Annotated in this window: 104 protein-coding genes, 9 tRNA genes, 1 other RNA gene and 1 pseudogene (2 of these 115 only partly in view); 56 read left to right on the top strand and 59 right to left on the bottom strand. The window is 70.3% G+C overall.

What is annotated here, in order from left to right; all coding sequences use genetic code 11:
* From hrpA to OHO83_RS24335, 3 genes are all read left to right on the top strand, one after another.
* Positions 1-2,311: the 3' portion of an ATP-dependent RNA helicase HrpA gene (gene hrpA / locus OHO83_RS24345; protein WP_266672096.1), read on the top strand. Its footprint begins 1,673 nt before the window's first position; only the last 2,311 of its 3,984 coding nucleotides appear in the window; its start codon lies beyond the left edge, outside the window; its stop codon occupies positions 2,309-2,311.
* 94 nt (positions 2,312-2,405) lie between these two features.
* A tRNA-Asp gene (locus OHO83_RS24340) sits at positions 2,406-2,480 on the top strand.
* A 336-nt stretch (positions 2,481-2,816) separates the two neighbouring features.
* Positions 2,817-3,017, top strand: a complete 201-nt coding sequence (locus OHO83_RS24335; RefSeq protein WP_266672098.1) for a DUF6274 family protein — start codon at positions 2,817-2,819, stop codon at positions 3,015-3,017.
* Between the two features lie 560 nt (positions 3,018-3,577).
* Here OHO83_RS24335 and bldC read toward each other — a convergent pair.
* Both bldC and OHO83_RS24325 read right to left on the bottom strand, forming a co-directional pair.
* Positions 3,578-3,784 (bottom strand): developmental transcriptional regulator BldC, encoded by a 207-nt coding sequence (gene bldC / locus OHO83_RS24330; protein WP_003949541.1) that lies wholly within the window; start codon positions 3,782-3,784, stop codon positions 3,578-3,580.
* Positions 3,785-4,252: 468 nt separating this feature from the next.
* Positions 4,253-5,107, bottom strand: a complete 855-nt coding sequence (locus OHO83_RS24325) for a hypothetical protein (protein WP_266672100.1) — start codon at positions 5,105-5,107, stop codon at positions 4,253-4,255.
* Positions 5,108-5,327: 220 nt separating this feature from the next.
* Between OHO83_RS24325 and OHO83_RS24320 the strand changes: the two genes are divergently transcribed.
* Both OHO83_RS24320 and OHO83_RS24315 read left to right on the top strand, forming a co-directional pair.
* Positions 5,328-6,419 carry a Leu/Phe/Val dehydrogenase gene (locus tag OHO83_RS24320; protein WP_266672102.1) on the top strand — a complete coding sequence of 364 codons (1,092 nt, stop codon included), beginning with the start codon at positions 5,328-5,330 and terminating at the stop codon, positions 6,417-6,419.
* 289 nt (positions 6,420-6,708) lie between these two features.
* On the top strand, positions 6,709-6,966 hold the full coding sequence (locus OHO83_RS24315; protein ID WP_266672104.1) for a DUF3073 domain-containing protein: 258 nt from the start codon (positions 6,709-6,711) through the stop codon (positions 6,964-6,966).
* A gap of 127 nt (positions 6,967-7,093) precedes the next feature.
* On the opposite strand, the gene purM is transcribed toward OHO83_RS24315, so the two are convergent.
* From purM to purS, 7 genes are all read right to left on the bottom strand, one after another.
* Positions 7,094-8,167 carry a phosphoribosylformylglycinamidine cyclo-ligase gene (purM, locus tag OHO83_RS24310; RefSeq protein ID WP_266672106.1) on the bottom strand — a complete coding sequence of 358 codons (1,074 nt, stop codon included), beginning with the start codon at positions 8,165-8,167 and terminating at the stop codon, positions 7,094-7,096.
* 34 nt (positions 8,168-8,201) lie between these two features.
* On the bottom strand, positions 8,202-9,728 hold the full coding sequence (purF, locus tag OHO83_RS24305; protein WP_227295805.1) for an amidophosphoribosyltransferase: 1,527 nt from the start codon (positions 9,726-9,728) through the stop codon (positions 8,202-8,204).
* Positions 9,729-10,099: 371 nt separating this feature from the next.
* A complete protein-coding gene (locus tag OHO83_RS24300; protein ID WP_266672109.1) occupies positions 10,100-10,909 on the bottom strand; it encodes an META domain-containing protein in 810 nt (269 codons plus the stop codon).
* Between the two features lie 50 nt (positions 10,910-10,959).
* The gene (locus OHO83_RS24295) at positions 10,960-11,754 is read right to left on the bottom strand and encodes a maleylpyruvate isomerase family mycothiol-dependent enzyme (protein ID WP_266672111.1); all 795 of its coding nucleotides are present in this window, start codon (positions 11,752-11,754) and stop codon (positions 10,960-10,962) included.
* Between the two features lie 106 nt (positions 11,755-11,860).
* Positions 11,861-14,110, bottom strand: coding sequence for a phosphoribosylformylglycinamidine synthase subunit PurL (gene purL, locus OHO83_RS24290; RefSeq protein WP_266672113.1), 2,250 nt, complete (start codon positions 14,108-14,110; stop codon positions 11,861-11,863).
* Positions 14,107-14,790, bottom strand: coding sequence for a phosphoribosylformylglycinamidine synthase subunit PurQ (gene purQ, locus OHO83_RS24285; protein WP_116512202.1), 684 nt, complete (start codon positions 14,788-14,790; stop codon positions 14,107-14,109). The genes purL and purQ overlap by 4 nt, the downstream gene beginning before the upstream one ends.
* The gene (gene purS / locus OHO83_RS24280; protein WP_100598945.1) at positions 14,787-15,053 is read right to left on the bottom strand and encodes a phosphoribosylformylglycinamidine synthase subunit PurS; all 267 of its coding nucleotides are present in this window, start codon (positions 15,051-15,053) and stop codon (positions 14,787-14,789) included. The genes purQ and purS overlap by 4 nt, the downstream gene beginning before the upstream one ends.
* 327 nt (positions 15,054-15,380) lie before the next feature.
* On the opposite strand from purS, the gene OHO83_RS24275 reads away from it, so the two are divergent.
* The 8 genes from OHO83_RS24275 (at position 15,381) to OHO83_RS24240 (ending at position 19,986) form a co-directional block, all read left to right on the top strand.
* A complete protein-coding gene (locus OHO83_RS24275) occupies positions 15,381-15,722 on the top strand; it encodes a histone-like nucleoid-structuring protein Lsr2 (protein ID WP_266672115.1) in 342 nt (113 codons plus the stop codon).
* Positions 15,723-15,833: 111 nt separating this feature from the next.
* Positions 15,834-15,905, top strand: a tRNA-Gly gene (locus OHO83_RS24270).
* Between the two features lie 79 nt (positions 15,906-15,984).
* Positions 15,985-16,060 (top strand) — tRNA-Gly (locus tag OHO83_RS24265).
* A gap of 167 nt (positions 16,061-16,227) precedes the next feature.
* Entirely contained in the window at positions 16,228-17,199 is a 972-nt protein-coding gene (locus OHO83_RS24260; RefSeq protein WP_266672117.1) for an ABC transporter ATP-binding protein, read from the top strand.
* Entirely contained in the window at positions 17,196-18,005 is an 810-nt protein-coding gene (locus tag OHO83_RS24255) for an ABC transporter permease (protein WP_266672119.1), read from the top strand. The genes OHO83_RS24260 and OHO83_RS24255 overlap by 4 nt, the downstream gene beginning before the upstream one ends.
* A 17-nt stretch (positions 18,006-18,022) precedes the next feature.
* Complete coding sequence (locus tag OHO83_RS24250; protein ID WP_266672121.1) at positions 18,023-19,282, top strand: sensor histidine kinase; 1,260 nt, start codon at positions 18,023-18,025, stop codon at positions 19,280-19,282.
* Positions 19,279-19,887 (top strand): response regulator transcription factor, encoded by a 609-nt coding sequence (locus OHO83_RS24245; RefSeq protein WP_266562544.1) that lies wholly within the window; start codon positions 19,279-19,281, stop codon positions 19,885-19,887. Before OHO83_RS24250 ends, OHO83_RS24245 begins: the two co-directional genes overlap by 4 nt.
* Positions 19,888-19,910: 23 nt before the next feature.
* Positions 19,911-19,986 (top strand) — tRNA-Gly (locus tag OHO83_RS24240).
* 57 nt (positions 19,987-20,043) lie between these two features.
* Here the strand turns inward: OHO83_RS24240 and OHO83_RS24235 are convergent.
* From OHO83_RS24235 to ffs, 6 genes are all read right to left on the bottom strand, one after another.
* A complete protein-coding gene (locus OHO83_RS24235; protein WP_266672124.1) occupies positions 20,044-20,940 on the bottom strand; it encodes a phosphoribosylaminoimidazolesuccinocarboxamide synthase in 897 nt (298 codons plus the stop codon).
* Positions 20,941-21,044: 104 nt separating this feature from the next.
* Complete coding sequence (locus OHO83_RS24230; RefSeq protein ID WP_266672127.1) at positions 21,045-22,586, bottom strand: N,N-dimethylformamidase beta subunit family domain-containing protein; 1,542 nt, start codon at positions 22,584-22,586, stop codon at positions 21,045-21,047.
* A gap of 203 nt (positions 22,587-22,789) precedes the next feature.
* A complete protein-coding gene (locus OHO83_RS24225; RefSeq protein WP_266676465.1) occupies positions 22,790-24,652 on the bottom strand; it encodes a hypothetical protein in 1,863 nt (620 codons plus the stop codon).
* A gap of 274 nt (positions 24,653-24,926) precedes the next feature.
* Positions 24,927-26,180: a phosphoribosylamine--glycine ligase gene (purD, locus tag OHO83_RS24220; RefSeq protein WP_266672129.1), complete on the bottom strand. Its 1,254-nt coding sequence runs from the start codon at positions 26,178-26,180 to the stop codon at positions 24,927-24,929.
* A gap of 210 nt (positions 26,181-26,390) precedes the next feature.
* Entirely contained in the window at positions 26,391-28,649 is a 2,259-nt protein-coding gene (locus tag OHO83_RS24215; protein WP_266672131.1) for a DNA polymerase III subunit gamma and tau, read from the bottom strand.
* A 63-nt stretch (positions 28,650-28,712) separates the two neighbouring features.
* An RNA gene (gene ffs, locus OHO83_RS24210) (signal recognition particle sRNA small type) lies at positions 28,713-28,807 on the bottom strand.
* Positions 28,808-28,916: 109 nt separating this feature from the next.
* Between ffs and OHO83_RS24205 the strand changes: the two genes are divergently transcribed.
* Both OHO83_RS24205 and OHO83_RS24200 read left to right on the top strand, forming a co-directional pair.
* A tRNA-Ser gene (locus OHO83_RS24205) sits at positions 28,917-29,004 on the top strand.
* Positions 29,005-29,106: 102 nt separating this feature from the next.
* Entirely contained in the window at positions 29,107-29,493 is a 387-nt protein-coding gene (locus OHO83_RS24200) for a VOC family protein (RefSeq protein WP_266672133.1), read from the top strand.
* A gap of 26 nt (positions 29,494-29,519) precedes the next feature.
* Here OHO83_RS24200 and OHO83_RS24195 read toward each other — a convergent pair whose 3' ends face one another.
* Positions 29,520-29,993, bottom strand: a complete 474-nt coding sequence (locus OHO83_RS24195; protein ID WP_266672135.1) for a DUF5994 family protein — start codon at positions 29,991-29,993, stop codon at positions 29,520-29,522.
* Positions 29,994-30,185: 192 nt separating this feature from the next.
* Between OHO83_RS24195 and OHO83_RS24190 the strand changes: the two genes are divergently transcribed.
* On the top strand, positions 30,186-30,386 hold the full coding sequence (locus tag OHO83_RS24190) for a hypothetical protein (RefSeq protein ID WP_266672137.1): 201 nt from the start codon (positions 30,186-30,188) through the stop codon (positions 30,384-30,386).
* Positions 30,387-30,397: 11 nt separating this feature from the next.
* Here OHO83_RS24190 and OHO83_RS24185 read toward each other — a convergent pair whose 3' ends face one another.
* The 5 genes from OHO83_RS24185 to OHO83_RS24165 form a co-directional block, all read right to left on the bottom strand.
* A complete protein-coding gene (locus OHO83_RS24185; protein WP_266672139.1) occupies positions 30,398-31,354 on the bottom strand; it encodes an MASE1 domain-containing protein in 957 nt (318 codons plus the stop codon).
* Between the two features lie 62 nt (positions 31,355-31,416).
* Positions 31,417-32,253 carry a PP2C family protein-serine/threonine phosphatase gene (locus tag OHO83_RS24180; RefSeq protein ID WP_266672140.1) on the bottom strand — a complete coding sequence of 279 codons (837 nt, stop codon included), beginning with the start codon at positions 32,251-32,253 and terminating at the stop codon, positions 31,417-31,419.
* 33 nt (positions 32,254-32,286) lie between these two features.
* Positions 32,287-33,096 carry an isocitrate lyase/PEP mutase family protein gene (locus OHO83_RS24175; RefSeq protein ID WP_266672141.1) on the bottom strand — a complete coding sequence of 270 codons (810 nt, stop codon included), beginning with the start codon at positions 33,094-33,096 and terminating at the stop codon, positions 32,287-32,289.
* A gap of 65 nt (positions 33,097-33,161) precedes the next feature.
* Positions 33,162-33,488, bottom strand: a complete 327-nt coding sequence (locus tag OHO83_RS24170; protein WP_266672142.1) for a cupin — start codon at positions 33,486-33,488, stop codon at positions 33,162-33,164.
* A 51-nt stretch (positions 33,489-33,539) separates the two neighbouring features.
* Positions 33,540-34,436 (bottom strand): LysR family transcriptional regulator, encoded by an 897-nt coding sequence (locus OHO83_RS24165; protein ID WP_266672143.1) that lies wholly within the window; start codon positions 34,434-34,436, stop codon positions 33,540-33,542.
* 103 nt (positions 34,437-34,539) lie between these two features.
* Here OHO83_RS24165 and OHO83_RS24160 point away from each other — a divergent pair, with 103 nt between their 5' ends.
* Entirely contained in the window at positions 34,540-35,301 is a 762-nt protein-coding gene (locus OHO83_RS24160; protein ID WP_266672144.1) for a sulfite exporter TauE/SafE family protein, read from the top strand.
* A gap of 12 nt (positions 35,302-35,313) precedes the next feature.
* On the opposite strand, the gene OHO83_RS24155 is transcribed toward OHO83_RS24160, so the two are convergent.
* Positions 35,314-37,935, bottom strand: coding sequence for a GNAT family N-acetyltransferase (locus OHO83_RS24155; RefSeq protein ID WP_266672146.1), 2,622 nt, complete (start codon positions 37,933-37,935; stop codon positions 35,314-35,316).
* A gap of 99 nt (positions 37,936-38,034) precedes the next feature.
* On the opposite strand from OHO83_RS24155, the gene OHO83_RS24150 reads away from it, so the two are divergent.
* From OHO83_RS24150 to OHO83_RS24140, 3 genes are all read left to right on the top strand, one after another.
* The gene (locus OHO83_RS24150) at positions 38,035-38,628 is read left to right on the top strand and encodes an HhH-GPD-type base excision DNA repair protein (protein ID WP_266672148.1); all 594 of its coding nucleotides are present in this window, start codon (positions 38,035-38,037) and stop codon (positions 38,626-38,628) included.
* A 103-nt stretch (positions 38,629-38,731) separates the two neighbouring features.
* Positions 38,732-39,088, top strand: a complete 357-nt coding sequence (locus tag OHO83_RS24145; protein WP_266672150.1) for a hypothetical protein — start codon at positions 38,732-38,734, stop codon at positions 39,086-39,088.
* A gap of 70 nt (positions 39,089-39,158) precedes the next feature.
* Entirely contained in the window at positions 39,159-39,311 is a 153-nt protein-coding gene (locus OHO83_RS24140; RefSeq protein WP_266672152.1) for a hypothetical protein, read from the top strand.
* A gap of 64 nt (positions 39,312-39,375) precedes the next feature.
* Here OHO83_RS24140 and OHO83_RS24135 read toward each other — a convergent pair whose 3' ends face one another.
* Entirely contained in the window at positions 39,376-41,061 is a 1,686-nt protein-coding gene (locus OHO83_RS24135; RefSeq protein ID WP_266672154.1) for a helicase HerA-like domain-containing protein, read from the bottom strand.
* 121 nt (positions 41,062-41,182) lie between these two features.
* Here OHO83_RS24135 and OHO83_RS24130 point away from each other — a divergent pair, with 121 nt between their 5' ends.
* Both OHO83_RS24130 and OHO83_RS24125 read left to right on the top strand, forming a co-directional pair.
* Positions 41,183-41,479, top strand: coding sequence for a type II toxin-antitoxin system VapB family antitoxin (locus tag OHO83_RS24130; RefSeq protein WP_003955420.1), 297 nt, complete (start codon positions 41,183-41,185; stop codon positions 41,477-41,479).
* A gap of 101 nt (positions 41,480-41,580) precedes the next feature.
* Positions 41,581-42,225, top strand: coding sequence for a LytR C-terminal domain-containing protein (locus OHO83_RS24125; RefSeq protein WP_266672156.1), 645 nt, complete (start codon positions 41,581-41,583; stop codon positions 42,223-42,225).
* Positions 42,226-42,292: 67 nt separating this feature from the next.
* Here the strand turns inward: OHO83_RS24125 and upp are convergent, their stop codons facing one another.
* From upp to OHO83_RS24110, 3 genes are all read right to left on the bottom strand, one after another.
* The gene (upp, locus tag OHO83_RS24120; protein ID WP_330279785.1) at positions 42,293-42,928 is read right to left on the bottom strand and encodes a uracil phosphoribosyltransferase; all 636 of its coding nucleotides are present in this window, start codon (positions 42,926-42,928) and stop codon (positions 42,293-42,295) included.
* 87 nt (positions 42,929-43,015) lie between these two features.
* Complete coding sequence (locus OHO83_RS24115) at positions 43,016-43,486, bottom strand: NUDIX domain-containing protein (RefSeq protein ID WP_330279784.1); 471 nt, start codon at positions 43,484-43,486, stop codon at positions 43,016-43,018.
* Complete coding sequence (locus OHO83_RS24110) at positions 43,486-44,226, bottom strand: helix-turn-helix domain-containing protein (RefSeq protein WP_330279783.1); 741 nt, start codon at positions 44,224-44,226, stop codon at positions 43,486-43,488. Before OHO83_RS24110 ends, OHO83_RS24115 begins: the two co-directional genes overlap by 1 nt.
* A gap of 132 nt (positions 44,227-44,358) precedes the next feature.
* Here OHO83_RS24110 and OHO83_RS24105 point away from each other — a divergent pair, with 132 nt between their 5' ends.
* Positions 44,359-44,547 (top strand): hypothetical protein, encoded by a 189-nt coding sequence (locus tag OHO83_RS24105; protein ID WP_330279782.1) that lies wholly within the window; start codon positions 44,359-44,361, stop codon positions 44,545-44,547.
* Positions 44,548-44,924: 377 nt separating this feature from the next.
* Here OHO83_RS24105 and OHO83_RS24100 read toward each other — a convergent pair whose 3' ends face one another.
* The 6 genes from OHO83_RS24100 to OHO83_RS24075 form a co-directional block, all read right to left on the bottom strand.
* Positions 44,925-45,275: a hypothetical protein gene (locus OHO83_RS24100; RefSeq protein ID WP_330279781.1), complete on the bottom strand. Its 351-nt coding sequence runs from the start codon at positions 45,273-45,275 to the stop codon at positions 44,925-44,927.
* Positions 45,276-45,338: 63 nt separating this feature from the next.
* Positions 45,339-45,560: a hypothetical protein gene (locus tag OHO83_RS24095; RefSeq protein ID WP_330279780.1), complete on the bottom strand. Its 222-nt coding sequence runs from the start codon at positions 45,558-45,560 to the stop codon at positions 45,339-45,341.
* Entirely contained in the window at positions 45,553-46,452 is a 900-nt protein-coding gene (locus OHO83_RS24090) for a hypothetical protein (protein WP_330279779.1), read from the bottom strand. The genes OHO83_RS24095 and OHO83_RS24090 overlap by 8 nt, the downstream gene beginning before the upstream one ends.
* A gap of 1,151 nt (positions 46,453-47,603) precedes the next feature.
* On the bottom strand, positions 47,604-48,179 hold the full coding sequence (locus OHO83_RS24085) for a hypothetical protein (protein WP_330279778.1): 576 nt from the start codon (positions 48,177-48,179) through the stop codon (positions 47,604-47,606).
* 430 nt (positions 48,180-48,609) lie between these two features.
* The gene (locus tag OHO83_RS24080; protein WP_330279777.1) at positions 48,610-48,996 is read right to left on the bottom strand and encodes a hypothetical protein; all 387 of its coding nucleotides are present in this window, start codon (positions 48,994-48,996) and stop codon (positions 48,610-48,612) included.
* Between the two features lie 1,509 nt (positions 48,997-50,505).
* A complete protein-coding gene (locus tag OHO83_RS24075; RefSeq protein ID WP_330280792.1) occupies positions 50,506-52,257 on the bottom strand; it encodes a recombinase family protein in 1,752 nt (583 codons plus the stop codon).
* Between the two features lie 169 nt (positions 52,258-52,426).
* On the opposite strand from OHO83_RS24075, the gene OHO83_RS24070 reads away from it, so the two are divergent.
* From OHO83_RS24070 to OHO83_RS24030, 9 genes are all read left to right on the top strand, one after another.
* On the top strand, positions 52,427-52,621 hold the full coding sequence (locus OHO83_RS24070) for a hypothetical protein (protein WP_266672160.1): 195 nt from the start codon (positions 52,427-52,429) through the stop codon (positions 52,619-52,621).
* 153 nt (positions 52,622-52,774) lie between these two features.
* On the top strand, positions 52,775-53,329 hold the full coding sequence (locus OHO83_RS24065; RefSeq protein ID WP_266672162.1) for a tRNA adenosine deaminase-associated protein: 555 nt from the start codon (positions 52,775-52,777) through the stop codon (positions 53,327-53,329).
* Between the two features lie 37 nt (positions 53,330-53,366).
* Positions 53,367-53,924 (top strand): tRNA adenosine(34) deaminase TadA, encoded by a 558-nt coding sequence (gene tadA / locus OHO83_RS24060; RefSeq protein WP_266672164.1) that lies wholly within the window; start codon positions 53,367-53,369, stop codon positions 53,922-53,924.
* A gap of 56 nt (positions 53,925-53,980) precedes the next feature.
* A tRNA-Ser gene (locus OHO83_RS24055) sits at positions 53,981-54,065 on the top strand.
* Between the two features lie 210 nt (positions 54,066-54,275).
* Positions 54,276-54,452, top strand: a complete 177-nt coding sequence (locus OHO83_RS24050; protein ID WP_116512180.1) for a hypothetical protein — start codon at positions 54,276-54,278, stop codon at positions 54,450-54,452.
* 31 nt (positions 54,453-54,483) lie between these two features.
* Positions 54,484-54,777, top strand: a complete 294-nt coding sequence (locus tag OHO83_RS24045) for a Dabb family protein (RefSeq protein WP_266672166.1) — start codon at positions 54,484-54,486, stop codon at positions 54,775-54,777.
* Between the two features lie 176 nt (positions 54,778-54,953).
* Complete coding sequence (locus tag OHO83_RS24040) at positions 54,954-55,772, top strand: RNA polymerase sigma factor SigF (RefSeq protein ID WP_266672168.1); 819 nt, start codon at positions 54,954-54,956, stop codon at positions 55,770-55,772.
* Positions 55,773-56,018: 246 nt separating this feature from the next.
* A complete protein-coding gene (locus OHO83_RS24035; protein ID WP_227295863.1) occupies positions 56,019-56,879 on the top strand; it encodes an RNA polymerase sigma factor SigF in 861 nt (286 codons plus the stop codon).
* Between the two features lie 69 nt (positions 56,880-56,948).
* The gene (locus OHO83_RS24030) at positions 56,949-57,752 is read left to right on the top strand and encodes a hypothetical protein (RefSeq protein WP_266672171.1); all 804 of its coding nucleotides are present in this window, start codon (positions 56,949-56,951) and stop codon (positions 57,750-57,752) included.
* A 105-nt stretch (positions 57,753-57,857) separates the two neighbouring features.
* Here the strand turns inward: OHO83_RS24030 and OHO83_RS24025 are convergent, their stop codons facing one another.
* The gene (locus OHO83_RS24025; RefSeq protein WP_116512176.1) at positions 57,858-58,067 is read right to left on the bottom strand and encodes a hypothetical protein; all 210 of its coding nucleotides are present in this window, start codon (positions 58,065-58,067) and stop codon (positions 57,858-57,860) included.
* Positions 58,068-58,241: 174 nt separating this feature from the next.
* Here OHO83_RS24025 and OHO83_RS24020 point away from each other — a divergent pair, with 174 nt between their 5' ends.
* The 5 genes and pseudogenes from OHO83_RS24020 to OHO83_RS24000 form a co-directional block, all read left to right on the top strand.
* Entirely contained in the window at positions 58,242-58,736 is a 495-nt protein-coding gene (locus OHO83_RS24020; RefSeq protein WP_116512175.1) for a MarR family winged helix-turn-helix transcriptional regulator, read from the top strand.
* Between the two features lie 13 nt (positions 58,737-58,749).
* Positions 58,750-61,290, top strand: a complete 2,541-nt coding sequence (locus OHO83_RS24015; RefSeq protein WP_266672174.1) for an MFS transporter — start codon at positions 58,750-58,752, stop codon at positions 61,288-61,290.
* Between the two features lie 232 nt (positions 61,291-61,522).
* Positions 61,523-62,341, top strand: coding sequence for a YceI family protein (locus OHO83_RS24010; protein ID WP_266672176.1), 819 nt, complete (start codon positions 61,523-61,525; stop codon positions 62,339-62,341).
* Positions 62,342-62,387: 46 nt separating this feature from the next.
* On the top strand, positions 62,388-62,858 hold the full coding sequence (locus OHO83_RS24005) for a PPOX class F420-dependent oxidoreductase (RefSeq protein WP_266672178.1): 471 nt from the start codon (positions 62,388-62,390) through the stop codon (positions 62,856-62,858).
* Between the two features lie 74 nt (positions 62,859-62,932).
* Positions 62,933-63,031: pseudogene (locus OHO83_RS24000) on the top strand (PPOX class F420-dependent oxidoreductase); the annotation flags it as partial.
* A 21-nt stretch (positions 63,032-63,052) separates the two neighbouring features.
* Here the strand turns inward: OHO83_RS24000 and OHO83_RS23995 are convergent.
* Positions 63,053-63,838, bottom strand: coding sequence for a TetR/AcrR family transcriptional regulator (locus OHO83_RS23995; RefSeq protein WP_266672180.1), 786 nt, complete (start codon positions 63,836-63,838; stop codon positions 63,053-63,055).
* A gap of 87 nt (positions 63,839-63,925) precedes the next feature.
* Entirely contained in the window at positions 63,926-65,434 is a 1,509-nt protein-coding gene (locus tag OHO83_RS23990) for an MFS transporter (protein WP_266672182.1), read from the bottom strand.
* Between the two features lie 138 nt (positions 65,435-65,572).
* On the opposite strand from OHO83_RS23990, the gene OHO83_RS23985 reads away from it, so the two are divergent.
* Complete coding sequence (locus OHO83_RS23985; protein ID WP_266672184.1) at positions 65,573-66,427, top strand: endonuclease/exonuclease/phosphatase family protein; 855 nt, start codon at positions 65,573-65,575, stop codon at positions 66,425-66,427.
* 7 nt (positions 66,428-66,434) lie between these two features.
* Here OHO83_RS23985 and OHO83_RS23980 read toward each other — a convergent pair whose 3' ends face one another.
* The 7 genes from OHO83_RS23980 to OHO83_RS23950 all read right to left on the bottom strand — a co-directional run bounded on the left by OHO83_RS23980 (position 66,435) and on the right by OHO83_RS23950 (position 74,806).
* Positions 66,435-68,687 (bottom strand): ArnT family glycosyltransferase, encoded by a 2,253-nt coding sequence (locus OHO83_RS23980; protein WP_266672186.1) that lies wholly within the window; start codon positions 68,685-68,687, stop codon positions 66,435-66,437.
* Positions 68,684-70,021: a bifunctional glycosyltransferase family 2/GtrA family protein gene (locus OHO83_RS23975; RefSeq protein ID WP_266672188.1), complete on the bottom strand. Its 1,338-nt coding sequence runs from the start codon at positions 70,019-70,021 to the stop codon at positions 68,684-68,686. The genes OHO83_RS23980 and OHO83_RS23975 overlap by 4 nt, the downstream gene beginning before the upstream one ends.
* 26 nt (positions 70,022-70,047) lie before the next feature.
* Positions 70,048-71,529, bottom strand: a complete 1,482-nt coding sequence (locus OHO83_RS23970; RefSeq protein WP_266672190.1) for a sensor histidine kinase — start codon at positions 71,527-71,529, stop codon at positions 70,048-70,050.
* Positions 71,526-72,275 carry a response regulator transcription factor gene (locus tag OHO83_RS23965; RefSeq protein WP_227295892.1) on the bottom strand — a complete coding sequence of 250 codons (750 nt, stop codon included), beginning with the start codon at positions 72,273-72,275 and terminating at the stop codon, positions 71,526-71,528. The genes OHO83_RS23970 and OHO83_RS23965 overlap by 4 nt, the downstream gene beginning before the upstream one ends.
* Before the next feature lie 89 nt (positions 72,276-72,364).
* Positions 72,365-73,318, bottom strand: coding sequence for an amidohydrolase family protein (locus OHO83_RS23960; RefSeq protein ID WP_389568058.1), 954 nt, complete (start codon positions 73,316-73,318; stop codon positions 72,365-72,367).
* Positions 73,272-73,595, bottom strand: coding sequence for an antibiotic biosynthesis monooxygenase family protein (locus tag OHO83_RS23955; RefSeq protein WP_266672193.1), 324 nt, complete (start codon positions 73,593-73,595; stop codon positions 73,272-73,274). The genes OHO83_RS23960 and OHO83_RS23955 overlap by 47 nt, the downstream gene beginning before the upstream one ends.
* A 203-nt stretch (positions 73,596-73,798) precedes the next feature.
* Positions 73,799-74,806 (bottom strand): DUF2797 domain-containing protein, encoded by a 1,008-nt coding sequence (locus tag OHO83_RS23950; RefSeq protein WP_266672195.1) that lies wholly within the window; start codon positions 74,804-74,806, stop codon positions 73,799-73,801.
* 310 nt (positions 74,807-75,116) lie between these two features.
* Between OHO83_RS23950 and OHO83_RS23945 the strand changes: the two genes are divergently transcribed.
* Positions 75,117-75,980, top strand: coding sequence for a GNAT family N-acetyltransferase (locus OHO83_RS23945; protein ID WP_266672197.1), 864 nt, complete (start codon positions 75,117-75,119; stop codon positions 75,978-75,980).
* A 157-nt stretch (positions 75,981-76,137) separates the two neighbouring features.
* On the opposite strand, the gene OHO83_RS23940 is transcribed toward OHO83_RS23945, so the two are convergent.
* From OHO83_RS23940 to OHO83_RS23930, 3 genes are all read right to left on the bottom strand, one after another.
* Complete coding sequence (locus tag OHO83_RS23940) at positions 76,138-76,269, bottom strand: hypothetical protein (protein ID WP_266672199.1); 132 nt, start codon at positions 76,267-76,269, stop codon at positions 76,138-76,140.
* A gap of 97 nt (positions 76,270-76,366) precedes the next feature.
* Positions 76,367-76,439: transfer RNA gene (locus tag OHO83_RS23935), tRNA-Arg, on the bottom strand.
* 186 nt (positions 76,440-76,625) lie between these two features.
* Positions 76,626-76,716 (bottom strand) — tRNA-Ser (locus tag OHO83_RS23930).
* Positions 76,717-76,959: 243 nt separating this feature from the next.
* Between OHO83_RS23930 and OHO83_RS23925 the strand changes: the two genes are divergently transcribed.
* A complete protein-coding gene (locus OHO83_RS23925) occupies positions 76,960-77,406 on the top strand; it encodes an SSI family serine proteinase inhibitor (protein ID WP_266676469.1) in 447 nt (148 codons plus the stop codon).
* A gap of 287 nt (positions 77,407-77,693) precedes the next feature.
* Positions 77,694-81,953, top strand: coding sequence for a PAS domain-containing hybrid sensor histidine kinase/response regulator (locus OHO83_RS23920; protein WP_266672201.1), 4,260 nt, complete (start codon positions 77,694-77,696; stop codon positions 81,951-81,953).
* 173 nt (positions 81,954-82,126) lie between these two features.
* Here the strand turns inward: OHO83_RS23920 and OHO83_RS23915 are convergent, their stop codons facing one another.
* The 9 genes from OHO83_RS23915 to OHO83_RS23875 form a co-directional block, all read right to left on the bottom strand.
* Complete coding sequence (locus tag OHO83_RS23915; protein WP_266672203.1) at positions 82,127-83,776, bottom strand: long-chain fatty acid--CoA ligase; 1,650 nt, start codon at positions 83,774-83,776, stop codon at positions 82,127-82,129.
* Between the two features lie 109 nt (positions 83,777-83,885).
* Positions 83,886-84,527: a SigE family RNA polymerase sigma factor gene (locus OHO83_RS23910; protein ID WP_266672205.1), complete on the bottom strand. Its 642-nt coding sequence runs from the start codon at positions 84,525-84,527 to the stop codon at positions 83,886-83,888.
* A gap of 196 nt (positions 84,528-84,723) precedes the next feature.
* A complete protein-coding gene (locus OHO83_RS23905) occupies positions 84,724-85,797 on the bottom strand; it encodes a glycoside hydrolase domain-containing protein (protein WP_266672207.1) in 1,074 nt (357 codons plus the stop codon).
* 52 nt (positions 85,798-85,849) lie between these two features.
* Positions 85,850-87,016: a lipid-transfer protein gene (locus tag OHO83_RS23900; RefSeq protein ID WP_266672209.1), complete on the bottom strand. Its 1,167-nt coding sequence runs from the start codon at positions 87,014-87,016 to the stop codon at positions 85,850-85,852.
* Positions 87,013-87,516, bottom strand: a complete 504-nt coding sequence (locus tag OHO83_RS23895) for a MaoC/PaaZ C-terminal domain-containing protein (RefSeq protein WP_266676471.1) — start codon at positions 87,514-87,516, stop codon at positions 87,013-87,015. The genes OHO83_RS23900 and OHO83_RS23895 overlap by 4 nt, the downstream gene beginning before the upstream one ends.
* A 53-nt stretch (positions 87,517-87,569) precedes the next feature.
* Complete coding sequence (locus OHO83_RS23890) at positions 87,570-88,670, bottom strand: acyl-CoA dehydrogenase family protein (protein ID WP_266672211.1); 1,101 nt, start codon at positions 88,668-88,670, stop codon at positions 87,570-87,572.
* Between the two features lies 1 nt (position 88,671).
* Positions 88,672-89,625, bottom strand: coding sequence for a bifunctional MaoC family dehydratase N-terminal/OB-fold nucleic acid binding domain-containing protein (locus OHO83_RS23885; protein WP_266676473.1), 954 nt, complete (start codon positions 89,623-89,625; stop codon positions 88,672-88,674).
* 8 nt (positions 89,626-89,633) lie between these two features.
* Complete coding sequence (locus OHO83_RS23880) at positions 89,634-90,869, bottom strand: acyl-CoA dehydrogenase family protein (protein WP_266672213.1); 1,236 nt, start codon at positions 90,867-90,869, stop codon at positions 89,634-89,636.
* Positions 90,870-91,100: 231 nt separating this feature from the next.
* Positions 91,101-91,412: a hypothetical protein gene (locus OHO83_RS23875; protein WP_266672215.1), complete on the bottom strand. Its 312-nt coding sequence runs from the start codon at positions 91,410-91,412 to the stop codon at positions 91,101-91,103.
* 331 nt (positions 91,413-91,743) lie between these two features.
* On the opposite strand from OHO83_RS23875, the gene OHO83_RS23870 reads away from it, so the two are divergent.
* Positions 91,744-92,628 (top strand): bifunctional DNA primase/polymerase, encoded by an 885-nt coding sequence (locus tag OHO83_RS23870; RefSeq protein ID WP_266672217.1) that lies wholly within the window; start codon positions 91,744-91,746, stop codon positions 92,626-92,628.
* A gap of 112 nt (positions 92,629-92,740) precedes the next feature.
* Here the strand turns inward: OHO83_RS23870 and OHO83_RS23865 are convergent.
* Positions 92,741-92,825, bottom strand: a tRNA-Ser gene (locus OHO83_RS23865).
* A gap of 61 nt (positions 92,826-92,886) precedes the next feature.
* Positions 92,887-94,365, bottom strand: coding sequence for a S1C family serine protease (locus OHO83_RS23860; RefSeq protein WP_266672219.1), 1,479 nt, complete (start codon positions 94,363-94,365; stop codon positions 92,887-92,889).
* A gap of 190 nt (positions 94,366-94,555) precedes the next feature.
* Between OHO83_RS23860 and OHO83_RS23855 the strand changes: the two genes are divergently transcribed.
* The 3 genes from OHO83_RS23855 to OHO83_RS23845 all read left to right on the top strand — a co-directional run bounded on the left by OHO83_RS23855 (position 94,556) and on the right by OHO83_RS23845 (position 97,139).
* Entirely contained in the window at positions 94,556-95,371 is an 816-nt protein-coding gene (locus OHO83_RS23855) for a glycerophosphodiester phosphodiesterase (protein WP_266672221.1), read from the top strand.
* A gap of 149 nt (positions 95,372-95,520) precedes the next feature.
* Positions 95,521-96,072, top strand: coding sequence for an ATP-binding protein (locus OHO83_RS23850; RefSeq protein ID WP_389568038.1), 552 nt, complete (start codon positions 95,521-95,523; stop codon positions 96,070-96,072).
* 104 nt (positions 96,073-96,176) lie between these two features.
* On the top strand, positions 96,177-97,139 hold the full coding sequence (locus OHO83_RS23845; protein ID WP_266672223.1) for a DUF5926 family protein: 963 nt from the start codon (positions 96,177-96,179) through the stop codon (positions 97,137-97,139).
* 235 nt (positions 97,140-97,374) lie between these two features.
* Here OHO83_RS23845 and OHO83_RS23840 read toward each other — a convergent pair whose 3' ends face one another.
* Together OHO83_RS23840 and OHO83_RS23835 are read right to left on the bottom strand one after the other, a co-directional pair.
* Positions 97,375-98,058 (bottom strand): hypothetical protein, encoded by a 684-nt coding sequence (locus OHO83_RS23840; protein WP_266672225.1) that lies wholly within the window; start codon positions 98,056-98,058, stop codon positions 97,375-97,377.
* Positions 98,059-98,113: 55 nt separating this feature from the next.
* Entirely contained in the window at positions 98,114-98,809 is a 696-nt protein-coding gene (locus tag OHO83_RS23835) for a bifunctional DNA primase/polymerase (RefSeq protein ID WP_266672227.1), read from the bottom strand.
* A 458-nt stretch (positions 98,810-99,267) separates the two neighbouring features.
* On the opposite strand from OHO83_RS23835, the gene OHO83_RS23830 reads away from it, so the two are divergent.
* Both OHO83_RS23830 and OHO83_RS23825 read left to right on the top strand, forming a co-directional pair.
* Positions 99,268-100,800, top strand: coding sequence for a PP2C family protein-serine/threonine phosphatase (locus tag OHO83_RS23830; RefSeq protein WP_266672229.1), 1,533 nt, complete (start codon positions 99,268-99,270; stop codon positions 100,798-100,800).
* 156 nt (positions 100,801-100,956) lie between these two features.
* Positions 100,957-102,426, top strand: coding sequence for an aminopeptidase P family protein (locus tag OHO83_RS23825; RefSeq protein WP_266672231.1), 1,470 nt, complete (start codon positions 100,957-100,959; stop codon positions 102,424-102,426).
* A gap of 81 nt (positions 102,427-102,507) precedes the next feature.
* On the opposite strand, the gene OHO83_RS23820 is transcribed toward OHO83_RS23825, so the two are convergent.
* Positions 102,508-102,969 (bottom strand): ATP-binding protein, encoded by a 462-nt coding sequence (locus OHO83_RS23820; protein ID WP_266672233.1) that lies wholly within the window; start codon positions 102,967-102,969, stop codon positions 102,508-102,510.
* A gap of 216 nt (positions 102,970-103,185) precedes the next feature.
* Between OHO83_RS23820 and OHO83_RS23815 the strand changes: the two genes are divergently transcribed.
* The 9 genes from OHO83_RS23815 to OHO83_RS23775 form a co-directional block, all read left to right on the top strand.
* The gene (locus OHO83_RS23815) at positions 103,186-103,992 is read left to right on the top strand and encodes a hypothetical protein (protein WP_266672235.1); all 807 of its coding nucleotides are present in this window, start codon (positions 103,186-103,188) and stop codon (positions 103,990-103,992) included.
* Between the two features lie 147 nt (positions 103,993-104,139).
* Positions 104,140-104,901 (top strand): YcnI family copper-binding membrane protein, encoded by a 762-nt coding sequence (locus OHO83_RS23810; protein ID WP_266672237.1) that lies wholly within the window; start codon positions 104,140-104,142, stop codon positions 104,899-104,901.
* A gap of 104 nt (positions 104,902-105,005) precedes the next feature.
* On the top strand, positions 105,006-105,704 hold the full coding sequence (locus OHO83_RS23805; RefSeq protein WP_266672239.1) for an SCO family protein: 699 nt from the start codon (positions 105,006-105,008) through the stop codon (positions 105,702-105,704).
* Positions 105,701-106,225 (top strand): copper chaperone PCu(A)C, encoded by a 525-nt coding sequence (locus OHO83_RS23800; RefSeq protein ID WP_266672241.1) that lies wholly within the window; start codon positions 105,701-105,703, stop codon positions 106,223-106,225. Before OHO83_RS23805 ends, OHO83_RS23800 begins: the two co-directional genes overlap by 4 nt.
* 16 nt (positions 106,226-106,241) lie before the next feature.
* Positions 106,242-108,218 carry a copper resistance CopC/CopD family protein gene (locus OHO83_RS23795; RefSeq protein WP_266672243.1) on the top strand — a complete coding sequence of 659 codons (1,977 nt, stop codon included), beginning with the start codon at positions 106,242-106,244 and terminating at the stop codon, positions 108,216-108,218.
* Between the two features lie 8 nt (positions 108,219-108,226).
* Positions 108,227-109,480 carry an iron uptake transporter deferrochelatase/peroxidase subunit gene (gene efeB, locus OHO83_RS23790; RefSeq protein ID WP_266672245.1) on the top strand — a complete coding sequence of 418 codons (1,254 nt, stop codon included), beginning with the start codon at positions 108,227-108,229 and terminating at the stop codon, positions 109,478-109,480.
* 10 nt (positions 109,481-109,490) lie between these two features.
* A complete protein-coding gene (gene pheA, locus OHO83_RS23785) occupies positions 109,491-110,426 on the top strand; it encodes a prephenate dehydratase (protein ID WP_266672247.1) in 936 nt (311 codons plus the stop codon).
* 684 nt (positions 110,427-111,110) lie between these two features.
* Entirely contained in the window at positions 111,111-112,382 is a 1,272-nt protein-coding gene (serS, locus tag OHO83_RS23780; protein ID WP_266672249.1) for a serine--tRNA ligase, read from the top strand.
* 41 nt (positions 112,383-112,423) lie between these two features.
* On the top strand, positions 112,424-113,076 hold the 5' portion of the coding sequence (locus OHO83_RS23775) for an HAD family hydrolase (RefSeq protein WP_329434609.1). It continues 172 nt past the right edge of the window; the window shows 653 of its 825 coding nt (coding positions 1-653); its start codon is at positions 112,424-112,426; the stop codon falls past the right edge of the window.

The following is a 113,076-nucleotide window of genomic DNA, read 5'->3' as shown; positions in this document are numbered from 1 at the left end:
GTCCGACTTCCTCGCCTTCCTCAACCTCTGGCGCTATGTGCGCGAGCAGCAGAAGTCCCTCGGCTCCTCCGCGTTCCGCCGCATGTGCAAGTCGGAGTACCTGAACTTCCTGCGCATCCGCGAGTGGCAGGACATCTACACGCAGCTGCGCACGGTCGCCAAGCAGATGGGGATCCATCTCAACGAGGACGACGCTCCCGAGCAGCAGGTCCACATCTCGCTGCTCGCCGGTCTGCTCTCCCACATCGGGATGAAGGACGTGAAGGAGTCCACGGACAAGGACCCCAAGCAGCGCGGTGGACGGAACGAGTACCTGGGCGCGCGGAACGCCAAGTTCGCCGTTTTCCCCGGCTCCGCCCTCTTCAAGAAGCCCCCGCGCTTCATCATGTCCGCCGAGCTCGTCGAGACGTCGCGGCTGTGGGCCCGCGTCAACGCGAGGATCGAGCCGGAGTGGGTCGAGCCCCTCGCCGAGCACCTCCTGAAGCGCACCTACAGCGAGCCGCACTGGGAGAAGGACCAGGCGGCCGTGATGGCGTACGAGAAGGTGACGCTGTACGGCGTCCCGCTCGTCGCCCAGCGCAAGGTCAACTACGGGCGCATCGACCCCGAGGTGAGCCGCGAGCTGTTCATCAGGAACGCGCTCGTCGAGGGCGACTGGCGCACCCACCACAAGTTCTTCTCGGACAACCGCAAGCTGCTCACCGAGGTCGAGGAGCTGGAGCACCGCGCCCGCCGCCGCGACATCGTCGTCGACGACGAGACGCTCTTCGACTTCTACGACCAGCGGGTCCCGGAGCATGTCGTCTCGGGCGCCCACTTCGACAGCTGGTGGAAGCACAAGAAGCGGGACGAGCCCGAACTCCTGGACTTCGAGCGCTCGATGCTCATCCGCGAGTCCGCGGAGGCCATCACCAAGGACGACTATCCGGACTCGTGGCGCCAGGGCCCGCTGAAGTTCCGGGTGACGTACCAGTTCGAGCCGGGCGCGGACGCGGACGGCGTGACCGTCCACATCCCGCTCCAGGTCCTCAACCAGGTCACCGACGAGGGCTTCGACTGGCAGATCCCCGGCCTGCGCGAGGAGGTCGTGATCGAGCTGATCCGCTCCCTGCCGAAGCCGGTCCGCCGGCACTACGTCCCGGCGCCGAACTACGCGAAGGCGTTCCTGGAGCGGGCCGTGCCCCTGCAGGAACCGCTGCCCACCACGCTCGCCCGCGAGCTCCAGCGCATGGTCGGCGTCCCCGTCACGGCGGACGACTTCGACCTGTCCCGCGTACCCGACCACCTGAAGATCACGTTCAGGATCGTCGACGAGCGGCGCAGGACCCTCGCCGAGGACAAGGACCTGGAGGCGCTCAAGCTGCGCCTCAAGCCGAAGGCCCGCAAGGCGATCTCGCAGGCGGCAGCGGCTACGGCCGAGCGCTCGGGCGGCGAGTCCGTGGAGCGCTCGGGCCTCACGGACTGGACGATCGGCACGCTGAGCCGCGTCTTCGAGACCCGGCGCGCCGGCCAGCCCGTCAAGGCGTACCCGGCGCTGGTCGACGACGGGGACACGGTCTCGGTCCGGCTCTTCGACACGGAGGCCGAGCAGCAGCAGGCCATGTGGAGGGGCACGCGCCGGCTGATCCTGCGCAACATCCCGGTCAACCCGGGCAAGTTCGCCTCGGACAAGCTGACCAACCCCCAGAAGCTCGCCCTGTCCGCGAACCCGCACGGCACGGTCCAGGCGCTCTTCGACGACTGCGCCATGGCCTCCTGCGACAAGCTCATCGCGGACTTCGGCGGCCCCGCCTGGGACGAGGAGTCGTACCGCAAGCTCTACGACAAGGTGCGCGCCGAGATCGTCGACACGACCGTACGGACGGTGGGCCAGGTACAGCAGGTGCTCGCCGCCTGGCAGGCCTGCGAGCGCCGCCTGAAGTCGACGAAGAGCCCGACGCTGCTCGCCAACCTCACGGACGTACGGGCGCAGTTGACGGCGCTGATCCGCCCCGGCTTCGTCACGGACACGGGCCTGCGGCGCCTGCCCGACCTCGTGCGCTATCTGGTCGCCGCCGACCGGCGCCTGACCCAGATGCCGACGAACGTCCAGCGGGACACGTCGCGCATGGAAAAGGTCCACGAGATGCAGGACGAGTACGCGTGGTTGCTCGAACAGATGCCGCAGGGGCGGCCCGTGCCGCAGGAAGTCCTGGACATCCGCTGGATGCTGGAGGAGCTGCGGGTCAGCTACTTCGCCCACGCGCTCGGCACCGCGTACCCGGTCTCGGACAAGCGGATCGTGAAGGCGATCGACGCCGCAGCGCCGTAACGGACCCGGCACGTTAAGTGAGTTCGACCGCCGGGCCTGCGCTGCTGTACAGTCTCATCTCGCAGCACAGAGCAACACCAAGTGCCGCGAGCAAGGTCCTGTGGAGCAGTTTGGAGTGCTCGCCACCCTGTCAAGGTGGAGGCCGCGGGTTCAAATCCCGTCAGGACCGCACGTAAGACTGAGGCCCGTATCCCGCAAGGGGTGCGGGCCTCAGTCGTGCGCCCCAACTCGAGTGGTGTGCCCCCAACCCGAGTCGCGTGGCCCCAACCCGCGGGCCGCGCGCCCGCGGCGCGGCCGCCATCAGACACAGCACATCCCGTCAGGACCGCACGCAGAACCGAGGCCCGCGCCCCGCAGAGGGTGCGGGCCTCCGTCGCGTGCGTGCGCGTGTGCAGGGCCCCCACCCCGCGCGTCCGCGCCTCCGTGCCCCACCCCCCGCCGTCTTGACGGCATCCCGCTCCCCCGGTACTCAGACAGCAAGGGATTCCCGACCCGGAGGTGGCGCATGGCGGCATCCGCCCGGCACGAGACGCGCGCCCTGCTGCGCGCCCACCTCTCCGCCGCCTCCGGCTACCGCCACCTGACCCGGCACTGCCCCGTCTGCCACCAACTCCTGCGCCTCGCCCTGGAGCCCGGCAGAGAGCCCACTGAAGGCCCTGAGAAGGACTACGGAGCCCCGGAGGGCGAAAGTCCCTCCACCGCCTGACCAAAGGCGCCGGACGGCGGCCCCAACCGGTGGGAGCCTGGGGGGAGCACGGCGGACACCGCGACGCGAATCCCCTCTAACCCAGGGGCCACGCCAGCAACAAGTGCGCGGCCGTGTGACGGGTGTCACGGGACCAGTTTTGGAAACAGCGTTTCTTACACCCGCCCTACAACACCTCAATTTAATATGTGCAATTGCACTACCCCCAGGGCCCTCCCGGGCGCTTCCGAAGACCCACCCCGGGACCCCTCGCGCGGACCTCCCCGACGACCCGTGGAGCGCCCGCCCGCGACCCCGGGCAGGAACGCCGCCGGCACTCGATCAGGGACCCACAGGGCCGCCCACAAAGCCACGCACCGGACCCGGCGCACCACCCCGGCCCGCACGGATCCGCGCATAAAAAAATCGCGCTGGACCCGGCGGAGTCCAGCGCGATCGACGACGCACCCTTGAAGCGTGAGCAGGCGTGGGCCTGTTGGGGCAGGACCCGCGTCGTATGGAGCTATAGGTTGGGCGCGAAAAGGGCTGGGGGGCCCGAAACGCCCGGTTTATTCAGTTGTTCAGGCCTCGCTGCGCTGCTGCGGAATGCCCGCGAGCAGTGCGCGGACCTCTGCCTCGCGGTAGCGGCGGTGCCCGCCGAGCGTGCGAATCGACGTGAGCTTGCCAGCCTTTGCCCAGCGCGTCACCGTCTTCGGGTCGACGCGGAACATCGTGGCGACCTCAGCCGGGGTCAGCAGCGGCTCGGCATCAGGGGTGCGAGCGGTCATGAGCGGCCTCCTCGGGAGAACCGAACCTTCTCGGTTCATTCCTCTAAATTCTGCACCTTGACCCGCGTTGCCCGAAATGGCGGACGCGGGTCGAGTCGGTTATAGGACGAACGGCTTGTCCTCGGCACTACAACTACACCATCCGTCCAGCCGCGTCGGCCAAACCGATGGAATTGCCCTCCCAGGTGTTCATCAGCGACGGAAGCCGATGGACCATGCCATAGCGGACAGTCACGCCACTGTGACGATCAGTCACAGTGGCGCCAGGAGTCACGAGACCCCCCATAGCGTGCAATGCTGAGATTCCGGCTGAACGCGGACGAAAGCAGCCGGGCGAAGTCCTCCCCGGACTCCTTGTCCTATTTTGGCACGAGGAGGGGTGATGGGCGCAAGGGCGTAGTAAGTGCGGTCCATCACGCTTGGGGCAAAAGCCCGGATCGGGACCTACGTCCCCGCACACCCGTACGGTCAGTTCGCGAACTGCCGGTCCCGCACAGCACGCCAGCGTTCCATCAGCCGCGCGTACGCCGCCTCGGCCCCGTCACCGTCACCGCGCCGCAGCGCCTCGATCCCCTCCGCCACGTCCGCGGCGGAATGATCACCGTCCAGATCTTCCGCGGACAAAGCGTGCACCAGGCCGCCGTAGTCGAGTTCGACGAATGAACGCGGGTGGAACTCTTCGAGCCAGCGCCCCACATCCACCAGACCGTCGATCAGCGGCCCCTCGTCCATCGTGTCCCGCAGCGTGCGAAGCCCTCGCGCCACCCGGCGCCGCGCCTGCACCATCGGCGTCCGGTAGCGCAGCACCGGCGCCTCGCCTTCCGCGCGGTCCTCGGCCCCCTTGCCGTACTCGCGCTCCTCGTCCGAGACGAGCACGAACCAGTTCAGCGGGATCTGCCAGGTGGACGTGCGGATCCAGGGGCGGGCGTCCGGGTTGCGGGCCAGCCAGCGCTCGTAGTCCGCGGCGGACTGCCGGCGCACCACCGGCGGGAGCACCGCGTCCAGCACCGGTGTCGGCAGCCGGCCCGGCAGCTCGTCCAGGGCCTGCCAGCCGCGCAGCCGCGTGCGCCACGGACACACGCACACCACCCCGTCCGTCTCGATGACGAACGCGTCGTCGCTCTCGTGCACGGGCACGGGCACGGGCGGCGTCGGCAGCAAGTCGGCCAGCGAGCGGCGGAGTTCGTCCTGGTAGGAGGGGCGTTCCCGGCGCTGCGCGTAGCGCTCCCAGTGGCTCCGCTCGGGCTCGGGGAACGCCGCGAGGGGTTCGTACACGCGGAGATACGACGCGTAGGGCACGGTCACCGAAGACACCTTGGGCACGGCTGCTCCCTCCCCCGGACTGCGCCTGGAAAACACTGCAAATCGTCCCATGGCCGAAGGTGAACGCACCTGGCCGGACACGCGCGTACTCCAGGAGAGGGTGATCCTCGGCACTGCGCGTCTGGCGGCTCGGCGCAGGCTCTAGTCTCTTGCCCAACGGGACCCGCCACCCGTACGGGCACCGTCTCCAACCGCCGCTACTTACCCGGGAGTCACCACAGTGACCGACGTAACCGGCGCCCCTGCCGATGTTCTGCACACCCTGTTCCACTCGGAACAGGGCGGCCATGAGCAAGTCGTGCTCTGCCAGGACCGCGCCAGTGGCCTCAAGGCCGTCATCGCCATCCACAGCACCGCCCTGGGCCCCGCCCTGGGCGGTACCCGCTTCTACCCCTACGCGAACGAGGCGGAGGCCGTCGCCGACGCCCTGAACCTCGCGCGCGGGATGTCGTACAAGAACGCCATGGCCGGCCTCGACCACGGCGGCGGCAAGGCCGTGATCATCGGTGACCCCGAGACGATCAAGAGCGAGGAACTGCTGCTCGCCTACGGCCGCTTCGTCGCCTCGCTCGGCGGGCGCTACGTGACGGCGTGCGACGTCGGCACCTACGTCGCCGACATGGACGTCGTCGCGCGCGAGTGCAGCTGGACGACCGGACGCTCCCCGGAGAACGGCGGCGCCGGCGACTCGTCCGTGCTCACCGCCTTCGGTGTCTTCCAGGGCATGCGGGCCTCCGCCCAGCACCTGTGGGGCGACCCGACACTGCGCGGCCGCAAGGTCGGCGTCGCGGGCGTCGGCAAGGTCGGCCACCACCTCGTGGAGCACCTCCTCTCGGACGGCGCGGAGGTCGTGATCACGGATGTCCGCGAGGAGTCCGTACGGCGGATTCAGGACAAGCACCCGTCCGTGCGGGCAGTGGCGGACACCGAGGCGCTCATCACCACCGAGGGCCTCGACATCTACGCCCCGTGCGCTCTGGGCGGCGCGCTCGACGACGACTCCGTCCCGGTCCTCACGGCGAAGATCGTCTGCGGCGCGGCCAACAACCAGCTCGCCCACCCGGGCGTGGAGAAGGACCTCGCCGACCGCGGGATCCTCTACGCGCCCGACTACGTCGTGAACGCCGGCGGAGTGATCCAGGTCGCCGACGAGCTGCACGGCTTCGACTTCGACCGGTGCAAGGCCAAGGCGTCGAAGATCTTCGACACGACGCTGGCCATATTCGCGCGTGCGAAGACGGATGGGATTCCGCCGGCCGCCGCGGCCGACCGGATCGCCGAGCAGCGTATGGCGGAGGCCCGCCGCCGCTGACGTTCGGGGTGCCCGGGAGCGGCCCGTGGGCGGATGCGGGAGACAAGACTCACGCCCGTCGGCGGGTCGCTCGCCAAGAAGAGGTTAAAATCGCAGCTGACCAGCGAGGACAGGGCACCTTGCTGGTCCTGCGCCCAGGCGCGTCCTGCGGGCGACGTACCGTATGGCCGCGGGAGCAGGTACCGTGGAAGCCCTAAGGACGGGTCTCTCTGCGGAGAGCCCGTTCGAGATCATGAACGCGTGTCAAGACTCTGGGGCCGTCGAGCCCCGTCACCGAGGGGGTCGAGCCATGGGGCGCGGCCGGGCAAAGGCCAAGCAGACGAAGGTCGCCCGCCAGCTGAAGTACAGCAGCGGCGGGACTGACCTCTCGCGTCTGGCCAATGAGCTGGGCGCTTCGACCTCGAATCAGCCGCCGAATGGCGAGCCTTTCGAGGACGACGACGAGGAAGACGACCCGTACGCCCAGTACGCGGATCTGTATAACGACGACGAGGATGACGAGGACTCTGACGAGTCCGGTCCCTCGGCGCAGCGCCGCGGCGCTTGACCTCGCAGTCCTGCAGTCTGCAGTCCAGCAGTAGTTCTTCGCAGTTCTCGTTTTGCGTAGCAACTGCACTTCACCCGGTCCGGGGTGGTCACACCGCCGGACCGGGTTTTGTGCTGCCCTGCGGGCCTTACTTGCTGTAGTCACCCGTGAGCGCCGCGCCCGTGGTGTGCTCGCCGCGCTCGGTGATCTCACCGGCGACCCACGAGTCCACGCCGCGGTCGGCGAGCGTCGCGAGCGCGGAGTCCACCGCGTCCTGGGGGACGATCGCCATCATGCCGACGCCCATGTTCAGCGTCTTCTCGAGCTCCAGGCGCTCCACGGCGCCGGCCTTGCCGACGAGGTCGAAGATCGCGCCGGGCGCCCACGTGGAGCGGTCCACGGTGGCGTGCAGGCCGTCCGGGATGACCCGGGCCAGGTTGGCCGCGAGGCCGCCGCCCGTGATGTGGCTGTACGCGTGGACGTCCGTGGTGCGGGTCAGCGCCAGGCAGTCCAGCGAGTAGATCTTGGTGGGCTCCAGAAGCTCCTCGCCGAGCGTGCGGCCGAGCTCCTCGACGTGCTGGTCGAGCGTCAGGTTCGCGCGGTCGAAGAGGACGTGGCGGACCAGCGAGTACCCGTTCGAGTGAAGACCGGAGGACGCCATCGCGATCACCGCGTCACCCGTACGGATGCGATCCGGGCCGAGCAGCCGGTCGGCCTCCACGACGCCGGTGCCGGCGCCCGCGACGTCGAAGTCGTCCGGGCCGAGCAGGCCCGGGTGCTCCGCGGTCTCGCCGCCGACGAGGGAGCAGCCGGCGAGGACACAGCCCTCGGCGATGCCCTTCACGATGGCGGCGACACGCTCGGGGTGCACCTTGCCGACGCAGATGTAGTCGGTCATGAACAGCGGCTCGGCGCCGCACACCACGATGTCGTCCATGACCATCGCGACGAGGTCGTGACCGATGGTGTCGTACACGCCGAGGCGGCGGGCGATGTCGACCTTCGTGCCGACTCCGTCCGTGGCGGAGGCGAGCAGCGGACGCTCGTAACGCTTGAAGGCGGAGGCGTCGAAGAGGCCGGCGAATCCGCCGAGACCACCGAGGCCGGCGACCTCGGGGCGCTGCGTCTTCTTCACCCACTCCTTCATCAGTTCGACGGCGCGGTCGCCCGCTTCGATGTCGACGCCCGCGGACGCATAGCTGGCACCAGGTGTCTCAGACATGGCTTGAGAACTTTCGTGTCGTACGACGGGGGTCTTACGGGCGACGGAGGGCGTCGGTGGCGGCGGTGTTCGCCGGTCCTGCCGCGAGCTCGGTCTCCAGGAGCTGCTTGCCGAGCAGCTCGGGGTCGGGAAGGTCCATCGGGTACTCGCCGTCGAAGCAGGCGCGGCAGAGGTTCGGCTTGTCGATGGTCGTGGCCTCGATCATGCCGTCGATGGAGATGTAGGAGAGGGAGTCGGCGCCCAGGGACTTGCCGATCTCGTCGATCGACATGCCGTTGGCGATCAGCTCGGCGCGCGTCGCGAAGTCGATGCCGAAGAAGCAGGGCCACTTCACGGGGGGAGAGGAGATCCGGATGTGGATCTCGGCCGCGCCCGCTTCGCGGAGCATGCGGACCAGGGCGCGCTGGGTGTTGCCGCGCACGATCGAGTCGTCGACGACGACCAGCCGCTTGCCCTTGATGACTTCCTTGAGCGGGTTGAGCTTCAGCCGGATACCGAGCTGCCGGATGGTCTGCGAGGGCTGGATGAAGGTCCGGCCGACGTACGCGTTCTTGACCAGTCCCGCGCCGAACGGAATGCCGGAGGCCTCCGCGTAACCGATCGCGGCGGGGGTGCCCGATTCCGGCGTCGCTATGACCAGGTCGGCCTCGACCGGTGCTTCCTTGGCGAGTTTGCGGCCCATCTCCACGCGGGAGAGGTACACGTTCCGCCCGGCGATGTCGGTGTCGGGGCGGGCCAGGTACACGTACTCGAAGACACAGCCCTTGGGCTTCGCTTCTGCGAATCGGGAGGTGCGCAGGCCGTTCTCGTCGATGGCGACGAACTCGCCCGGCTCGATCTCGCGCACATAGCTGGCGCCGCAGATGTCGAGGGCGGCGGACTCGGAGGCGACGACCCAGCCGCGCTCGAGCCGGCCGAGGACCAGCGGGCGGATGCCCTGCGGGTCGCGGGCCGCGTAGAGGGTGTGCTCGTCCATGAAGACGAGGGAGAAGGCGCCCCGAACATCCGGAAGGATCTTGGCGGCGGCGTCCTCGATGGTCAGCGGCTTGCCGTCGTCGTCGACCTGGCCCGCGAGGAGCGCGGTGACGAGGTCGGTGTCGTTGGTCGCCGCGAGCTGGGTGTTGCGGCCGTTCTCCTTGGGGAGGGCCGCGACCATCTCGGCGAGCTGCGCCGTGTTGACCAGGTTGCCGTTGTGGCCGAGCGCGATCGAGCCGTGCGCGGTGGCACGGAACGTCGGCTGGGCGTTCTCCCACACGGAAGCGCCGGTGGTCGAGTAGCGGGCGTGACCGACCGCGATATGACCTTGGAGCGAACTGAGGGAGGTCTCGTCGAAGACCTGGGACACGAGGCCCATGTCCTTGAAGACGAGAATCTGGGAGCCGTTGCTCACCGCGATTCCCGCGGATTCCTGACCTCGATGCTGGAGGGCGTAGAGCCCGAAGTAAGTGAGCTTGGCGACCTCTTCACCGGGAGCCCAGACACCGAAGACGCCACAAGCGTCCTGGGGGCCTTTCTCGCCGGGGAGCAGATCATGATTGAGTCGACCGTCACCACGTGGCACGCCTCCGAGTGTAGGCGAGATCGACCACTGGTCCGAATTGGCGAACGTGATCTCGCGCCTGGTCGAGCCCGTGGCGTCCGCCCCTGAGGCGGTGGCTCGGGGCCGCTTCGCACCGCACCGACCCCGTTGCGCCCGCCTCGCCGCGTCGGCCCGATCATGGCGCTGACCTGGTTCTTCGTGTGCTACGGGCAGGGCTGGGAAGGCTCGGGGGCGACGTCGGCGGCGGACGCGGGGCGGTGGGCGCCGCGGGGGGCGGCGCCGGGCGCGACGGCGGGTGCGAGTGTGACGGAATTCGCTGCGGAGGTGCGGGGGCGGGGGCCGGGGACGGGGAGGAGCCGGGAGCCAGGGCCCGGTGTCGGGGGGCCGTCCCGTCAGCCGCGGCCGGCCCTCGCCTCGGCGCCGGTTCCGTCGGGGGCCGTCAGCGTGAGGGTGCGGCCCTGGACCTCGTACGACAGCTTCTGGGTGAAGAGCTTCAGGAGGGCGCGTTCGGTGTCCATGCGCGGGCCCTGGCAGAGCACGCGGGTCGTGATGGGCCTGCCGAGCGTGAGGTGGCCGTCGCGGAACTCGGCCTTCGCGCGGAAGCGATTGCAGCCGAGGGTCCCGGTGGCGGCGCCGTCCTTGCCCGCCTCGCCCGCTTTCTCGAAGGTCATCCTGGCCCGGCCCGCCACCTCCGGCGGCAGCGAGGTCGCCACGTCGTCGGAGATCAGGCTCGTGACGGTCCACTCGGTGCCGGTCAGCGGGGCCGGACGCTCCTTGACCAGGGCGATTGTGTCGCCGTCGTCGGTGGTGAGGGTGAGGTGGTCACCGTCGGTCCTGGCCTTGTTGCTGCCGCCGATGGCGCGGCTGAAGGTCTTCTCGAAGTCCCGCTGCTTCTTGTCCATGCACATCGACATCGTCACGATGCTCCGGCCGACCCGGATCGTGTCGCCGTCGATCTCGGCCTTCGCGTCGAAGCTGTTGCAGCCGTTGTTGCCGCGCACCCGGTCGGCCGAGGGGAACTCCACGTACGCGCTCTCGGGGGCCTGAGCCGTGGAGCCGTCGACGGTGACGCTCTCGACGTTCCACCGGACGCCGATGACGGGCGTACCCGCGACGGACACGGTCTGTGATCCGCACGCTGCGACGGCCGCGAGGGGCAGGAGCGCGGCCAGGACGGTGAGGTTCCGGGATTGCGTGTGCATGGCGGTGGGACGAGTCGGGTGGGCGGATCGGTTCCCCCGGGCGAAAGGCCCTAGCCCATAAGGGGCAGCAGCTTGCTGAGATCGGCCCGTTCGCCGCTCGCGCTGACCTTCGCGTCGTTCAGGGCGGCGTGCCACCCGACGCGTCCGGTGGCGAGGCGGATCCAGGTGAGCGGGTCCGTCTCGACGACGTTCGGCGGGGTGCCGCGGGTGTGGCGGGGGCCCTCGACGCACTGGACGACGGCGAACGGCGGGATCCGGACCTCGGTCGACGCGCCGGGCGCCTTCACGGCGAGGGCGTCGGCGAGCAACCGGGTGCAGGCGGCGAGCGCCTGCCGGTCGTACGGGACGTCGAGGCCGGGCAGCGCGTCGTTCAGGTCGTCGGTGTGGACGACGAGTTCGACGGTACGGGTGACGAGGAAGTCGGCGAGGGTCATGGCGCCGAACCGCGTGGGGATCAGGCGGGTGTCCGGGGCCTCGGCCAGAGCCTCCTCCATACGGGCCGTGGTGCGCGCGAAGAGCTCCGACGGCTGCGCGCTCGCGGCGAGCTCACGGGTGCCGTCGGCGATGGCGCCGGACTCGGTCGCGGTCCCCGACGGCCAGTCCAGGAGCGGGAGTTCATGCTTGGCCGGCTCCGGCATCTCCAGCCCCCTGGCCACCGCGCCGACCGCCATCGTGAAGTGCGCCGCCAACTCCCGTACGGTCCAGTCACCGAGCCGGGTCGGGGCGCCGAGCTGCTCCGGGGTGAGCGTGAGCACCGCGTCCCGCACCTGCCCGAACTGCGCGAGAACGGCCGCCCGGATCTTGGCGGAATCATAGGAACGCGCACGCTTCTTGGCCGGAGACATGGGGCGAGCCTATGCCTTGAGGACCAGGCCCGTGCCGGACGGACCAAAGGCCCCACCCGGTGCTTCACAGCACGGGCGGGGCCTCTCGTCCGTCAGGGAACGATCGTCAGGCAAGCAGTGCCGGGATCGTCGCCTCGTGGGCCTCGCGGAGGTCCGTGAGGGGGAGGGTGAACTCGCCCTGGAGCTCCACCGCGTCGCCGTCGACCACGCCGATGCGGGTGGCCGGGAGGCCGCGCGCGCCGCACATGTCGGTGAAGCGCAGCTCCTCGCTCCGCGGGACGGCGACGACCGCGCGGCCCGCCGACTCGGAGAACAGGAACGTGAACGCGTCCAGGCCGTCGGGCACGATGAGCCGCGCGCCCTTGTCGCCGAGCATCGCCGACTCGACCACGGCCTGGATCAGGCCGCCGTCGGACAGGTCGTGCGCGGCGTCGACCATGCCGTCGCGGGACGCCGAGATCAGGATGTCGGCGAGCAGCCGCTCCCGCTCCAGGTCGACCTGCGGGGGCAGGCCGCCGAGGTGGTCGTGGACGACCTGCGACCAGGCCGAGCCGCCGAACTCCTCGCGGGTGTCGCCGAGCAGGTAGAGGAGCTGGCCCTCTTCCCGGAAGGCGACCGGCGTGCGGCGGGCGACATCGTCGATGACGCCGAGCACGGCCACGACGGGCGTCGGGTGGATCGCCGCCTCACCCGTCTGGTTGTACAGCGAGACGTTGCCGCCGGTCACCGGGGTGCCGAGGATCTGGCAGGCGTCGGCGAGACCACGGATGGCCTCGACGAACTGCCACATGACGTCCGGGTCCTCGGGCGAACCGAAGTTCAGGCAGTCGGAGATCGCGAGCGGCTTGGCGCCGGTCGTCGCGACGTTCCGGTACGCCTCGGCGAGGGCGAGCTGCGCGCCGTGGTACGGGTCGAGCTTCGCGTACCGGCCGTTGCCGTCGGTCGCGATGGCGACGCCGAGCCCCGACTCCTCGTCGATGCGGATCATGCCCGAGTCCTCGGGCTGCGCGAGGACGGTGTTGCCCTGCACGAAGTGGTCGTACTGCGAGGTGATCCACTTCTTCGACGCCTGGTTCGGCGACGCGACCAGCTTCAGGACCTGGGCCTTCAGCTCCTCCTTGGAGGCGGGCCGCGGCAGCTTGTTCGCGTCGTCGGCCTGGAGCGCGTCCTGCCACGCGGGGCGGGCGTACGGGCGCTCGTAGGTCGGGCCCTCGTGGGCGACGGTGCGCGGGGCGACGTCGACGATCTTCTCGCCGTGCCAGAAGATCTCCAGGCGGTCGCCGTCGGTGACCTCACCGATGACGGTGGCGATGACGTCCCACTTCTCGCAGATCTCGAGGAAGCGGGCGACCTTCTCCGGCTCGACGACCGCGCACATGCGCTCCTGCGACTCGCTCATGAGGATTTCCTCGGGCGAGAGCGTGGAGTCGCGCAGCGGTACGTCGTCCAGCTCGACGCGCATGCCGCCCGAGCCGTTGGACGCCAGCTCGCTGGTGGCGCAGGAGATTCCGGCGGCTCCGAGGTCCTGGATGCCGACGACGAGCTTCTCGGCGAACGCCTCCAGGGTGCACTCGATGAGGAGCTTCTCCTGGAAGGGGTCACCGACCTGGACGGCGGGACGCTTCGAGGGCTTCGCGTCGTCGAAGGTCTCGGAGGCCAGGATCGAGGCGCCGCCGATGCCGTCGCCGCCCGTCCGGGCCCCGTACATGATGACCTTGTTGCCCGGGCCCGACGCCTTCGCGAGGTGGATGTCCTCGTGCCGCATGACACCGATGGCGCCCGCGTTGACCAGCGGGTTGCCCTGGTAGCAGGCGTCGAAGACGACCTCGCCGCCGATGTTCGGCAGGCCCAGGCAGTTGCCGTAGCCGCCGATGCCGGCGACGACACCCGGCAGGACACGCTTGGTGTCGGGGTGGTCGGCCGCGCCGAAGCGCAGCGGGTCGACGACCGCGACCGGGCGCGCGCCCATCGCGATGATGTCGCGCACGATGCCGCCGACGCCGGTGGCCGCGCCCTGGTAGGGCTCGACGTACGACGGGTGGTTGTGCGACTCGACCTTGAAGGTGACGGCGTAGCCCTGGCCGACGTCGACGACGCCGGCGTTCTCACCGATGCCGACGAGCAGCGCGTCGGACTGCGGCGCCTTCTCGCCGAACTGGCGCAGGTGGATCTTGGACGACTTGTACGAGCAGTGCTCGGACCACATCACGGAGTACATGGCGAGCTCGGCGCCGGTCGGGCGGCGGCCGAGGATCTCCACGACGCGCTCGTACTCGTCCTTCTTCAGACCGAGTTCGGCCCAGGGGAGCTCGACGTCGGGGGTCTGTGCGGCGTTCTCAACGGTGTCGAGGCTCATGAGGCGGCGACCAGCTTCTTGAGGATCGAGGTGAAGAAGGGGAGGCCGTCGGTGCGACCGGAGCCGACGAGCGGCTCGACGGCGTGCTCCGGGTGCGGCATCAGACCGACGACGTTGCCCGCCTCGTTCGTGATGCCGGCGATGTCGCGGAGCGAACCGTTCGGGTTGAAGCCCACGTAACGGAAGGCGACGCGGCCCTCCGCCTCCAGCATGTCCAGCGTGTGCTCGTCGGCGACGTAGCGGCCGTCCATGTTCTTCAGCGGGATGTGGATCTCCTGGCCTGCCGTGTAGTCGGCGGTCCAGGCGGTGTCCGTGTTCTCGACGCGCAGCTTCTGGTCACGGCAGATGAAGTGCAGGTGGTCGTTGCCGAGCATCGCGCCGGGAAGCAGGTGCGCCTCGGTGAGGACCTGGAAGCCATTGCAGATACCGAGAACGGGAAGACCCGCCTTGGCCTGGTCGACGACGCTCTCCATCACCGGCGAGAACCGGGAGATGGCACCCGCCCGCAGATAGTCGCCGTAGGAGAATCCACCGGGCAGGACGACAGCGTCGACCTGCTTCAGATCCTTGTCCTTGTGCCAGAGGGCCACGGGTTCCGCGCCGGCGAGTCGGATCGCACGCTGCGTGTCCCGGTCGTCGAGAGATCCGGGAAAGGTGACGACTCCAATACGAGCGGTCACTTTTCTGCCCCCACCGCGGGTTCTTCCACCTTCACGGTGAAGTTTTCGATCACGGTGTTGGCGAGGAACGTGTCGGCCAACTCGTGGATACGGGCGAGGACGGCATCGTCGACCGGCCCGTCAACCTCGAGTTCGAATCGCTTTCCCTGACGTACGTCGGAGATGCCCTCGAAACCGAGGCGCGGCAGTGCACGCTGCACCGCCTGGCCCTGGGGGTCGAGGATCTCCGGCTTGAGCATGACGTCGACTACGACGCGTGCCACTGGCACTCCCGGTGTGTGGTGCTGAGCAGGTCCCTTCAGACTACCCGGACAAAATTTCTACTCGCGTAGACCGTAGGAAGCTACGAGAGCCGGATCACGTTACCGCAACAGCGCGGTGCCCCCATGGAAAATCGGGGGAAAGATTTCGGAGACCCATTGCCTCCGGACACGCGGGGGGATTTAGTCGGTCTTCACAATGCAATGCCAGGCAAGGTAAAAAGGAAATGGCGAAAGCGGGCAGTTCGCCTCTGCTTTGCCCCATAACAGCCGGACAGTCGACATCGACGCACGTCAAGGTGCAGATGTCGCACGAAGGGACCGATATTCGTGGCGCAGCGTGTCGTGGTCACTCTCTCCGACGACATCGACGGCGGAGATGCCGCAGAAACGGTCGTGTTCGGTCTCGACGGCAAGTCGTACGAGATCGACCTGAATCCAGCCAATGCCAAGAAACTGCGCACGGCCCTGGCCCCCTTCCTCGAGGCCGGCCGCAAGCAGACCGGCTCGGGCAAGGGCGCCTCGGGGAAGACCGTCAGGAGCTACAAGCACACCGCGGTGTCCGCCGACCCGGCGGCCGTCCGCGCCTGGGCGCGCTCGCACAAGATGGACGTCCCGCCGCGCGGCCGCATCCCCAAGCGGGTCTACGAGGCGTTCGAGGCGGCCAACTGACCCCCTCCGGCAGCCCGCGGAGCAGCCGACTTGCGCTCCACCCCTGTTGATCAGCTAAAGTCTGGAGCACGCCGAGGGGCGAGGCCGAAAAGCCGGACCTCACGGAGTCTTGCGGGTGTAGTTCAGTAGTAGAACATCCCCCTTCCAGGGGGAAGGCGCAGTGTGCAATTCCTGTCACCCGCTCTGCAAGGCGTACCGACCACTCTTCGGAGTGCGGTAGGCTGGTGCTCGCGCCGATCGATGAGAGTCGATCGGAGGCAGTGCGAACGTAGCTCAGTTGGTAGAGCGCAACCTTGCCAAGGTTGAGGTCGCGAGTTCGAACCTCGTCGTTCGCTCCATTTGAAGGCCCCGGTCCATCGGACCGGGGCCTTCTGCATGTCCGTGCCCCTCTGCGGCACGTACGCGTCCCCTGAGGCCCATGTCCGCGACCCGCTCTGACATTTGTCATGCGGTCCGGTGACAGCGCGCACTGCTCCTCGTCCCGACGCCGGGAGAGGCTCGGGACATGGAAACGAACGAGCGCGTGATCGACGTCACCGATCTGCGACGCGTGTACGGGGGCTCGTACGAGGCGGTGCGCGGAGTGACCTTCTCCGTCGCCCGCGGAGAACTCTTCGCCCTCCTCGGCACCAACGGCGCGGGCAAGACCTCCACCGTCGAACTCCTCGAAGGACTCGCCGTCCCGGCCGGCGGCCGTGTACGGGTCCTCGGGCACGACCCGTACACGGAACGCGACCTGGTCAGGCCGCGCGTCGGGGTCATGCTCCAGGAAGGCGGCTTTCCGTCCGAGCTGACCGTCGCCGAGGCCGTCCGGATGTGGGGCGGATGCACGAGCGGCGCCCGGCCAGCCGGTGAGGCCCTCGAGCTCGTCGGGCTCGAACGGCGGTCCCGGGTCCGGGTGAAGCAGCTGTCCGGCGGCGAGAAGCGGCGCCTCGACCTGGCGCTCGCACTGCTCGGCCGGCCCGAGGTCCTCTTCCTCGACGAGCCGACCACCGGCCTCGACGCGCAGGGACGGCGCGCGACCTGGAATCTGGTGCGCGAGCTGCGCGCCGAGGGCACCACCGTGCTGCTGACCACCCACTACCTCGAAGAGGCCGAGGAGCTCGCCGACCGGCTCGCCATCCTCCACGAGGGGCGGATCGCCGCCGAGGGCCGCGTCGACGAGGTCGTCGCCGCCCAGCCCTCGCACATCTCCTTCGAACTGCCCGACGGCTACTTCCCCGGCGACCTCCCGCCACTCGCCGAGCTCGGCGTGAGCGGCCACGAAACGGACGGCCGCACCATCAGGCTGCGGACCGACGAGCTCCAACGGGCCGCCACCGGGCTCCTGTTGTGGGCCAGGGACGCCCGGGTCGAGCTGCGGGGGCTCGACGTGCGCAGCGCGTCCCTCGAAGAGGCGTTCCTGCGGATCGCTCAGGACGCGCGTACGGAGACCACGGCCGGCACGGAGAACAGGGACGAGGTGGCGGCGCGATGAGCGCGGTCGTGACGGACAGGACGAAGCCCGCGGCCACCGCCGGCACGACGGCCGCCGGGCGGATGCGGGCGCTCGCCCGCGCGGAGCTGACGCTGATCGGCCGCAGCAAGGGCACGCTCTTCACCGCGGTGTGCGTTCCGCTGGTACTGCCGTTCAGCGTGCGCTCGTCGATCGACGGCATGGACCTGAAGGGCACGGGGCTCACCGTCGGCTCGGTGCTGCTGCCGTCCGCGATCGGCTTCTCCCTCCTCTTCGCCGTCTACAGCGCGCTGGTCGGTGTCTACGCGGCCCGGCGCGAGGAACTCGTCCTCAAGCGGCTGCGCACCGGTGAACTGCGGGACGCGGAGATCCTCGCCGGCGCCGCCGTGCCCTCCGTCGCCATCGGCCTCACGCAGAGCCTCGTGCTCGTCGCCGCCTGCACGGCGGTCCTCGATGTCGGGGCTCCGCAGGCGCCCTATTACGCCGTACTCGGGCTGCTGCTGGGCCTGGTGATGTGGCCCGCGCTCGCCGCCGTCACCGCGAGTTTCAGCAGGAGCGTCGAGAGCGCGCAGGTCGCGGCCATGCCGCTGCTGCTCCTCTCGATGCTCGGCTCCGGCACCGTCGTACCCCTCGAAGTCATGCCGGACCGCCTCGCGTCGGCGTGCGAACTGCTGCCTCTCACACCGGTGATCACCCTCGTACGGGGCGGCTGGACCGGGGACCTCTCCGCGCACGACGCCCTGGGCGCCGTCGCCACCGCTGTGGCCTGGACCGTCCTCGCCGTGTTTGCTGTACGACGGTGGTTCCGCTGGGAACCACGGCGTTGATCCGACGGGGTGGGGACATGAGGCGGCCTGGCGCATGGTGGCGGGGGAAGAGCACCCCGGCGAAGGTGGAGACGTACACACGGTGGTCTCTGCAGTCCTTCGGGCTCGTCGAGATCTTCTGGCTCGGCCCGCTCGCCTTCGGTGAGGTACCGGCCGCGCTCGCCTGGACCCTGCTCCTCGCGCTCTGCGCGCACGCCGTGCTCGGCGCGGTGACCACGTCCAAGGCGCTCGACTGGACGCGCGGCCGGCGCGAGCAGCCGGTCCGCCTGGTCATCGCGTACGGCGTCGCCACCGCCGCGATCTCCGTGGGGACGCTCGGCGTGATGCTGCGGGTGCCCGCGGACGAGGAGGCCGGCACCCGCACGGCGCTCGTCCTCTTCGTCGGCATCCTCATGGTCGGCGCGGGCTGCGCCACGCCCGGGCTGCGCACCCGCAGGCGGGTGATCGGCGCGGCGCTCGGCGCGTCCCTCGGTGCCGGGGCGGCGTCCGTGCCGTCCGGGCTGCCCGCGCCGGCCGCCCTCATCACGGCGGCCACCGTGCTGTTCACCACCGCGATCTTCGCCCTGACCGCCGGATTCTCCGTCTGGCTGCTCAACGCCGTCCACGAACTCGACGAGGCACGCGAGACCAGGGCGCGGCTCGCCGTCGCCGAGGAACGGCTGCGGTTCGGGCGCGACCTCCATGACGTGATGGGCAGGAATCTCGCCGTGATCGCGCTCAAGAGCGAGCTCGCGGTGCAGCTCACGCGGCGCGGGCGGCCCGAGGCCGTGGACCAGATGACCGAGGTCCAGCGCATCGCCCAGGAGTCGCAGAAGGAAGTACGGGAGGTCGTACGCGGTTACCGCGAGGCCGATCTGGCAGCTGAACTGGCGGGCGCGCAGGGTGTGTTGACCGCGGCGGGGATCTCCTGCAACGTGGCGGGCCCGGCCGCCGAACTGCCCGGCCCCGTGCAGTCCGCCCTCGGCTGGGTCGTGCGCGAGGCCACGACGAACGTCCTGCGGCACGGGGACGCCCGGCGCTGCGACATCGGCGTACGGACGGGGCCGGACGCGGTGGTCCTGAGCGTGGAGAACGACGGGGCCGGGTCCCCGGGGGCCCTGAGCGGCGGGTCCGGGCTCGCCGGGCTGAGGGAGCGCCTCGCCGAGGTCGACGGGACGCTTGAGGCGGGTGTGGTGGCAGATGCGGACGGGGTGTTCAGGGTGGTGGCCGAGGTGCCGCTGGCCGGGCGCACCGTGGGACCGCGGCGCGACGCCGCGTACGAAAGGAGCGCCGGGTGACCGTGCGCGTGCTGCTCGCCGATGACGAGCACCTCATCCGCGGGGCGCTCGCCGCGCTGCTCGGCCTCGAGGACGATCTCGTCGTCGTCGCCGAGGCCGCCACCGGGCCCGAGGCGCTCGCCATGGCGCGGGCGCACCGGCCCGATGTGGCCGTGCTCGATCTGGAGATGCCGGGCGCCGACGGTGTGAAGGTCGCCACAGCGCTGCGCGGTGAACTGCCCGCGTGCCGGGTCATGATCGTGACCGGCCATGGGCGTCCCGGGCATCTGAAGCGGGCCCTGTCCGCCGGGGTGCGCGGGTTCGTGCCGAAGACCGTGAGTGCCCAGCGGCTCGCCGAGATCATTCGGACCGTGCACGCGGGAAACCGTTATGTGGACCCGGAGTTGGCGGCCGACGCGATCGCCGCGGGCGACTCCCCGCTGACCGCGCGCGAGGCCGAGGTGCTCGAATTCGCCGCCGACGGGGCGCCCGTCGCGGAGATCGCCGAGCGCGCCGCGCTCTCGCAGGGGACCGTGCGCAACTATCTGTCGTCCGCCGTCTCGAAACTCGGCGCCGAGAACCGGCACTCGGCGGTGCGGCTCGCACGGGAGCGAGGTTGGGTATAGTTGCTCTCGCGCCACGGCGCAGTGCGAACGTAGCTCAGTTGGTAGAGCGCAACCTTGCCAAGGTTGAGGTCGCGAGTTCGAACCTCGTCGTTCGCTCCACAGAAAGCCCCCGGCACCTCAGGTGCCGGGGGCTTTCGCGCATCCGGCGCGCCGTCGCTACCAGCTGACGCCGGTCAGGCGCTCGTACGCCTCGATGTACTTGGCGCGCGTCGCGTCCACGACCTGCTGCGGCAGCGCGGGCGGCGGCTGCTCGCTCTTGCGGTCCCAGCCCGACTCGGGGCCCGTCAGCCAGTCCCGCACGTACTGCTTGTCGAACGACGGCTGCGCGTGACCCGGCTCCCACTCGGCCGCGGGCCAGAAGCGGGACGAGTCCGGGGTGAGGACCTCGTCGCCGAGGATCAGCGTCTCGCCGTCGAAGCCGAACTCGAACTTGGTGTCCGCGAGGATCACGCCGCGCTCACGCGCGATGTCCCGGGCCCGGCCGTAGACGGCGAGCGTCATCCGGCGCAGCTCGGCGGCGGTCTCCGCGCCGACCTGGCGGGCCACCTCCTCGTACGACACGTTCTCGTCGTGCTCGCCGACCTCGGCCTTCGTGGCGGGCGTGAAGATCGGGGCGGGCAGCTCCGAGCCGTCGGTCAGGCCCTCGGGCAGGGCGAGGCCGCAGACCGTGCGCGAGTCGTTGTACTCGACGAGGCCGGAGCCCGTGAGATAGCCGCGGGCCACGCACTCGACGGGGACCATGCGCAGCGACTTGCAGATGAGGGTGCGGCCCTCCCAGTCGGCGGGGGCACCGGGCGGCAGCTCGGTCGACAGGACGTGGTTGGGGACCAGGTCGGAGAGCTGGCCGAACCACCACAGCGACAGCTGCGTGAGCACGCGGCCCTTGTCGGGGATGGGGGTGGGCAGCACCCAGTCATAGGCGGACATGCGGTCGGAGGCGACCATCACGAGGTCGCCCGCCTCGTTCCGGTACAGGTCCCGCACCTTGCCGGTGTGGAGGTGTACCAGGCCCGGCACCTGCTGGGGTTCGGGCTTTTCGACGAATCCGGACACGGTTCCTCCCCGTGGATATGTACGAGTGCACCTGATTCTCGCTCATACGGGGACGAGTTTTGGCCACGGGTCCGACGGGTGCGGCAGCGTCGGGGCGGGACGGGTCAGACGCGTTTGCAGATCCGGTCGAGGAGGTTGGCCGTCGCGCGCTGGATCCGCGGGTCGACGTGGCCCGGGCGGTCGAGCGCCGGGGACCAGGCGAACGTGCCGGACGCGAAGACCAGCGATCCGGACGGCGCCCGGTACAGGGACGTCTCCTGGTGGCGCGGCGCCCGCTCGCCGTCGCGGTAGGGCGAGTGGGCGAGCAGGATGCGGTCCTCGTGCTCGGGCAGCGCGGTGCGCGGGAAGTAGCGGTCGGCCTCGCCGGCGACCAGGCCGTCGATCTCGTCGCCCTCGTGCGCCCCGGTGGCCTCCCACAGCCAGTGGTCCGCGTTCCGCACGACGAGGGGGTGCGGCTCGGGGACGCGGCCCGCGTACTGGATGCCCATGAGCTGCTGCTCGGGGCGGTCGATCTCGCGCCACAGGGCGGACTTCCCGGGTGCCCTGCGCTTGTGGCAGGTGAGCAGCCGGTCCGGCACACCGGACGGGGACGGGCCCAGCTCCACCTGCCAGTACATGGTGTTGGCGGAGAGGAACACGAGCGAGGTGCCGTGCTCGCGGGCCGCTTCGGTGGTGCGGCGCATCGGCGTCGACCAGTACTCGTCGTGGCCGGGGAAGACGAGGCCCCGGTAGCGGGTCGGGTCGATGCGGCCCGCGTGCAGGTCGCGGGCGTCGGCGTACGCGAGGTCGTAGCCGTACCGCTCGGCCCAGCGGATGAAGTCGTAGGCGTGGCCGACGTGCAGGGGGAGGCCCGCGCCGGCGTACGGGCGGTCGAAGGAGACCGTCGTCGCGGCGTCACCCTCGCCGAGCAGCCGCCCTTCCGCGTCCCACGCGTGGTAGAGACTCGCCCCCGTGTGCCCGTCCTCCGGGTAGAGGTTGTACGCCTGCCAGGTCACGTCCGGCAGAAGCAGGAGGAGGTCGGCGGGGCGGCTGTCGCGGACCGTGAACGGGACGTGCGAGCGGTAGCCGTCGACGGTGGTGAGGACGGCCACGTACGCCCCCACGTTCCAGAACGACGGGATCTGCAGGCGCCAGGACAGCCACCAGTGGTGGCAGGAGACCGTGCGGTCCGCGGTGAGCGGGGGCGGCTGGACGATGCCGGAGAGCCGCGGGCTGGTGATGATCTTGCTGGCGCCGTCGCCGCCGTAGTGGCCGATGCGGTAGATGTCGACGCTGAACTGCTGGGGCGGGTCCACCGTGATGTGGAAGTCGATCGCCTCGCCGGGGGCGGCTGCTCCGGTCGACGTGAAGCCCTTGATCTGGCGGTGCACGTCGTCGGCCATGCGGGGGCCGCCCGTACGGGGGCTCGGGATGCTGGTCGCGATGGTGCTCGCGCCGGGCTGGGGGACGTGGTCGACGTACCAGGGGACCACCTGGCCCGTGTCGTCGAAGTAGTGCTCGCTGCCGCGCAGCCACGGCAGGGGGCCCTGGCCGAAGGGGTCGCTCACGGCGTGGGCGAGCGCGCCCGACTCCCAGCGGCGGATGGTGCGGGGTGACCGCGCGCGTTCCGGCCGTCCGGCCTTCTGCCCCTCCCGTTCCGGCCCCATGCCCGCTTCCCTCCCTCGCTCCCCCGAGCCCTTGTGCGCTCCGTCTGTCAGCGACCGGCCCCAGCACATCACATTACGCACGCACTCCGTCACCGTTCGTCGCGAATTGACGTGAACGGAACGTGGACCTCCGGAGGTGGGGGCGTGGGCGGTGCGGATGCGCGAGGCGCGGGATGCGGGTGTGCCGCGATTGCCGTCGCGGGCTACACCAGCCGGACCGGCTTCTCCGGGCGGATGCCGAGGCGGGCGAGCCAGGCACGCAGAGGCTCCGGGTCTCCCTCTTCCACGAGGCTCAGGACTCGCGGGGTCAGGTCCTTGGCGCGCTCGCCGTCGACCAGGAGCGAGGGGCCGTCCAGCCAGTCGAGGCCGGGGGCGGCTCCGGCCGTGTCCACGGCGGCGCAGCACACCATCGCCGTGACGTGATCGGCCACCAACTCGCGTCCCGTACGGGGTGGTTGGAGCGGGAAGAGCGGGAGCATGGCCTCGCCCCACAGCGCGCCGTCGGGCCCCTGTCCGGCGGCGGGCGCGGGCGGGGCGGGGCGCTCGCTCTCCTCGCGGGCCGACTCGGCACTCAGGCCGGCGGCGAGCCGAGCGGTGGGGGTGTCCTCTCGGTCCTCGGCCTCTTCGAGGTCCTCGAGGGTGGTGGCGTCGTCGTCGGGGGAGACGGTGGGGTCGGTGCCGGCGGCGACGGTGAGGTCCTCGGCGGGCACGGTGGGATCGTCCGGGTCCACGGGGGCCACGGGTCCCACGGAGTCCCCGGCGCGCGTCGCCGTCGCGAGGTGGTCCATCACCCGGGCGAGTGTCGGGCCCTCGGGGTCGGGGGACGTGGGATCCGCGGAGCGGCGTACGCCCAGTGCGTCGAGGACGCGGTGCAGGCGCGCGGCGTCCATGCGCCACTTACGGTCCACGACCTCGTCCGGATACTCCTGCCAGTCGACCGGCGCCCAGTCGGGGCCCGGCTCGGCGGGGCCTCCGTGGAACAGCCGGGCCGCGAGCAGCGACGCCGCCTCGTCCACCGTGCCCGGCTCCTCCAGCAGATCGCAGGCGGGCCGCTCCCCGAGCCGGGAGGCGAAGCCCTCGGCGAGGCGATCGCGCCGGGACAGCTCGGTGAGGGCGGCGACGACGCCCACGTCCAGACGGGAGGGCCAGCGCCCCATGCGCCAGGCGGGCAGCGCGACCCGGGTGAGGAGCCGGTCCCAGCCCGCGTAGGCCAGGCCCACCTGCTCCTGGGCGACGATCCGCACGCCGTAGTCCACAGTCTGTGCGCGCTCGGCGGCGGCCGCGGCGACCCCGCGCTCCATCTCGCCCGCGTGATCCCGGCAGCTGCGAAGGAGCAGGCGCACGACCCAGCCGACGCAACCGAGGACCGCTCTCCCCAGCGGTCCGCGACCGGGCGCCGCGGCGACGGCGACCGCCGCGTCCAGGCCCCGTACGAAGCGGCGCGCGGCAGCTATGTCCGGGTGCGCCGACGGCCCCGTACCGGCGACGACCGGGGCGAGTACGGCGCGCAGCTCGCCCACGCGCATCCACCACAGGAAGGGGGAGCCGATGACCAGGACGGGCGCGGCGGGCACCCGGCCTCTGCCCGCGCCGCCCCGGATCCCCGGGTCGTCGGCGTCACGTGGGATCCGGCCCTCGTCGTCCTTGGGTCTGGGCGGTCCGTGCGCGGGATGCGTACGGTCCTCCAGCCAGCTGTCGCAGTCCGGGGTGAGCGCTATGGCCGAGGGGGCCGGAACGTCGAGCCGGTCGGCCAGATCGCGCACCAGGCGGTAGAGATCCGGGGCCCGCTCCTCGGCGATCGGCACCGTCGGGCTGACCGCCGGGCGGGCGCGGGCCACCACGAGGGCGATGCCCGCCGCCGCGGCCAGGACGACCAGGGCGACGACCGTGACGATCCACCGCGCCGTCCGCCAGCCGTCGCCGCCCATGTGCCCGGTGGTGGCGCCCGCGGTCAGCACGACCGCGAAGGCCGCGGGCAGCAGGGCGACGGCCAGCGCTCTGCCGCGGACGCGCAGCACCGCGAGAGCCCGGGAGCGCGCGGCCTGCGCGCCCACCTCCGCACCCATACCGGACACGACCGACGTCACCCCCTGCTGCCTATGTTGCCTGCACTCATGGCGTTGTCCACTCCCCCACTGTGGCACCCGTCACTGACATCGCAATGCCGGTGGGCCAAGTGCCGGAACGCATGCGCCGCACCCTAGTTGGGGCACAAGGCATCGTCAGCCGGATGGCCGAGCGGTCACTCGATGGAATGGCTTTGGGTAGAGGTGGATGACATTCAGGCCCCTGATCCGCTTCGGATCAAGGGCCTGAGGTTCACGCAGGTGAGGCTTCCGGTCAGGCCTCCGCGGCCGCCTTCGCCGCGATGTCGGTGCGGTGCTGCGAGCCGTCGAGGCCGATGCGCGACAGCGCCGCGTAGGCGCGTACGCGGGCCTGCGTGAGGTCCGAGCCGGTCGCGGTCACCGAGAGCACGCGGCCGCCGGCGCTGACGACGGCGTCCCCGTCCCGCTTCGTCCCGGCGTGCAGGACGTACGCGTGGGGCGCATCCTGCGCGGCCACGTCGGCGAGCCCGGTGATGGGGTCGCCGGTGCGCGGCGTCTCCGGGTAGTTGTGGGAGGCCACGACCACGGTCACGGCCGCCTCGTCGCTCCAGCGCAGGGGCGGCAGGTCCGCGAGCGTGCCGTCGGCCGAGGCGAGGAGGACGCCCGCGAGCGGGGTCTTGAGGCGGGCCAGGACGACCTGGGTCTCCGGGTCGCCGAACCGGGCGTTGAACTCGATGACGCGTACGCCGCGCGAGGTGATCGCGAGTCCCGCGTACAGCAGACCCGAGAAGGCCGTGCCGCGGCGGCGCAGTTCGTCGACGGTCGGCTGGAGGACCGTCTCCATGACCTCGTCGACGAGCTTCGGGTCGGCCCACGGCAGCGGCGAATAGGCTCCCATGCCACCGGTGTTGGGGCCCGCGTCGCCGTCGAGCGCGCGCTTGAAGTCCTGCGCGGGCTGGAGGGGGACGACGGTCACGCCGTCGGTGATCGCGAAGAGCGACACCTCGGGGCCGTCGAGGAACTCCTCGATGACGACGCGGTCACAGGCGTTGGCGTGCGCGCGAGCGGCCTCGAGGTCGTCGGTCACGACGACGCCCTTGCCGGCCGCGAGCCCGTCGTCCTTGACCACGTACGGGGCGCCGAAGGCGTCGAGCGCCTCGTCGACCTCGTCCGGGGTGGTGCAGACGTACGAGCGGGCGGTGGGCACGCCGGCCCCCGCCATCACGTCCTTGGCGAACGCCTTGGAACCCTCCAGCTGTGCGGCTTCCCCGGAGGGGCCGAAGCAGGGGATGCCCGCGGCGCGTACGGCGTCGGCGACCCCTGCGACAAGGGGTGCCTCCGGACCGACCACGACGAGGTCGGCGGCCAGCTCACCGGCCAGCCGGGCCACGGCGACGCCGTCGAGGGCGTCGACCGGGTGCAGCTCGGCGACCTCGGCGATTCCTGCGTTGCCGGGCGCGCAGTGCAGCGCGGTGACGTCGGGGTCGAGGGACAGTGAGCGGCACAGGGCGTGTTCGCGGGCGCCGCTGCCGATGACAAGGACCTTCACGCCAGCCAGCATAGGCGGCGGGCCGGTGTGCTCTTGTACGGGCCGCCGAGCACGGGGGCGCTGGGGGTTCGTGCGTTTCTCCATGAGACGGGGTGCCGGGGCCCGGTCCGGCGGCATTCCGGGGGCGGGGGGTGCGGCCCGGTGGGCACTGCTCCCCGTGGGCGGGACTGCTCTGCGCGGGCGCGGCCGCCTGACCCCTGCTGCCGCCGCCTACTCGTTCGTGAACTCCTCGACGACCGTCGCGCCGAGCTCGCGGACGATCAGGTCGTGGCCGGAGAGGACCGACTCGTCGAGGTCGGGGTCGTCGTCCGCCGGGATGTCGTCCTCGATGGAGACCGGGGGCGGCTCCGGGGCGGCCGGTCTCGGCGCGGGAGCCGGGGCGGGTGCGGACGCCTGCGGGGCGGACCGGTCAGGGGGTCTCGGCGCTGCCGGGGCCTGGGCCTGCGGGGCCGGCGGGCGCGGCGAGGTCGGGGCTGCGGGAGCGCCACCGCCGCCGTGGCCCGGATAGCCGCCGCCCGGGGCGGGGGGCGGTGCCTGGCCGCCGCCACCGCCGCCGCCCGAGGGGTCGACGACCGCCTCGACCTTCCAGTGGACGCCGAACTGCTCGGCCAGCGCTGTCCGCAGGACGTCTTCGCTGCCGCTGCTCGCGAAGTTGTCCCGGGCTCCGGCGTTCAGGAAGCCGAGCTGGAGGGTCGTGCCGTCGAAGCCGGTCACCTGCGCGTTCTGGCTGAGCAGGATCCAGGTGAAGCGGCGCTTGTTCTTGACCACTTCGAGGATGTTCGGCCACAGGCTGCGCGGGTCGAGCCCTCCGGCGGCGGGCGGTGCCGCGGCGGGGGGCTGAGCGGGTGCCTGCGGCTGGGGCTGGGCGGGGGGCGGCGTGGGCGCCGCGGCGGAGGGCTGGCCTCCACCGGCGCCTCCGCCGGTGGGCGCGGCCGTGGGCCACCCGCCGGGGCGCCTGCCGCCACCAGCCGGGGCGGCGGTGGGCCATGCGCCGGGTGCGGCCCCGGCGGGCGGCGCCGCGGGCGCGGGTTCGGCGGGAGCGGCGGGAGCGGACACCTGCGGTGCGGGCGCGGCCTGAACAGCAGGAGCCGGGGCAGGAGCGGGCGCCGGAGCAGCAGGCGCGGGGGCAGCAGGCGCGGGAGCAGCAGGCGCGGGCGCGCTCTCGCCGCCCGGTCCGGGCCCCCGCACCGCGGCCCGGGCAGCGGCGGGACCGCCGCCCGCGGGGACCTGCGCGGCCGCACCGGGGTGGGCGTCGGGCGCGGGCACGTACCCCATGGCAGGACCGGAGCCCTGTCCGGCGGGTGCGAAGTGGCCGCCGCGCTCCAGCCGGTCGAGCCTGGCCATCACGGAGCGGGCGTCGTCGTACGCGGCGGGCAGCAGCACGCGCGCGCAGATCAGCTCGAGCTGAAGGCGGGGCGAGGTGGCGCCCCGCATCTCCGTGAGCCCCTCGTTGACCAGGTCCGCGGCGCGGCTGAGCTCGGCGCCGCCGAAGACGCCGGCCTGGGCCTGCATCCGCTCGACGACATCCACGGGGGCGTCGATGAGGCCCTTCTCGGCCGCGTCCGGGACGGCGGCCAGGATCACCAGGTCCCGCAGCCGCTCCAGGAGGTCGGCGACGAACCGGCGCGGGTCGTTGCCCCCCTCGATGACGCGGTCGACGACCTCGAAGGCGGCCGCGCCGTCACCCGAGGCGAAGGCCTCCACCACGGAGTCGAGGAGCGAACCGTCCGTGTACCCGAGGAGGGACGTCGCCATGGCATACGTCACACCGTCCTCGGCCGCGGCGGCGAGCAGCTGGTCCATGACGGACATGGAGTCACGCACGGAACCGGCGCCGGCCCGCACGACCAGCGGCAGCACACCCTCAGCGACGGGGATGTCCTCCTTGCCGCAGACCTCTCCGAGGTAGTCCCGGAGCGTCCCGGGCGGCACGAGGCGGAAGGGGTAGTGGTGCGTACGCGACCGGATCGTCCCGATGACCTTCTCGGGCTCAGTGGTGGCGAAGATGAACTTGAGGTGCTCCGGGGGCTCCTCGACGACCTTCAGAAGGGCGTTGAAGCCCGCCGACGTGACCATGTGGGCCTCGTCGATGATGTAGATCTTGTAGCGGCTGCTCGCGGGCCCGAAGAAGGCCTTTTCGCGCAGGTCACGGGCGTCGTCCACACCACCGTGCGAAGCGGCGTCGATCTCGATGACGTCGATCGAACCCGGACCGTTCCTCGCCAGGTCGCGGCAGGACTGGCACTCGCCGCACGGCGTCGGGGTGGGCCCCTGCTCGCAGTTCAGACACCGCGCGAGGATGCGCGCGCTCGTCGTCTTGCCGCAGCCGCGCGGGCCACTGAACAGGTACGCGTGATTGACCCGGTTGTTCCGCAGCGCCTGCTGCAGCGGGTCGGTCACATGTTCCTGCCCGATGACCTCGGCGAACGACTCCGGGCGATAGCGGCGGTAGAGCGCGAGAGACGACACGTATACGAGGTTATAGGCGCCCACTGACAACCACGGCCGCCGAGGGCGAACCGCCCCGGAACGCAAGACGCCCCTCACGCACCCGCCAGAGCCGACCTACCCTTGCTGCCTTCCGGCCCTGGGGGAGTTCAGTCAGATAGCGCCACGTGAGGGGCTGGGCTCCACAGTAGCGGATGCCCGGCCCGAATCACGAGCCCGGTCCCCGGCCGATCACCGCCCCCGGATCATGTTCGCGAGCACCCCCCAACGTCTTGTATTGTTTGCGGCGGAGGATTCGCCTAGTGGCCTAGGGCGCACGCTTGGAAAGCGTGTTGGGGGCAACCCCTCACGAGTTCGAATCTCGTATCCTCCGCCATTGCTCTCACCGGGCAATACGTCGAAGGGCCCCACCGCTTGCGGTGGGGCCCTTCGACGTTCTGTGATTGCGTGGCCGGACACCCGACTGGGAGGTCCTGACATGACCAGTAAGTTCACCGAGCTCGCGATCGACTGTGCCGATCCCCGCGCTCTCGCCCGGTTCTGGTGCTCTGTCCTCGGCTACGAGGTGCAGGACGAGGAGGACGGACTGGTCACCATCGGCTCGCCCGCGGCGCCTGAAGGCAAGGACCGCCCCGGCCCGGTGCCACCGGCGTTGACCTTCGCGCGTGTGCCCGAGGGCAAGACCGTCAAGAACAGGCTCCACATCGACGTCAATCCGACCGACAGGGAGCAGGACGAAGAGGTCCGTCGCCTGCTCGACCTCGGCGCCCGGCACGTCGACGTCGGGCAGGGCGATGTGAGCTGGGTCCCACTCACCGACCCGGAGGGGAACGAGTTCTGCGTCCTCGCGACCCGTCACGCCTGACCGGGGCGCGCACGGCGTTTCCCGGCTCAGGGTTCGTCGGGGTCGGCGACGAGGAGTTGTGCGGCCTCGGTGATGTTGTCGTCGTGGACCGCGCGGGCCATCACGGCGCGGGCCGCCGCGGGCTCCGACTCGGGAGGCACGACCAGCAGGACGAAGTAGTCCCCGTCGCCGCGGGTGAGGAGGGCGGTACCGTCGCCGACCTCGTGGGCGTCGAGATGCACGACTCGGTCGTCGATGATCAGGCGGGTCGGGAGTTCCTCCCAGGCGGCGGAGTCGAGTCCGACCCGTGCGATGGGGCCGAGGCGTGAGGTCAACTCCGTGATCAGGGCGGGCAGCTCGGCCACGATGTTGTGGGAGCGGGGCCACCATGCGCCGTCGAGGAGCGCTTCGCGGGACTGGGTGGTCTCCAGCCTCAGCGGGGCCGTTGCGGGTTCGGCCCCTTGTCGGGCCGCGTCCGGCAGAAGCAGTGGGGGCTGGTGGGGGGTGTCGGATTCAGCCATGGTGGTTCGCCCGCCTCGGTCGTACGGCCGACGCCCACCGGGCCGTACCGATGACGGGGCGGGCGTCGACCGGCGCGATGCCGTCGTAGCTTCACGGTAACCCCGGGGGCCGCGCCCACGCGCGTCGCGGCGGGCGCGACCTGCGGCGGCCGGAGTTACGGTTAAAGCAGTGGAGAGCGGGAGGTGACGGCCATGGAGGCGATCATCCTCATCGGCGCCATCGTTCTCGTGACCCTCATGGGCATGCGCCTGATCCACCGGATCAACGCCCGGCACGACGCACGCATCGCCTCGCACACCTTCAGCGATGTCATGCCAGGAGTCGGCAGACGGAGCCGCAAGCACCACCGGCGGGTCCCCGAAGACCCCTCGGGCCCGGTCGACCGCGGCTGACCCCGGCTACGTCATTCCTCCCGCCGCGGCGGCGCCGCCAGGTGTTCCACCACTTCCGTCAGATCGCTGACCGCCTGCTCGATCTTCCGGCGGATGTTCTTCTGTTCGGTGACCATCGCCGCGAGCAGGAGCCCGGTGAGCGCGGCCGAGCCGTTGAGTGCCTGGAGGTTGACCATGACCTCGAAGAGGGTGTGGTGGCCGAACGGGCCGACGTGGTCGGTGGCCGCCGAGATCCCCAGTACGGACACGAACAGCACGCACGGCGCCGCCCCCGCGAGCTGGAAGCGCAGCGCCGCCCACGTGAGCAGCGGGAAGACGAGGAAGAGCAGGGCGAGGGCGCTTCTCGTGGCCACGGGTGTGATGACGACGGCGGCGACCACCAGGGCCGCGGCCTCCGGCCACCGGCGGGTGTTCCAGGGGGGCCGGGCCCTGCTCAGCGCGATCAGCAGCGGGGTGCCGACGAGTACGCCCATCGCGTCACCGGCCCACCACGCCGCCCACACCGGCCAGAACACGCTCCACGCCAGTTTGCCGGAGAGCGCCAGCACGCCCGCACCGACGGTGGCGCTGAGGAGTATCGGCAGGAGTCCGCCCAGGAAGACCAGGGCGACCCCGTCCCGCAGCCGGTCCATCTCGATGCGGAAGCCGACCTTGCGCAGCAGCAGGTAGGCACACACCGGGGCGAGAGTGTTCGCGGCGACGATCGCGAGGTCGGACGGGCCGAAGGGGCCGATCGACTCGATGAGCATGAAGGCGCCGAGCGCGATGCCCGGCCAGATCCGCAGGCCCATCCAGAGCAGGCAGGTGACGGCGACGCCGGTCGGGAGCCAGAGCGGGGTGACGACCGCGCCTTCGAGGACGATCCGCTGCCACATGCCGACCCGGCCGGTCGCGTAGTAGGCGGCGGCGACGGCGAGGACCCGCAGCAGGGTCTCGGAGAGGCGACGGAGTTCCTCGGTGCGCACCACCGGATCACATAATCACTCCCGTCCCGTGGCGGAGCGTGGCACACGCCGCCGGGGGCCCGCTGTCACCCGGGCAGGACCGCCGGTGGCGGGTCGTGGCGCAGGACCAGTACCGCGGAGTCGTCCTGGTGGCCGGTGCAGTCGGCGACCTTCATCACCGCGGCGGCCAGTTCCGCGGGTTCGGCGCCCGCCCCGGCCGCGACGACCCGGGCCACCCGTTCCAGGCCCGCCTCGATCGGGAACGAGGGACCTTCGACCACGCCGTCGGTGACCAGGACGTACGCGCCCGCCGTCGAGAGGCGGTGCCGGGTGACGGGGTAGCTGGACCCGGGCAGCATGCCCAGCGGCAGCCCGCCTTCGTCCACCGAGATGCCGTACCGGCCGTCGACCGTGGCCCAGACGGCGGGGACGTGGCCCGCACGGGCGGACTCCAGTACCCAGGTCGTCGGGTCGAAGCGGAGAAAGCTGCAGGTCGCGAAGAGATCGCGGTGCATCGACAGCAGCAGGTCGTTGGCCTGGGCGAGCGCCTCGCCGGGGTCCGGGGCGAAGGCGGCCACCGCACGCAGGGCGATGCGGATCTGCCCCATGAAGGCGGCGGCCTCGACGTCATGGCCCTGTACGTCACCGATGGAGAACCCGAGGGCGCCGTCGGGGGTGGCGAAGGCGTCGTACCAGTCCCCGCCGATGTCCAGTCCGTGGCGGGCCGGCGAGTATCTGGCGGCCGTCCGCAGTCCCGGCAGGGCCGGCAGGGAGACGGGGAGCATCTCGCGCTGGAGGGCTTCCGCAAGTTCGACCCGCGCGTGCTGGAGTTCCGCCCCGACGCGTGCCTGTGCGGCCAGGCGGCCGAGCCTGGTCAGCAGGTCGTCGGCGCTCTCGGGCTGGCTGGGACGACGCTGCGTCATGGACCGCTCCGGATACGGAAAACCCCGGCTTCATCATATTTCCGCGGCGTCCCCACCGCCGCTCAGCTCCTGGACCTCGCCGTACGTCGGCGCCGCGGGGTCCGCGACGTACCGGCCCGCCCGTACGTCGAGCGCCGCCGCGACCGCGGCGCCGAGTGCCGCGCGGAACAGGAGCGAGCCGAGGCTGACCCGGCGCACGCCCAGGGCGGCGAGCTCAGGGACGGTGGGGCCTGTGGGGGAGTAGAGGATGTTGAGGGGGACACCGGACGGGCGCAGGTACGCCACGAGGTCCTGGATCGCGGCCGGGTCGGTCAGGCCCGGTACGAAGACGCCGTCGGCGCCCGCCTGCCGGTAGGCGTCGAGCCGGTGCCGGGTCTCCGGCTCCGGCGCGGTCCGCGGGTCCGGGAGCCAGTACGTGTCCGTGCGGGCGTTGACGAACAGGTCCGGTACGGCGGCCTTGACCGCGGCGATCTTCGCCGCGTGGACGGCGGCCGGGGTGAGGGTGCCGTCGGCCCTGCCGTCCTCCAGGTTGATCCCCACCGCGCCCGCCCGCGCCAGCTCACGGGCGAGGACGGCGACCTCGGCCGGGTCGTCGCTGAAGCCGCCCTCCGCGTCCACGGACAGCAGGAACGCTCCCCCGCCCAGGCGGCGGGCCAGGCGCAGGGTCTCCTCGCGGGTGGCTGCGTGGCCGTCGGGGAGCCCGGCCGCGGCGGCCACGCCGAGGCTCGTCGTACCGATCGCGGCGAACCCCTGCCCGGCGAGCGCGGCGGCGGAGGCGTGGTCCCAGGCGTTCGGGAGGAGGAGGGGGCCGCCGGGGTCGTGGTGCAGGGCTTTGAAGACCATGCGGCCCACGCTAGGCGCGGAACGGTTCGGCGCCCGCCGAAGTGTCCGGGAGCGGCGGGCGCCCCTCAGTCGTTGACCGCCGTCAGCAGCACCGCCGCGTCCGTGACCGCGCGCAGGCCGTGCCGCTCCTGCGGGAGCGCGTGGAGCCGGCCCTCCGTGAGCGTCACGTCGCCCGAGACCGCCGTCAGCACGATCTCGCCCCGCAGGATCTGGAGCGTCGCGGCGGGCGGCGCGTTGTGCTCCTCCAGGACCTCGCCCGCCGTCAGGGCGATCACGCTCTGGCGGAGGGTCTCCTCGCGGAGCAGGAGATGCGCGCTGCGGCCGTGGGGGGAGGTCCGGGCTGCGGCGACGTGCTTGTCGGCGAGAGCGTTCAGGTCGTACGTCGTGGTCATGCTTCCAGCGTCCCCCGGAGACCGGCCCCCCGCCACAGGCGCGTGAAGCCCCTACCTCCCGCAGTGCTCCGCCACCAGGTCGGCGAAGGCCCTCGCCAGCGGGGTGAGCGTGGCCCAGCGCCGCACCGCCCAGCCGACGGCGAGGGGCGGCAGGTCCGGTACGGGGACGAGGACCGGGCCGCCGGAGCGGTCCGGATCTCGCCAGCCGGGCAGTTCGGGGACGAGTGCGTGGCCGAGGCCCAGTTCGGCGAGGTGCACGGCGGTGGCCCAGTCGGCGACGCCCGCGTCGGACCCGGCCGTCCTGGTGATCCCGAGCCCGGTGAAGTGCCGGTCGAGATGGGAGCGCGACGTGGACTGTTCGGGCGGCCGGATGAGATGGGCGGCGGCCAGGTCGTCGGGGCCGATCCGGGTCCGGCCGGCCAGCGGATCGTCGGGACGCACGGCGAGGACCCAGGGGAGTTCGACGACGGGGCGCTGCTCGACGCCGCGTTCCGGAGCGCCGATGGTGACCCACGCGAGGTCGAGGTCGTGCGCGGCGAGCGCCTCGTAGGCACTGTGGCTGGAGCTGACCGTCTGGAATTCCAGGCTCGCCCGGGGGTGGCGGCGCCGGAAGCCGACGATGGCCTCGGACATGAAGTGGCGCACGGTCGTCGCGCCCGTGGTGACGCGCACCGCGCCGCTCTCGCCGCGGGCCAGGTCGCGCAGGCGGCGCAGCGCGTCGTCGATGCCTGCGATGCCCTCGGCGGCCGCGGTCTGCAGGACGCGCCCGGCGGGGGTCGGCAGGACACCGCGGGCGTGCCGTTCGAGGAGGCTGACGCCCGCCTCCCGTTCGAGGCGGCGGATGTGCTGGCTCACCGCCGACTGCGTACAGGAGAGGTCGCGGGCGACGGCGCTGAGGCTGCCCGCCGCGCACACGGCGACGTAGACACGGAGATCGTCGAGGGTCACGGCGCCAACGTAGCCATGCCGTCCCCTTCCAAGCCAGAGCTTGGTGCTTCTCAAGTAATTCCTAGGATTGACTTGGATCTCGGGCTCCGAAACGATCTCGGGCGTGGATGCACTTGAAGCAGTGGCCGTCGGAGCGGCCGGTGTCGCCGCCGGCGCGATCAACGCGGTGGTCGGCTCCGGAACGCTCATCACCTTCCCTACGCTCCTCGCGTTCGGCTATCCGCCGGTGCTCGCCAACGTGTCGAACAACATCGGCCTCGTACCGGGCGTGCTCAGCGCCGCGTACGGCTACCGGCGCGAGCTGAAGGGGCAGCGCAAGCGGCTGCTCCGCTTCGGCACGGCCTCGCTGATCGGCGGCCTCACGGGCGCGCTCCTGCTGCTGAAGCTGCCGGCCGACGCGTTCACCTCGGTGGTGCCCGTCCTCATCCTGGCCGCCTGTGTCCTCGTCGTGCTCCAGCCCCGGCTCAGCCGCTGGTCGAAGGAGCGCCAGGCCACGGCGACGCGCACCGACGGCGGCGTCCCCATGTGGCTCGGCGTGCTGGGGACGGGCGTCTACGGCGGCTACTTCGGCGCCGCCCAGGGCGTGCTGCTCATGGGCATGTTCGGCAGCTTCCTCCAGGACGACCTCCAGCGCCTCAACGCGGCGAAGAACGTCCTGGCCTCGATCGTGAACGGGGTCGCGGCGGTCGTCTTCATCGCCGTCGCCGACGTCGACTGGGTGGCGGCCGCGGTGATCGCCGTCGGCTCCACGCTGGGCGGCCTGACCGGCGCGAGGTTCGGCCGCAGGCTGCCCCCGGCGGTCCTGCGCGCGGTGATCGTCGTGGTCGGCGTCACCGCCTCGGTGATCCTGCTCGTACGGGGCTGAGCCCGCGGGCCGTCAGCGCTCGAGGAACGCGATCCGGGCCCGCTTCTCGGGGAGGAACACCTCCGGCAGGTCGATCTCCGGGAGCACGATCTCGGGGCCGAGTGCGAAGCCCGCGCGCTCCAGGAGCGCGACGGCCTTCGTGTTGCGCGCGTCGGGCTCGACCACGATCCGCCGCTTGCCGTGCCCTTCGAGCGCGTACGCGACGAGGACGGTCATGAGCGCTCCGGTGAAGCCGCGGACGGCTCCGCCGGCGGCCGGGGCGATCAGGAAGTGCACGCCGATGTCGCCGTCCTCGACCTCGTAGCACTCGCTGACCCGGTCGGCCTCGGGCTCGTACGTCTGGAAGAGCGCGACGGGTTCGCCGTCGAGGCGGACGAGGTGGGCGTGGTGCGTGGTGAGCGAGTCGAGGTGTTCGTACGTCTCACGCACCTGCTCGCGGCTCGCGCCCTCCATGCCCCAGAACCGGGCGCGCTCCTCGCGCACCCAGCCGTGGATCACGTCGAGGTCGGCGACGGGGTCGACGGGGGCGACACGGACGGTGCCGAACCCTTCGACGGTCCGCTCGTACACGGTGCTCTCGCGCATGGGGGTCTCCTCGGTGAGGCGGTTCCAGTCGGTGATCACGGGGACCAGGCCGCCCCGCAGCCACAGGGGGAGCTGGTCGCGGCGGTGCGGGGAGCCGGGGATTCCTGAGGCGCCGAGAGGTACGACCCACAGGCTGTTCGCACGGTCGGCGACGTCCCACACGTAGCGGGCGGCCGGGCCGCGGGCGCTGAGGTCGGTGACGCCGGGCACGCTCGACGTGGACAGGACGCAGTCGTGGTCGCCGGGCAGGCCCGGAGCGGCCTCGTCGCCGTCCTCAGGCAGTGCCCGCCAGGCGGCGAGCCGGTGCCGGTCGCCCCAGGTCTCCCCGGCCGCCGTCGCCGCGGCGGCTTCCTCGACCGCCTCGCGGACGACCGTCTCCCGGTCGACATCCGGGAATTGATCGGTGGTCAGCAGAGTCTCCAGCGCGTACGCGATGCGCGGCGCGAGGGCCAGCCACGGCCGGAAGACCTCCGGGTACGCCTCCCCCATCCCCGTGAGCGGCGCGAACGCCGGGTGCGCGGCCAGCTTCCGCACGACCGCCGCCCGCACCCGCGCGTACGCGGCGGCGTCCGCGCTGTCCGCGTCCATGTGCCGGTCCCAGGCGAGCAGCCGCTTCGTCAGCGCCTCGGCATCGGGGCCGATGCCGTCGAGGCGGGCCACGAGGTCGAGCAGCGGACGGGCGGAGGCGAGGCGGGTGTCGGTGTGGACGGCGGCCATGCCGGGAGCCGTCCACACGTCGTGCGCGTCGAGCAGTTCCCGTATGCGGTCCGCCCGGTGCGGCGGCGCGAACTCGATACCGAGGGGCGCGGCGAGGCCCCGCTGGTTCGCCATGACCGCGACGGTGCCGACCGGCTCGCGGGGCAGCTCGCGCAGGCCGCGCCAGGCGTGCCGGGGCTCGTGGGCGGGGACGACGCGCAGCAGGTTCTCGGGGTCGCGCTCGGGCACGGCGCCCGCGACGCGGTGCAGGAGACCGCCCTCGGTGTCGGCGGCCTGGACGACGTTGACGGGCTCGGCCCAGCGGTCGAAGGCCCGGTCCACGTCGGCGACGGTGCGGGCGCGGAGCAGGGCGGGCAGCGCGGCGAACCCCAAGTCCTCGCGTACGCGAGGCGGCTGGCGCAGCGCGATGCCCTCGCCCTCGTCGGGCCCGCCGATGACGACCGTCCCGCGCTCGGTCTCGACGACCTCGACCTCCTGCGGCGGCGCGCCCGCCACCTCGAAGGTCTCCACGCTGCGGAACGCGGGCCGCCACCCGTCGGGCCCGAGCGCCTCCACGCCGCCGTCCGGAAGCCGCCGCAGCCGCTCCCGGTACAGGTCCTGGTAGTCGGCCATCGCGTTGGTGATCGCCCAGGCGACGGTGCCGGTGTGGCCGAAGTGACCGATGCCGGGTACGCCGGGGACGGCGAGGCCCACGACGTCGTACTCCGGGCAGGCGAGCCGTATCTGCTGGTAGACGCCCGGGTCCTCGATGTAGCGGTGCGGGTCGCCCGCGATCAGGGGGCCGCCGGTGGCGGTGCGGTCGCCGGTGACGAGCCAGCCGTTGCTGCCGGAGGTGCCGGGGCCGTCCGTGGCGAAGAGGCCGACGGCTCCGGGCCCGATGCGGCGTACGACCTCGTCGCGCCAGAGCTTGCCGGGGAGGCCGGTGAACAGGATGTGGGTGGAGAGCCAGATGCCGAGGGGCGTCCAGGGCCGCCACCGGCCGGGTTCGAGGCCGGCGCGGGCGAACTCCGGTGCGGCGCCGCCGAGTTCACGCAGTCCGGCGTCGACCCCGGCCACGTACGCGTCGAGCCAGCCGCGCGTCTCCTCGTCGAGGGCGCGGTAGCAGCGCCGGGCCGTGTCGTCGATACGGGCCTGCCGGGCGAACCGGTCCCAGCCGGCGGCCTCCGGGCCGAGGAAGGCGGCGGACGTGCCCTGTGAGCGGTGCCGCTCGACCTCGATCTGCCAGCCCCGGTCGGCAGCGGCGTTGCGCCCCTGGGCGTGGGCCAGTTCCCGCACGCTGTCAGCACGGAGATGGGGGATGCCCCACTCGTCCCGGTAGACCTCGACGCTCACGCTTTCCCCGCCCCACCTTCACCGGCCTTACAGATTAGGGCAGCCTAACCTAAGCCAGAAAGGGGTGCGCCGGGGACCGCGCCGCGCGATCATCGACACATGGACGTCACTCTTCACCTCGCCCAGGAGCCGGACGCCGACGCACTCCTCGGCCGGAGCCCGCTGGCCGCGCTCGTCGGCATGCTGCTCGACCAGCAGGTCCCCATGGAGTGGGCGTTCGCGGGCCCGCACACGATCGCCCAGCGCCTCGGCGCCGACGATCTCGACGCGCACGAGATCGCCTCGTACGACCCCGAGGCCTTCGCCGAGGTGCTGTCCACGAAGCCGGCCGTGCACCGCTACCCCGGCTCCATGGCCAAGCGGATCCAGCAGCTGTGCCAGTACCTCGTCGAGCACTACGACGGGGACGCGAGCGCCGTCTGGGAAGGCGTCAAGGACGGCAGGGAACTGCTCAAGCGCCTCAACGACCTGCCCGGCTTCGGCACGCAGAAGGCCCAGATCTTCCTGGCCCTGCTCGGCAAGCAGCTCGGGGTGCGCCCCAAGGGCTGGCGCGAGGCCGCGGGCGCGTACGGCGAGGCGAAGTCCTTCCGGTCGGTCGCGGACATCACGGGACCCGACTCGCTCACGAAGGTGCGGGCGCACAAGCAGGAGATGAAGGCGGCGGCGAAGGCGGCCAAGGCCGCGGGGAAGTAGGACCCCCGGGACGCGTCAGCACACGCCGCGCCCCGTAGCCCATGAGGGCGGATCTCGACCACGTTGATCGTTTCCGGGGCGTCACCGGGGGACATTGACGTCCATGAGCACGCACGCCTCCCCCGTGGGCGTGGGCCGCCGCACCGTGCGCCGACCCGCGTGGGCCCGGGCGCTGCTCATCCTCGTCGCGCTCCTCGGCATGGCGTCCGCGTCCGCTGTCCCGTGCGCCCAGGCCGCGACAGCGCACGCCGCGTCCTCCTCCCCGGAACCCGGCGAGCTCCACCAGGACGCCCCCGACACCGCGCTGCGCCTGCCGACGGCGCACACGACGCGTCTCCCTGCCGAACACGCCACCCTCGTGCCCCGCGCGCGCCCCTTCGCGCCACTCGCGCGCCCCCGTGCGCCCCGCGCCACCCTCAATTCCCTGAACGTCCTGCGCTGCGTCGTCCTGCGCTGCTGACAGGCACGGCTCCGCCCTTCCGGCGGACCGAACCTGCTCACCCCCCACGCACGACAAGGACGACACCCTCATGCCCATCGACCCTTACGCGGTCCTGCACGCCCTCCTGCGCGCCGAAGCGGCACGCGACGGACGCGCCGTACTCCCCGCGCCCGAGACCCAGGACTCCGAGCAACCGACCGACGACAAGGCCCAGGACACGGACCCCCAGGACCGCGCCTGATCCCTCACGGCGGTGGTCCCGGCCCCGCACCCGCGGGACCGGGACCACCCCGGAGGCCCAGGCCCTACCTCCGCCGCGTCCCGAAGAGCGACCGCGAGATCTCCCGTCCCAGCTGCGTACCGACCGACCGGGCAAGCGACTTGAAGATCCCGCTGCCCACCACCTGTTCCACGACCGACGCGTCCTCCTTGGACTTCCCGCGCCCCCCGGAACCCCGCGCCGCCGCCTTCTCGGCCTTCGCCGCCTGAGCCGCCTGCGCCTCGGCGTCCTTGCGCGCCTGCGTCTCGGCCTCCTGGGCCGTCAGCTTCTCGTACGCGGACTCACGGTCGACGGCGTTCGCGTAGCGCGGGTAGAGGACCGACTCCTTCACGGCCCGGTCGAGCGCGGCCGCGTCGACGGGCCCCATCAGCGACTCGGGCGCCCGCAGCCGGGTCGCGGCGACCGGCGTCGGCGCGCCCTTCTCGCTCAGCACGGTGACCACCGCCTCGCCCGTACCGAGCGAGGTCAGCAACTCCTCCAGGTCGTACGCGGAGTGGGGGAACGTCCTGACCGTCGACTTCAGCGCCTTCTGGTCGTCGGGCGTGAAGGCGCGCAGCGCGTGCTGGACGCGGTTGCCGAGCTGGGCGAGGACGTCGGACGGTACGTCCTTCGGCGTCTGCGTCACGAAGAACACACCCACGCCCTTGGACCGGATCAGCCGCACCGTCTGCGTGATCGCCTCCAGGAACGCCTTGGACGCGCCGCTGAAGAGCAGATGCGCCTCGTCGAAGAAGAAGACCAGCTTCGGCTTCTCCACATCGCCGACCTCGGGAAGGTCCTGGAAGAGATCCGCGAGCAGCCACATCAGGAACGTCGAGAAGAGGTGCGGCTTGTCCTGCACGGCGGGCAGTTCGAGTACGGAGACCAGCCCGCGGCCGTCCGGGGCCGTGCGCAGCAGCTCGCCGCTGTCGAACTCGGGCTCGCCGAAGAAGTCGCCCATGCCCTGCTGCTCGAACGCGGTCAGCGCGCGCAGGATCACCCCCGCCGTCGTGGTGGAGAGCCCGCCGATCGTCTTCAGCTCCTGCCTGCCCTCGTCGGAGGTGAGGAACGTGACGACCGCCCGCAGGTCCTTGAGGTCGACGAGTTCGAGGCCCTTCTGGTCCGCGTAGTGGAAGATCAGGCCGAGCGACTGCTCCTGCGTCTGGTTGAGCTGGAGGCACTTGGAGAGCAGGACCGGGCCGAAGCCGGTGATGGTGGCCCGCAGGGGGATGCCCGGGCCGATGCCGCCGAGCGCGTAGAACTCGCTCGGGCAGCCGGTCGGCCGCCACTCCTGACCGACCTCGGCCGCCCGCTGCGTCACCCTGTGGCCCGGCTCGCCCGGGGCGGAGATGCCGGAGACGTCGCCCTTGATGTCGGCGAGGAAGACGGGGACGCCCTGCGCGGCCAGCTGCTCGGCGATGAGCTGGAGCGTCTTGGTCTTGCCGGTGCCGGTCGCGCCCGCCACGAGGCCGTGGCGGTTGAGCATCCCCAGCGGGATCCGGATCTGTGCGTCCGGCAGGCACTGCCCGTCCCACACGAGCGCGCCGAGATCGAGCGCGGGCCCGGCGAAGGCGTATCCGGAGGCGATCTCCAGGGCGGGGGCGGGGAGGGCTGCGGCGGTCGTGACGGTTTCGGGGACGGTGGTTCCGGGCGTCAACCCGGCGCCCCCGTCTACCCCGGAAGAAGGCCCCGCATTCGCCGGCGCAGCCGGGATCGGCTCACTGTCACTCATTTCTGGCCCCTGTCCCCGGATTGAGTGTTCCCGGTTTGCCCCTGTTTAGGGCGTCATTTCCCAGCCTCGCACTCCGTCTCCATGGCTGCGCCCGGAGAGCCGGGCCCGGTAGGCTTTCCGTGTGATCTTCAAGCGCATCGGAAACGGCCGGCCGTACCCCGACCACGGCCGGGAAAGCACCCGGCAGTGGGCGGACGTCGCGCCGCGCCCGGTCCGCCTCGATCAGCTCGTGACGACCAAGGGCCAGCTCGACCTCGAGACGCTCCTCGCCGAGGACTCGACGTTCTACGGCGATCTCTTCGCGCATGTCGTGAAGTGGCAGGGCGATCTCTACCTCGAGGACGGCCTGCACCGCGCCGTGCGCGCCGCGCTCCAGCAGCGCCAGGTGCTGCACGCCCGCGTCCTGGAGCTGGGCTGAGCGACGGGCCATGGGCCCGCGTTGACCCTTTCGGGTAGTACCTGGCGCGGGCCAATGATCATTTAGTAGGAATCACCGCCGGGGCGCACTACGCTGCGCCCATGAGCATGCTCACTCCCCCCGGCATGGGCGGCAAGTACCGCATCACGGGAGACAAGTATCCGCGTATGCGCCGGAGCCGCGGGCGCAGCAGGATCGTGCTCGCCGTCGTCGCCTCCGTCGTGGCGGTCGGCCTGATCGGCTGGGGCACTCTGCAGCTGATCGACGTCTTCACCGGTGGCGGCGACAGGGCCTCGGCCGCGGGCGCCACCGGCGACTGCCGGACGAAGGCCTCCGCATCGTCCTCCGCGAGCCCGAAGATCCTGCCGAAGCCCGGCCAGGTCACGGTCAACGTCTTCAACGCCACGCCCCGCAGCGGCCTCGCCAAACAGACGGCGGACGAGCTGAAGAAACGTGGCTTCACCATCGGCGACGTGGGCAACGCGACGAAGGCGTACGACAAGAAGGTCAAGGGCCCCGGGCTGCTGCTCGGCGCCAAGGGCGCCACCGATGCCGCGCTGCCGGTCCTCGGCACACAGCTCTCCGGCGCCGAGCTGAAGACCGACACCCGCGCCAAGCCGGCCGAGGTCGACCTGATCATCGGCACCGCGTTCAAGCAGCTCACGACGAAGGCGGACGCCGACAAGGCCCTGGCCGCGCTGGCCAAGCCCTCACCGACGTCCGCCACGTCGAAGAAGCACTGCTGAACTGCTGAACCGAATGAACCGCTGAACCGAACGGCCGGGATCCCGCGAGGGGGCCCGTACGGGGTGGCTACTCGGCCGCCCCGTACATCCGGTCGCCCGCGTCGCCGAGGCCCGGGACGATGTACCCGTTCTCGTTGAGCCGCTCGTCGACCGAGGCCGTCACGACCGTCACCGGCGTGCCGGCGAGCTCGCGCTCCATGATCTCCACGCCCTCGGGGGCGGCGAGCAGCACCACGGCCGTCACGTCGTCCGCGCCGCGCTTGATCAGCTCCTGGATCGCCGCGACGAGCGTGCCGCCGGTGGCCAGCATCGGGTCGAGGACGTAGACCTGGCGCCCGGACAGGTCGTCCGGCATGCGTGTCGCGTACGTGGACGCCTGGAGCGTCTCCTCGTCGCGCACCATGCCGAGGAAGCCCACCTCGGCGGTCGGCAGCAGCCGCACCATGCCGTCGAGCATGCCGAGACCGGCCCGCAGGATCGGCACGACCAGGGGCCGCGGGTAGGAGAGCTTCACGCCGGTCGTGCCCGAGACCGGGGTCTCGATGTCGACCTGCTCGGTGCGCACGTCCCTGGTGGCCTCGTACGCGAGCAGGGTGACCAGCTCGTCGGCGAGGCGCCGGAAGGTCGGGGAGTCGGTGCGCTTGTCGCGCAGCGTGGTGAGTTTGTGCGCCACCAGCGGGTGGTCGACAACATGCAAACGCACAATACCTCCAAGGGTCTGAACAGCGAAGATGGTCGCTCCCAGCGACCCTTGACACCAGGCTACCGGCGCTGAGGCGGTATGCCCTGATCAGCCCAGGTAGGGGACTTCCCGACCGTCCAGGAAGTGACTCAGCCTCAGTCGTTGCGTGTGGTGCATGTCGAGGGAGTCAAGGTCACCAGGGGCCACCCATCGGAGTTCCAGGGACTCGTCTGAGACGGCCAAGGTCCCGCCGACGAGGCGAGCCCGGAAGCACACGTTGAACTGTCGGCGCACCTCTCCGTCGGTGTACGCGATCACGTGCCGAGGGTCGGTGTAGGTGCCGACGAGACCAGTGATCTCGACGTCTAGCCCGGTCTCTTCCTTGACCTCCCGGACGGCCGCTCCGGGGAGACTGTCGGCCATCTCCATCCCACCTCCCGGCAGAGCCCACAGGCCGGAGTCTGAGCGCTTCTGGAGAAGGATGCGGCCCCGGTCATCGGTCACCACGGCAGAGGCCGCTACAACCAAGCTGTTGGGCTCGGGGGCTTTGGGGTCGTCGTAGTACTCAGTGCGTGCCACTAACTGACCTCCTGGGCCGTCGACCAGACGGCATCAAAGCTCTGTGCGTACGCGTCGAACATGGCCCCACCCTCTGTGCGGCGGAGGTGCCAGACAGGCGCACCGTACGCGTTCACGCCCCAGACGTGGGCGTTGACCAACACCTGATCGTCTACCCGGTAGAGGCTGTTGTAGAGGGTGGTCCCGTGGGTCCGGATCTCCACTCCTGGGACTCCGACCAAGGGCCGGTAGTGGAGCAGTGCCAGACGGCATCGCGATTCGATCCCGTGCCCGAACTTCTCTTCCTGGCCACGGAGTTGGACGTTTGGGGAGTCGGCGTCACCTAGACAGATACGCACCTGGCATCCGGCCTCTGCCTTCTCCCTCAGTAGGTCGTTGAGTCGGGGGTACGCCTCATGCAGGAAGACGGCTGCATAGACAAGCACGTCGACCCGCTCCTGTGCCGACGACAGAAGGTCGATGAACGCGGACACCGGGAGGTCTGCCCGCTGCTCGTAGAGGGCCACTAGCTCAGGGCTCACGGCCCGTGCCGACCGGGCCTGCCTCAGGGCTGGCCACAGTGCGTGGATGTCCTCCCCCAGGGCCTCAGCCGCCTTGACGGCCGTAGCCCTCCTGGGAACCCTCCCCAGGTTCACCCACCTTTCGACGCTCTTCGGATCAACTCCCGTTGCCTCAGCCAGAGTTGCGTGCGTCCAACCGCCTGCTACCAACGTCGCCCGTAGCCGCTCGTTGCCAGCCATGGCGTCACCCCCTCCTGGTGGTCTCGTGGGGACGTTCTACCCCCATCGGGACGTCCCGAAGTGGGCTTTGCGTGCAGTTCCTACGTCCTAGTTACCGGCCGGACCATGAACCCCCAGTGAGAGGAGTCGGGGATGGCAGTTACAGCAGAGACCAACGCACGCCGGGGCGAGTACGTGACCTACGCCCCCAAGGGGGAGAAGTGCGCCGACTGCATGAAGGAGTTGAAGAGCCTCGACCGCGTATGGCGGATCACTGTCGAGCGGGTTTCGGGACCCCCGGCCCTTGGCCCCTATCGGCATTACGAGAAGTGCCCTAAATAGGAGGCGGTCACATGCTGGCCCCTATCGCCCCCGCCATGCCGATCACCATGCTTGACCCTGAGTTTCCGAGGACTGCGACGGCGAGCAATAACAGCAGGCCCCCGGAAGGGGGACGGCCAGCGAACCAGCAGCAGCCGTCACCACAAGAGAAAGAGAAGGCCCTCTACCGGGATCGGTAGGGGGCTTTCCCTATTGGGTAGCACTCTCTCGTGCCCGACTTTCCCATGGTTCGGGTAGGGGAACGGTCCCATCGAATTCATGCCACTTCGCCCACGCCGGAGGATCGACCTCTAGATCGGCTGCGTAGAACTGCATGAGCCGTTCAACCTCTAGCTTTCGCTCGTACTCTTCGTCTTCCTGCTCAATCCAGAAGGCCATTACTGGTACCTCCTACTCGCATTCTTCCGATTCTGCTCGGAACGAGTGAGCTTACGAGTACCACCAGCACTCTCCGGAATCTCAATACGGTTGAGTAGAGCACTAGCACTGGTCCTCTGCTTGCGGGCCTCCTCGATCAAAGGGTTCATAACCTGCATCCCCTTACGGTTTCCACCCTCGATCATTACGCCGTCACGGCGCACCCGATTGTCCAGAGACTCTGCCTCTGCCAGGTGATGTGCAGCCTGCTCGATATTGAGCAGGTCATTAGGGGATAGCCCGAGGCCGGCTGAGGCATACTGGAAAATCAGCCTTTCCCTGTACTCGTCTACCTTCTTCTTCACTGCCATTAACCCTCCAAAGGGACTACAAAAAGAGGGGACCCCATTGCGGGGCCCCCTCGGGTTACTCACTCACAGGAACTTGATGGGCGTCCTGCTGTCGTTATCAATCGAGATATCCAGAGGGCTGGCACTACCGGTCGGATCCATCCCACCAGCACCGAGGAAACCGGACGTCTCCTCACCCTCGGTCTGCCAGTCGTCGAAACTGCGGATAGGAGAACTAATCTCTCCTCGCTGGTATCCACGGTGCCGCTTGATGAACTCTCGTGCTTCCTTCATCTGATCAGACATTCGCAACCTCCATCTTGGCCTGAGCGGCACGACGGGCGTAATCCTGCTTCTCGTCCTCGGTGAGCTGAGAAACCGACCACTTCCGGATACCGTCACCCGGAATGGTGACTGACTCAAGCTTCGCAAGAGCATCACCAGTGGTGAATTCGGCAGCACTACCGGCAATCACATTCGGGTCCATGCCCCCACGCCCCAGCTTCACCGGCTCGACAAACGCGACTCCATCAGGATCAGCGAAAGCATTCGGCAGCTTGTTGATAACAGCATCACGAGCAGACAGGGCCTCACGGAGAAGAGCGGCAGCCTTAGCAGCATCCTTGTTCCGCTGCTCGATTTCCTTGTTCGCCCAGACTCGGTAAGACTCCGTGCGGTACAGGCGCTGGTATTCGAGCTCCAGGACATCGCGAGTCTCGTGCGCCAGACGGGCGCCAGTCGTGATAGCGGACTCAAGCCTATTCAGCTCCGCGTGAGAGCCGGACAGGTCATCGTGAACGATAGGAGCCGGGGCATCCTTCCCGGCCTCCACAGCGGCAATCAGGGCCTTTTCGTGGTCCTGCTCATTGGTGGCCCTCCGAGCCACAGAGTCCAGGAACGCAACCATCTGGATCTGATGCGAATCAATCTGCTTCTCAACGTAACTCAGTCGCTTAGTAAGCTCCGCTCCCACCTTCTTCACCCCAGTATCATCAGTGGAATGCTCCTGGTATCCGACTGCAAGAGAGGGGATCTCAAAAGGCTTTCGCTTGGTGGGATCGGTCAGATAATCGAGCTTGTCGGCAAGCTTACGGTTCTCCCTTTCCAACTGGTTCACATGAGCCTGATTCACGGGCTGATCCCGGTACTCAAGGGACGGAACATCAAAGTCAAGGATGGGGTTAAAAGTCTCAGGCATGGTTGTTCTCCAATTCATTCAGTAGATCGTCTGCAATCTCAGCCGCTTGCTCCTGCTTCTTCAATTCGTTCTGTTCCTGCTTGGCCCGCTTACGGGCCTGCCGCTCAAGCTGGAATCTCTGGAGCCAACCACGAGGGCCCCGCTCAATCAGCCCCAGGAAGTCACCGGCGGGGCCGCTGTATGCCCGTACGGAGCCGTCTGGGGTAGCCGCAAGGGAAAACCCCACCGCTGCTCCGTTAGCCGCTCCCGGAACCGCTGGTATCACGTGGTGAAGCACACGGGCCGAGTAGGTGAGTCGGACCGGTACCCGATCCTCGGAAGTCTTGAGATCGGGACTCTTATAGAACACGACCCGAGCCCCCTTCGGCTCAAGCAGCCGAGGCACTGCGCTAGCGCTCATCGGTGGACTCCTCCTTAAGCTGCTGTTGGGCAATAGCCAAAGAATCCATCCACCCGTTCATCCTCTTGGGATTCACCCTTCCCGGCTGATGACTGTTGTGGCACCCCGTGTGGTGAGTCCGCTGGGGTGCGATGCGGGCGAAGTACTTCTCTTCAGGGCTCAGGGAGTCCCAATCAATGCACTCCCACTTGGTGCAAGGTGTAACGCTGCCAGTCGTCATGCCGCGTCCTCGGTCCGGGGGAATGTGGGCCGCTGGTACTTCCTAGACCAGTTCTTAGACCACTCACTCTTACATTCCCGGCACCAGGGCTGACGCCCCTGCGAATGGACTGAGCTAAGACCGAACTCGGTGAGCACCTTGTCGAACTGACACTTTGAACATGTCTTCGTAAGCCGCATAAGAACCACCTTTCTTGTGATCCGTCGGATCAATTAGAGGCAAATGAAAAGACCCTCCTGGGGTGAGCAGTCCCAGGAGGGCCAATCCACTGAGGAGAAAGAACAACGAGACGCTAGGTACACATACCAGCGAACTAAGTGGACCCCAGAGGGGCGAGACTCTGTGGCCCCCGAGAGGGCGAGGGGGTGACATAACCGACTCCCTCTCAACCACTCTGAATAAATCCCAGGAAGCTCCGATACTCTCCACTGCAATTTGCGCTACGGTCTGGCCGGCGGGAACGTCCTCCCTGGTCAACATCAGTGACCAACCGCCCAGCGGGCTTCGTCGTTTGCTGGCAGGAACCAGCGGCTAGCGAACTCGACGGCGGGAGTTCCACACGCTCCGAGACTGGGCGTACTGGTCCACGCTCTTACCGCCTACAGCGGGGGACCCAATCCACACAGCCTTATCGGGCTTGGACGGAACATCACCCGGACTGGACTTCTTAGGCCGGTAGCTCAGATTGCGGTGTTCACCAACCTTGATTCCGTGGTATCGCAAACGCTCCGTACGGGCCTCAGCCGCTTTCTGATGGGCGGTGCACCACTTCCTAGGGTTACCGCGCCCACGGCGCTCCTCCGGGGCGTACAGCTCCTTCACGCACCCCGCCCAATGACAGAACTCCATCACCTCAGAAGTGTTGCCCTCCAGGGCAAAGCCAGTGTTCTCAGGAGTCCCCATCTGGAAGAGGTCAGACAGCGTTAGGTCATCGTCGTCATCGTGGAGAGTGAGCCAGTCAGCGGCTCCCCGGTCCCCCACCATGAACCGGTGCCATGTAGGGCAGCGGTCGCTATCGCTAGTGGTACTGCTGAACTCAGGATCATTCTTCTTCAGCCACTCAAGCGTGGCCTTGTCATCTGCACTCAACATCGTCTCAACGCTCATATTGTTCTCTCCCATCAGGAAGGGGGTCCCCGATCGAGACACCCCTGCTTCTTCCTCATACTTCAATTATCTCAGTAGCCACTGACAATCAGCGGGGCCGAATAGGCGGCGCAACATTCCACCGGAGGACAGACAGGAGTTAGCTCCTGGCTTGTGCCGACGGAGGAAGACTAAGCGCAGTCCGGCAGGACAGAGCTACTGAGCATCTGGGTTGAAGATGCGACTGAGATAGCCGCCAAAAGCGGCTACACCATCTGGACATGAGAAAGACCGGCCCCGCCAAGCGCGGGGACCGGCCTTATCCCTACTTCCAGTAGCTCTAGGTGGAAGTCCCTAGATGGACTTCCCTAGGTGTAAAGACACTAGATGGTGTATCTATGAGACACCCCTCCGTAGATTCATGGGCATGGGGTGTCTGTGAGACACATGGTCAGATACGCCGCTTCACGTCGTCCAGCTCGTGACCATGACCATGCCTCGGAATGGTGAGCCAGTACTCGTCTGCCAGACGCTTACCGCTCTCATCCTTCTTGGTTCCTCCGCCAGTCCAGTTGCGGTGGAGCCAGCCTTCCTCGCGGCCATACCTGAGTGCTCGATTCACAGTGGACCGAGATGCACAAGTGACCTCCTGAAGGAGAGATTCACCCGGCCGGGCATTACGGCCAGTCTCAAAGTCAGAGAAGAACGAGAGGGCAGTAAGCACGCCCTTGTATGCGGCGGGAATATCGGGGCAGTTCCACAGCTCCCGCTCCCACTCATACCGCCCCATGGACCGCACACGCTTAGTGCTCTTCTCCGATCCGGTGAGAGAAGACACCGGGGCCGTCTCCTTAGGCTCCACAGCGGGCAGCGTGGGAGTCTCCTCGACGGCAGGCGCATGGGTGATAGGAGCACGGGTCGACTTACGACCGGGGCAAGGGTTGTTATCAGAGCAATGAGTGCTCGGATCGAACGGATCAAACTGGAAGGTACAGGGTCCGTCATGAAATGTATCAATAGCAGTAGCGCTCACGTCATGTCTCCAGTCATAGAAAAAGGGGCCCGGCCGAATGCCGAACCCCTAGGTGTGGGATAATAGAAATAGAAGGACCCCGGACACTTTCCCTGTCCGGGGTCTTTCGTTTCTTCAGTTGTTGAGCTGGCGACCGATTAGGCGGCAGACAGCTCCGCCTGGAACGCCTTCTGAGCGGCAGCACCCTCCGGAGTTGCAAGGTACTCAGCCGCATAGACGGCCGATGCGTAGTCGATGTCGAACACCTCGGTCACTCCGATTCGACCGGTAGGCGTCCCGTCCGGAAGCGGGCCCCCCTTGTGCCAATCCAGGGGTGCCCACGCATGTCCCTCCCTGTCCGTCCAGCCGTCAGGCTCTCCGTCCGGGCCATATGCCGGGGTGGCTTCGATCTCAGAGATATTCATTTCTATTCCTCCTGATTTTGGGTGCACTAGCCCCTTGGTCAAAGTGGTGTCCAGCCTCAATGGTTAAGATCGGACACTGTGAAAGACACCGAACATGCCCAGAAGGTTGCACCGAATAGCTGTGATCTGGGTCACCAGTTCTTTAGATACTTAGAACTCTAACTATCTAAATAAGTCGGCACCGGCTCTGACCAGGAGGGAGGGGGGATACCCCTAAGGCACGGGCACCATGACCACGCCTCTCCGGCCACCAGAAAGACCCGTGAGCGTCCCTCTGGAATCCCGCTACTTCCCGGGGCGCCTGGCTCCCTACCTAGCCAGCCACGCCCCCACCACGGCCAGTGGCCTCCCCGTCGGTGTCTGCGGCCCCCAGGGACCGCCGTGACGCTCCTGGAGTCAGGATGGAAATGGAGCCAGGACCGTAGGTCTCTGGGCACCTGAGGCGTACAGCAACAACACTCCCGTCCTCATTGGTCACCCTCCCGTTCACAGATCGGCTCAAGCCGCAGTCAGTTCGCGAGTCAAGAGGCAGGGCCTAGCCCTAATGCCTAGGGCCTACCCAGAGAATCCAAGAGCGCTAGAACCAGCACTCATCAAGGCTTATCGAAATGGTTTATCGATCCGCTCGTTTCAACGTTTCGCTTTTCTCGTTAAGCGTCACGCTTGGGTGCCCATAGGGGTACGGGGGGAGGGGGGAGGGTCCGGGTGCACGCCTTACGCTGATCGGGACGTCATAGCAAGCGCCCCTCTGCGAGCAAATTCCTGAACCCCCTTTTCCGGAGGCTACGACCCTTGGTGTTACTGGGGTGCAGCCCTATTTGCCTAGCACTACACCCCGGCGTGACGCGCACTGGAAATGAGAAAGGCCCCGGCCAGTAGAACCGGGGCCCCTCGTAGTGACTACCTTCGATTATTCAGAGTTTGCCAGTCTCTCCATCTGTCGCTCCCTCCATGCCTGCGCTGACTCGTAGGCCCGCTCAAGTGCGGCGCCCTGCGTTTGGGAGATCCTCAGGAGTGCAGCCCTCTCCTGCTCCTTGGTCAGGTTGAGTACCTGGAACCCGTAAGGCGGAAGTTCATCGTCCGGGATTCCCATAGCCGTAGCAGCCTTGATGAAGTCACCGAACCAGATGTAGGCAGCCCGCTCCTTCGGGTCGACTCCTGAGCGCCAGAACCCAACCATCACGTTGTGCTCTATCAGGTATTCCCGCTGCTCCTCGGTCGTCATACCTTCCCACTTCTGGCGGAAGGTACGGCCGGTAGGAACGTAGTCGACGGTATCCGGGATTACCGGCTTGCTCTCAAGTTCCTTGATTCGGACCAGGATGTTCCTGCGCTTCTTGAAGTACGATTCCCGGTCGTCGTCGTACCAGCCCTCTTCGTCTTCCTTCTCAATTCGGACGAGACGAGTCCTGTACTGCTCCAATTCTTGCGTGTGATCCTGCCCCTTGGTCTTGACCGCTTTAACTTCTTCGCGGTCCCCCAGGTGCAGCATCAGTGCGGAGTTTACGAACTCTTCCAATTGCTCTTTCTCGATGTACCCAGGCTCACTGCACTGGCTGGCCTTAGTCGAGGAAGAGCAGCGGTACCTCTCGTAGGTCTTGGTCCCGCTCTTGAGCTTGTGGGTCACCCGGTTGACGGTCGCCCTCTGACCGCAGGTCCCGCACTTCCCCACACCGCTCAGCCGGGCCACCCCGCTACGGGCCCTCTGGGGCTTGGAGGCTCGCTCCCCGATCTTGTCCAGGATCTCTGTGCGCTCAGCCTCAGTGAAGATCGGTTCTGCCGTGAACATCACGGGGTCACCGTTGTCCAACTCGGCGACCCGGACCGTGCCAGTCTCCTTGTCGGTGTACTCAAGCTGTCCTGCACAAGAGAGCTTCTGGAATTGGCGGCTTAGGGTCGATGGGTGCCACTGGATCCCCTGCGGTTCCCTCTGCCTCTTCTTGGTCCCTGGGAGCGCCGGAAGAGTGCGCTCATGGTCCCGCCAAGTCAGGACCTCCCGCTCGTTCAGATCAGCGGCGATCTTCCGTAGTGGCTCACCGTCCAGGACCCGGCGCGCCACCTCTCGGAGCAGCTCGGCGTAGGCCTTCTCCTGAACCAGCTTGTAGTGGATCTTGTCTCCGACCTGGATCGGGGTGGGCTTGTACCCGAAGGGCAGGTTGCCCCCTGCCCACATGCCGTTGCGTCGGAGGTAGTCACGGGAGTCCAGGGCGCGCTGGCGGATCTTCCGCAGTTCTCCCGCCGCCTGGGTGGCCTTGGCATAGGCGATCAGGCGTCCCGTCTCGGTGGTGAGGTCGAAGGAAGGGTCATCCTCGACGAACACGCCCTTCTTCCAGTCCATGACGTCTTTCACGAACGCCATGAAGTGGAGGTCATCACGACCTAGACGGTCCTGGGTGCTGATCCAGATGGCATCCCAGTCGTCCCGCTTGTCCTCGGCCAGCCAGGGGCCGAGCTCCGGGCGGTCCTTCAGGTCGATGGAGCCTGACACTGACCGGTCTTCCGTGGCGTGGACCAGACGCGCCCACGGGTTCCGGTGAAGCCAGCTCTTCAGTTTCTCGTGCTGCCTCTCGATGGACGTGCTGGCGTCGTCGTCCAGGGAGATACGAAGGGCCGCCAGGATGCGGACCGGGGCGCCGTCTCCGCTAGTTCTTGCAGGTGACATGGGCACTGTTCAGCCTCTCTTGCTGATTCTGTGTGCTAGTGCGTTGTCGGGTGGTCGACGACGTGGATCCGCATGTCCTCAACAGTAACCGGGTCCGGGCCGCGCCCGTGCTGGCATCAAACCCGCCATCGGAGGGAACGTGGAAATGGCGGACTGGGGTGGTGTGCCTATGCCGGATCAGGGACAGCACGACCGGGGACAGGACCCGGAGCGGGAGGGGACCGAGGACGAGCGCCTGCGCCGACGCGCCCAGTTCCTGCGGGAACTCCGGGAGGCGCGGGAGCTGCGCGACCGGGTCCGTCCACGCCGTGCCAGGGCGGCACGGATGCGGCAGCAGATGCGCATGCGCACGTTCCGCTGGTGACGCCGCGCGAACACAGCGGGCGGAAGACCTCTCCTGAAGCGATGGTTTCTGCCACGATTCCGATTGGGCGGGGCTCGGAACTGCACACCCCGCCTTCCGAGTCCGCCGGGGGGAACTCCAACCGGCACACCTGAGACCAGTGGGAGAGTCACGGTGTACTTCGCCGCACTGCTCGCGCGCACCGAAGACGGGTGGGAAGCGAGCGATACAGAGCTCGACGACGTGGAGGCCCTGTCGGATCTGACCGACCTGGCCCGTGAAGCCTCGGCCGGCGGTGCCGAGGACGACACAGTGCTCGTCTTCATCGAACAGGAGGACGCCTGGTTCGGCGTCCTCCGTGTGGACGGCGAGGAGGATCCTCGTATCTACGTCTCCGACGCGGCAGCGGCCGCCCGGAGTTCGTACGGCGAGATCCTGCTCACCGACGAACTGCTCGGAAAGGATCCCGACCAGGACGAGCTGGATGCCCTGGACCTCGACGGGACCGAGGACGGCGAGCCCGAACCGGCCGACGAGGACGATGCCGGGGACGACGACGTGGCGGCCGCCACCGACGAGGCCGTGCCCGTGGGCCCGATCGGGGACCGGCTGATCCTCGCCGACCTCGGAGTCTCCGAGAGGGAGCTCCTCGCTCTCGACCCCAACGACGCCCTCAGCGAGATCGCCGAGGTCCTGGGAGCGGCGGAGGTCCTCGAAACGGTCCGATAGGTCCCGCCATCCATCATCTGCCCATCCCTCCACGACGATGCCGGTGCCGGCCACGGTCGGCTACATTCCGCCCGTGAACACCGCAGAACAGGCACCGGACCCCGTACGCGACCCCTGGCGGCAGGCCATGCGCCTCGCCGTCCGGGAGGCGCGGCTCGCCGCCGAGGGCGGTGACGTGCCCGTGGGGGCCGTCGTGCTCGCCCCGGACGGCACGACGGTGCTCGCCTCGGGGCACAACGAGCGCGAGGCGACCGGGGACCCGACCGCGCACGCGGAGGTGCTCGCGATCCGGCGGGCGGCCGCGGCGCTCGGGGAGTGGCGGCTCACGGGGTGCACGCTCGTCGTGACCCTGGAGCCGTGCACGATGTGCGCGGGCGCCCTCGTGCAGTCCCGGGTCGACCGGGTCGTCTACGGGGCGCGCGACGAGAAGGCCGGGGCGGCCGGGTCCCTGTGGGACGTCGTCCGCGACCGGCGCCTCAACCACCGCCCCGAAGTGATCGAGGGCGTGCTCGCGGACGAGTGCGCGCAGCAGCTCACGTCCTTCTTCCGGGACCGCCAGCCGGGGCGCCGGAACACCCCGCGGGCGGGCCTGTGACGGGCCTCCCGGATACGGATTTCGGACCACGCCCAACTTGGGCTAGGATCTCTCTCGGTAGCGTGTCCGAGCGGCCGAAGGAGCTCGCCTCGAAAGCGAGTGTGGGGAAACTCACCGAGGGTTCAAATCCCTCCGCTACCGCTGACAACGCCCCTCTTCCCCGGGTCACCGGAGAAGAGGGGCGTTCTGCGTGTCCGGCCATGTCCAGCCGCACGCAGACCGATCGGGCAAAACGCCCCGCCCGCCGGGCCGTTGACGGGAAAACCGGATAACCGGATGAACAGACGTCCGGGATACACTCACGCCCGGCAACAGGGGTCACACGGGACACGGGCACGGGGAGGCCAGAGCGTGGTGCAGACGAAAAAAATAGGTCTCTTCGTCGTCGTCGTGTTCGTCCTCTATGTGATCATCACGGACCCGGCCAAGGCCGCGGACTACGTCCAGATAGGCTTCGAGGGCGTCTCGACCGCCGCTCAGAGCATCGGCGACTTCATGACCTGGGTCGTCAACGGCGGCGGGAACTGAGCTACCTCGTCAGCGTCTGCAAGGAGTGCCCGTGATCCGCCATCTGGTCCTCTTCAAGCTCAACGAGGGCGTCGAGCGCGACGAGCCTCGCGTCGTCGAGGGCGTCAGGGCCTTCCGCGCACTCGGCGGGCAGATCCCGGAGCTGACGTTCTGGGAGTGCGACTGGAACATCACCGACCGCCCCATCGCGTACGACTTCGCCATCAACTCGGCGGTCGAGGACACCGATGCGCTCAAGCGGTACATCGAGCACCCGGCACACCAGGCGGGCGTCGCGCAGTGGCGCGAGTTCGCCACGTGGGTGATCGCGGACTACGAGTTCTAAGAGAATCGCACGGCAAAGCGGCCCTTCACCGGAACGGTGAAGGGCTTTTCTGTGCCCTATGCCCCAACTTGCCCTTCAACACGTACTTATGCGGTGCTTGCACACAGTGCACCTGTCTTGTGATGCTATGACCGCTTTTGACGGATGAGTTGACGGACGAGCTGACGGAGACAGAGGTGGCGTTGACCGTGCCGGCCAGTACAGCGCCTCAAGCACCGCCGCCCGCGAAGAGCCGGGGCGCCGACACCCGCGCGCTCACCCAGGTCCTCTTCGCCCAGCTCAAGGATCTGCTGCCGGGGACTCCCGAGCACACCACGGTGCGTGCCGCCCTCATCGAGGCCAACCTCCCGCTCGTGCGGTACGCGGCGGCCCGCTTCCGCAGCCGCAACGAGCCGATGGAGGACGTCGTCCAGGTCGGCACGATCGGGCTCATCAACGCGATCGACCGCTTCGACCCCGAGCGGGGCGTGCAGTTCCCGACGTTCGCGATGCCGACCGTCGTCGGCGAGATCAAGCGTTACTTCCGCGACAACGTGCGCACGGTCCACGTGCCGCGCCGGCTCCATGAGTTGTGGGTGCAGGTGACCGGCGCGACCGAGGACCTCACCACGGCGTTCGGGCGCACCCCCACCACCGCGGAGATCGCCGAGCGCCTGCGCATCGCCGAGGACGAGGTCCTGGCCTGCATCGAGGCCGGGCGCTCGTACCACGCGACCTCGCTGGAGGCGGCCCAGGAGGGCGACGGGATGCCCGGCCTGCTCGACCGGCTCGGCTACGAGGACCCGGAGCTCGACGGCGTCGAACACCGCGATCTCGTACGGCATCTGCTCGTTCAGCTGCCCGAGCGTGAGCAGCGGATCCTGCTGCTGCGCTATTACAGCAATCTGACGCAGTCACAGATCAGCGCGGAATTGGGCGTTTCCCAGATGCATGTGTCAAGACTGCTGGCCAGAAGCTTCGCGCGGCTCAGGTCCGCAAACAGGATCGAAGCGTAACCGGAACGGGTGGAGTGCCTTTCCCGGCACTTCCCCGCCGAAATACGTCAGTTCCCCGCCACACCCCCCTTTTCCTGCACCGATTCACCCCATCCATGTCGACATGTCACTACAGCGTGTTGCCGACATGTGACATTCTGCTGGAACCGCGTTTGCCGCAGCCCCGCCTCCGGTATTCAGGTGGAGGCTGCGTTCCTTCCAGACGGGAGCGCCCGCCGCGTCCGTCCGCGACCTCAAGGGGGTGGCATGTCCGCAGACCAGGGCAGCTCGAAGGTGCTCACGCTCAGCAAGAGCGCGTCCGCGCCCGACGTGCTTCACAGCTCGCCTGTATCCGGGGCTTCCGAAGCCATCGACACCCGCACCCTGTCCCGCTCCCTCTTCCTGCGGCTCGCCGCACTCGACGAGAACAGCCCCGAGCGTGCCTACGTGCGGGACACCCTCATCGAGCTGAACCTCCCGCTGGTCCGGTACGCGGCGGCGCGCTTCCGCAGCCGTAACGAACCGATGGAGGACATCGTCCAGGTCGGCACGATCGGCCTGATCAAGGCGATCGACCGCTTCGACTGCGAACGCGGCGTGGAATTCCCGACGTTCGCGATGCCGACCGTCGTCGGCGAGATCAAGCGCTTCTTCCGCGACACGTCCTGGTCGGTGCGGGTGCCGCGCCGCCTCCAGGAGCTGCGGCTCGCGCTGACCAAGGCGAGCGACGAGCTGGCCCAGAAGCTGGACCGCTCGCCGACCGTGCCCGAGCTGGCCGCGGTGCTCGGCGTCTCCGAGGACGACGTGGTCGACGGGCTCGCGGTGGGCAACGCCTACACCGCCTCCTCCCTCGACTCCCCGGCGCCCGAGGACGACGGCGGCGAGGGCTCGCTCGCGGACCGCCTCGGCTACGAGGACACGGCCCTGGAAGGCGTGGAGTACCGCGAGTCGCTCAAGCCGCTGCTCGCCAAGCTTCCGCCGCGCGAGCGCCGCATCATCATGCTGCGCTTCTTCGCGAACATGACGCAGTCGCAGATCGGCGAGGAGGTCGGCATCTCGCAGATGCATGTGTCGCGCCTGCTCACGCGGACCCTGTCGCAGCTCCGGGAAGGCCTGATCGCCGACTGAGGCACCGCGCGCGGCGCCGGTGCCGTTGACGGGGTTCCGAATTGACGGACCGTCAGAGACACTGGCGCGATGCGACGAGGATCGATACGCGGCCGCCGAGGCGCCCTGACGGGCGCGACGGCGGCCGTGGTCTGCCTGGGCGGTCTCCTTGCGGCGTGCGGGGGTTCCGGCGGCGGGGACGGTTATGTGGCGGTCGGTGCGGCCGGTGCCACGCCCGACAGGACTCCGGGACGCACGGTGGCGCCGACCGGTGACGTGGAGCTGGTGCCGCTGGACGGGGCCGCCTCGGATCCGCCGGGCCCGTCGGAGTCCGGGACGGGCAGCGGCGAAGGTGGTGGCGGCAACAAGTCCCCCGGTGGCGGCAGCAGTTCGGGGGACGGGGGCGCCGGGGCCGGAGCGGAAGCGCGTACGGGCAGTGGCTCCGGGACACCCGAAGCATCAGGACCCGACGGGTCCGGGCAGCCGTCCACCGGCGCGGGCGGATCCGGCGGCGGGTCCGGCGGCAGTGAATCCGGCGGCTCCGGCGGGTCGACGAGCACGCCGTCCGCCCCCGCCACCCCGAGCGGGCCGGCCGCCCTCAAGGTCGGGGACCCGGAGCGCAAGGCCGCGGACAAGCGGTGGTGCGAGGACGTGACCCTGGACATGGTCAACACCGGTGGCACCGCGGTGCGTTCGGGCACGGTGACCTTCGGGACGCACATCATCGGCGCGCTCGGCATCGACTGGGCCACCGTCGAGTCCACCCAGGACCTCCCTGTGCCGATCGACGCGGGGAAGCGGAAGAAGAAGACCTGGACGGTGTGTGTCGACGCCTGGCGGGTGCCGCTCGGCATGCACGTGGAGACGCGGGACGTCTCCGTGACATGGAAGTGAACGGCTCTCCGGCGAAGAGTGGTGAGCCGGCTCTCCGGTGAAGGGGAAGTGCGCGGCTCTCCGGCGAAGAGAAGTGCGCGGCTCTCCGGCGAGAGCCGCGGCGACCTACTTGAGGGCCAGCCAGGCCACGCCGGCCACGATGACGACGGCGAGCACGATGCCGATGATCAGACCCGCGCCGGGTCCCGACTTCGCCGGGGCAGCCTGCTGGCGCGACTGCGAGGCCGGTTCATCGACGAAGGCGCGGAACATCTGGGTGCTCCCCGCGGGGTCGTAGTTGCCTTCGGGGGCCGGGCCCTGGGGGTTGTGTGCCATGGGGAAGGACCCTAGCGAATACGTGCGGGCGACGCCACACCCATGCTGAGCTGCGGCTTTACATGTGCAACCCCTCCCCTTTACTTGGTTTTTAGGCTCGAACACCCCTTTTCGTTTGCCTGCGGCAACCAACTGTCTCTATGGTTGCCCTAAGCAACGAACGTAGGAGGTGCCGTGGCCGAGCAGAGTCAGTACGAACAGCTCGCCCGACAGTTCAGTGCCTTCGGTGCCGTCAAACGAGACCTCGCGCGGTCCCTGCCGCACGACTGTCCGGCCGGCTCGGCCGCGGTCCTCATGCTTCTCGGCCAGTACGGCGAGATGCGGATGAGCCGCCTGGCGGAGCTGCTCGCCGTAGACATGTCCGTGACCAGCCGCCACGTGGCGCACGTCGCCGAACGCGGCTGGATCGACCGGTCGCCCGACCCCGCGGACAAGCGCTCCCGCATCCTCAGCCTCACCGAACAGGGCGTGAAGCAGATCGAACTGCTCTCCGAGCGGTCGACCGAACTGCTCGCCTACCGGTTGAGCGACTGGTCCGACGACGAGGTCGGACAGCTGATCGCGATGATGAGCCGGCTCCGCGACAGCTTCGGCGACTGCCGATACACACCGCGACTCGCGCAGGCACTTCCGGATGCCACCGAAGAGACCACCCGTACACCCGCTTAAGTAAAGGAACCCCATGGCAACAACCACACCGGCAGGTGTGCGGGGCAACCACGCCAAGCATGGAGGCGCAGCCCCCGGCAGCGGCGCTCCGATGACACACAAGCAGATCATGGAGGCGCTGTCCGGGCTGCTGCTCGGCATGTTCGTCGCGATCCTGTCGTCGACGATCGTCACCAACGCGCTTCCCGAGATCGTCGGCGACCTCGGCGGCGGCCAGTCCGCCTACACCTGGGTCGTCACCGCCTCGCTGCTCGCGATGACCGCGACGACGCCCCTGTGGGGCAAGCTCGCCGACATCTTCAGCAAGAAGGCGCTCGTACAGATAGCCCTGATCGTCTACGTGGGCGGCTCGGTCGTGGCCGGACTCTCGCAGAGCCCGACCATGCTGATCGCCTGCCGCGTGGTGCAGGGCATCGGCGTCGGCGGCCTGTCCGCCCTGGCGCAGATCGTCATGGCCGCGATGATCTCCCCGCGTGAGCGGGGCCGTTACTCCGGCTACCTCGGCGCGACCTTCGCCGTCGCCACCGTCGGCGGCCCGCTGCTCGGCGGTGTCATCACCGACACCTCGTGGCTCGGCTGGCGCTGGTGCTTCTACGTCGGCGTGCCGTTCGCGATCATCGCGCTCATCGTTCTGCAGAAGACGCTGAAGCTCCCCGTGGTCAAGCGGGACAACGTGAAGGTCGACTGGGCCGGTGCCTTCTTCATCACCGCCGCGGTCTGCACCCTGCTCCTGTGGGTGACCTTCGCCGACGACAAGTACGACTGGCTCTCCTGGCAGACCGGCGCGATGGTGGGCGGCGCCGTCGTCCTCGCGCTGATCTTCATCTTCGTGGAGACCAAGGCCGCGGAGCCGATCATCCCGCTGCGGCTCTTCCGCAACCGCACCATCACGCTCGCCTCGATCGCCTCGCTCTTCGTGGGTGTCGCGATGTTCACGGGCACCGTGTTCTTCTCGCAGTACTTCCAGCTGGCGCGCGGCAAGTCACCGACGATGTCCGGTGTCATGACGATCCCGATGATCGGCGGCCTGTTCGTCTCGTCGACCGTCGCGGGCCAGATCATCACCAAGACCGGCAAGTGGAAGGCGTGGCTGGTCTCCGGCGGCGTGCTCATCACGGCGGGCCTCGGACTGCTCGGCACGATCCGCTTCGACACCCCGTACTGGCGCGTCGCGATCTTCATGGCGCTCATGGGTCTCGGCATCGGCATGATGATGCAGAACCTCGTGCTCTGCACCCAGAACCAGGTCGCTCCTGAGGACATCGGTTCGGCCAGCTCCACGGTCACCTTCTTCCGCTCCCTCGGTGGTGCGATGGGTGTCTCGGCGCTCGGTTCGATCATGGCGACGCGCATCACGCACTACGTCAAGGACGGCCTGGCCGACCTCGGCCCCAAGGGCGCTGCCCTGGGCCACGGCGGCACCGGCGGCGGCGCCATCCCGGACCTGGACAAGCTCCCCGCGCCGCTGCGCACGATCATGGAGAGCTCGTACGGGCACGGCATCGCGGACGTGTTCCTGATCGCCGCTCCGATCGCGCTGCTCGCGCTGATCGCCACGCTGTTCATCAAGGAGATTCCGCTGCGTACGTCGAACTCCCAGGCGGTTCCGGCCGCCGAGGCCGAGGCCGAGGCGCTCGTTGCCGCGGCCGCGGGTGCCGGCGCTCCCGAGGCGCCGGAGCTCGTTCCGGCCATGGCCGCTGCGGTCTCCGAGCCGGCCTCCGACGGCGCGACCCAGCGTCTGCAGGCGGTCGCCACGACGGCGGGCAGCGTCCCGGCGACGGCGTCCACCGGTGGCGGCACCCCGGTCCGCGGCTTCGTCCGCGGCTCCGAGAGCGCCCCGGTCCCGCGGGCCGCGGTCACGCTGATCTCGCTCGGCGGACGCCAGCTGGGCCGCGCGGTCTCCCAGGGCGACGGCGCCTACGGCCTCGACGCCCCCGGCGCGGGTTCGTACGTCCTGATCGCCTCGGCCGACGGCTACCAGCCGCAGGCCTCCACGGTCGTCGTCGGCGAGGAGCCGGTCGCGTACGACATCCTGCTCAGCGGCACCAGCGGCCTGAGCGGTGTCGTGAAGTCCGTGGACAGCAAGCTGCCGGTTCCCGGCGCCATGGTCATCGTGACCGACGTCCGCGGTGACGTCCTCGCCACCGGACTCTCCGGCGAGCAGGGCGAGTTCACCTTCGCCGAGCTGGTCCCGGGTGCGGTGACCGTGGCGGTCACCGCGGCAGGACACCGTCCGCTCGCGCTGCCCGTCGAGGTCGGCGGCACCGGGGTCACCCGGGTCGAGATCGGGCTGCACTCCGGCGCGCAGGTCGCCGGTGTGGTCCGGGCCGCGGGCGGTCCGCTGAACGACGCGCGGGTCACGCTCGTCGACGCGGCGGGCAACGTGGTCGCCTCGGCCACGACCGGTCACGACGGCGCGTACGCCTTCACCGATCTGGACAGCGGCGAGTACACGGTCATCGCGACCGGATACCCGCCGGTGGCCACCGGTCTGACGGTCAACGGCGGCGGCGCCGAGGGCCACGACATCACACTCGCCCACCCCGGCGAGTGACGACCCCGGGCAGGGGCGCGCTTCGAGCGGAGACGCGCCCCCGCCCGGTAGTGGGAAAGGGACCCCGGAACCGGTGGCGGCACTACGGCAGGGGACGGCCGGCCGCCACCGGACCGGGGTCCGGCCCGTTTACGGGCCATCGACCAAGGGGCCTCAGCCATCGGCCGAGGGCCCCAGCGGCGGGCGACACGTCCGCGAGAGCGGCGCCGGTATTCCGGCGCAAGGGAGAAGCATGGGACTGAGCGCGCGGATCCGTACCAAGGACGGATGGGCTCTGCCGCACGCCGTCGTGACGGTGACCGACATGACGGGTGCGCAGGTGCTGCGGGCCGAGGCCGACGACGAGGGGGCCGTGCACGACGCGGTGACCCTGACTCCGGGCCCGTACGTGGTGATCGTGACGGCTGTCGGTTACGCGCCGACGGCGTCCACGGCGATGGTGACGGCGAGCGGCCGTGCCGACGTCGGCACGGTGGTCCTGGCCCGGCAGGGCGGCGCGGAACTGCCGCCGCCCGGACCGTGGACGATCGACCCGGTGCACTCCTCGGTGGGCGCGGTCGCACAGCACCTCGGCATCTCGAGCGTGCACGGCCGGTTCACGGAGTTCGGCGGCCGGATCGAGATCGCCCAGGACGTGGAGAAGTCGCGGGTGGAGGCGGTCATCAAGGCGTCCTCCATCGACACGGGCAACGGCATGCGGGACGGGCACCTGAAGACGCCCGACTTCCTGGACGTCGAGACGTTTCCGGAGATCACTTTCCGCTCGACCGGCCTGGAGCCGGCCGGGTCCGACCGCTGGACCGTGCACGGCGAGCTGACGCTGCACGGCGTCGTACGGCCCGTGGACCTGGACCTCAGCTACCTCGGCACGGGCGCGGACCCGTGGGGCGGCACCCGGGCGGCGTTCCGGGCGACGACCGAGCTGAAGCGCGAGGACTTCGCGATGAACTACAACCAGGTCGTCCAGGCGGGCATCTCCGCCATCGGCACGACGCTGAAGGTGGAGCTCGACATCCAGGCCGTGCAGGGGGACGCGCTGCCGCAGATGTGAGGCGGGTTCGAGCGCGGGCGCCGCCGACCGTCGTAGGGTGCGGGACATGGCACCCAGCATCGCGACCAACACCCGTGTCTCCCTGGACGAGTTGCTCGACTTCGTCCGCCCGCGCCACCGCGCGCTCCTGCTGACCGCCCGCACCGACGGAACCCCGCAGGCCTCCCCCCTGACCTGCGGGGTCGACGACTCCGGGCGGATCGTCGTCTCCACCTATCCCGAACGCGCCAAGACCCGTAACGCCAAGCGGAATCCGCGGGTGAGCGTGGTCGTCCTGAGCGACGACTGGAACGGCCCGTGGGTGCAGATCGACGGCACCGCGGAGGTCATCGACTCACCCGAGTCGGTCGAGCCGCTGGTCGAGTACTTCCGCAACATCTCGGGCGAACACCCGGACTGGGACGAGTACCGCGCAGCGATGCTCAAACAGGGCAAGTCCATCATCCGGATCACACCCGAGCGGTGGGGACCCGTGGCGACCGGCGGATTCCCAGCGGCTCTCGCCCCGAGCGAGTAACCAACGGCGGACGGAGCCCGACGCAGCGCCCCGAAGCCTGCGAAGCAGCGCGAGAGACGCAAAAAAAAGGGGCCCGCGCAGCGATGCTCAAACAGGGCAAGTCCATCATCCGGATCACACCCGAGCGGTGGGGACCCGTGGCGACCGGCGGATTCCCGGCGCGCCTGGCCTGAGCACCCGGCCCGGCACACGCTCTAGCGCGAGGGCTGCCGCCGGGCCGCGACCATCGTGTCGATGCCGGCCACCAGCAGGTCGAGCGCCACCTGGAAATCGGCCTCGCGGATGTCCTCCACCTTGTGGCCCTCGGTGCCCGCCATCAGCGCCCGCGCGTTCTCGTAGTCCTCGGCCATCTCCGGAGCCAGCTCGCCGAAGGCGCCCATCGCGTGGTGGTAGTACTCGTCCTGGGTCATCCCGGCGTCCGCGCAGCGCTGTACGAAGTGGCCCTCGATGGTCCCGTACCCGTACACGAACTGGAAGACGGCGGCGATCGCGCCCCGCTGGCCCTGCAGGTCGAGGCCGGTGTCCTCGATGATGCGCTGCACCTGGCGCGAGAACGCCAGCGAGTGCGGGCCGATGTTGAGGAAGTGGCCCGTGAGCGGGGAGGTCCAGGGGTGGCGCACCAGGCTCGCGCGGTACACCCCGGCGAGCTGCCTCAGCGGGGTGCGCCAGTCGCCGCCCGGCGCCGCGGGCTCGGGCAGTTCCATCTCGCCGAAGACGCGGTCGAGGGCCAGTTCCAGGAGGTCGTCCTTGGTGTCGACGTACCAGTAGACGGACATCGCGGTCACGCCGAGCTCGGCCGCGAGGCGGCGCATCGAGAACTTGGCGAGGCCCTCGGCGTCGAGGAGTTTCACGGTGGCCGCGGTGATTCGCTCCCGGTCGAGCGTGCTGGGCGCCTCGCTCCGGCGGGTACGCGGCGTCTTGCCCTCCAGCCAGACGCTCGTCCGCGCCGGACGTCCCGCACGGTCGGCTGCCTTCGCCATGGCGCACCTTCCCAAAGTCCTCGTACCGGCCCGGTTCCGGCAGCGGACCGGAAGGGCCCGGTCCGCCACCACCGATGCTAAGTGCAGCTACGCCGCGGCCTTCACCGCTGAGTCTGCCCGCTCCGCCCTCCTGAGCAACGCCGCGGCGAGGAGGCCGCCCACGAGCACGGCGACCGCGCCGACCAGCTGGCTGGTCTCCAGGCCCGAGGAGAACGCGTCGGCGATCCGCTCCCGCTCCGCCCCCGACTTCGCCGCGGCGAGCGCCGCCGGGAGCGAGGCCGCGGAGACGGATACGAGCGCGGCGAACCGGGAGTTCAGCACGGCACCGAGGACGGCCACACCGAGACCGTTGCCGAACTCGGCGAGCGTGCCGTTGACTCCGGCACCGACGCCCGCCTTCTCCGGCGGGATCGCGCTCATGATGGCGTTCGCCATGGCGGGCATGGCGACGGAGATGCCCGCGCCCATCACGACGAGGCCGAGCAGCATGCCCCCGTACGAGTCCCCGCCGAGCAGCGCGATCGCGGCGAGGCCGGCCGCGAGGCACGACATGCCGGTGGCGATGGTCGCGGGAGTGCCGAGCTTCGGCAGGATGCGCGCGCCGACGCCGGTGAGGTTGAGGACGACGACCGTCAGGGCCATGGGCGCCGTGCGCAGACCGGCCTCCAGGGCTCCGTAGCCGAGCACGAACTGGAGGTGCTGGGTGAGCAGGAAGAGCGAGCCGCCCATGCCGAAGGCGACCAGGATCGCGCCGGCGACGGCCCCGGTGAACTGCTGGTTGCGGAAGAAGTGCATGTCCAGCATCGGGTACGGGATCCGCAGCTCCCACACGACGAACGCGGCCAGGACCACGAGGCCGACCAGCGCGGAGAAGCCGACGTGCGCGGACGTCCAGCCGTGCTGCGGGCCCGAGATGATCGCGTAGACCACGCCCGTCATACCGACCGTGGACAGGAGCGCGCCGACCAGGTCGGGCCGGTCGCCGAGCCGGTTCTTGGACTCGGGGACGAGTGCGAGGACCGCGATCAGGCCGATCACCGCGACCGGGATGTTGACCAGGAAGATCGCGCCCCACCAGAAGTGGTCGAGCATGACGCCGCCGATGAGCGGGCCCGCGGCGAAGCCGAGAGAGTTCACGGTGGCCCACAGACCGATCGCCCTGACGCGCTCCGTGTCGTCGAAGATCTGTACGACGACGGCGAGCGTGGTGGTCATCAGGAGCGCGCCGCCGACACCCATGCCGGCACGCGCGGCGATCAACTGTCCGGTGGACTGGGCGAGTCCGGCGACCAGCGATCCGGCGCCGAACAGGACGAGCCCGGCCGCGAGCATCTTCTTGCGTCCGTAGCGGTCGGCCGAGCTGCCCGCGGTGAGCAGGAGACCCGACTGGACCAGCGAGTACGCGTTGATCATCCACTGGATGTCGGAGGTCGAGGCGTCCAGCTCCCGGGTGAGGGAGGGGATCGCCACGTTCAGGACGGTGTTGTCGAGCAGCACGGTGAGCTGGGCGAGGCAGATGACGCCGAGGATCAGCCAGCGCTGCGGATGGCCGCCGCCGGTGGCGGCCGTTGAGTTCTCGGCGGTCGTCGCCGTCATGTCCGGATCCCCTTGTACGGTGTATGTCGAGTGACGTCGTACACCGTATAGCCGCCCCCGTGCGGCGGCCAAGTCACTTTTCGGCGCCGGACACCCGCTAGCGTTCTCCCGCCTGAAAACTGACGAGTGAGGGGTCGGATGTCCATGCACCGCCGCACACCGCAAGTTCTGCTCGCCGCCGCACTGTTGGGGGGACTCGCCGCCGCGCCGCAGGCGCAGGCCGCCGGGGGACCACCGCCCGTCCCGCTGCGCATCGCCACGTACAACATCCACGCCGGTTCCGGCATGGACAACGTCTTCGATCTCGACCGCCAGGAGGCGGCGCTGCGCGCCCTGCACGCCGACGTCATCGGGCTCCAGGAGGTCGACGTCCACTGGGACGCGCGCAGCCAGAACCGGGATCTCGCCGAAGAGCTGGCGGACCGGCTCGGGATGCATGTGTCGTTCGCGCCGATCTACAGCCTCGACCCGGCCGAGGAGGGAGCGCCGCGCCGCGAGTACGGGGTGGCGATCCTGTCCCGGTATCCGGTCCGCAACGCCGTGAACCACGAGATCACCCGCCTGTCGACGCAGGACCCGAACCCGGTCCCGGCGCCCGCCCCCGGCTTCGGGGAGGTCGAGCTGAAGGTGCGCGGAGTGCCGGTCCAGGTCTTCGTGACGCACCTCGACTACCGGCCCGACCCGTCCGTACGGGCCGCGCAGGTCGCCGACACCCGCAGGATCATGGCCGGGGAACGTACGTCGCCCAAGGACCGCCAGATCCTGCTCGGCGACTTCAACGCGGAGCCGGGTGCCCCCGAACTCGCCCCGCTGTGGAAGGAGCTGACACCGGCCGACCCGGGGGCGTACACCTTCCCGGCGGCGGATCCGGTCAAGCGGATCGACTACGTCGCGGTGGGCGGGGGCGTCCGGGTACGCGACGCGGCGGTGGCCGAGACTCTCGCCTCGGACCACCGCCCGGTTGTCGCCGATCTGTCGCTGGACAGGAGTTAGAGCAGACCTAGGACTTCGGCTGTGTCAGGTCGTAGAAGGTCGCGCTGCCCACGGTGACCTTCGTGTAGTTCTTCTCGACCCAGGACTGGATCTTGGAGGCGGAGCCGCTGCCGCCGCCCATCCCGCCCATGCCGCCACCGATGAAGTAGTGGATCTTCCCGTCCTCGACGTAGCTCTTGAACTGGGCGAGCGTCGGGGACGGGTCACTTCCGTTGAAGCCGCCGATCGCCATGACGGGCTTGCCGGTGGAGAGCTGGTAGCTCGCCGCGTTCTGCGAGCCGATGGCCGCGGCGGCCCAGGTGTAGTCGTCCGCGTTCTTCTCGACGAGCGCCTTGGCCTTCGCGCTGACCTGGGCGCCGTTGAGGAGCCCGCCCATTCCACCGCCGCCCGCGCCACCGCGTTCACCCATGCCGGCGCCGCCGGGCATCGTGCCGGTGCCGCCCTGCTGCTTGCCGTTGCCTGTGCCCTGGTTCTGGCCCTGGCCCTGGCCCTGGCCCTGGCCCTGGCCGGGCATGCCGCCCGTCGGGGGCTGGCCCATGCCGCCACCCTGCCCGGCCTGGCCGGGCTGCTGCCCCTGGCCGGCCTGCTGACCCTGCTGCCCCTGACCGGCCTGCTGACCCTGCTGGCCCTGGCCCGGCGGCTGCATCCCGCCGCCGAACATGCCGCCTTCACCGCCACCGGGGCCGCCGCCCCGGCCGCCCATCATGCTCGCCCCCGCAGGACCGGCCGTCACGATCGACCCGCTGTGCCCGGTGTCGAGGGTGCTGATGGTGTACGCGGTCGGCCCGGCCAGCGCGGCCACAAGGCCCACCCCGGCGGCGCCGAGCGCCAGTTGACGGTTCAGCCGGCCCGCGACGGCGATGCCGAGGCCCGCCGCGACGCCGCCCACGAGGATCACCCAGCGCAGCCACGGCACGTAGTCGGGCGTCCGGTTCAGCAGGACGTACGACCACACGGCCGTCACCGCCACCGTGACGCCGAGCGCGGCGGACGCCGTGAGCCTGGCCCGCTCCTCCCACAGCACGCTCGCGCCCATGCCGACGAGCGCGGCGGCATAGGGGGCGAGGGCCACCGTGTAGTACTGGTGGAAGATCCCGGCCATGAAGCTGAAGACGACCATGGTCATCACCAGCGAGCCGCCCCACGCGAGGAACGCGGCGCGTGCCGTGTCGGTGCGCCGCGCCTTCCAGGTGACGACGACACCGGCGACGAGCAGCAGCAGCGCGGCGGGCAGGAGCCAGGAGATCTGGCTGCCGATCTCGGAGTTGAACATCCGGTCGATGCCGGTCTCGCCCCACTGGCTGCCGCCACCGCCCATGCCGCCACCGCCGCCGCCGACGCTGCCGGTCTCGTCGCCGTTGATCCGGCCGAGCCCGTTGTAGCCGAAGGTCAGCTCGAGGAACGAGTTGTTCTGGGAGCCGCCGATGTAGGGGCGCGAGGACGCGGGCCACAGCTCCACGACCGCCACCCACCAGCCGCCCGCGACGACCATCGCGAGCCCGGACAGCAGCAGCTGTCCGATCCGCTTGAGCGGCCTGCCCGGCGCGAACACCGCGTACAGCACGGCCAGCGGCGGCAGGATCAGGAACGCCTGGAGGGTCTTCGCGAGGAACGCGAGGCCGACGGCGACGCCCGCCCACACCAGCCACTTCGTCCGGCCGTTCTCCATGCCGCGCAGGACGCAGTAGACCGTGACGGTCATCAGGAGCGCCAGCAGGGCGTCCGGGTTGTTGAAGCGGAACATCAGGGCGGCGACGGGCGTGAGCGCGAACGCCGCCACGGTGAGCAGCCCGGCCGCCGCGCTGAACCGGCGCCGCACGGCCGCGTACAGGACACCCGCCGTCGCCACGCCCATCAGGACCTGCGGGACGAGGATCGCCCAGGAGCTGAGGCCGAAGATCCGCACCGAGAGCGCCATCGGCCACAGCGACGCCGGGGGCTTGTCGACGGTGATGGCGTTCGCCGAGTCGAGCGACCCGAAGAACATCGCCTTCCAGCTCTGGCTCCCGGCCTGCACGGCCGCGGAGTAGAAGGAGTTGGCGTAACCGGAGGCGCTCAGGTTCCACAGGTAGGCGAGCGCCACGACGAGCAGCAGACCGAGGAACGCGGGGCGCGCCCAGCGCGGATCGTCGGACCGGCCGCGCCAGACCCGGGTGAGCGGGGGCTGCTTCGGGCGGCCGTGTCCCTGGCCCGCAGCGGCCGGTGCGGCCGGGGGCGGTGGCAGCGCGGGTGCGTCGGCGGGGAGGTGGGGCAGGGTCATCGTCCGGTCCTCAGTTCGTGGTCGTACACAGGTCGGGAGGCGTGCGGCGCGCCGGATACCGGCGGCGACGCAGGGGCGGGCGGCTCGGGGAACACCCAGGCGCGGAAGAGCAGGAAGCGCAGCACCGTCGCCGCGAGGTTGGCGGCGACGAGCACCGCGAGTTCCGTGGAGTGCGCCGGGTCCGCGGAGGCGGCGCCGAGCGCGGCGAGCGAGCCGCTGGTCAGGGCGAGCCCGATCGCGAACACGACGAGGCCCTGCGCCTGATGGCGGACGGCCCGGTCACGGCCGCGGACGCCGAAGGTGAGGCGCCGGTTGGCGGCCGTGTTGGCGACAGCCGACACGAGCAGGGCCAGCGCGTTGGCGACCTGCGACCCCGTGAACGTACGGAATCCGGAGTAGAGCAGCAGATAGACGAGGGTCGACAGGACGCCGACGACACAGAAGCCGACCAGCTGGCGGGCCAGTCCCCTGGGCACGCCGGGTACCTGGCGGTCGCGCGGGTCGTCGCCGAAGGGGCGGGCGAGCCGGTCGAGGGGGAGCGCGCCGACCGCGAGCGCCCGGCCCACGCGCCACACGCCCTTGAGGTCGTCGGTGGCCGTCTTCACGATGTGCACCGTCGAGTCCGGGTCGTCGACCCAGTCGACCGGCACCTCGTGGATACGCAGCCCGGCCCGCTCGGCCAGGACGAGCATCTCGGTGTCGAAGAACCAGCCGCTGTCCTCGACGAGCGGCAGCAGGACCCGCGCCACATCGCGCCGGATCGCCTTGAAGCCGCACTGGGCGTCGGAGAAGCGGGCCTGGAGGGAGCCCCGCAGGATCAGGTTGTAGGCGCGGGAGATGAACTCGCGCTTCGGCCCGCGCACGACACGTGAACTGCGCGCGAGACGCGAGCCGATCGCCAGGTCCGAGTGGCCCGAGATGAGCGGGGCGACCAGCGGGAGCAGCGCGTTGAGGTCGGTGGACAGGTCGACGTCCATGTAGGCGAGGACGGGCGCGTCGGACGCGGACCAGACGGTGCGCAGGGCGCGCCCTCGGCCCTTCTGCTCCAGGCGGGCGTGCCGGACCTCGGGGAGCGCGGCCGCCAGGGCGGCGGCGACGTCCGGGGTCGCGTCCGTGGACGCGTTGTCCGCGATCGTGATGCGGAAGCGGTAGGGGAAGGTCCCGACGAGGTGCTGATGCAGCCTGCGCACACAGGGACCGAGGTCCCGCTCCTCGTTGTAGACCGGGATCACTACGTCCAGAACCGGTGCATCGCCCACGCCGGCCGGGAGGTGCTCCCGTGCAGGCAGCACCCCCAGGGAGGGGTCGGTGCCCGGAGAAGAGTCGGTTCGCATGACACCGACATTCGCCAACTGCCCTGTCAGACCTGTGTGGTGAGACTGTGGCCCGCCTGTGAGTGCGTGACGGGTTCGGCACACGCCGGCAGATGGACGGTGAACACGGTCCGGCCGGGCACGCTGTCGACCGTCACCGCGCCGCCGTGCGCGGCCGCGACCGCCTGCACGATGGCGAGGCCGAGACCGGTCGAGCCGTGGGCCCGGGAGCGGGAGGTGTCGCCTCGCGCGAACCGCTCGAAGACGTGCGGGAGCAGCTCGGGCGGTATGCCGGGGCCGTTGTCCTGGACGTCCAGGCAGACCCACGGCCCGTGCCGGTGCACGCGCGCGGTCACGGTGGTGCCCGGCGGCGTGTGCGTACGGGCGTTGGCCAGGAGATTCACGAGCACCTGGTGGATGCGCGGCCCGTCGGCGAGCACGAGAGCGGGGTCGTCCGGCAGTTCGAGCCGCCACGCGTGGTCCTGGCCGGCCGCGCGGGCATCGCTCAGCGCGTCCACGACCAGCGGCGACAGGTCGGTCGCCTCGTACGACAGGGGGCGGCCGGAGTCGAGTCGCGCGAGCAGCAGCAGATCTTCGACGAGCCCGGTCATGCGGTGGGCCTCGGACTCGATACGGCCGAGCGCGTGCCGGGTGTCGGGCCCGGTCTCCTCACGGCCGCGCCGGGTGAGCTCGGCGTAGCCGCGGATCGAGGCGAGGGGGGTACGCAGCTCGTGGCTGGCGTCCGCGACGAACTGACGCACGCGCGTCTCGCTCTGCTGACGGGCCTCCAGCGCTCCGTTCACATGGTCGAGCATGCGGTTGAGGGCGGCGCCGACCTGGCCGACCTCGGTGCGCGGGTCGGCCTCGGTGTCGGGGACCCGTTCGTGGAGGGCCACTTCGCCACTGTGCAGGGGGAGTTCGGAGACGCGGGTCGCGGTGGACGCGACGCGGCGCAGGGGCCGCAGGGCCACGCCGACCATGGCGGCGCCGGCGAGCGACGCGGCGACGAGACCGGCCGCGGTGACGCTGATCTCCACGACGATGAGGGTGCTGAGCGTGTCCTGCACCTCGGTCTCGGGCAGGCCGACCACGGTGTTTCCGCCCGGCTTCGAGGAGATCCGGTAGTCGCCGAGCCCGGGCACGCTGACGCTGTGCGTCTCCCCGTCCTGCGGCACGTTCTCCAGCGCGGTGATCTGCGCGCCCGTCAGCGGGACGATCGGGTTGTCCCGGTCGGCGACACTCTTCGCGGCCTCGGTGACGCTTCCGTCGGACTCGACGAGTGCGCCGATGGTGCCCGGCCTGCTCGGACCGCCGAGAAAGTTCAGGTTCTGCGCCTGTCGCTCCGGACCGGGACCGCCCGTCGACTGGACGACGGCGCCGCGCACCTGCTTGTCGAGCTGGTCGTACAGATAGGTGTGCAGCGCGATCGTGGTCACCGTCCCGATGACCGCGCACACCAGGGCGATCAGCGCGACAGCCGTGATGACGAGCCGCTTGCGCAGGCTGCGCGGCTGCCGCCGCCCGCTCATGAAGCGACGGGCACAGCGGGCTTGATGAGATATCCGGCGCCGCGCCGCGTGTGGATCATCGGCTCGCGCCCGGCGTCGATCTTCCGGCGCAGGTACGAGATGTACAGCTCCACGACGTTGGCCTGGCCGCCGAAGTCGTAGCTCCAGACGCGGTCCAGTATCTGCGCCTTGCTCAGGACCCGGCGCGGGTTGCGCATCAGATAGCGAAGCAGCTCGAACTCGGTGGCGGTCAGATGGATGCCGTCCCCGCCTCGCGACACCTCGTGACTGTCCTCGTCGAGCGTCAGGTCACCCACGACGAGCACGGACTCGCTGCGCCGGTCGGTCGCTCCCGAGCGGCGGATGAGCCCGCGCAGCCGGGCGACGACCTCCTCCAGGCTGAACGGCTTGGTCACATAGTCGTCGCCGCCGGCCGTGAGCCCGGCGATCCGGTCCTCGACGGCGTCCTTCGCGGTCAGGAAGAGCACCGGCACATCCTGGTGCTCGCGCCGCAGCCGGCCGAGCACGGACAGGCCGTCCATGTCGGGCAGCATCATGTCGAGCACGATGGCGTCGGGCCGGAACTCGCGCGCGGTCTGCACCGCGCCCATCCCGTCCGCGGCGCTGCGGATCTGCCAGCCCTCGTAGCGCAGGGCCATGGAGAGCAGCTCGGTGATCGACTGTTCGTCGTCCACGACGAGGACCCGGACGGGGCTCCCGTCCGGCCTCAGCAGTTCGGTACGCCCCTGGGGCGAGGTCGCGGTCATGTTCCACACCTTGCGCGCCCGCTCTGAGAACCGGCTTTCGGCAACCTGTGAATTCCCTGAGAAACGCACAGCGGGCGCTCAGGGAGGCGTCAGCCCGAGGGAGCAAGGCCGAACAGCCGTGCCCCGTTCCCGTGGCACACGGCCCGCAGCCACTCCTCCCCGAGGCCGAGCCGCTCCAGGGCCTCCAGCTGGTGGACATAGGGGTACGGAATGTTGGGGAAGTCGGTGCCGAGCAGGATCCGGTCACCGAGATCGGCGAGCCGGGCCAGCTCGCCGCGGGGGAACGCGGCAAATCGTTCACTGAAATCGGTGAACGCCATCGTCGTGTCGAGGCGCACCTCCTCGTACCGCTCGGCCAGGTCGAGGAAGTCCGTGTACTCGGGCATCCCCATGTGGGCCACGATCACCGGGAGCCGCGGATGCCGGGCGAGCAGCCGGGCGACCGGCTCGGGCCCGGTGTGCTTGCCGGGCGCGGGTCCCGAGCCGCAGTGCATGACCACGGGGACACGGGCGTCGGCGAGCATTCCCCACACGGGGTCGAGCAGTGCGTCGTTCGGGTCGTAGGCCCCGACCTGCACATGCGCCTTGAAGACGCGCGTGCCCGCCTCGACGGCCTCGCGCACGTACCGGTCGACGCCCGGCTCGGGGAAGAACGTCGACGTGTGCAGACAGCCGGGGGTCCGGCGCGCGAAGTCGACGGCCCACCCGTTGAGCCACTCGGCCATGCCGGCCTTGTGCGGATAGAGCATGGACGTGAAAGCCCGCACCTCGAACTCCCGGAGCCGCGCGAGCCGTTGCTCCTCTTCCTCCCGGTACGCGATGGGCCAGGCCATCCCGGTCAGTGGCCCCGCGGCGTCGAAGTACTCCCACACCTTCTTCAGGACCCGCTCGGGCATGAAGTGCGTGTGCACGTCGACGATCCCGGCCAGGCCGTGCCGCTCCCGGAACCGGGCGACCCGCTCCGCCTCGCCGCCGCCCGTCGCGCCGCTCTCCGCGTTACTCTCCGCGCTCAAATCCGTGACTCCGTTCGACCTTGGCGACATGGAGCGAGTAGCTCTCGTACCACTCGGCGCGGCCGCGCCGCTGGGCCTCCCGGTGCTCCCTGTTCCCGGCCCACTCCTTGAGCCCTTCCTCGTGCCGGAAGTAGGCGACGGTGATCCTCAGCCCGCTCTCGGAGGCCGCGAAGTCCTCCCCCAGGAACCCTGGTATCTCGCTGACCAGCTCCGACATCCGCTCGGCGGTCGCTCCGTATCCGTTGTCCCCCGGCGTGCGCACCGAGGTGAACACGGCGGCGTAGTAAGGCGGTTCGAAGACGGGCACGGGCCGGACAGTACGGGCAGGACCGGCGCCGCTCTCCGGCCCGACAGGCGCTACTCCGTGATCACTCATGTCCCTCACGATGCGGCCCGGCGACGGACGGTGTCCACCCCCATTGCCCTACGGGAAGCGAGACTTGACCATTCGGTCGACGAAGCCTGCCGCCCTCTCCCCGCCCGGCGGGAGGACGGGCCGGCCGATGCCGCTCAGAACAGCCCACCCTGCAGCGCGGACGCCTCTTTCACCGGTTTCACCGGCACGGAGGACACCACGTCCGCCGCCGCTCTCTCCGCCTTCCCCAACGCCTCCAGCTGCCACCCGCCGAGCAGCCGGGTGTCGACCACGAGCCGCCGCGCTTCCGCAAGCTCTCGGCTTCGCTCGATCGGGGGAGGCCCCGTTCGCTCCACGAGATGCAGATCCGGCCCCGCGGCGGCGACCAGCGTTCCGATGACCACCCCGCCCTCGACCAGCTCGCTCACGACGACCCCCACGCCCCCGAGCCGCCCGGCCCCTACCCCGCCCTCTGTCCCGGCCCCCGTCCCGCTTCCCGTCCCTGTTCCGCCCTCGATCCCGAAGATCTCCGCGTGGTCGACCACCTCGCACGGAAGCCGCTCCAGCGACTCGGGCCACCCGGCGAGCGCGACGGCCGTGGCATGCGCCGTCACCAGCTCCGCGGCCCGCTCACCGGCCGGGGGCAGCGCCGCCCGTACGGCCCGCTTCTGCGCGTACGGAATCCGGTCCGGAACGCCGAGCGCGCTGCGCAGCAACTCCTCCGTCCGCCGTGCCGCCATGAGCGGCCCGCGCCCCAACCACGTGAACGCGACGGCCCCTTGTTCGAGCAGCCGGGCGGAACCGCGCCCGACCCCGGTGATCCCCACCTTCACCATCCCGCTCCCGAACCAGGCGAGATACACGTGGTACGGCCTCGGGTCGCCCGCCATCGTGTCCGCGGCGACGGAGTGCGCCCGGTCGATCCCGGCGCACTCGGCACACTGGGCGCGCGTCCCCCGCCCGGACAGCACCGCACCCGCCGGACACGGCGTACGCCGCCCGGACCGCCACACCCCGAGACATCTGCGCCCGCCCACGGCCCGGAAAGCCAGCACGTCCCCGAAGGCGAGGGGACTCTCGCACTCCCCCTTCCCCTCCCCGTACCACCCCAGGGCGGGGCCGCCCCCGACCCGCCACCGCACCCCGGTGCACCACCACGTCATGTCCAGGACGCTACTCCCGGGCACTGACATCGCCGGGGCTGCGGGACGTTCCTGCTGTTCGGGTTCGGGGCCGTGATCAGGGGTGGGGACCGTGGCAGCGCTCGGCTTCCTCTTCATCGCGTTGCCGTGCCTCGCGATCGCCGCCTTCACGGGCTTCGCCGCCTGCCGGGCCCAGCCGCCACAGGGCGTTCAAGGCCCTCGCCGCCGCGCTCCTGACCGCCGGCCTGACCTGCGCACTGGTACCGATCGGCATCATCGTCTGGTTCCTGACGCTCTAGCCGGAGCGGGAGCACATCGGAAACGATGAAGCATGCGACCGGATGACTGGCACCTCACCGAAGACGTCGACGCCTTCCTCGCCCGAGCCGGGGACTTCCTGCGTTCCCGCCCCGCTCTGCACACCACGCCGCTGACGACGACCGAGAAACTGCGAACGCTCGGCGCGGAGGCGTACAGGGCCGATGCCCCCGTCTTCGGCTCCCTGGAGCGAGCGGGCGAGGTCCGCGCCGTCTTCTACCGCCGCACCCGGCACGGTCCCCTGAGCCTCACCCCCGTCACCCCCGCGGACGCCGACGCCCTCGCGGCCCGTCTGGCCGGCCTCGGCCTCGTCCTGCCCGTCGTGAGCGCGGCCCACGACACCGCCACCGCCTTCGCCGAGTCCTGGCAGCGGCACACGGGCGCGACGCCGACACTCAGCACACGGATCCGTCTGTACCGCCTCGGCACGCTCACCGCACCGGAGCCGGTACCGGCGGGCCGGGGACGACGCGTGGGCGAACAGGACCGCGAGCAACTCTTCCGCTGGCACCGTGAGTTCGCCGCCGACGTAGGGGAAGACGTCACCATCGACGCCGACACCTGGGCCGACACCCGCTTCGGCGACAAGCACTACACGTTCTGGGAGACCCCGGACGGCACCCCTGTCTCCATGGCGGGCATGACCTCGCCGGTCGGCGGCATGGTCCGGGTGGACCCCGTCTACACCCCGGCCCACCTCCGCGGTCGCGGCTACGCGGGCGCGGTGACGGTCGAGGTGAGCCGAGCCGCCCTGGCCGCGGGCGCCAAGGAGGTCGCGCTCTACGCAGACCCGGCCAACTCCACCAGCAACGCCCTCTACCGACGAATCGGCTACGTCCCCCTCACCGAATGGGCCGTGTACGACTTCGCACACTGACGGCGGCACAGCCGACGTCAGGCACACCGTCACGACGGGAAGAGTTCCGTCGCTGTGCTTGTCGCTACCGCTTTCGAGGTCACTACGGCTTTCGAGCCCGCCGCGTCTCGCCCCAGTGCCCCCGCAGCCCTCACGGCCGTGGTGGCAACTGCGGCGCTCACGCGGAGCCGATCCAGCCCATCGGCCTGTCGTGCATGACCATGGTCCCGAACCGGAGAAAGAACGTGAGCAGCACCCAGGACGCCGCCCAGTCCTCGACCGCCTGCCTGTCGGGGCGCCGGATCCTCACGCGCCGCAGGCCAAGGGGTCGCCAAGTCGGATGGCCAGACCTCGTCATCGCATAACGCAAGAGGCCCCCGGATCTCTCCGGGGGCCTCTCATCTGTGTGCACTCGGCAGGATTCGAACCTGCAACCTTCTGATCCGTAGTCAGATGCTCTATCCGTTAAGCTACGAGTGCTTGTTCTGTTTTTGTCTCGGTCCCGGCCCCTTCGGCCCGTTCCCGGCGACAGGAAGAACATTACATGACTGCCGCCGTCATGTGAAATCCGTTCGCCGCACCCCTTGTGAGCTGGGCAAACACCGCCTTGTGGGTCTGAAACGCCGAAGCCCCGGTCCATCAGGACCGGGGCTTCGGATCTTGGAGCGGAGGCGGAGGGATTTGAACCCTCGATGGGCTTTAAGGCCCAAACCGCATTAGCAGTGCGGCGCCATAGACCGGACTAGGCGACGCCTCCAGCACGACCCCCCGCGCGAGCGCGAGTGGTGCGTCCAGATGATGACACAGCATCGCGCGGTGTCACCAATCGGCCCCCACGGTACTAGGCGTCCAGGCTGGAGACAAAGCACTTCTGTTCGTCCTCGTGTTCCCCGGCCCACCGCAACATCGCGGGCCGCCCGGCGTTAGACGCGGTGGAACCGCTCGGGACGGTGCGGTTCCCCGGTCTTCTCTTCACCACTCATTCGTGGAGCCCCTCATGTTGCTGCGCCGCATCGCCCTCACCGCCGCATCCGCCGCCGCTCTCTGCGCGGTCCCCGCCGCCGCCCATGCCGACACGGGGCCGCTCGGCCTCCCCCAGTTGTTCGCCGGGCCCGCCGCCCAGGACCAGCTACGGGTCTACGTCACCGGCACGGGTGACGGAAGGGACGGGACGTACGAGCTGGAGTGCGGGCCCTCGGGCGGTACCCATCCGGAACCCGCGAACGCGTGCGCGCGGCTCGACGAGCTGTCGGCGAACGGCCACGACCCGTTCGCGCCGCTCTCGTCGGACGCCCGGTGCACGATGCAGTACGGAGGCCCCGCGACGGCCCGCGTCACCGGAACGTGGCACGGCCGGCCCGTCGACGCGACCTACAAGAGGACCAACGGCTGTGAGATCTCGCGATGGCAGGGGCTCGTTCCCGTGCTGCCCGCGACCGGTCGGTGAACGAGGGCGGGCCATTGTGTGGGGAACGTGCCAAGGCGCGGCGCCGCTCCGGACACCCTGTGAACAGGCAGAAGCCCGCGCATGCGTCGCCGTCACGCGGCCGGGTGGGGCCGCGCACCCACCCATCTTCATTCCACGGGCACATGTTCCTCGTGCGACCTCCCTCTCATCCGGCGCCGCGACCGCAACCTCTGCCCGTAGACTCCCTCCCGTGACATGCCGCGAGCCACGTAGGAAGATGGCTCGCGCGGTCGGCAAGGTGCGGTAATCAGGGAGGAAGCGTCGTCGTGAGCAGCAGGCCATCCCGAGGCGCTGCTCGCCTCGCAGCCATACTCGACGCGCTCCCGGACGCGCTGGTGCTGGTCAACGCCAACGGGACCGTCGTCAACGCGAACACCATCGCCCTGGAGGCCTTCGAGGCCCCGGGCACCGCTCTCGTGGGGCGCGGACTGCTCGATCTGCTGCCCGAGTTCGACTCGCGGCTCATCCCCGGATCGATGCGCAGGCCCGACACCACGGACGAGCGCGGGCGCACCAAGCCGACCCGGATGATGGCCCGCCGCACCGACGGCAGCGAGTTCCCCGTCGAGGTCACCAGCGCCAATCTCGCCGACGGCCGCGACGCCGTCGACGGCTACGGCAACAGCTCGTACGGGAGCGGGAGCTACGGCAGCGGCGCCTCCGAGCTCCTGATGCTCGTCGTACGCGACCTGTCGGGGACCGTCGACACCGAGGCCGAACTCGCGCGTTCGCAGCGCCAGACGGAGATGATCCTGCGTGCCGCCGCCGAGGGCGTCGTCGGCACCGACACCGACGGCCGGATCGTGCTCGTCAACCCGGCCGCCGCGCAGATCCTCGGGTTCCGCGCCAGCGACCTGGGCGGGCAGGAACTGCACGCGCTCGTCCTCCACTCACGCGCCGACGGCGAGCCGTTCCCGTACGAGGAGTCCCCGCTCGCCGACACCCTGCGCTCCGGGCGCAAGCACCGGGTGCGCGGGCAGGTCCTGTGGTCGAAGAGCGGCGCGCAGGTGCCCGTCGACATGACGACGGCGCCCGTGCGTGACGGTGACCAACTGGTCGGCGCCGTGATGACGTTCACCGACCGGCGGCCCTACGACGAGCTCGTCGCGGAGCACGCGGAAGAGATCGACCGGCGCGACAAGGAGACGGAGCGCGCCGCCACGGAGCACGCGGAGACGCTCGCCCGCACCGTCGAGGAGCATGAGGCGCAGACCGCTCGTGCCGAGGAGGAGCACGCGGCCGAGCTCGCCACGATCACCGAACAGCACACCGAGGAACTCTCCGCCGAGAAGGACCGGATCGCCGCTCTGGCCGAGCGCGAGAAGGACCGTTACGAGGCGCTCGCGGCCCGGCACGAGCAGCTCCTCGCCGTCCTCGGCCAGTCGCTGCGCGGCCCCCTCGACGAACTGCGCGGCCAGCTCACCACCCTGGCCGCGGACGACGCGGGCCAGCTGTGGCCCGAGGCCAACCAGATCCTGCACCACCTCGCGGCCGGCTACAGCCGCATGACCACGCTCGTCGACAACGTGCTCGGCTATCAGCTCCTCGACTCCGGCGACGTGCAGCTGACCCGTACGAACGTGATGCTCGACGCGGTCGTCGCCGCGGGCGTCGACGGGGCGGTCGAGCTGATCGGGCCCGGGCGCGCGCAGTTCGCCGTGCACGCCCCGCCCATCGAGGCCGAGGTCGACGCGGCGCGCCTGGCCACCGCGCTCGCCCACCTCGTCGCGGACGTCGCGGGCATCGACGCCACCGGCAACGCGCGCGTGGGCGTCGTTCCGACGAGCGGCGTCGGCGGATACGTGGACTCGACGATCGTCGTGGCTGCGGCGCTGCGCGGCGAGAGCGTCCGTATCGAGGTGCGCGGGCCCTACACGGGCGGCGACCCGGTGCACGAGCCCATCGTGCGCGGCATCGTGCGAGCGCACGGTGGTGTGCTCCAGACACATGTGGTGCCCGGGATGAGCGGCAGCGCGTACGTGCTCGAGGTGCCGATCGGGGGCGGGGCCGGGGCGGTTCCGGTTGCCGACCCGTCGGGTGTCGTCGGCGCGGCCGGTCCTCATACGTCTGTTCCCGGTACGGCTGTCGAGGTCGCTTCGGCGGCTGGTCCGGCCCGTGCGGAGACCGGTGCCGAGGTCGGTGTGGGGCTGCCCGAGCAGGCGTCGGGTACCCGCGTCGGGCGGCGGCGGGCACGTCGTGCTTCGGGCGCGTCGGTGGACTCGTTCCTGGAGAGCGGTGTCGCGGGTGCCGCGGGTGCCGCGGATGCGGTGCCGGGTGCCGACGAGGCCGGGCAGGGCGGCGGCTCGGAGGCTGCCGCTCCGACCGGGCGGCGCAGGCGGCGGGCCGAGGAGTCCGCGGCGGCGGGTGCGCCCGGGAGCGCTCAGGGGCAACTGCCTGCCCAGGCCACGCAGACTCCGGCGGGCGGGACGCCTGCCGGTGACGCGGGGGCCGGGACCGGTACGGGGCGTCGGCGCGGGAGGCCCAATCCGGCTGAGGTCGCCGTTCCGGCGGGAGCCGATGCCGGTCCCGGCGCCACCGAGGGTTCCGTGATGACCGCTGCCGAACACGCGGCTGGATCCCCCGCCCTGGGGGAGACCGTGCCGCCGCAGGGTGTGCCGGTCGGAGCGTCCTCGGGCCGCCGTGCACGGCGCAACCCCGAGCAGGCCGCGCTGCCTGCCGGTGGATCGGGAGCTTCGGGTGCATCGGGGGCTTCCGATGCGTCCCAGGCCGGCCAGAACGTCCCCGCCGGGCGCCGCGCGCGCCGCGCTCTCGGCAGTGCTCCGGAGCGGGAGGCCGAGCAGGCCGGCGCCGCGCGCACCGTATTCGCGCTGCCGCCCGCGGAGGCCGACCGGACGACGCCCGAGCCGGGCACCGCCACGGACGCCGACGCAGATATGACTACGGGTACGGGTGCTGACGGCGAGCAGCACGACGCCGCGCAGCGTCACCCCGCCGACGACCACACTCCGCCACAGCCCCACCCTGTCCAGACGGTTCCGGGCGCGCGCGCCGCGTTGCCGCCGGAGAACGGTGCCAGGCCCCGCGCCGCGCAGCCCCTCCCCGCGGAGGCCCCGTCTGCTGACCCCAACTCGACTCAGGGCCGCGCCATAAGCGTACGAACGCTGGGGCAGGGCGTTCCCTTCGGACGTCAGATCGCCGAGCAGCAGCGCCCGTCGCGGCCGCAGCCGCCGGCCCCCGGCACGGCCCAGTCTCTGCCGAACCCGGCGGTTCCGAACCAGCAGGCGAACTCGCGGCCGAACGCGCAGGCGCCCGCACAGCCGAACCAGACCGGCCCGGCGACGGGCAAGCAGCCCGGTCCGCAGGCCAAGCAGCCGTCCGGCGCGCAGGGCGGTCCGTCCGGCCCGAAGACCGGGCAGCAGCCCGTTCAGTCGCCCGGCGGCAACCCGTCGCTCCAGGTCCCGCTGCCCCCTCAGGTCCCGCAGCCAGCGGCGGCCCCGCAGGAGCAGACGCAGCACACGCTCGGCGGCTCCGGCCGTCGCCGCAGGCTGTCCACCCGGCCGGACCCCGCCGGGACCCAGCCGGAGACCGCGGCCCGCCCGCACCCGCAGTCCCCGTCGCAGTCGTCGCCGGCGCAACCGAAGGGTCAGCCCCAGACGCCGTCCGGCCAGTCCCAGCCCGGTCAGCCGCAGTCGCTGCTTTCGTCGTCATCGGAGGGTCGCGGGCGTTCGTACGCGATCGGCGCCCCCGACCAGGACGCCGACGAGGGTCCCGAACCGCTGGACGGGCCCGGTGGCGCCGTCGAGGTGGCGATCCGGCCCCAGCCTCAGCCGATGGACGACGAGCTGCCCCCTGAGCCGCTCGACAACCCGCGCCGTCTCCTGGTCTGGCCCGCGCCCGACGCGACCACGCAGCAGGCCCTGAGCGACCGCGGCTACCGCCCGGTGACCGTGCACTCCCGCGAGGAGGTCGACGCGCAGATCGCGGCCTTCCCTGCCGCGCTCTTCGTCGACCCGCTGACCGGACCGATCACGCGCACCGCCCTCCAGTCGCTGCGCCAGGCCGCCGTGGCCGCCGAGGTTCCCGTCCTGGTGACGGCCGGGCTCGGACAGGCGACGCGCGAGGCGGCGTACGGGGCGGATCCCGCCGTCCTGCTGAAGGCCCTCGCGCCGCGGGACAGCGAGCAGCACCCGTCGCGCGTCCTGCTCATCGAGGAGCGCGAGGAGATGGCGCTCGCGCTCACCGCGACGCTGGAACGGCGCGGGATGCAGGTCGCACGGGCGAGTTCCGACGCGGACGCGGTGACGCTGGCCGCGCAGATGCGGCCGAACCTGGTGGTGATGGACCTGCTCCAGGTACGTCGCAGGCGCGCCGGAATCGTCGACTGGCTGCGCGCGAACGGCCAGTTGAACCGCACGCCCCTCGTCGTCTACACCGCCGCCGTCGAGGAGGCCGACCTGCCGCGCCTGGCCGCGGGCGAGACCGTCCTGTTCCTGGCGGAAAGGTCGACGAGCGATGAGGTGCAGGGCCGGATCGTGGACCTGCTCGCGAAGATCGGCACCAACTAGCGGTCACTGCGAAACCCACAACTGACAAACAGGGGCGGCCCGTTCGGGCCGCCCCTGTTTCACGTGAAACCGTCGCCGAGCTCTGAGCTCGGAGTAGTGCCGCGGGCTCAGAGCCCTGGCGCCGCGGACTCGGAGCCGTGGTGTCGCGGACTCAGAGACGTGGCGCTGCGGGCTCAGAGCCGCGTGATGTCCAGCTCTCCGTCCGCGTACTGCTTGCGCAGCACCTTCTTGTCGAACTTGCCGACGCTCGTCTTCGGTACCGCCGTGATCACCGTCCAGCGCTCCGGGAGCTGCCACTTGGCGACCTTCTCGCCGAGGAAGGCGCGCAGGATGCCGAAGTCGGCGCTCGCGCCCTCCTTCAGGACCACGGTGGCGAGCGGGCGCTCGCCCCACTTCTCGTCGGGGACGGCGACGACGGCCGCCTCGGCGACGTCCGGGTGGGACATCAGGGCGTTCTCGAGGTCGACGCTGCTGATCCATTCACCGCCGGACTTGATGACGTCCTTGGCGCGGTCGGTGAGGGTGAGGAAGCCGTCGGGGCTGATCGTGCCGACGTCGCCCGTCCTGAGCCAGCCGTCGTCGCTGAACTTGTCGGAGGGGCGCAGCGGTTCGCTGTCGGGGCCCGAGTAGTACGCGCCGGCGATCCACGGCCCGCGGACCTCCAGCTCACCGGCCGACTCGCCGTCCCAGGGCAGCAGTTCTCCGCCCGGACCCGACAGTCGCGCCTCGACGCCGGCCGGGAACCGGCCCTGGGTGAGGCGGTACGCGAACTCCTCGTCGGTGCCGACCGCCGCGGCCGGCGGCCGGGCGACCGTGCCGAGGGGGGACGTCTCCGTCATGCCCCAGGCGTGGCAGACCCGCATGCCGAGCTCGTCGAAGGCCTTCATGAGCGAGGGCGGACAGGCCGAACCGCCGATGGTGACCTGCCCGAGCGAACTCACCTCGCGGGGCTTCGCGGTGAGCTCCGCGAGCAGGCCCTGCCAGATGGTGGGGACGGCCGCAGCGTGCGTGGGGCGCTCGCTCTCGATCATCTCGGCGAGCGGCGCGGGCTGGAGGAAGCGGTCCGGCATCAGCATGTTCACGCCGGTCATGAACGTCGCGTGCGGCAGGCCCCACGCGTTCACATGGAACTGCGGCACCACGACGAGCGAGGTGTCCTCGTCGGTCAGGCCCATGGACTGCGTCATGTTGACCTGCATGGAGTGCAGGTAGATCGAACGGTGCGAGTAGACGACGCCCTTGGGGTCGCCGGTGGTGCCGGAGGTGTAGCAGAGCGCGGCGGCCTGGCGCTCGTCGAGCTGCGGCCAGTCGTACGTCACCGGCTTTCCGGCGATGAGCTCCTCGTACTCGTGGACCTGGGGGCGTGCTCCGTCGAGGAGCGAACGGTCGCCCGGCCCGGAGACGACGATGTGCTCGACACCCGTCAGGGACGGCAGGAGCGGCGCGAGCAGCGGCAGCAGGGAGCCGTTGACGATGATCACGCGGTCGGCCGCGTGGTTGACGATCCACACCAGCTGCTCTGCGGGGAGGCGCAGGTTCAGGGTGTGCAGTACGGCGCCCATGGAGGGGATCGCGAAGTAGGCCTCGACGTGGTCCGCGTTGTTCCACATCAGGGTCGCGACGCGGTCGTCGTCCACGATGCCGAGGTCGGCGCGCAGAGCGTGCGCGAGCTGGGCGCTGCGGTCGCCGATCTCGGCGAAGCTCCGCCGTTGCGGCCCGCTCTCACCGGTCCAGGTCGTCACCTGGGAAGTGCCGTGGATCGTCGACCCATGGGTCAGGACCCTCGAGATCAGCAGTGGTACGTCCTGCATCGTGCTCAGCACGGCGTCCTCCCGGTGGGCGCTACGGCGCAGTAATGTTCCGCCGATTCTCACCGCATACCACTCGGTATGTCACTAGCCCAGGGAATGATCGATCAGCGAGTGGTCCCGGTCAGCCCTTGGCGGGGCGCAGCTCCGGGTCCTCACGGAGCTTGCCGAGGGCCCGCGAGACCGCGCTCTTGACCGTACCGACGGACACTCCGAGCACCTCGGCCGTCTGCACCTCGCTCAGGTCCTCGTAGTACCGCAGCACGACCATCGCGCGCTGCCGGGCGGGCAGCTTCATGATCGCGCGCCACATCGCGTCGCGCAGGGCCTGGTGCTCGGCCGGATCGGCCGCCGCCACGGTCTCCGGCTCGGGCAGCTCGTCGCAGGCGAACTCGTCGACCTTCCGCTTACGCCACTGCGACGTACGTGTGTTCAGCAGGGCCCGGCGCACATAACCGTCGAGCGCCCGGTGGTCCTCGATGCGGTCCCACGCCACATACGTCTTGGTGAGCGCGGTCTGGAGCAGGTCCTCGGCATCGCACGGGTTCGAGGTCAGCGACCGGGCGGTCCGCAGCAGTACGGGCTGCCGCGCCCGCACGTACGACGCGAACGACGGGTACGACTTGTGCGGCGCGTACGGCGCCGAACGGGCGGCCGGCACGTACGGCACCGGGTGGGAAGAGTGAGGCGTCATCGCGGCTCGCGGCGCGCTGCGCGTCGCGGCATCCGATGCACTGGAGCAGACAGGCGCCATGGTTGCGGTCATGGCTCCACGCTAGGAGCGCCCCCTACCCTCGCGGATCGGCCGCAGGTCCCGAAGCGGTGTCCGCCTCAGGTTGTAGGAGTGGTGGTATCCCCACCTCCTGAAGGTGGAGGACGCGGGACGCACCCCTGAGGGTTCATCCCTGAGAGCCATTCCATGGGCTTCCTTCCACTCTGCCACTCCCGCGGACCGGGGCGACTCATCTGATGCGGGCCACCGGCGCGTGCACCAGATTCCGGTCGATGACGAGGGTCCGCCCGCCGTGCCGCTCCTTCACGTTTCCCGCGTACTGGTGGATCCTGCGCCGCGAACTCCAGGCGGAGCCCCGCAGCACGGGCTCCCGGGCCAGCCGGGGCCGCGTGTGCCAGCGTGCGAACCAGATCACCGCCGGCAGATCCCGCACCCCCGCCCGCGCCGCGGCACGCATGTGTGCCACCCCGGAGTCGGCACTGCTGTAGAACCCGGGCACGTAGCCCTTCTCGCGCACCTGCCGGTCCCAGCCCCGCACGAAGGTGAGCGTCGTGCGGGCGCACTTCTTCTGCCGGTACTTGTATGCCTCCATGTCGAGATAGAGCGGGCTGCCCGCCCGGATACCGACGGCTCGCGCAGTGCGTACGGCGTCCCGCCCCTCCTGCGCGCCCTGGCGCCAGGCGTGACGGCCGATGCGATAGGTCTTCTTGAGGCCCGCGACGACACACGGCGACTGCGAACCGACATACACCGGCAGCACCCGCCACCCCAGCCGCTGCACCTCTTTCATCCAACGGTGCCCGAGCCGGGGCTGATGAGGACAGGCCCGCCCACGGCCCCCGTAGTACACGCCCACCGCCCCGTACTTCGACGACCGCCAACGCCGCATGGTGTCGAGCGACGGCGTCATGCACGTGTCGAACGCCAGCCCGTGGAACATCCGCGGATTGGTGACGGCAGGGGTCAGGGGTTCGGAGGGGGGACCGCCGGCGGCGGCCGGTGCCCCCGGGGCCAAGGCCGGGCCTGGGGCTCGGCCGCCGGATGCGAGGTCTCCGAGTGCGGAGCCGGGGTCGGTGGCGAGGTCGGGCAGGGCGAGGTCAGGCAGGTCGAGGCCGGCCAGGGGATCAGGGTCGGCGTCGGGGTCGGCGTCGGGGTCGGGGTGGGGGTGGGCGTCGCGCATCGGAGTCGGCTGGGGGACGCCGGGTTCGTCCCACGCCGACGCGGGAAGGGCGGTCAGCGCCATCAGGAGCACCACCAGACCCACGACCAGCTTCCAACGGTGCCTACGGCAAGTGCTGTGCATAGAGCGAGTGAAGGGGCCGGGGTGCGGACCGGACCCGGGACACACCCCGCGTTCAGCCGTCCGCTCCCAGAATCAGACCCGATGTGGGGACGCCGGTCCCCGCCGTCACCAGCGCCGTGGCGGCGCCGGCTATCTGGTTCACCGCCGTGCCCCGCACCTGTCTGACCGCCTCCGCTATGCCGTTCATCCCGTGCAGGTACGCCTCACCGAGCTGCCCGCCGTGGGTGTTGAGCGGGAGCCGGCGCTCCGCCACGAAGTCCGCCGCCTCACCCGGCCCGCAGAACCCGAACTCCTCCAGCTGCATCAGCACGAACGGCGTGAAGTGGTCGTAGAGGATCCCCACGTCGATCTCACCCGGCGCCAGCCCCGCCGACCGCCACAACTGCCGTGCCACGACCCCCATTTCTGGCAGGCCCGTCATGTCGTCCCGGTAGAAACTCGTCATCTGTTCCTGGCCACGCCCCGCCCCCTGCGCCGCCGCCGTGATCACGGCGGGACGGTGCGGGAGGTCGCGGGCCCGCTCGACACTGGTGACGACGATCGCCTGCCCGCCGTCGGTCTCCTGACAGCAGTCGAGCAGCCGCAACGGCTCCACGATCCACCGCGACGCCGCGTGATCCTCCAGCGTGATCGGCTTCCGGTGGAAGTACGCCGCCGGATTGGTGGCCGCGTACGCGCGGTCCATGACGGCGACATGACCGAACGCCTCCGGCCCCAGGCCGTACGCGTGGAGGTAGCGCTGCGCCGCCATCGCCACCCATGACGCGGGCGTGAGCAGCCCGAACGGCAGTGCCCAGCCGAGCGCCGCCCCCTCCGCCGACGGCTCCCGATGCTGCACCCCGGAGCCGAACCTCCTGCCTGAGCGCTCATTGAACGCCCGGTAGCAGACGACCACTTCGGCCACCCCGGTCGCCACGGCGAGCGCGGCCTGCTGAACGGTGGCGCACGCCGCACCTCCGCCGTAGTGGACCCGGGAGAAGAACGAGAGGTCCCCTATTCCGGCCGCCTGCGCGACCGTGATCTCCGGACTGGTGTCCATGGTGAACGTGACCATGCCGTCGACGTCGGCGGGGGAGAGCCCGGCGTCGTCGAGCGCCTCGCCCACCGCCTCCACCGCGAGCTTCAGCTCACTGCGCCCGGAGTCCTTGGAGAACTCGGTCGCCCCGATCCCGACGATCGCCGCCCGCCCGCCGAGACTGTCCTTCGCCCGCACACTCATGCCGGCCTCCCCGACACCGAGGGACGGGCCTGCGCACTCGTGCGGTGCGCTGGGCTCACGGAACTCGGGAGCGTGACCGTCACCGTCCCGGTGACGTGCGTGCCCAGCCCGTTGACCCCGACGATGCGCACCACCACCGTGGCATCCCCGCCGTCGGACCCGCCCCCGCTCCCGTCTCCGACCTCGGCGATCGTCCCTGTCAACACCATCGTGTCCCCTGGATAGTTGGGCGCCCCCAGCCGTATGGCGACCTTCCGCAGAACCGAGGCAGGGCCGAAGTGATCGGTGATGTAACGGCCGACGAGCCCGTTCGTCGTCAGGATGTTCATGAAGATGTCGGGGGAGCCCTTCTCCTTGGCGAGCTCCGCGTCGTGGTGCACGTCCTGGTAGTCACGGGACGCGATGGCCCCGGAGACGATCAACGTCCGGGTGACCGGGATCTCCAACGGCGCCAGCTTCGCGCCGACCCCGGCCCCGATCCCTGTCGAGGCATCCACCATCACCATTTCCCCCTCCTCCCGATCCCTTGCCGCCCGATCCATTGCCTCCCCCTTCACTTCCGCGCCGTCCACGTCGCCCCCGCCTCCTCCGTGCCGCTCCCCTCGTCACAGGCGATCAAGTCACCAAGCTCCGCGAGCAGTTCACCCCCGCATCCCAGATACGCGTCGAGCTGCCTGCCCCACAGGAAATGCCGGTGCACGGGATGCTCCAGGTCGGCGCCCATGCCGCCGTGCAGATGCTGTCCGGCGTGCACGACCCGTCTGCCCGCTTCCGACGCCCACCAGGCCGCGGTCAGCGCATGGCCCGCGTACGGCAGCCCCTCGTCCCGTCGCCATGCCGCCTCGTACGCGGTGACACGGATGGCCTCCGTGTCCATATGGGCGTCGGCCGCCCGGAGTTGAACCCCCTGCTTCGCGGCGAGCGGTCTGCCGAACTGCTCCCGCTCGTTCGTGTACTCCACAGCACGCGCCAGCGACCCCGCGCAGACCCCGGCCTGGAGCCCCGCGAACGCGGTCCGCGCCATCGCAAGGACGTCGTCGTACGCACCGGGCCCGCCGATCCTCTCCGCGGGCGCGCCGTCGAGAACCAGCCGACCCGCCGACCAGGGCGCGGTGAGCTCGACCGTGTCGCAGCCGGCATCGGCCGTACGCACTCTCCACAGGCCCCGGTCGGCCGCCGCCACCAGAACCCAGGTCGCGTCCCGGAGCCACGGGACCCAGGGCACCACCCCCGTGAGCCGCCCCTTGCCCCCGCCCGTCCCTGTCTCCTCGGCCTCCGTTCCGTCGACCCGCACCCCCTTCTGCGCGGGGAACGCCCCCGTGGCCACCTCCGTCCCGTCCCGCAGCCCCGGCACCAACCGGTCCCGCTGCTCGGGGGTGCCATGCCTCGCCACCGCGAGCAGTCCGTACGCGCAACTGGCGGCGAACGGCACCTGCGCCGTCGTCCGGCCCTGCTCCTCCAGCATCAGCACGAGCCCGAGCAGCCCGGTCTCCTCCACCGCCTCCGGCAGCCCCGCCGCGCCGAGCGCCTTCCACAGCTCGGGGTCCGTTCCCGTGCCGGCCGCCGCGAGGCGGTCGGGGGTCGACAGGTCACCGAAGATCCGCGCGGCCAGGTCGGCCGCGGCCGCCTGGTCCTGCGTAGGCGTGAAGTCCACGTCAGCCCTTCCGTCCCGTAGCGACACCCGTAGCGACCCCCACAGCGGCGCCGTCACCTGCCCGGAAGACCGGCAGCTCCAACTCCCCGTCCACTCGGAGGAATTCGAGCCGGACCGGCATCCCTATTCGGACCTTGTCGTACGGCACCCCCACCACGTTGCTGATGATCCGGACGCCTTCGGCCAGCTCGATCAGCCCCACCGCGTACGGCGGGTCGAAGGCGGGGAAGGACGGGTGGTGCATCACCACGTACGAGAAGACGGTCCCCTCACCGCTCGCCTCGACCGTGCTCCAGTCCTGCGAGGCGCACGAGCCGCACCCCGGCAGCCAGGGGAAGCGCAGCGTCCCGCACTGCTCGCAGCGCTGGACGAGGAGGCGGTGCTCACGGACCCCTTCCCAGAACCCGGCGTTGTCCCGGTTGACCACCGGACGGGGCCGCCGTGGCTGCTGCTCCCGCGCCGGCTCCACCGTCAGCCCTGCCCGCGCCGCCGGGGCGTACTTGAGGATCCGGAAGCGATGCGTCCCGGCGAGCTCGCCGTCCGCCCTGACATCCATGCGCGTCGTGACGAAGTACCCCGTGCCCAGCTTCGTCGTCTTGCGCTCGGACACCGACTCGATCACCGCGTCGAAGGTGATCGCGTCGCCGGGCCGCAGCGGACGCAGATACTCCTGCTCGCAGTCGGTGGCGACGACCGAGGTGTACCCCGCGCCGTCCAGCAGCGCGGACAGCTCGTCATAGGCGCCACTGCGCCCCTGATGCCCGGAGAGCCCACCCATCGTCCAGGCCTGGAGCATGGTCGGCGGCGCTATGGCGTCGGGCCCCTCGTACGCGGGACTGGTGTCGCCCATCGCCTCGCACCAGTGCCTGATCATCGGCTCGTTGACCAGGTCCCTGCCCCTCCCCGCGGTGGCCGCGGGCAGCCCTTCGAAGGCCTTCAGCGCCTCGTACGTCATGTCGCCGGTCACCGCCGCCCCCTCCTCATCCCGAGCCGCATCGTCGCGACGATCTCCCGCTGCACTTCGCTCACGCCGCCCCCGAACGTGTTGATCTGCGCCGCCCTGTTCATCCGCTCCAGCTCCCCCTCCGCCGTCCCACCCCAAGCACCACCGCCCGACCCGTCCCCAGCGCCACCACGCACGTCACCACCAGCCCCACCCCCGAAGGCTCCCGGCGACCCGGCACGGACCAGCGCCGCGTCTCCCGCGATCTCCTGACACATTCGGTACACCTCGACCGCCGATTCGGTTCCCATGACTTTCACGCCGCTCGCGTCGCCCGGCGCGAGCCGCCCCGCCCCGACATCCCCCACCAAACGCCAGTTGAGCAGGCGCGTCGCCGCGAGACGGGCATGTACCTCGGCCAGCCGCGACCGCACCCACGGCAGGTCGATCCGGCGTTCCCCTGTCACCGGATCGGGTGAACGAACCGCTTCGAGTACCGCCGCGTAGAAGTCCTCCGCCTGCATCCCGATCGCTGCCAGCGCGACCCGCTCATGGTTGAGCTGATTGGTGATGAGGCCCCAGCCGCCGTTCTCGTCCCCGACAAGACTCGAGGCGGGGACGCGGATCCCGTCGTAGTACGTGGCGGTGGTGGTCAGCCCTCCGACGGTCTCGATGGGCGTCCAGCTGAAGCCGGCCGCGTCCGTCGGCACGAGGACGATCGAGATGCCCTGGTGCTTGGCGGCCACGGGGTCCGTGCGGCAGGCCAGCCAGATCCAGTCGGCGTTCTGCGCGTTCGACGTGAAGACCTTCTGCCCGTCGATGATCCAGTCGTCGCCGTCGCGGACGGCCCGCGTCCGCAGCGAGGCCAGGTCGGTCCCCGCGGACGGCTCGCTGTATCCGATCGCGAAGACCAGCTCTCCCTTGAGGATCCGCGGCAGGAAGTACGCCTTCTGTGCCTCGGTCCCGTACTTGATCAGGGTCGGCCCGACGGTGTTCAGGGTCACCATGGAGACGGGTGCGCCCGCGCGATACGCCTCGTCGAAGAAGACGAACTGTTCGTCGGGACCCCGGCCTTGGCCTCCGTACTCGACGGGCCAGCCGAGCCCGAGGAGGCCGTCGGCACCGATGCGGCGCAGCAGGCGCCTTTGGGCCGTCCGGTCGTCGTGGGCGGGCGGCCCGTCCGGCATCAGTTCCCTGAAGTAGGCGCGCAGTTCGGCGCGGAGTTCATGCTGGCGCGCGGTGGGGGCGAGGTGCACGGCGGCGGCCCTCCCGGACCTCGTACGAACAGGGGTCTCTGACTTTTGTTTCTGACTGACCGTCAGATTCGGTACGACTGTCCGCCAGGTTCGGTACGGGTGTCAAGGGATCAGCACGCGCGCGTGAAGGGCCGACCGGCGCGCGAAAACGCCTGTGCGGCGATGCCGAAGCACCGCCGCACAGATGTCACGCACCCCTGGCAATGGCCCCCGCCGACAGGAGCCTGCGGGTCACCAGAGCTTGGTGAAGTGCACCGCGATGTTCTCGTTCGACTGGTTGACGACAGTGAAGGCGGAGCCGTTCACCTGGGCCGTGTTGTTCTGGTTCGAGGCGCCGGAGCCCACCGCCTGCTGCTGCGTGGTGGACGAGTTGCCGTGGTTGTTGCCACCGACACCGCTGCCGCTCACGGTCGCCACACCCGCGTTCGATCCGTCGTCCGCGAAGGACCCGTTGTCGGCCATCGCCACCCCCGAGAAGAGGGCTGCCGCGAGGGGCAGGGCGGCGACGGCAGCGAGGGCGCGGGCGGTACGGATGTGTGCCATGTCAATTCCTCCAGGAACCGGTAACTACTGTTTGCTCCAAGGCAGTTGGCCCACCGCCTCGGTCGTTGCTCACGACGTCGCGAGATCAGAATTGCCCACCGAATCCCCGTCGAACCAGGGCGGAAGGCTGCATTCCCTCGCAAGCGTGAGGACATGTCGATAAACCTGCTTCACACCCTTAAAGGCCCAGCTCAGCCCGGATTGCGTCCGTCCGGCGCGGGACGGGTCAGCCGCCGCAGGGGCTGAAGCGTTTCGGCACATTTTTGGTAAATGCGCTCCACCCGGGCGAGCCCCTCTTCCTTTACTCGAACATTCGTACGAACATGGATGCATGGCCACCACCGACCGGCATGCCGTACCCCTTGCGACCCTGGCCCTCGCCCACGCGCTCTCCGCCGCCGAGCGTGGACTGGCCGTGATCCCGCTCTCCCGCACGAAGCTCCCCGCCCTGCGCTCCCCGCACCGCGACGAACCCGACCCGGCCCCGTGTCACGGCGAATGCGGCCGCCCCGGCCACGGCGTGTACGACGCCACGACCGACCCGGGCCGTATCCGTGACCTCTTCGCGGCGGCGCCCCGAGCCACCGGCTACGGCATCGCGTGCGGACTGCCCCCGCACCACCTCATCGGTGTGGACCTCGACACCAAGTCCGGCACGGACTCCTCGTCCGCACTGCGCGAACTGGCGCTGCGCCACCTCTTCACGATCCCGGACACCGTCGTCGTGGCCACTCCCAGCGGCGGCCGTCACGTGTGGCTCTCCGGACCGCCGGACGTCGTGGTCCCGAACTCGGCGGGACGCCTCGCGCCGGGCATCGACATCCGCGGCGCGGGCGGCTACCTCGTGGGCCCTGGATCGCGCACGTCCCAGGGGGTCTACAGCGCGGTCCCCGGCACCGCCCACCTGCCCGTCGCGCCCTGCCCACCGGCACTCCTGCGCCTGCTCACACCCCCGCCACGCGTGCACCACCCGTCACCGGCGCATGCCGGCCAACACGGCCAGGGCCTGGTCCAGTTCGTGCTCGCGGCACATGAGGGACAGCGCAACACCCGTCTGTTCTGGGCCGCTTGCCGCGCCTACGAGAGCGACCTCGGCGACAGCCTCACGAACGCCCTCGTGGAGGCCGCGACCCGCACGGGCCTGACGGAACGCGAGGCCCGCTCCACGATCGCCTCAGCGGCCCGCCTGACCCAGCACAACGACGCGGAAGCGTAGGACGCGACGTCCCGGAGGGCCGGGCCCCCCACACCCGGACGACCTCGCCCCCAGGACACGCGTAAGGGGCGCCCGCCATAGCGAACGCCCCTTACGAATATCTGCCTACCGGCGGTGGGTGTGGGATTTGAACCCACGGTGACTCGCGCCACGACGGTTTTCAAGACCGTTCCCTTAGGCCGCTCGGGCAACCCACCCTCGCCCCGTCGGCGACCGGCGGAGCGAGGACCAGGGTAGCGGGTTCGGCCGGGAGTTCGGTCAGCTGTCGCCCTTGCGCTCGCCGAGGACCACGTCGACCGTGTGCTCCGCGCCGCCGCGCTTGTACGTGATCTTGACCGTGTCGCCCGGCTGGTGCGTCCAGATCTGGCCGATCAGGGTCGGACCGCTGTCGATCACCGTGTCGTCGAGCTTGGTGATGACATCACCGGGCTTCAGGCCGGCCTTGTCCGCCGGGCCGTTCGCCGTGACCGCGGACGAGCCGCCCGCGCCCTGCTCGGTGATCTTCGCGCCGTCACTCTGCTCGTCCAGCGCGACCGAGGCACCGATCACCGGATAGACCGGCTGGCCCGTCTTGATGAGCTGCTTGGCGACGTTCCGCGCCTGGTTGATCGGGATGGCGAAGCCGAGGCCGACCGAGCCGGACTGGCCGGAGCCTCCGATGCCGCCGCTGCTCCCCGGCTGGATCGCCGAGTTGATGCCGATCACCGCGCCCCCCGCGTCGAGCAGCGGACCGCCCGAGTTGCCCGGGTTGATCGACGCATCCGTCTGCAGCGCGTTCATGTACGACGCCTTGCTGCTGCCCGAGCTGTCACTGGAGGCCACCGGGCGGTTCTTCGCCGAGACGATGCCCGTGGTCACCGTGTTCGACAGGCCGAAGGGCGCGCCGATCGCGAGGGTCGAGTCACCGACGGCGACCTTGTCCGAGTCGGCTAGCGCCAGCGGCTTCAGGTTCGACGGGGCGTTCTTCAGCTTGATGACCGCGACGTCGTAGCCCTGGGCACGGCCGATCACCTCGGCATCGTACTTCTTGCCGTTCGAGAACGTGGCCGAAAGCTTTCCTCCGTCGGCCGCGGAGGCCACCACGTGGTTGTTCGTGAGGATGTGGCCCTGCGTGTCGTAGACGAAGCCGCTGCCGGTGCCGCCCTCGCCGTCGCTGCCCTCGGCCTCGATGGTGACCGTGCTCGGCAGCGCGTTCGCCGCGATGCCGGCGATCGACGCCGAGTCACGCTTGAAGCCGGCCGGGTTGTCCGAGGCGGAGACCGTCGTCGAGCCCGAATCACCGTCGTCGTTGCGCTCGGCCGCCCAGTAGCCGATGCCACCGCCGACACCGCCCGCGATCAGGGCCGCCGCGACCACCGCGGCCAGCAGCCCGCCACGCCGCGGGCCCGGCTTGTGCTCCGGAGGCTGGTAGGAGGCGCCCCAGGAGTGCCCACCGCCGCCGCCGTCCGCATACGCGGGAACGGCGGGCGGCGGAGGCGGCCAGCCACCCGAGGCCGCGTTCGCGGCCTCGTGCGGCCCGCCGGGTCCCTGTGCAGCCCCCGAGGCCGCGCCAGGACCCTCGTGCGCCCCCGGCGCCGCGCCGTCCACCGGCGGCATCGCCGCGGTGGGTGCGTCGGCGGGCCCCGGAGGAGGTGCGGAACCAGTGGAAGCGGGTGCGGGAGTAGCGGGAGATTCCACCGGCACGGGAGGTGCGGACGGGGCTGGGGGTACCGAAGTGCCCTCGTTCTCGGTGCTCACAGCTCTTCTCCTCGATCCACGGCTGTATCAGCTGATTCCATCTGCATTGCTGTTTGTATGCGGTCAGCTTTTCCCACGGGACGTCAGGGCACCATAAGGCGTTCCTGTGTGTCCGGTGCCATCCTTTACGCCGGGCGAAACCGACGCATCCCCTGGGCGGCCCAGCGCCTCGCAATGGCACCATGACGCGGTGACCCTCGCACGACAGCAGCAGATCCAGGTCGTCGCCCACCGCGGAGCCTCCGACGAGGTCCCCGAGCACACGCCGGCCGCGTACAGAAGGGCCATCGAGGACGGTGCCGACGCCCTCGAATGCGATGTCCGGCTCACCGCTGACGGTCATCTCGTCTGCGTGCACGACCGCCGCGTCAACCGTACGTCGAACGGACGCGGAGCGGTGTCGGCCCTGGAACTGGCGGATCTCGCCGCCTTGGACTTCGGCTCCTGGAAGAACAGCGAGGCCGGCCGCACCAGCACCGAGGGCCCCGACTGGGAGGACACCTCCGTCCTGACTCTGGAGAGGCTGCTCGAACTGGTCGCCGACGCGGGCCGCCGCGTGGAGCTCGCCATCGAGACCAAACACCCCACCCGCTGGGCCGGCCAGGTCGAGGAACGCCTCCTGGCGCTCCTCAAGCGGTTCGGCCTGGACGCCCCGACCGGAGCACCGGACGATCCGTCCCCGGTGCGCGTCATGAGCTTCTCGGCCCGCTCCCTGCACCGCATCCAGGCCGCGTCCCCCAACCTGCCGACGGTCTACCTGATGCAGTTCGTCTCGCCCCGCCACCGCGACGGCCGCCTCCCCCGGGGAGTGCCGATCGCAGGCCCGGGCATCCGGATCGTGCGCAGCAACCCCGGGTACGTGCAGAAGCTCAAGCGGGCGGGCCACCAGGTGCACGTGTGGACGGTCAACGAGCCGGAGGACGTCGACCTGTGCGTCGGCCTCGGCGTCGACGCGATCATCACGAACCGGCCCCGCGCGGTCCTGCGCCAGCTCGGGAGGGGCTAAATCCGGCCACCTCCCTCACAGGGAGTGCTCCGGCGCGTTCGCTCCGTATTCGATCGTTACGAGTGCGTCACTGAGCGTGGATTGGCCGGTTTCCGGTCCAGTCCATTGGGGCATTCACACCGTGGCGTGGGGCAAAGGAGGTCTCGGGGGTGGCGTTGGTGGTGGCACAGGAAGTGCCCACGTCGTCGAGCATGGCCGTACCCCATGGCCCTGCGGGCGTGGGCGAAGCACGGCACCGGATGCGTGATCAGCTGCGCGTCGGCGGGGTCTCGGAACCGGTCATCGACGATGCCGTACTGATCCTGTCGGAACTGCTGAGCAACGCCTGCCGGCACGGCAGGCCGCTGGGCGACGACTTGGCCGGGGACGGAGACGTCCGGGCCGCTTGGAGGGTCGATGCGCGGGGCTGTCTCACCGTCGAGGTGACGGACGGTGGTGGTCCGACCCGCCCGGTTCCGGCCACGCCCTCGGTCACCGCGCACGGCGGCCGCGGGCTCAACATCATCTCGGCACTCGCCGACGACTGGGGCGTACGTGACGACGCCCCCGGCGAAGTCACCGTCTGGGTGGTCGTGCACAAGGACGTGCGCTCCGAAGCCGAAACACAGGGGCAGGGCAACTTCGCTACGCGCGTGGCGAGCCGCGCCCCCGCGGGCATGTCCGACCTCGATTTCGCGGACGCCTTCGAGGACTTGGGCTGAAACGCGCTCCGGCCCGGCGACCCGGCCTGATCCCCGCCCCCGGCCGTACGAGGGGCTAGGCTCGCGCCCGTACGTACGAGAGCCGTAACCGGGAGACACCCAAGATGGCCAAGAAGCGCCCCCAGACCAAGGGCAAGTCGCACGTCAGCAGCGGGGAGATCCCGGTCGTCGGCGCCCGTGAACCCTGCCCCTGCGGGAGCGGCCGCCGCTACAAGGCCTGCCACGGCCGTGCCGCCGCGCACGCGGTGACCGAGCTGGTGCAGCGCCCGTTCGAGGGTCTCGCGGGAGAGGGCGACTGGATCGCGCTGCGCGAGCTGGTGCCCGCCGCGACGGTGCGGCTCACCCTCAAGGAAGGCCTGCCGGACGGCGTTCCGTCCGTGACACTCGCGACGGTGCTTCCGATGGCGTGGCCCGCACTGCGCCGCGACGACGGCTCGGTCCTGCTCGGCCTGCAGAACGACACCTCCTCGGGCGACATGAGCCGCGACCTCGCCGACACGCTTCAGCGCGCGCTCGCCGCCGAGCCCGGTACGCCGGTGCAGGCGCGCCGCGCACCCGCCGACGGACCGCGTCTGCAGGACCTGCTCGACCCCGCGGCCGCCTTCGAGCCGGTCGTGCACACGGGATTCGAGTTCTGGGTGCCCGACTCGGAGAACGCGAGCCCGGACGTCGCCGCCTCCCTGGAGCGGGCCAACGCGGCCGCCATCCCGACCGTGAAACTGTCCGGTGTCGACGGCGCGTACTGGTGCGAGACCCCCGACAAGAACCACCTGCGCTGGGTCATGCCGCACCCCGAGGAGCAGCTGCTCGACGCGCTCGCCCGGCTGCACGCGGCCGGCACGTCCTCGCTCGGCGAGGGCACGCGCCTGGTCGGCTCGTTCCGCGCGCACGGTCTGACCGTTCCTGTCTGGGACCTGCCCACCGGGATGAGCGCCGAAGATGTCGAGAAGCCGGCGGCCGAGTTCGCCGAGCGGCTGGCGGCGGCCCTCGGCTCCGAGGCGCCACTGACCGTCGAGGAGCGCAGGGCGCGCGGCGGCCTCACCAACCGACAGGTGACGCTCAGCTGACCGACCGGTCAGCCACAGGGAGCCCTCAGAACGGGTGACTCCGGTCACAACTCCCCGTAGCGGCAGGTGAATCCGCATACGAATAGCCGAGATCGAATTTGCTAACGGCCGATCTCTTGTTACCGTTCGAGTAGCCCGGTTGCTGGTGCATCCCCCGTCGCCAGCAACCGGGTCCTTGTTTTTCCGGGACTTCCCCGTGGGCCTGCGCCCGGGAAATCGTTCCGCTCGCTCAGCGTCAGGCCGGCGTCGGCGCGTTGCTTCCCGACCTGAGCAGCAGCGGCCCCGCGTCCCCGGCTCCCGCGAACTCCGCCACCGCCGAGTAGTCGCTCGCCTCACCCGAAGTGCGCTCCCGCGGCGTGTCACACGTCCCCGGTTCGTCCTGAGCACCCACCGCACAGTGCATCTGCACGGTGTGGTTTCCCGGCGCCATCAGGGTCAGCACGGAACTCAGCGGCCCTCCTGTCGCGTTCCGGTAGAAGGTCCTCGCCCATGTGTCCCGCCCCTGGGTCAGCACGCAGGTCTGCGCCTCGATGCCGTCGGGAGAGGCGAGTTCGGGTCCGCACCGCGCTTTCGTGGCGACGCCGAGTCCGGCAAGGAGGGACGTGCCCGGCGCTCGCTCATGGGACCGGCGCGCCTTGCCGGCCGTGTCCGACGCCGAGGCGGCCGCCGGGTCGCTCGTACCTGCGCCCGGTTTGTCGTCGACCTCGTCGGTGGCGCTCGTGCTGCCGGCGTTACCGGCGGACCGTTCGCCGGAGTTGAGGCTGTCCTCCGCGGCGGTGTCGCCGACGGGGCCCGCGGACGCGCCCGCCAGCGGGAGAAGAACGGTCAGGACCACGACCGCGAGAAGACCGAGCAGACGGAGGCGCGAATGGGGTCTCCCCTGTTCGAGGCCGGTCGAGAGCCTGGGGAAGGAGGGCATGCGCCGAAGATATCGGCGCCGCCCCTTCGCACCCCTCGCCGCGCGCCCAATTCCCCTACAACTCGGGCGCGCTCACACCCGTACGAGTGAGAGCATCCACCACCGCGTCCACCACGGCCTCCACATCGGGCACCCAGGGTGCCGCGGAGCCGGGCAGCGGGGCGCGTTCCCAGCGGACCTGGCCAAGGCCGGTGTCGGACGGAGGCAGTGCCAGATAGCCGCCCTCGCCGTGGAAGCGCAGGGACCCCGGCACCCAGTCCTGGGCGTAGAGGAGCTCGCCCAGCTGCTCCATGGAGTAGGGGGCCACCAGGATGAAGAGACGATCCCTCGTGGCCACGACCGGGCCGAGCCTGATGTCCGTACGGTCGAGTGCCTTGAGGGCGCGGGCGCCGGCGACCGAGGGGAGGCTCACGGCGCAGGGGGCGCGACCGCCGCTCGCGCCCGCACCGGCCCCCGTGGCCAGCACGATCGGCGCGGCCGGACGGTTGGTCCACCACCAGCGGATCATGCGCTCGTCCGTGGTCGCGGCGAGCAGCCCCGGGTCGAAGGGGTGCGCGCCGGGCACCGTGCACTCCGGGTCGGGGCAGGCGCAGCTGACGCCGTCACGGCGCCCCGCCCCTACGAGCCCCACTCCCGGGATCACGGGCCACTGCCATGCGGTCGCGAAGGTCTGGGCCGCGCTGAACTGATCAGACTTCCCGTTGTTTCGCCTGGACAGGAGCCTGCGTCGCCTTCCGAGGATCTCGCGCATGAGCGCTCGTTCCTTTCCGTAGACCGAAGAGAACGCTGTGGGCCATCACACCATGTGTCGATCACTTCACTGAGCGTACGTACTGGGAGCGCCACACCCCAGCCATGAGCAGGGGGAACCCCTATTGTCCGAGCGCCGGCCGCGCACTTGAAAAGCCTGGCGTGGGGTGGCGGCGCCTGGCGTTTACCGTCGCGCGTGTTACTCGCCGTCTCCGCCACGGGAGGATGGGGCACGGTCGTCGGTGGTTAAGACGCCCGGGTCCGTCGCCAGGTTCCGGGTCGATCCCAACTGCCCCTGGCCTTCTCCGAGTACGTACCCATCACGACCGCTGTGACGCTCTGTCGAACAATGCCAGTCGACCGCAATATGCCCTTACCCGCGGCACTTTTTGGCCAAGTTCGATCAGAGATCACTAATGCCGCACAGGCCTCCTGGACACCAGGAATCCCAGCAGGACAATGCTGGACATCCCCTCATCAGTGCGTGTAGATGTGGAGGCACTGCTGGCGGCGCAGAATCACATGGGGGTTTGCGATGCTATTGAGCAATACGCACCGGTCGGAAAGCCGGACACCATGACAACCCCGCACTTTCCGAAAGTGGCTGGAATCGATTCAACGGTTCCCCCACCGGCACAGACTGTCGCGCCCGCGTCACCCACGCCCGCGCCCCCTTCCTCCCCCGGAGCGCCCCCAGCGCCCGCTGCCCCCGGAGCCCCCGGAGCGCTGATCCAGGACCGGCTCGCCGGCTGGGTCTCCGACCTCACCACGCTGCACGAACTCACCGAGCGCCTGGCCAGGACGGCCGTCATGGACGACGCCCTGCACGAGGTGCTCCGCGCCGGTGCCGCACTCGTCGGCGCGCGCCGCGGACTCGTCGTCCTGGAGCCCGCCGACGGCCTGGGCCCCGACACCACCGTGGGGCTCGGCCTCGCCCGCGCCGACCTCGGCCACATCGAGACGGTGCCGCGCGGCGCGACCTCGTACGGAAGGATCCTCGACCGCACGGACGGGACCGGCGAGCCCGAGGTGCACGCCGATCTGCTGTCCGAGGACGGGCTCGACCCGCGGCACCGCGAGGTCGCCGCCCGGCTCGGCTACGCGGCGAGCTTTGCGCTGCCCCTCGCGACGGAGGCGGCGGGTCGGCTCGGCGCCGCGGTGTGGCTCTACGACGAGCCCGCCGAGCCCGTCGAACGCCAGCGCCACCTGGTCGGTCTGTACACGCGCTACGCCACCGAACACCTCGCGCGCCTGCTCGAACTGGAGCGGGCGCGCACCAAGTCCCGCACCATCGCGGAGGAGTTGCTGCCGCCGCGGCTCCCGCGGGTCGCGGGCGTCCAGCTCGCCGCCCGGCACCGCACCGGCCCGCGAGGCGGCGGCGACTGGTACGACGCGCTGCCGCTGCCCGAGGGCGCGCTCGGCCTCACCGTCGGCTCCGTCACCGGCTCCGGGGCGAGTGCCGTCGCCGCGATGGGCCGGCTCAGGGCCAGCCTGCGGGCGTATGCGGTGATGGAGGGCGAGGACCCCGTCGCCGTCCTGTCCGATCTGGAGCTCCTGCTCCGGCTGACCGAGCCCGCGCGCAGCGCCACCGCCCTCTTCGCGTACTGCGAGCCCGCCCTGCGCAAGATCGTCCTGGCCGGGGCAGGGCACAGCCCGCCGCTGGTGATCGGCGAGAGACGCACCGAGTTCGTGGAGACGTCGCTGTCCGCGCCGCTCGGCATGCTGGCCTGCTGGGAGGCGCCGAGCGTCGAGTTCAGCCCCGAGCCCGGCGAGACCGTGCTGCTGTACACGGACGGCCTGCTGCACCGCACCGGTGACCCGATGGACCGCGCCTTCGCCCGCCTGCACGCGGCGGCCGCCGGTGTCCCGCGCACCATCCGCAACGACCCCGGCGCGATCGCCGACCACGTCCTGCACACCGTCCTGCCGGACGGGCTCGACGCCGCCGACAGCGACGAGGACGTCGTGCTGCTCGCCGCGCGCTTCGAGTGATTCCGGTGACCGGGGCGGTACGCCCCGTAGCCCCCCGATGTAACAGGTCTTCCGGCCCTGGGCCCCCTTCCGTACGACCGTACGATGGAGGGGGTCCACCGTTGTACCCAGGCCGCACCCTTGGCCGTTCCCCAGGGCCGTATCTAGGAGGAAGACGTGTCGGAGGAGCTCACCCCGGAGAACCCGGAGATCTCTCAGACCGAGAGCGACGAGCCGATCAAGCAGCGCAAGAACGGCCTGTACCCGGGCGTGTCCGACGAGCTCGCCGCGAGCATGAAGTCCGGCTGGGCCGACACCGAGCTGCACGGCCTCGAGCCGATCGCGCAGGCGTCCGAGACGGCCGCCCGCCGCGCCGCCCTCTCCGCGCGCTTCCCCGGTGAGCGCATCGTCGTCCCCGCGGGCAATCTCAAGACCCGCTCGAACGACACCGAGTACGCCTTCCGCGCCTCGACGGAGTACGCGTACCTGACCGGCAACCAGACGGAGGACGGCGTCCTCGTCCTCGAGCCGACGGCCGCCGGGCACAACGCGACGATCTACCTGCTGCCGCGCTCCGACCGTGAGAACGGCGAGTTCTGGCTCGACGGCCAGGGCGAGCTGTGGGTCGGCCGTCGCCACTCCCTCACCGAGGCCGAGCAGGTGTACGGCATCCCCGCCTCCGACGTGCGCGAGCTCGCCGGCAAGCTGGCCGAGGCCACCGGCCCGGTCCGCGTGGTGCGCGGCCACGACGCCGGCATCGAGGCCGCCCTCGCCGACAAGGTGACCCGCGAGCACGACGAAGAGCTGCGTGTCTTCCTCTCCGAGGCCCGCCTCGTGAAGGACGCCTTCGAGGTCGGCGAGCTGCAGAAGGCCGTCGACTCGACGGTCCGCGGCTTCGAGGACGTCGTGAAGGTCCTCGACAAGGCCGAGGCCACCAGCGAGCGCTACATCGAGGGCACGTTCTTCCTGCGCGCCCGCGTCGAGGGCAACGACATCGGCTACGGCTCGATCTGCGCCTCCGGCCCGCACGCCTGCACCCTGCACTGGGTCCGCAACGACGGCCCGGTCCGCTCCGGCGACCTGCTCCTCCTGGACGCGGGCGTGGAGACGCACAGCCTCTACACCGCCGACATCACGCGCACGCTGCCGGTCAACGGCCGCTACACCGAGCTCCAGAAGAAGATCTACGACGCCGTGTACGAGGCTCAGGAGGCCGGTATCGCGGCCGTGAAGCCGGGTGCCAAGTACCGCGACTTCCACGACGCCGCGCAGCACGTGCTCGCCGAGAAGCTGGTCGAGTGGGGCCTCGTCGAGGGCCCGGTCGAGCGCGTCCTGGAGCTCGGCCTCCAGCGCCGCTGGACGCTGCACGGCACCGGTCACATGCTCGGCCTCGACGTCCACGACTGCGCGGTCGCCCGCACGGAGACGTACGTGGACGGCACGCTGGAGCCCGGCATGTGCCTGACCGTCGAGCCCGGTCTGTACTTCCAGGCGGACGACCTGACCGTGCCGGAGGAGTACCGCGGCATCGGTGTCCGGATCGAGGACGACATCCTCGTGACCGAGGACGGCAACCGGAACCTCTCCGCCGGTCTGCCGCGCCGTTCGGACGAGGTCGAGGCGTGGATGGCTCAGCTCAAGGGCTGAACCACGCGCGCGTAGAGAAGCGTTTGCGAAGTGGCCGGGCACGGCAGGACGGTGCCCGGCCGCTGTCGTGTCCGGAGGGGGTCAGGCGGAGACGAGGGGCGCGTTCTCGCGCCACTTGAGCACCTTGTCGAAGCTGACCACCGCGCCGCCCCTGCCCGGCCTGTTGACGAAGTGGACGTGGTCCGCGAGCTCATGGATGAGGCAGAGTCCGCGGCCGTGCTCGGCGTGGTCGGGGGCGGGCTTGAGCAGGGTGGTGCCGCGGCCGCGCAGCGCCGGGAAGCCGGGACCGGAGTCGGCGACCTCGATGCGGCAGGTCTCGCCCTCGAGGTAGGCCGTGACCCGGTAGGCGCCCGCGGGATCGTCGGGGTCCGGATCGCCGCCGTGCTCGACGGCGTTGGCACACGCCTCGGTGAGCGCGACGGACAGGTCGTACGAGATGTCGGGGTCGACGCCCGCGGTCTCCATGGTGTCGATCAGCAGGCGCCGGGCGAGCGGAACGCTCGCAGCCTCGCGGCGCAGGTGCAGAGACCACCAGATGCTCATGCTCCAGCCTCCAGGCCGCGGCTCGACATACCGATACGTATTGCCGCAACGGCCCCCGTGCAATCGCGTGGTTCGCGTGATATCGCCCATACGGCGGACGCGCGCACCGGTGGCGGCGGTGTACGGAGTCGGCCGCAAGGGGGCGGGGCGGAAGATTCCGGACCTTGCGGACCTGCCGTATGAGGCGGGTAAGCCCAGTGCGATGATGAGCCCGCCATGTCTGCCCCCCACCAGCGCGAGGCGCGCACCGGAACGGATGTCCGGCTGCTGAGGGCCGCGGTGTTCACCGCGGTCTGCGTCGCGTTGTCCGCGGCCGGACATGTGCTCGCCTCGTGTGCCACCGTCCCCCTGTGGACGCTGGGCGTCGGGTTCCTCGCGGTGTTCGCCGTCGCGGCGCCGCTGGCCGGGCGCGAGCGCTCGCTGCCGGGCATCGCCGCCGCTCTCGCGGTCGGCCAGACCGGTCTGCACACCCTCTTCGGAGTGGGCCAGCACGGCACCATGACGATGGCGCAGACCGCCCAGGAACCCTCGGTCGTGGAGCGCGCGGCCCGGCTCATGTGCGGCACGGGCATGGCGGCGATCAGCCCGGCGCAGGCACAGAAGATCTTGTCGGACGCCGGCGTCGAACCCGGTTCCGGAACGGCCATGCACCACCACGCCGTCACCGGAGCGGCCACCTCCATGCCGCTGCTGCCGTCCCTGCCGATGCTGCTCGGGCACCTGCTCGCCGCGGTCGTCGCGGGCTGGCTGCTGCGCCACGGGGACCTCGCTCTCGGCCGCCTCGTCCGCCTCTCGGTGAACTCGGCGCATGGAGTCGCCCAGGGGGCGCTCGTCCGTTCCCTGCGCGCCGCTCTCGCTCTGGTACGCGCCCTCAGGGCGGGTCTGCCCGGGGCTTCCGAAGCGGCGCCCCACGTGGTGCCCATCGAGCTCCTCGCGCCACTGCCCCTGCGCACGACGGCACTTCAGCACTCGGTGATCAGGCGCGGCCCGCCCACGGGCGACGCGTTCCGTCTCGCTGCCTGACACGACACACGTACTCCACGCGGGCCCTTGTAGGGGTTCCCGCACAGCGCGGAGGGGTGTCGTGCGGCACGCGCGCGTGCCCCTCTCCCGGTGCGCGCACCCACCGTTCGCCTGATCCCGCTGAACCCGAGTGGAGTGGTCTCTGCCATGAAGAAGATTTCCCGCGTCGCCGTAGTCGGTGCCGGCGCCGCGTCCGCCGTCCTGGTGCTCTCCGTCCCCGCCTTCGCACACGTGAGCGTGCAGCCGGAGGGCGTCGCCGCCAAGGGCGGATACGCCGTCGTGAACTTCAAGGTGCCGAACGAGCGCGACGACGCCGCGACCACCAAGGTCGAGGTCAACTTCCCGACCGACCACCCGCTGGCCTCGGTCATGCCCGAGCCCATCCCCGGCTGGACCGCCAAGGTCACCAAGTCCAAGCTCGACAAGCCGCTGGAGATGCACGGCGAGAAGATCGACCAGGCCGTCTCCCAGGTCACCTGGACCGCCGACGGCTCGGGCAAGGACAAGGGCATCCAGCCCGGCTTCTTCCAGAAGTTCCCGCTCTCCATCGGGCAGCTGCCCGAGGACACGGACGAGCTCGTCTTCAAGGCGATCCAGACGTACGACAACAAGGAAGTCGTGCGCTGGATCGAGCCGCAGGCCAAGGGCCAGGAGGAGCCGGAGAACCCGGCGCCCACCCTGGAGCTCTCGGCCGCGACCGAGGACCACCACGGCGGCGCCGCGGCCGACGACAGCGCCAAGTCGGGTGACGACAAGGCGGCCACGGCCGCGTCCTCGTCCGACAGCTCCTCCGACGGCTCTTCCGGCAGCGACACCACCGCACGCGCCCTCGGCATCGCGGGCATCGTCGTCGGCGCCGCCGGCGTGGCCTTCGGTGTGCTCGCGGGACGCCGTCGTACCAACAGCTGAACCAGCCGCGGGTGTGCACCGGGGCCGGCGCAGGCGGCGGCCCTCCGCGGCCGCCGGCCGACCCCGGTGCACACCGGCCCGCCTCACATCTGGGACATTTCTCTATGCGCTCTCCCCGTAAGACCCCGCACACGGCTCCTCGCCAGGCCCTCCGCAAGAAGACGCTGCTCGCCGCCGGGCTCATCGCCGCGGCGTCGCTCACCCTCTCCGCCTGCGGCAGTGGCGACGACAGCAACAAGCCCGTCGCCGATGTCTCCGCCGAGACCGGTTCGAACAAGGCCGCGACCGTCCTCGACTCGCCCTTCAAGAAGCCGGACCTCGTCCTCACGGACACCCACGGCAAGAAGTTCGACCTGCGCGAGCAGACCAAGGGCAAGCCCACGCTGATCTACTTCGGCTACACCCACTGCCCCGACGTGTGCCCCCTGACGATGAGCAACATCGCCGTCGCCAAGAAGGCGCTGCCCAAGGCCGAGCAGGACAAGCTCCAAGTCGTCTTCGTCACCACCGACCCGGACCGCGACACCGCGCCCGTCCTCGGCAAGTGGCTCAAGGCACAGGACCCCGACTTCATCGGCCTGACCGGCGACTTCGCCACCATCCAGGGCAGCGCCCGCACCCTCGGCATCTCCATCGAGCCGACGCAGAAGGACAAGAACGGCAAGCTCGTCTCGATGCACGGCACGCAGGTCATCGCCTTCTCGCCGAAGACCGACGCCGGGTACGTCCTGTACGGCGAGGACGCCACCGTCGACGACTACACCAAGGACCTTCCCAAGCTCATCAAGGGGGAGCAGCCGTGAGGCGTACACCGCTCGCCCTCGGCGCCACCGCGCTGGCGGCCGGACTCGCCCTCACGGCCTGCGGCTCCGGCGACTCGTCGGCCTCGGCGTCCTCCGGCAAGCCCGCGGTGAAGGTCGGCGGGGCGTTCATACCGGCGCCCGCGGGCGGCGACATGGCGGCCGGCTTCTTCGTCGTCCACAACAGCGGTGGCGCCGACACGCTCACCTCGGTGACCAGCGCCATCGCCCAGCAGGTCACCCTCCACAGCACCAAGGGCGGGGTGATGAAGGAACAGAAGTCCTTCCCCGTCCCGGCCGGCGGCGAGCTCGACTTCGAACGCGGTGGCAACCACCTCATGTTCGAAAACCTCAAGCAGACGCCCAAGGAGGGCGACAAAGTGTCGGTGAAGCTGCACTTCGCCAAGTCCGGCACCGTCACGGTGACCTTCCCGGTGAAGGCCGCCACCTACAACCCGACGGCGAAGTCGGCGCACTCGTCGATGTCGTCGATGTCGTCGCACACGTCGCACACGTCGTACTGAGAGGGGCTGACCGTTCGTGAAGACCATCGCTCCCCGCTTCCGGCACCTGTTGCTGCTGCTCCTCGCCGTCACCGGCGCACTCCTCGCCGGCGCCGCGCCCGTCTCCGCGCACGCCGCGCTGACCGGGAGCGACCCGAAGCAGGGCGCGGTGGTCGAGCAGGCCCCCACCCGGGTGTCCCTGACCTTCTCCGAGGAGGTCGCGATGTCCGACGGCTCCGTGCGGGTCCTGGACCCGGCCGGGAAGCGCGTCGACACCGGGAAGACGACCGACCTCGGCGGCACGACCTACGGCGTCCCCCTCCACTCCGGGCTGCCCGACGGCACGTTCACCGTCGCCTACCAGGTCGTGTCGGCCGACAGCCACCCCGTCTCCGGGGCGTTCACCTTCTCCATCGGCGCCCCGTCCAAGACCACGGCGGCCCTGCCCGACCAGACCGCGGGCGGCGGCGTGGTCGGCGGGCTCTACGGCGTCGGGCGGTACCTCTCCTACGCGGGCTTCATCCTCACCGTCGGCGGCGCGGCCTTCGTCCTCGCCTGCTGGCCGCGCGGAGCGGGCGTCCGCCCCGTGCAGCGGGTCGTGGTGGGCGGCTGGATCACCCTCACCGGCGCGACCCTCGCCATGCTCCTGATGCGCGGCTCCTACACGGGATCCGGCGCGGTCGGTGACATCTTCGACCTCACCCTCCTCGGGCAGGTCCTGCAGACCAAGTCGGGCGCGGCCCTGGTGTCACGGCTCCTGCTGCTGGCCGCCGCCGCCCTCTTCATCGCCGTGCTCTTCGGCGCGTACGAGAAGCGGACCGACCCCAAGGAGAAGAAGGACCTCACCTTCGGACTCGCGATCGGCGGCGCGGTCGTCGCCGCCGGTCTCGCCGCGACCTGGGCGATGGCCGAGCACGCCTCCACAGGCATCCAGGCCGGACTCGCCATGCCTGTCGACGTACTGCACCTGCTCTCGGTCGCGGCCTGGCTCGGCGGGCTCACCACGCTGCTCGTCGCCCTGTACCGGGCGCCCTCGATCGAGGCCACGGCCGTCCGGCGATTCTCCCGGGTGGCGTTCTGCGCGGTCTCCACGCTGGCCGCGACCGGCCTCTACCAGTCCTGGCGTCAGGTCGGTTCCTGGTCGGCGCTCACCGGCACCCGCTACGGGCAACTGCTCCTGCTCAAGATCGGGCTCGTCGCCGTCCTGGTCGGCGTCGCCTGGATCTCGCGGAAGTGGACGGGACGCCTGTCGGAGGGGCTCGCCGCCCCGGAGGCCGCCGCAACCACCGCGATCGAGGAGCACACGCGCTCGGAGGAGGCGGTGACGGTACCGACGGGTGGCGCGTCGAAGGGGTCGTCGGGGTCGTCGTCGGGGGACGCCAGGGGCAATGCGGGCTCCGGCCCCGGTGCCGATACGGGATCCGGCTCCGGCTCCGATGTCGACGACAAGCGGTCCGCCCAGCTCGCCCGGCAGCGCGCCGCGCTCGCCACCGCCCGTGACAAGCGCATACGGGACGCCGACCCGGGCCGCTCCGGACTGCGTCGCTCCGTACTCACCGAGGCCTGTGTGGCCGTCGTCCTGCTCGTCGTCACGACCGTGCTCACCTCCACCGAGCCGGGCCGCACCGAGGAGGAGGCCCAGGCCGTCACCGCGGCGGCCTCCCAGCGGTCGGGGCCGCTCTCCCTGAAACTGCCGTTCGACACGGGCGGCCAGGACGGCAAGGGCACACTCCTCCTGGACATGGATCCCGGACGTACCGGCAGCAACGACATGCACGTCTACGTGGAGCGCCCCAACGGCAAGGCGTTCGACATCCCCGAGGTGAAGGTCTCCTTCACTCTCGCCGCGAAGAAGCTCGGCCCTCTGCCGGTCGTTCCCGATCACATCGCCACCGGACACTGGAGCGCGAGCGGCGTACAGATCCCCGTGGCGGGCGGCTGGAAGATCGCGGTCACCGTGCGCACGTCCGATATCGACCAAGTGACCGTCAACAAGAACGTGAAGATCGGCTGAACCACACCATGGCTGACTCCGAGAACCGGACCGACTCCGGCATCTCCCGACGACGGCTCCTCGGCACCGCGGGCGCGACGGGCCTCGCCCTGGGCGCCGTGGGCGGCGCCGCCGGGTACGCGACCGCGTCGTCGAACTCCCCCGACGCCGCCGCGTCGCTGACCTCCCTCGGCGCGGACCGCGTGATGTTTCACGGGAAACATCAGCCCGGCATCACGACCCCGATGCAGTCCCGCGGGCACTTGATCGCCTTCGATCTCGCGCCGGGCGCCGGACGCAAGGAAGCGGCGGCCCTGATGCGCCGCTGGTCGGCCACCGCCCGGCGGCTGATGGCCGGCGAGACGCTCGGCGACTCCGACACCGACGTCGCCCGCGACGCCGGCCCTTCCTCGCTGACGCTCACCTTCGGCTTCGGCCACAGCTTCTTCTCCCGTACAGGGCTGGAGAAGCAGCGCCCGACGGCTCTCGACCCGCTGCCCGACTTCTTCTCCGACCACCTCGACAAGGCCCGCAGCAACGGCGACCTGTGGGTGCAGATCGGCGCGAACGACGCGCTGGTCGCGTTCCACGCCCTGCGCGCGGTCCAGCGGGACGCGGGGGAAGCGGCCCGGGTCCGCTGGCAGATGAACGGCTTCAACCGCTCGCCCGGCGCCACCTCCCACCCCATGACCGCCCGCAACCTCATGGGCCAGATCGACGGCACGAACAACCCGAAGCCGGCCGACGCCGACTTCGACAAGCGGATCTTCGTGCCCGCTTCGGACGACCCCGCCTGGATGGCCGGCGGCTCGTACGCCGTCGTACGACGCATCCGCATGCTGCTCGACGACTGGGAGAAGCTGTCGGGGAAGGCACAGGACGACGTCATCGGGCGCAGGAAGTCCGACGGCGCGCCCCTGACCGGCGGCACCGAGACCACGGAGCCGGACCTGGAGAAGACCGGCGCCGACGGCAAGCTCGTCATCCCCATCAACGCCCACGCGCGCATCACCCGGCCCGACCAGAACGGCGGCGCCGCGATGGTCCGCCGCCCGTTCTCGTACCACGACGGCATAGGCCACGACGGGGTCCCGGACGCCGGGCTGCTCTTCGTCTGCTGGCAGGCGGACCCCCTGCGCGGCTTCGTCCCGGTGCAGCGCAAGCTCGACCGGGGAGACGCCCTGTCGGACTTCATCCGTCACGAGTCGAGCGGGCTGTTCGCGGTGCCCGGCGGGGCAGGCGAGGGCGAGTACGTGGGGCAGGCGTTGCTGGAGGCCCATTAGGGTGACCAATATGTCAGCCAGCTACGCGTATCTCGGTCCCCAGGGCACCTTCACCGAGGTTGCTCTGCGCACGCTCCCGGAGACCGCCACCCGGGAGCTCGTCCCGATGGTGTCCGTGCCCGCTGCACTGGACGCCGTACGCAACGGCGAGGCCGAAGCCGCGTTCGTGCCGATCGAGAACTCCGTCGAGGGCGGCATCACGACCACGCTCGACGAACTGGTGGCCGGTGAGCCGCTGATGATCTACCGCGAGGTGCTGCTCTCGATCACCTTCGCGCTGCTGGTCAGGCCCGGTACGCAGGTGTCGGACATCAAGACGGTGACGGCCCACCCGGCGGCCCAGCCGCAGGTCCGCAACTGGATGAAGGCGAATCTCGACGAGGACGTGACGTGGGAGTCCGCGGCGTCGAACGCGGACGGCGCGCGCCTGGTGCAGGAGGGCCGCTACGACGCGGCGTTCGCGGGCGAGTTCGCGGCCGAGCGCTACGGCTTGGTGCCGCTGGTCACCGAGATCCACGACGCGGAGAACGCGCAGACGCGGTTCGTCCTCGTCGGCAAGCCGGCCCGCCCCGCCGCGCCCACCGGTGCGGACAAGACCTCCGTGGTCATCTGGCAGCGCGACGACCACCCGGGCGCGCTGCTCGAACTGCTCCAGGAGTTCGCGGTGCGTGGCGTCAACCTGATGCTGCTGCAGTCCCGGCCGACCGGTGAAGGCATCGGGAACTACTGCTTCGCCATCGACGCGGAGGGCCACATCTCGGACCGCCGCGTGGGCGAGGCGCTGATGGGGCTCAAGCGGGTCTGCCCGCAGGTGCGCTTCCTGGGCTCGTATCCGAGGGCCGGGGTCACCGTGGCGGACGTCCGGACTCCGCGGACGGGGACGTCCGACAGTGACTTCATGGCGGCGTCGGACTGGCTCGCGCGCTGCCAGGACGGCCGTTTCTGACGCCTTCGGGTTCCAGGTCACGGCCTCTTCGGGCATACGGGCTCTGATGGCTTTCCGGCGTCTTCGGGCGCCGGATTTCGACGTTCCGAGAACCAGTCCTACCTGCAGATTTTCGCCATCCACAGAAGTTATCCACAGGTGTGCTTCTCGACCTGGGGACAAGTCGACACCATCTCGCTACATGGTCGACAAATCGCCCTACAGCCCTCAAGTCCGTCCACAGGGGCGCACGTCACCCCTCGTCCACTCTTTTCCTTTGATCAACTCTATAGAGCGAACCATTTCCACTCGAAAGTGCGTGTGAGATGGGTTTGGATCGGGAATCCTTCGCCGCGCATGCGGCTTTCGGAACGATCTCTTCCGGTGTCCACAGATCTTTCGCACAGCCTGTGGATAACTTCCCGGAGAGCCGCATTCCTGTGGACAACCCCGCCTCCAAGTCCCGCTGCGCACAAGGGGATTTGGTCAAGCGACTGTGCCGCGTCTGCCCCATTTCGGGGAATGGACCCTTTTCATTGACCGGCGTCCACAGCGTCCGACCGGTCCCGAGAAGATCCATTTCGGCCACGCGCTTCACCGCGACTGGCCTCGCATTGCCGAATTCACATTCCGGCATATCGGTCATAAGGTAACGCACGGGATATCGGTTCGTGCGGTGGAACCGCGCACCGGTAGCCTTGAGGGGTGATTGACCTTCGCCTGCTCCGTGAGGACCCCGACCGTGTTCGCGCCTCCCAGCGCGCCCGTGGAGAGGACGTCGCCCTCGTCGACGCCCTGCTCTCCGCCGACGAGCGGCGCAGGTCGTCCGGTCTCCGCTTCGACGAGCTCCGTTCCGAGCAGAAGTCGCTCGGCAAGCTGATCCCCAAGGCCTCCGCCGACGAGCGGCAGGAGCTCCTGAAGAAGACCGGCGAGCTCTCCGCCGCCGTCAAGAGCGCCGAGGCCGAGCAGCGCGAGGCCGACGAGGAGACCCAGCGCCTCGCCCTCCTGCTGGGCAACATCGTGCACACGGACGTCCCGGTCGGCGGCGAGGAGGACTTCGTCGTCCTCGAGACGCACGGCACGATCCGCGACTTCGGCGCCGAGGGCTTCGAGCCCAAGGACCACCTGGAGCTCGGCGAGGCGCTCGGCGCCATCGACGTCGAGCGCGGCGCCAAGGTGTCGGGCTCGCGCTTCTACTACCTGACGGGCGTCGGCGCGCTCCTCGAACTCGCCCTGGTGAACGCGGCGATCGCGCAGGCCACCGAGGCCGGCTTCATCCCGATGCTGACGCCCGCCCTGGTGCGCCCGCGCGCCATGGAGGGCACGGGCTTCCTCGGCCAGGCCGCGGAGAACGTGTACCACCTGGAGAAGGACGACTACTACCTGGTCGGCACCTCCGAGGTCGCGCTCGCCGGGTACCACATGGACGAGATCCTCGACGCGGACAAGCTGCCGCTGCGTTATGCCGGCTTCTCGCCGTGCTTCCGCCGCGAGGCCGGTACGTACGGCAAGGACACCCGGGGCATCTTCCGGGTGCACCAGTTCGACAAGGTCGAGATGTTCTCGTACGTCGCTCCCGAGGACGCCGAGGCCGAGCACAAGCGGCTTCTGGAGTGGGAGAAGCAGTGGCTGACCGGCCTCGAGCTGCCCTTCCAGGTCATCGATGTGGCGACGGGCGACCTCGGGTCCTCGGCCTCACGCAAGTTCGACTGCGAGGCGTGGATCCCGACGCAGGGCAAGTACCGCGAGCTGACCTCGGCGTCGAACTGTGACGGCTTCCAGGCCCGCCGCCTGTCCATCCGGATGCGCGACGGCAAGAAGGTGCAGCCGCTGTCGACCCTGAACGGCACGCTGTGCGCGGTGCCGCGCACCATCGTGGCCATCCTGGAGAATCACCAGCAGGCCGACGGCTCCGTGAGGGTGCCCGAGGTGCTGCGTCCGTACCTGGGGGGACGAGCCACTCTTGAACCGAAGTAGATCTTGAACCGAAGTAAATGCAGTCTGGAGCCGATCAACAAGTGAGCCACCCCGCTCCGCTCGATCCCTCGTTCCCGTACAAACTCGTCGCGACCGATCTCGACGGGACGCTCCTGCGGCCCGACGACACGGTCTCCGAGCGGACGCGTGAGGCGCTCACCGCGGTCACCGCGGCGGGCGCCGCCCACATCATCGTGACCGGGCGGGCCGTGCCCTGGACCCGGCACATCCTCGATGACCTCGGCTACGAGGGCCTCGCGGTGTGCGGGCAGGGGGCGCAGGTCTATCACGCCGGCGAGCACCGGCTGCTGACGTCGGTGACGCTCGACCGGCAGCTGGCCGGTCTCGCACTCTCCAAGATCGAGGCGGAGACCGGGCCGCTGGCCCTGGCCGCGAGCCGTGACGGCCTCGAGGGCGAGGTCATCGTGGGGCCCGGCTACCAGGTGCAGGAAGGCCCCCTGCCGGTCATCCCGTTCACGGATGTCACCGAGCTCTGGAAAGCGCCGCTGAACAAGGTGTACGTGCAGCATCCCGGCATGACCGACGACGAGCTGGCCGCCGTGGCGCTGGCCGTGGCCGGTGATCTGGTGGGCGTCACGATGGCCGGCGAGGGCATCGTCGAACTGCTGCCGCTCGGACTGTCCAAGGCGACCGGTCTCTCGCTCGCCGCGCGCCGGCTGGGCGCGAAGGCGGC

This window comes from Streptomyces sp. NBC_00569 (genome assembly GCF_036345255.1).
Lineage (GTDB): Bacteria > Actinomycetota > Actinomycetes > Streptomycetales > Streptomycetaceae > Streptomyces.
The sequence above is the reverse complement of the archived record's forward strand: the minus strand, read 5'-3'. Positions and strand labels throughout refer to the sequence as shown.

Bases quoted from the DNA above. Each gene is read 5' to 3' on its own strand.
- OHO83_RS24335 (WP_266672098.1), top strand. From the start codon at position 2,817: ATGGCGGCATCCGCCCGGCACGAGACGCGCGCCCTGCTGCGCGCCCAC.
- bldC (WP_003949541.1), bottom strand. From the start codon at position 3,784: ATGACCGCTCGCACCCCTGATGCCGAGCCGCTGCTGACCCCGGCTGAG.
- OHO83_RS24315 (WP_266672104.1), top strand. From the start codon at position 6,709: ATGGGGCGCGGCCGGGCAAAGGCCAAGCAGACGAAGGTCGCCCGCCAG.
- purM (WP_266672106.1), bottom strand. From the start codon at position 8,167: ATGTCTGAGACACCTGGTGCCAGCTATGCGTCCGCGGGCGTCGACATC.
- OHO83_RS24300 (WP_266672109.1), bottom strand. From the start codon at position 10,909: ATGCACACGCAATCCCGGAACCTCACCGTCCTGGCCGCGCTCCTGCCC.
- OHO83_RS24295 (WP_266672111.1), bottom strand. From the start codon at position 11,754: ATGTCTCCGGCCAAGAAGCGTGCGCGTTCCTATGATTCCGCCAAGATC.
- purL (WP_266672113.1), bottom strand. From the start codon at position 14,110: ATGAGCCTCGACACCGTTGAGAACGCCGCACAGACCCCCGACGTCGAG.
- OHO83_RS24260 (WP_266672117.1), top strand. From the start codon at position 16,228: ATGGAAACGAACGAGCGCGTGATCGACGTCACCGATCTGCGACGCGTG.
- OHO83_RS24255 (WP_266672119.1), top strand. From the start codon at position 17,196: ATGAGCGCGGTCGTGACGGACAGGACGAAGCCCGCGGCCACCGCCGGC.
- OHO83_RS24250 (WP_266672121.1), top strand. From the start codon at position 18,023: ATGAGGCGGCCTGGCGCATGGTGGCGGGGGAAGAGCACCCCGGCGAAG.
- OHO83_RS24230 (WP_266672127.1), bottom strand. From the start codon at position 22,586: ATGGGGCCGGAACGGGAGGGGCAGAAGGCCGGACGGCCGGAACGCGCG.
- OHO83_RS24225 (WP_266676465.1), bottom strand. From the start codon at position 24,652: ATGGGTGCGGAGGTGGGCGCGCAGGCCGCGCGCTCCCGGGCTCTCGCG.
- OHO83_RS24200 (WP_266672133.1), top strand. From the start codon at position 29,107: ATGACCAGTAAGTTCACCGAGCTCGCGATCGACTGTGCCGATCCCCGC.
- OHO83_RS24195 (WP_266672135.1), bottom strand. From the start codon at position 29,993: ATGGCTGAATCCGACACCCCCCACCAGCCCCCACTGCTTCTGCCGGAC.
- OHO83_RS24190 (WP_266672137.1), top strand. From the start codon at position 30,186: ATGGAGGCGATCATCCTCATCGGCGCCATCGTTCTCGTGACCCTCATG.
- OHO83_RS24180 (WP_266672140.1), bottom strand. From the start codon at position 32,253: ATGACGCAGCGTCGTCCCAGCCAGCCCGAGAGCGCCGACGACCTGCTG.
- OHO83_RS24175 (WP_266672141.1), bottom strand. From the start codon at position 33,096: ATGGTCTTCAAAGCCCTGCACCACGACCCCGGCGGCCCCCTCCTCCTC.
- OHO83_RS24170 (WP_266672142.1), bottom strand. From the start codon at position 33,488: ATGACCACGACGTACGACCTGAACGCTCTCGCCGACAAGCACGTCGCC.
- OHO83_RS24150 (WP_266672148.1), top strand. From the start codon at position 38,035: ATGGACGTCACTCTTCACCTCGCCCAGGAGCCGGACGCCGACGCACTC.
- OHO83_RS24145 (WP_266672150.1), top strand. From the start codon at position 38,732: ATGAGCACGCACGCCTCCCCCGTGGGCGTGGGCCGCCGCACCGTGCGC.
- OHO83_RS24140 (WP_266672152.1), top strand. From the start codon at position 39,159: ATGCCCATCGACCCTTACGCGGTCCTGCACGCCCTCCTGCGCGCCGAA.
- OHO83_RS24135 (WP_266672154.1), bottom strand. From the start codon at position 41,061: ATGAGTGACAGTGAGCCGATCCCGGCTGCGCCGGCGAATGCGGGGCCT.
- OHO83_RS24125 (WP_266672156.1), top strand. From the start codon at position 41,581: ATGAGCATGCTCACTCCCCCCGGCATGGGCGGCAAGTACCGCATCACG.
- OHO83_RS24110 (WP_330279783.1), bottom strand. From the start codon at position 44,226: ATGGCTGGCAACGAGCGGCTACGGGCGACGTTGGTAGCAGGCGGTTGG.
- OHO83_RS24105 (WP_330279782.1), top strand. From the start codon at position 44,359: ATGGCAGTTACAGCAGAGACCAACGCACGCCGGGGCGAGTACGTGACC.
- OHO83_RS24100 (WP_330279781.1), bottom strand. From the start codon at position 45,275: ATGGCAGTGAAGAAGAAGGTAGACGAGTACAGGGAAAGGCTGATTTTC.
- OHO83_RS24095 (WP_330279780.1), bottom strand. From the start codon at position 45,560: ATGTCTGATCAGATGAAGGAAGCACGAGAGTTCATCAAGCGGCACCGT.
- OHO83_RS24090 (WP_330279779.1), bottom strand. From the start codon at position 46,452: ATGCCTGAGACTTTTAACCCCATCCTTGACTTTGATGTTCCGTCCCTT.
- OHO83_RS24085 (WP_330279778.1), bottom strand. From the start codon at position 48,179: ATGAGCGTTGAGACGATGTTGAGTGCAGATGACAAGGCCACGCTTGAG.
- OHO83_RS24075 (WP_330280792.1), bottom strand. From the start codon at position 52,257: ATGTCACCTGCAAGAACTAGCGGAGACGGCGCCCCGGTCCGCATCCTG.
- OHO83_RS24070 (WP_266672160.1), top strand. From the start codon at position 52,427: ATGCCGGATCAGGGACAGCACGACCGGGGACAGGACCCGGAGCGGGAG.
- tadA (WP_266672164.1), top strand. From the start codon at position 53,367: ATGCCGGTGCCGGCCACGGTCGGCTACATTCCGCCCGTGAACACCGCA.
- OHO83_RS24035 (WP_227295863.1), top strand. From the start codon at position 56,019: ATGTCCGCAGACCAGGGCAGCTCGAAGGTGCTCACGCTCAGCAAGAGC.
- OHO83_RS24030 (WP_266672171.1), top strand. From the start codon at position 56,949: ATGCGACGAGGATCGATACGCGGCCGCCGAGGCGCCCTGACGGGCGCG.
- OHO83_RS24025 (WP_116512176.1), bottom strand. From the start codon at position 58,067: ATGGCACACAACCCCCAGGGCCCGGCCCCCGAAGGCAACTACGACCCC.
- OHO83_RS24015 (WP_266672174.1), top strand. From the start codon at position 58,750: ATGGCAACAACCACACCGGCAGGTGTGCGGGGCAACCACGCCAAGCAT.
- OHO83_RS24010 (WP_266672176.1), top strand. From the start codon at position 61,523: ATGGGACTGAGCGCGCGGATCCGTACCAAGGACGGATGGGCTCTGCCG.
- OHO83_RS24005 (WP_266672178.1), top strand. From the start codon at position 62,388: ATGGCACCCAGCATCGCGACCAACACCCGTGTCTCCCTGGACGAGTTG.
- OHO83_RS23995 (WP_266672180.1), bottom strand. From the start codon at position 63,838: ATGGCGAAGGCAGCCGACCGTGCGGGACGTCCGGCGCGGACGAGCGTC.
- OHO83_RS23990 (WP_266672182.1), bottom strand. From the start codon at position 65,434: ATGACGGCGACGACCGCCGAGAACTCAACGGCCGCCACCGGCGGCGGC.
- OHO83_RS23985 (WP_266672184.1), top strand. From the start codon at position 65,573: ATGTCCATGCACCGCCGCACACCGCAAGTTCTGCTCGCCGCCGCACTG.
- OHO83_RS23980 (WP_266672186.1), bottom strand. From the start codon at position 68,687: ATGACCCTGCCCCACCTCCCCGCCGACGCACCCGCGCTGCCACCGCCC.
- OHO83_RS23975 (WP_266672188.1), bottom strand. From the start codon at position 70,021: ATGCGAACCGACTCTTCTCCGGGCACCGACCCCTCCCTGGGGGTGCTG.
- OHO83_RS23970 (WP_266672190.1), bottom strand. From the start codon at position 71,529: ATGAGCGGGCGGCGGCAGCCGCGCAGCCTGCGCAAGCGGCTCGTCATC.
- OHO83_RS23965 (WP_227295892.1), bottom strand. From the start codon at position 72,275: ATGACCGCGACCTCGCCCCAGGGGCGTACCGAACTGCTGAGGCCGGAC.
- OHO83_RS23960 (WP_389568058.1), bottom strand. From the start codon at position 73,318: ATGTCGCCAAGGTCGAACGGAGTCACGGATTTGAGCGCGGAGAGTAAC.
- OHO83_RS23950 (WP_266672195.1), bottom strand. From the start codon at position 74,806: ATGACGTGGTGGTGCACCGGGGTGCGGTGGCGGGTCGGGGGCGGCCCC.
- OHO83_RS23945 (WP_266672197.1), top strand. From the start codon at position 75,117: ATGCGACCGGATGACTGGCACCTCACCGAAGACGTCGACGCCTTCCTC.
- OHO83_RS23910 (WP_266672205.1), bottom strand. From the start codon at position 84,527: ATGACCGCAACCATGGCGCCTGTCTGCTCCAGTGCATCGGATGCCGCG.
- OHO83_RS23905 (WP_266672207.1), bottom strand. From the start codon at position 85,797: ATGCACAGCACTTGCCGTAGGCACCGTTGGAAGCTGGTCGTGGGTCTG.
- OHO83_RS23900 (WP_266672209.1), bottom strand. From the start codon at position 87,016: ATGAGTGTGCGGGCGAAGGACAGTCTCGGCGGGCGGGCGGCGATCGTC.
- OHO83_RS23895 (WP_266676471.1), bottom strand. From the start codon at position 87,516: ATGGTGGATGCCTCGACAGGGATCGGGGCCGGGGTCGGCGCGAAGCTG.
- OHO83_RS23885 (WP_266676473.1), bottom strand. From the start codon at position 89,625: ATGACGTACGAGGCGCTGAAGGCCTTCGAAGGGCTGCCCGCGGCCACC.
- OHO83_RS23875 (WP_266672215.1), bottom strand. From the start codon at position 91,412: ATGGCACACATCCGTACCGCCCGCGCCCTCGCTGCCGTCGCCGCCCTG.
- OHO83_RS23870 (WP_266672217.1), top strand. From the start codon at position 91,744: ATGGCCACCACCGACCGGCATGCCGTACCCCTTGCGACCCTGGCCCTC.
- OHO83_RS23845 (WP_266672223.1), top strand. From the start codon at position 96,177: ATGGCCAAGAAGCGCCCCCAGACCAAGGGCAAGTCGCACGTCAGCAGC.
- OHO83_RS23840 (WP_266672225.1), bottom strand. From the start codon at position 98,058: ATGCCCTCCTTCCCCAGGCTCTCGACCGGCCTCGAACAGGGGAGACCC.
- OHO83_RS23835 (WP_266672227.1), bottom strand. From the start codon at position 98,809: ATGCGCGAGATCCTCGGAAGGCGACGCAGGCTCCTGTCCAGGCGAAAC.
- OHO83_RS23830 (WP_266672229.1), top strand. From the start codon at position 99,268: ATGCTGGACATCCCCTCATCAGTGCGTGTAGATGTGGAGGCACTGCTG.
- OHO83_RS23820 (WP_266672233.1), bottom strand. From the start codon at position 102,969: ATGAGCATCTGGTGGTCTCTGCACCTGCGCCGCGAGGCTGCGAGCGTT.
- OHO83_RS23815 (WP_266672235.1), top strand. From the start codon at position 103,186: ATGTCTGCCCCCCACCAGCGCGAGGCGCGCACCGGAACGGATGTCCGG.
- OHO83_RS23810 (WP_266672237.1), top strand. From the start codon at position 104,140: ATGAAGAAGATTTCCCGCGTCGCCGTAGTCGGTGCCGGCGCCGCGTCC.
- OHO83_RS23805 (WP_266672239.1), top strand. From the start codon at position 105,006: ATGCGCTCTCCCCGTAAGACCCCGCACACGGCTCCTCGCCAGGCCCTC.
- efeB (WP_266672245.1), top strand. From the start codon at position 108,227: ATGGCTGACTCCGAGAACCGGACCGACTCCGGCATCTCCCGACGACGG.
- pheA (WP_266672247.1), top strand. From the start codon at position 109,491: ATGTCAGCCAGCTACGCGTATCTCGGTCCCCAGGGCACCTTCACCGAG.